Here is a 115,343-nt window from a genome sequence, read left to right on the forward strand (position 1 = left end):
TGTCGCCGAGACTGAGGCGGGCGACGCCCGAGGTGATCTTGCGGGTCACGAAATCGTCGCCGCGCAGCGGGGATTCATGATTGAACAGGATCCCGATGCCGCCGAAAATATTGTAGGATTCCCGGTAGTTGATGGTCATCCAGTGGGCATAGAGCTTGGCCACGCCATAGGGGCTGCGCGGATAGAAGGGCGTATCCTCGGTCTGCGGCACCTCCTGCGCCTTGCCGAACATCTCGGCGGAGGAGGCCTGATAGAAGCGGATGTCCGGATCCACGATGCGGATGGCTTCCAGCATGTTCAGCACGGCAAGGCCCGTCACCTGCGAGGTGAGCGAGGGTTGCTCGAACGAGACGCCCACGAAGGTCTGGGCGGCCAGATTATAGACCTCGGACGGCCGGCAGGCTTCCAGCAGCCGCACCGCGCTGCCGGGGTCCAGAAGGTCGTGCTCCACCAGTTCGAGCCGCTCGTGGCCGATCAGGCCGAGATAGTGCAGGCGCCAGAAGCTCGAGGAGCTGGACCGCCGGTAGGTGGCGTAGACCTTGTACCCCTTGTGGAGCAGGAGCTGCGCCAGATACGCGCCATCCTGGCCAGTGATGCCGGTGATCAGTGCCGTTTTCACGCTTTTCTCCAATCGTGCACGTTATGATGCTGGATAAAAATCGGCTGCTCAGTCCCGCAGATAGCTGCGGCGGGGCATGGAAAGGGGCGCGCCGCGCTCATTGTCCTGTCCGCTTGCGAGCGGGGGGACCAGCGGGGCGGCCATGGGGCCGGTGAGGCGCAGTTTGTGCGCGGCCCAGGCCTTCTCGATGAAGGCCCGGAAGTTGCGGCGGAAATTCTGCGTGGAGAAAAGCTGGGCATGGGCGCGGATGCGCGCGGGGTCGAACGTATCCGCCGGCATGGCCTCGAACTGGCCGACCACATCCACGATGGCCTCGGCGTTCTGCTCGTCGAAATGCAGGCCGGTCACGCCGTGCACCACCGTCTCGTAGGCACCGCCCCGGCCGAAGGCCAGGACGGGGGTGCCGCAGGCCTGCGCCTCCAGCGGGGTGATGCCGAAATCCTCCTCGGCGGCGAAAATGAAGGCCTTGGCGCGCTGCATGTGATCGCGCAGCACCTGGAACGGCTGATAGCCGAGGATTTCGATGTTCGGCGTGGCCATGGCCTTGATGCGCTTGAACTGCGGGCCGTCGCCGATCACCACCAGGCGCTTGTCGGGCATTTTGGTGAAGGCCTCGACCACCAGATGCATCTTCTTGTAGGGCACCATGCGCGAGGAGGTGAGGTAGAAGTCGCCCCGCTCATTGCCGGGCACAAAGCCGTCCACGTCCACGTTGGGATAGATGACGGTGGACGAGCGCCGGTAGGCCTTGTCGACGCGCCGCGCGATATAGTTGGAGCAGGCGATGAAGTGGTCCACGCCGGAGGCGGTGCGCACGTCCCAGACCCGCATGAGGTGGAACACGAGGCGCGCCATCATGCCGGTCAGGCCGCGCGAGAAGCCGGATTCCTTCAGATACTGGTTCTGCAGATCCCAGGCATAGCGCATGGGCGAGTAGCAGTAGCAGATGTGCAGCTGATCAGGGCCGGTGATGACCCCCTTGCCGATGGAATGGCAATTGGAGATCACGATGTCGAACTTGGACAGATCGTGCTGCTCGATGGCGATGGGCATCATCAGCAGCAGGTAACGGTAGATCTTCCGCACGAACGGGATCTTCTGCATGAAGGTGGTGGGCGGGCGGCGGCCGCCCAGCTTGGCCCGTTCCTCGGGGCCGAGGAAATCGACGAGGCAATAAAGCTCCGCCTCGGGAAACTCCTGCAACATCGCCTCCAGCACCTTTTCGGCGCCGGCATAGGTGATGAGCCACTCATGGACGAATGCGATCTTCATCGGGGGCCTCCCGGCGTGGGTGCGGCAATGGCGAGATACGGACGGGCACGCACCGCAGCGCCGTTGCGGTTGCTCTCCCTGCGATGGCCAGCGCACTGTGCGCCGGTACGGGCCGCATGCTGCCGGTCCGGAAGGGCGGCCCCCGTACCAATTCGACCATGCTTCCCCGGCTCGCCTCCTTCTTTGGGTGAGGGGCACGCCGAATGGCGGAAAAGCTCTTTGGGGATGGCCGCGCCCGATCGCTGCCAGCTTGGATGAGAGCGCGCCGAATGGCACGCGGATCGGGGGTGGGGCACGCCGAATGGCGCCCCCGGCGCTCCTTTCGCCCCGCCTTGCCTTCCGTCATTCCGCTGCATGGTGCCGGGGCGCGCCACCCGGGCGCGCCGTATCACCAGGGGTGAGGCACATGTTCAGATCCATTCTTTCAGGCTGGGCCGCGGCAGCATTGCTGTCGGCCCTTTTGCTGTTCGGCGCGCCGGGGACGGCGCGGGCCGATTTCATCTGGGGGGCGAACGGACATCCGCTGGTGTCCTACAGCGGCATCAGCATCGAGGCCCAGCTCGACCTGCTGCAATCGCTGGGCATGCGCTCCTATCGCGTGGACACCTACCGGCCGGACCAGCTTGAGCGCCTGCGCAAGATCGTCGAGGCCGGAAAGACGCGGGGCATCGAGATCCTGCCCGTCCTCATCCCGCAGGTGGACCTCCAGAAGCAGACCACGGACGAGCTTTATGCCAAGGGCTATGAACTCGCCCATCATTTCATCAGCGCCCTCAAGGACCAGGTGTCGGTGTGGGAGCTGGGCAACGAGACGGAGATCTTCTCCCTCATCCGCCCCTGCGAGATGCGCGACGACGGCACCAAATATCCCTGTCAGTGGGGGATCGCCGGCGGCGTGGGCGTGCTCGACTATTACGGCCCGCGCTATGTGAAGGTGCTGGCGCTGCTGCGCGGCCTCTCGGAAGGGGCGCGGGCGGCCAGCCCCACCGTGCGGCGCGCCATCGGCACCGCGGGCTGGGGGCATCTGGGCTTCTTCGAGCGCATCCAGAAGGATGGCGTCGGGTGGGAGATCACGGTCTGGCACCTCTATGAAGGAGACCCGGAAGAGTCCTTCAAGGTGCTGGCGCGCTATGGCAGGCCGATCTGGATCACCGAGTTCAACCACCCGCTGGGCAGCCAGAAGAGCGAGCGTGAACAGGCCGTGGGGTTGAAGATGGCCATGCTCCGGCTGCGCCAGATGGCGAAGACCTACAATATCGAGGCCGCGCACATCTATGAGCTGTTGGACGAGCCCTACTGGCAGCCCAGCTACGAGGCCTACATGGGGCTGGTGAACCTGCGCGCCAACCCGCCCAAGGGCTGGGCTGTGGACAGGCCCAAGGCCGCCTACCACGCGGTGAAGGAAGTCATCGCCGACAAGACCGGCGAGCTGCGCTGAGCGCCCGCTCGGTTACGCCCCTGAGGCGTAAGGGAAACGCGCCGGCAAACGCGCAATTGGGCGAATCGGCATCCGCAGGGCATGCGATTTATCCAAGAGGGGCAGGGGCGGTAACTCAAGTCATCTTCGACTACGCCCTTTGGCGCCTTTTCCTCTGGTTGCGCGCTGCCGAAAATGCAGCCGGTGAAGTTGGTTCTGCGGTAGGGCGCAGCGCAATCCCGCCCCCTCCCGCAACGAGGCGAGGGGAGGCACCGGCCGGAGCTCCGGCGGGGCGTGCGATGAGCGGGGCGTGCGATGAGCACGTGCACAACCCTCCGCACAACCCTCCGCCAGCCCTCTTCCCTGCATCATCGCGGCAATGTCGCCGCGGCGGTGCGGCCATCCTTCGTGCCGGTGTCACCGTGCGCCGGATCGGGTCGGACGCCATCGATCCGATCCGTGAATCCGCCGCTCAAACTTCGATGGAGACCGTCTCGCGGCCTGGATTGCACAGCAGTCGAAGCCGGACGCGCCTCAGGACCGGATGCCACAATGACCCTTCCCGCTGAGATCGACTCGCCTTCCCCCGCGCTCTGGCCGACGGAGCCCGCCGTCGCCGCGAACCATCCGCTGGCGGGGCTGCCGCTCGGGCGGCCGCGCTGCACCGGCGGCCTCGCCAAGCGCGCCCTCGACCTGCCGGTGGCGCTGACGGCGCTGATCATGCTGGCGCCGCTCATGCTGGCGGTGGCGCTCCTCATCAAGCTCACGACACGGGGGCCGGTGCTGTTCGGCCATGCCCGCGTGGGCCTCAACGGCCGCACCTTCCGCTGCCTGAAATTCCGCACCATGCGGCCGGACGCCGAGCAGGCGCTTCTCGCCTATCTCGCCGACAGCCCGGAGGCGGCGCAGGAATGGCTGGAGACGCGCAAGCTGAAGAAGGATCCGCGCGTGACGGCCTTGGGAAAGGTGCTGCGCGGATCGAGCATCGACGAACTGCCGCAACTCCTCAATGTGCTCCGGGGCGAGATGAGCTGCGTCGGCCCGCGCCCCGTCATCGCCGATGAGCTGGCGCTCTATGGCGCGCAGGCGCAGGATTATCTGGCGGCCCGGCCCGGCCTTACCGGACCGTGGCAGGTGAGCGGCCGCAGCGCGCTCTCCTATGCGGACCGGGTGTCGCTCGACAGCGCCTATGTGCGCAACTGGTCGCTCCGGCGCGATATCGTCATCCTGCTGAAGACGGTTCCGGCCGTGATGCGGTTCGACCGCACGTCCTGACCGGGCGGTCAGGGCCTGTCCGCTCGGCCGGGCAGGATGCGGTACAGGAGCGGGCGCAGCAGGAGGCCGACGAGATAGGCGACCTCCAGCACCACGAGATAGACGACGGCGGACAGAAGCGCGGTTCCCCACGATGTCCCGTGATAGAGCTGCGCGGCGACGCTGGCCACGAACAGGCCGGTGCCGAGAGCCAGAACGGCGGGCACGCGGAACACGAGACCGAGCCCAAGCCCGGCGACCACGAGGAAAAACCACGACACTGGCAATCTCTCTTCAGCAGGGAATGGGCGGACGGCAGGCCGCATCAAAGCAGATGTTCCTTGCTGGTGTGTTGAGAGGCGGGACGAGACGATCGGTTGTTGAGGTGCACACGAGCGGTCCCGTCCCGCCTTGTGATGCGACGGTCCTGGGACGGAAGGCCACTCCGCACGCCCCAGTCAGCCACCCAGAGGAACCCCGACCCATGCAACCCTCCCTGATCGGCCTTGCGGTGTGCGGCGGCCTGCTGCTGACGGGCTGGATGCTCGGCGCGCCGCTGATCGTCGGGCTGATCCTGTCGCTGGCCTTCGGCTCGACGGCGGTGGCGACGCTGGGGGCGGTGGGCGGCTCCTCGCCGCTCATCTACATGGTGTTCGCCGTGGTGCTGGTGGGCTCCCTGCTGCTGCGCCGCCACCTCTGGGAGGAGCTGTGCACCCTGTTCACCCGTCACCCGGTGGCGTGGTTCCCCCTTGGGCTGGCGGTCTATGCGGTGGCGGGTGCCATGCTCATGCCGCGCCTGTTCGCCGGGCGCACAGGCGCCTTCGTCTCCGACCGCGAGCAGGGGCTGATCGTGGAGGTGCCTCTGCAGGCGGTGGCGGGCAACATCACCCAGACGGCCTATTTCTGTCTCGGCATCTTCACCTTCATGGCGCTCGGCATCGCCCTCGCCAAGCCCGGCCTGCTCAAGGCGGTGCGCAACGGCTTCTTCGCCTGGACCACCGTGATCGTCGTCACGGGATTTGCCGATCTCGGCTCCAAGTTCGTGGGGGCGGGCGACATCTTCCTGCCCATCCGCACCGCCACCTTCGCCATGCTGACGGATACGGAGCATGGCGGCTTCTTCCGCATCGCCGGGCTTTATTCCGAGGCTTCGGCCTTCGGCGGCTCGGCGCTGGCGGCGCTGGCCTTCTCCTTCCTCTACTGGACGCGGACGGGCTCGCGCTTCGCCGCCATCCTCTCGCTGGGCCTGCTGACGCTCATCGCGCTCTCCACCTCCACCACCGCCTATGCGGGGCTGACCTGCCTGACTCTGGTGGCCGGGCTTGCCGTGGTGGGAGATCTGGCGCGGGGGCGGATCGCGCGGCCCTATCTGCTGCTGGGGGGGCTGGTGGTGGTGGGCATTACCGTGGTGCTGGCGGTGCTGGTGTGGGACAAGAACGCCCTGCAGGCTTTCGAGCAATTGTTCAAGACCACCATCCTCGACAAGTCCAACTCCGCCTCCGGCGTGGAGCGGGCGTTCTGGAACCAGCGCAGCCTGCAATCGGTGCTCGACACATCCGGACTCGGCATCGGGCTCGGCAGCTCGCGCTCGTCCAACTGGGTGATTGCGGTGCTGTCCCAGCTCGGTATCGTGGGCACGCTGCTGATGGGGCGCATCGTGCTGGCCCTGATGTGGGCGGGCAACCGGGCGGCGTGGGATGCCTCCGACCGCGACACCATCGCGCTGCATGACGCGGTGCGGGCGGCGGCGGCCACCTCGCTCCTCACCTCCACCATTGCCGGCGGGGCGGCGGATCCGGGGCTGCTGTTCTTCGTGGCGCTGGCCACGGTTCTGGCCTGCCGGGATGTGCTCACCGCCGCGCCGGCGCCCGCGCACGGTCTGCCGGCGGTCGGGGCGCGGCCGGTGGTGCTGACCTGAGGATCAGCCGTTCCCGTTCTCTATCAACGAGTTGGAGCGTTTCGTTGTTTCCATGAAACAGGGAAACGCTTTAGGGCGGATCGACATTCAAAGCTGGCCTTTATGCAGCAGAGGAACCGTCATGGCCGGGCTTGTCCCGGCCATCCACGCCCAGCGGCCAGGAACAGCCTTCAGAGGTTTGCACTATCGGCCCGGCGTGGATGCCCGGGACAAGCCCGGGCATGACGATCTACTGCTTCAGTGCGGTTGAGTGTTGAATGTCGATCCCTCCTAGGGAGCGCCGTCGAGATCCGCCATCAGGCGCAGATACTGCTCGGCGATCAGCGGCCAGGTGAAGAGGCGTGCGCGTCCGTGACCGGCGGCGATCTGCCTCTGCCGATGCTCCGGATCATCCATGAGGCGGGTGATGGCGGCGATCCAGTCCTCCACCGCATCGGGGCCGGCATAATCGGCCGCTTCGCCGCAGATCTGCGGCAGAGCGGGGGCGTCGGCGGCGATCACCGGGCAGCCCCACACCATGGCCTCCACCGCCGGCAAGCCGAAGCCCTCCGTACGCGAAGGCAGCAGGAAGGCCAGCGCCTGCGACAGGCCGGCGGCCAGATCGTCATCGGTGATGTGCGTGAGGAAGTGCACATTTTCGGGCATGGGGCCGAGGCGGGAAAAGGCGCCCGGGCCATCCGCGCCGGCCAGTACGAGGTCGATGCCCAGCGCATCGAGCGGGGCCGCCAGCGCGTGCAGCAGCTCCATATTCTTGTGCGCCTGATCACGGGCGAGGGCCAGCACGAAGGGCCGTTCCTGTGGAAACCGCGCGGTGGCATGCTCCGGCTGCCAGCGCCGCGCATGGTCGCTGCCATTGTGGGTGATGCTGATCTTGCCCGGCTCCGCGACCCGGAAGCGGACGATCTGCTCCGCCGACATGCAGGATACGGTGGTGATCGCCGCCGCCCGCCGCCCCAGCAGCGGCAGCAGCAGGCGGTGGGCGAGCCGGAAGCCGAAGCCGTAGCTCTCCGGCGTCAGCCGGGTCTGCATGTCGTGGATGCAGAGGATCTGCCTCGGCGCGGCCAGCGGCGCCAGATTGCAGAAGCTGAGAAGCCCGCCCTTCACATGGAAGGGCAGTTGCAGCTGCACCCACACCTGCGGCAGGCGCGGGGTGCGGAATTCCGGCACGACCTTGACGGGGATGGCGCCCAGCGCGAAGCCGTCCTCCGGCGCGCGCGGCGCCACCACCGTCAGTTCGAGGCCCTGCGTCAGGGGATGGCGCGCGCTCACGAGGGCATCGAGCGCCAGCGTCACCTCGCGGGCATAGCGGGCCACCCCCGTGGGCTTCAGGCCGAGGAAGTCGCCATTGATGGTCCAGCGCCTTGTGAGAACGGGTGCCGCATGGTCGCGGCCGGCAGAGGGGGCGTCCTGCTGAAACAGGGGGGCGCGGATGAAGCCGGCACAGGAATCCATGTCAGTCGTCTCTGGGGGGCAGGAGGAAAGGGGCGGGAAGCCGATGATGGCGCGGCCCGGCGTGCGCCGCTGCGGCGCAGCGGTGCGCGTCCATCCGCCATTGGGCGGTGATTGCGCGCAGAAAGGCGTAAGGGCGACGTCCGGTCCGGCACGGGCGCTCGTTTGAACAGGGCGCGGCGGCCCTTCGCGCCGATCCGCCCTGCCGATCTGCCCTTATGCCGGTGGGATCACCTCAGCTGCGGGGATGCGGCGATGACACGGCACTGGACCATCAACGGGCGCTTTCTCACCCAGCCCGTCACCGGCGTGCAGCGCTATGCGCGCGAGATCGTGCTGGCGCTCGATGAGCTCCTGGCCGAAGGCGATCCTCTGGCCTGCGGCCTCGGCATGGAGCTGGTGGTGCCAACGCCCGAGGCCGCCGGCGAGCTGGCGCTGAAGGCCATGGAGGTGCGCGTGGCGGGCGGCGCGCGCGGGCATGTGTGGGAGCAGACGGTGCTGGCCCGGCAGGTGCGCGGCGGCGTGCTGAGCCTTTCGAATTCAGGCCCGCTGATGGCCCGCAGGCACATATTGTGCATTCACGATGCCAATACGCGCATCGTGCCGCAGAGCTATTCGGCGGCGTTCCGCCTCCTGCATCGCACCCTCATTCCCGCCCTCGGCCGCACGGCGGTGAAGGTGGCCACCGTATCGGACTATTCCGCCGATCAGCTCGTCGGGCACGGGGTGACGGCGCGCGCGAAGCTCATGGTCGCCTACAATGGGCATGAGCACACCCGCCGCTGGACCCCCGTGCATACGCCGGCCACGCAGGCCGTGGCGGGGCCGGACACCATCGTGATCATCGGCAGTCAGGCGCCGCACAAGAATGTGGGGCTCGTGCTGGGCCTCGCCGGCCGGCTGGCGCAGGAGGGGCTGCGGATCGCGCTGGTGGGGCATGCGGATCCGAACGTGTTCCGCAGTGACGGCGCGGGAGCGGCGCCCAACATTCTCCGTCTGGGCCGGCTCGGCGACAACGCGCTGGCGGCGCTGCTGGAGGGGTCGCTGTGCCTTGCCTTTCCCTCCATCACCGAGGGGTTCGGCCTGCCGCCGCTGGAAGCCATGGCGCGGGGCTGCCCGGCGGTGGTGTCCGACAGTGGCGCCTTGCCGGAACTGTGCGGGCGCGCGGTGCTCTATGCCGCGCCTGATGATCCGGACCTGTGGTTCCGCCAGTTCCTGCGGCTGCGGAACGATCCCCACCTGCGCGCCGAGCTGGTGAGGCGTGGCCGTGAGCGGGCGCTGCGCTTCTCCTGGCGCCGGTCGGCGCACGCCTATCTGGAGGCCATGGCGGCAGCCGACGGCGTGGTGGCGCCCAATGACGATACGCCCGCCTATGGGCGACATACGTCTTTCGGCGCGGTGCGTGTGGTGCCCTAGCCGATCTCGCCGTGGGTCTCGCCTTTTGGCCAGAGCGATGGGTGAGCCGGCCCCCCTAGGATGACGTCGGCGCCGGTCGATGGGGTCGATCCGGCAGAGCCAACACAATGGTCTTTCCCATGAAGCTCGTGCTCATCATTCCGTCATTCGGCCGGAAGGAAATCCTGCATCGCCTGCTGATGCATCTGGAGGGCCAGCGTCGCCCGCCGGACGAAGTCATCGTCACCGCGCCGGATGCCAGCCATGTGCCCTGCTATCAGCCGGAGACCTACCGGCTGACCCATGTCTATGGCGCGCGCGGCCTGTGTGCCCAGCGCAACCGGGCGCTGGCGCTGGTGGAGGGGCGTTTCGACGTCATCACCTTCTTCGACGACGACTTCATCCCGGCGGACGACTACATCCTCGAGGCGGTGCGGGCGTTCGAGGCGCAGCCGGACTATGCGGTGCTCATGGGCAACGTGCTGCATGACGGCGCGCGCGATGCCGGCCTCACCTTCGATCAGGGCTGCGCCATCCTGCGCCGGGCCGAGCGTGGCCCGCCGCTCGACCATCCGCCGGTGGAGCATCCCGGCGCCTATGGCTGCAACATGTCGATCCGCGCGGCGCTCATCGGGCCGCGGCGGTTCGACGAGCGCCTCGTGCTCTACGGCTGGCAGGAGGACATCGACTTCACCAGCCAGCTGCGCGGGCACGGCCGCATCATGCGGCTGGCGCATCTCGTGGGCGTCCATCTCGGCTTCAAGAGCGGGCGCGTCAGCGGGGTGCGGTTCGGCTATTCGCAGATCGTCAATCCCATCTATCTGGCGCGCAAGGGCACCATGCCGGTGCGCTTCGCCTCCGGGCTCATCGCCCGCAACGTGCTGTCGAACCTGATCCGGAGCATCCGGCCCGAGCCCCATGTGGACCGGCGCGGACGCCTGCGGGGCAATCTGCTCGGCGCCACGCACCTGCTCATCGGCCGCATCGAGCCGGAATACATCCTGAAGCTCTGACGGCCGTTCTGTCCTTCACCCGTTGCGCATGGCGCAGGAGGCGCATGTTCATGAAGACGCTTTTCGCATCCCTCCGGCGCGGCCGGGCAGGCACGGCGCTGGCGGCGCTCGCGCTCGCCTGCGCCACCGCCGCCCCCGTCCTCGCCGCGGAGGACGGCTATCGGCTGGGCCCGCAGGACCGCATCCGCCTGCGGGTGCACGAATGGCGCGCCACGCAGGATCAGGTGTTCGAATGGGAGGCGCTGCGCGGCGAGTTCACCGTGGGCGCCGAGGGCAACCTCGCCATTCCGCTGATCGGCGAGGTGCCGGTGGCCGGTCTTCTGGCCTCCGAGGTGGCCAGCACCATCGGCGCGCAGATGCGTGACCGGATGGGGCTCACCGTGCCGCCCGATGCCTCGGTGGAGGTGGTGGAGTTCCGCCCCTTCTATGTGGCGGGCGAAGTGACGAAGCCCGGCCCCTACGCCTTCCGGCCGGGCCTGACCGTGCTGCAGGCCACGGCCATCGCCGGCGGCATCCTGCGCCCGTCCGACGCCGGGCTGATGCGGCTGGGCAAGGAGGTGATCGCCAATGAGGGCGAGATCAACCTGCTGCGGCAGGAGCGGGACATGGCGCTGGCCCGGCGGGCCCGCCTGCAGGCCGAGCTGGAGACAACGCCGGAGATCAGCTTTCCCGACGACCTGGCCCGGCGCGGCGGGGATCGGGCCATCATCCTGCTGATGCAGCAGGAGCGGCTCATCTTCAAGGCCCGCAACGAGGCCTTCAAGGCCCAGACCGAGACCCTGGCGGAGCTGAAGAAGTTCCTCGAAAAGGAAGCCGAGGCCCTCAAGGCGCAACTGGTCACGCAGGACACCCAGCTGGAACTGGTGAACAGGGAATTGCAGAGCGTCTCCACGCTGGTGGAGAAGGGCTTCGCCATCGCCCCGCGCCAGCTGGCACTGGAGCGCGGCGTCGCGCAGATCCAGGGCGACCGGCTGCGGCTGGAGACCGAGCTGCTGCGCGTGCGGCAGGAAAGCGCCAAGACCGACATGGCGATCATCGAGCTGCGCAACAAGCGCGCCAACGACCTCAGCGTCGAGATGCGCGAGACGCAGGCGCGCCTGGAGCAGATCGAGCAGAAGACCGCCACCAGCACGGACCTGCTCTATGAAGCGGAGGTGCTGGCGCCGCGCATGCTGGCCGATCGCATCCGGGGGGCGCGGCTGCGGCCGGTCTATCTGGTGGTGCGCACGGAAGCGGGCAAGACGCGGGAGATCGAGGCCAACGAGGGCACGCCTCTGGAAGCGGGCGATACGCTGAAGGTGGATCTGCCCCTGCCGGCGCCGGACCCCGGCGGATCGGCGGCGCTCCTCAAGGAGGCGCAGCAGGCGATCCGCACGCGCTGACGCGCGGGGTGGGGAAGGTTCAAGGAAACGCCCTGTCCGGCTCGGCCGGGCAGGGCGTTTTGCTGAGGGGGGCGGTTTGGAAGGGGCTGCGATGGTTCCGGGCAGCGCGTCCTTCCCCCTCCCCAACCCTCCCCCGCAAGCGGGAGAGGGGGCCTGCTGCGCTTGTCGTTGCGGCTCGTAAGCGATCGAAGCGGGGAAAGCCCTCTCCCGCTTGCGGGGAGGGGCGGGAGGGGGCAGGCGAGGCGGATCGCAAAAGAGCGACACGGGAGGCAGGCCCACGCGCCGCGCGCCCTCTCCCGGCGCCGGACCCTCAGGCCTTGGTGAGCACCGCGCCAGGAATATTGGCCCGCCCTTCCCCGCAAGCGGGGGAGGGGGCCTGTTGCGCTTGTCGCTGCGGCTCGTGAGCCAATCGGAGCGGGAAAGCCCTCTCCCGCTTGCGGGGGAGGGTTGGGAGGGGGCAGGCGAGGCGGCTCGCAAAAGAGCGACACGGGAGGCAGGCCCACGCGCCGCGCCCCCTCTTCCGGCGCCGGGCCCTCAGGCCTTGGTGAGCACCGCGCCAAGAACATTGGCCCGCGACAGGCTGAGCCAGTGGACCGCCTCTTCCAGCTGTTCCTGCGGCACCCCGCCGCTCTCCACCGCCAGCACCACCCCGTCCAGCAGCGCGGCGAGGCCCACCGCGCCGTTCATGGGCAGGAGGGCGGGCATGTCCACGATCACCATGTCGTAATTCTGCAGCGCCTCCAGCACCAGCAGGTGCATCACGTCCGCATTCATCAGGCTGTCCCACGCCAGCGCCGAGGTACTCCCGGCTCCCGGCAGCAGATCCACGCAATCGCGCGCCACCGGCTTGACCGCGGCGGACAGGGCCACCGAGCCGTCCAGCACCTGCGGCAGGCCGATGGTGGTGCCGGGGGCGATCTTGGCGGTCAGGGCGCCGGTGCGGCCGTCGGTGTCGATGACCAGCGTGCGCTGGCCGGAGGCGGCGAACAGGGTGGCGAGGTTGCTCGCCAGCGTGCTGCGGCCCTCGCCGCTCCGCACCGAGGTGACGCCGAAGCAATGGATGGGCGTGCTGCGCCCCGCCATCTCGATCAGCGCCTTGATGCCCATCAGGCCGGTGCGGAACTCCACGGCGGACGGCTTGAGCACCTCGTCGAAATAGGGCGCGCTGGTTTCCGGATAATGGCGCCGGCGCAGCATGCGCAGCCGCCGCGCGAACGCCAGCGGGCGCATGGGCGGCGTCAGGGCGAGATGCCTGCGGCGGGGGCGGTCGGTGGGGCGGATGGCGGGCAGGGTGCCGAGGCATTCCAGCCCCACCGCATCGCGGATCTGCCGGGCCGAGCGCACGGAGCGGTCGAGATGATGGCGCACCAGCGCGGTGCCGAAGCCGGACAGCGCGCCCAGCAGGCCGGCCAGCGCCACGATCAGCGTGGTGCGCGGCGCGCTCTTGCCGAGCGGCGGCGTCGCCAGGGTGAGGATGCGGGCATCCGAGACCGGGAAGGACTGCCGCTGCACGGATTCCGTATAGCCCTGCAGGAAGCTCTCGTAGAGCCGCTTGTAGATCTGCGCGGTGGTCTCCAGCTCTTCCAGCGTGTTGCGATAGACCGGCGCGCTGGGGTTGTCGTCCTTGTTGCGGGTGAGCCGATAGTCGTGGCCGGCGCGGAATTCCTGCACCGCCTGCGCGGCGGTGTTCATCTGGGTGCGCAGCTCCAGCGTCCGGCGCTCGAGCCAGTCGCCGCCAACCCGCGCGGCCTGCGAGCGCGATTCCAGCTGGTCGCGGATGAAGGCATTGGCGGTGGCGTTGGCGATCTCGGCGGCATGCGCGGCATCGGGAGAACTGAACGACAGGTCAATGGCATAGGACATGCCCGCGCGCCGCACGTCGAGGCGGGAGGCGAACAGGTCCACGATGAGCCGGGTCGCGTTGGGGTCGTCGGGTGCCGCCGGCTCGGGGTCCTTCTTGCCCAGCAGGCGTGAGAAGAAGGAGGGGCGGGGCTGGAAGTCGTCGGCGGAGCGCAGGTTCAGTTCGTCGATGACGATGCCGGCGATGCGCTCGGACCGCAGCACGGCGAGCTGGCTTTCCACCTGTGCGGTATCGAGCGCCAGCACGGTGTCGCCGGTCTGGCTGCGCAGCTGCTCGGGGATGCGCGGGTCGATGATCAGCTGCGCACGGGCGGTGAAGACGGGGGTGACGGTCTTGGTATAGAGCCAGGCCCCCACCACGCCGATCACGATGGGCAGAAGGATGGTGCGCGCGTAGCGGCGCAGGAAGCCGGCGATCTCCGACAGGCTCAGATACTGGCCGCGCGCGCCGGCCACGGGGCGTGGATCGAGGCGCGGATCCAGACGCGGGTCTAGACGCGGATCTCTTGGCGGGCCGCCGGGCGCGGCGTGAGTGGAACGGCTGGACGGCACCTGAAGAGACAGGAACATGGGACGATCTCGTGAGCAGCGGGCCAAATCGTGAGGAGCGGAGAGCGTTGTCCGCCGGCAACGAGCCGTGCTCGGGGGAGCACGGCTCGCCGGCACCGGCTTCTTTATGCGCATCCCCGGTGCCGAGGGGGCGCATCGTCGCTCCAGTCCTGCCGAGCAGCCCGTCCTTCGCCCCGACCATCACATGGCGCTAGGGGGGATGCATGCGACGGCCAGGCAAAGCAGCTCGTGCATGGGTGCGACGCTGGACCCTAGGAGAGGAATCCTGCCGCCCAAATGGCCCTGAGGGGCAAGCGCCATAGCCGAAGGAGGGTAGGGGGCTCCCACCCCAATGGAGAGGCGGATCGACGGCTCGGAATGAGGCGATCGGCACCGATCCGGCACCATGCCCTACGCCGTTTGAGCGCTCGCATGCGCCGAAACGGGTGGAATTCGCGCCGCGACCGCGCCGATCGGCGCAGGCCGGACGAGCTTGAGCGCGGATGTGGAGGGGGGTGAGGCGCGCTTCTGTTCGTTGGACGGAGCCGGGGCGGGCCGGCACCGCTCTTTGGACCATCCGGCGGACCGAAAGAGCCGGAAGGGCGGCGGGGGAGTGTTCCTAGTATCGATCCAGTCCAGGGACGAGAGCGCGGGATGAGGCCGCGCCCGGTGCACCTGCACTTTTGGAGGCAGCTCATGGCCACGCGGACGTCCGGACTCTTCCCCGTCGTTCTTTCCGGAGGCAGCGGATCGCGGCTCTGGCCGCTGTCGCGGCAGGCCTATCCCAAGCATCTGCTGTCCCTGTTCGGCGAGGGCAGCCTGTTGCAGGCGGCAGCCGAACGGGTAGGGGATCGTACCCTTTTCGAGCCGCTGACCATCGTCACCAGCGACGAGCATCGCTTCGTGATCGCCGAGCAGCTGCGCGCCATCGGTTGCAATGATGCGCATATCATCAGCGAGCCTGTGGGCCGCAATACGGCTGCGGCGGTGGCGGTGGCGGCGCTGCACCTGGCCTGCCGCGATCCCGAGGCGGTGCTGCTGCTGATGCCTGCCGATCACCTGATCAAGGACACCGCCGCCTTCCACGACTGCGTGGAGCGCGGCGTGGAGGGCGCGAAGGCGGGCCGGATCGTCCTGTTCGGCGTGCCGGCCACGGAGCCGGTGGAGGGGTATGGCTATATCGGCTGCACCGACGCCCCCACGGCGGATGGCTGCCTGCCCATCACCTGCTTCGTGGAAAAGCCCGATGCGGCAACGGCGCGGGGCTATGTGGAGCAGGGCACCTATTACTGGAACTGCGGTATCGTGATCGCCACCGCCGCCACGCTGCTGAAGGAGCTGGAGCGCTTGGCGCCGGACGTGCTGGCGGCCTGTCTTGCCGCGCTCGATGGCTCCTCCGATGGCAGCGGCTTCAGCCGGCTCGCCCTGGCGGCGTTCGCCGCCTGCCCTTCGGTGGCCTTCGATGTGGCGGTGATCGAGAAGACCGATCTGGCGGCGCTGGTGCCGGCGCGCTTCGACTGGGCGGATCTGGGCAGCTGGTCGGCCATCTGGGGGGCTGCGGGCAAGGACGACCGGGGCACGGTGCTGCACGGCGATGTCCTCGCGCAGGATACCAGCGGCTGCTATGTGCGCAGCGACGGGCCTCTCGTGAGCGTCGTCGGGGTGGAAAACCTGATCGTCGTCGCCACGCCGGATGCGGTTCTGGTGATGCCCAAGCATCGCGACCAGGAGGTGAAGGCGCTGGTGACGGCGCTGAGCGCCAGAGGGCACGTGGCGGCCTCGCAGACACCGAAGGTGCGGCGGCCGTGGGGGAGCTACCAGTCCATCGAGACGGGGGACCGCTTCCAGGTGAAGCGTATCACGGTGAACCCCGGCGGCAAGCTGTCCCTGCAGCGGCACTACCACCGCGCCGAACATTGGGTGGTGGTGCGCGGTACGGCGCTGGTGCGGCGAGATAATGACGAAATTCTGTTGCGGGAAAATGAGTCAATATTCATCCCGCTTGGCGCAGTGCATCGCCTGGAGAACCCGGGAAAGGTGCCGCTTGACCTCATCGAAGTGCAGTCCGGCACGTATCTCGCCGAGGACGACATCGTTCGCCTTGAGGACATCTACGAGCGTTGCTGAGATATGCGGCATCTTGGTTGTATCCATGGCCCGCAATGTCGCGATGCAGCAACCTTATTATAGTCAAGCATGTATTTTGTCGCGGAACTGCCGCGCTGAATATATTGTATATCGTAAGGTAAAGTACGGTATCGCGGATAAATTTCGACTCTCTTTGAAGAGAGTTGGAAGAATTCTCGGGGATGCATTGTGTTCGCAGTCCCTCATAAAAATATGACTTACAAAAATGGCAGCGTTATTCTGAATTTGTGTGTTGCGTATCGTGTTTGTTCCAATCAGCAGCCCATCGGTTTCTTGCCGACTTACTGGCAGGATACGTCTTTTGGGTGTGTGGCGGTTCGATGCAACTGAGCTATAATCTGTTCAGCTGGCGTTCATTTGGCGGGGGAAGTCGATGGAAGCTCGTATTGATTCGATTGTGGATGCCGTACGGTTGTCCAAGGTAGGCGACATTTCTGGAGGCGATATCGCCTCGGGACATACCGAGTTCCAGTTGCGTGTATTGCGCTCTCCCTTCATTGCGGTCATCGAGCCGCGCACCCTGACGGGGCAGTGCCTTCTGGCGGCCCTCCAGGCGCACGACGGCGAGAGCGTCTTCAAGGTCTATCCGCGTGTCAGCGACTGGCAGGAAAGCCGCGAACGCTCGATCGCCAGCATGGTTCTGCTGTGCACGGCGGCGGCGGAAGCGGGCGATGCGAAGGCCTCGCCGGTCGAGCGGGACATTGCCGTCCTGCGGTCCTGCACGCCGTCCGTGCCGTTCGCACTGATGTCTGAACGGGAGGATCCCGACCGTATCCTGAAGGCGCTTGCCGCCGGGGCCGGCGGCTACATCCCCACCAGCCTGTCGCTGGAGGTGGTGGTGCAGATCCTGCAACTGGTCATTGCGGGTGGGGTCTATGTGCCGGCCACCAGCCTCATGGCCATGGCCGCGAACGGGGGCGGGCGCTCCACGCAGGTGGTCGAGGCCACCCTCGGCCTGTCCGCCCGGCAGCTGCTGGTGGCCCGCGCCCTGCGCAAGGGCATGCCCAACAAGCTGATCGCCTATGAGCTGAACATGTGCGAGAGCACGGTTAAGGTTCATGTGCGCAACATCATGAAGAAGCTGCGGGCCAAGAACCGCACCGAAGCGGCCCTGCTGTCCAGCCAGCTGTTTTCGGACGCGTGATCCTGCTGATCCGGGGATGAACGAAAGCTGATCCAGAAACTGCGGACCGCCGCCTGAGGCGGGGAGGGATCGGCTATAGCCATTCGGGGGCTGCGTATCGCCCCCGCGCTCTTTTTCGCAGCACCTCTTTTCTCTCTGTGCATCTCCTTTCCGCGGGGCGGCTTTCTCTCGCGCCCCTGCCGCGATGCACCTTTGCCGGCATACGGCCTCCAGCTTTCCGATCGAGTCCAACTTTCCGATCGAGAACGTCCTGCGACCTGGGTCGTCAGGCAACAGGGCCGGACGGGCTCCGGAGCTTTCCCGCGCTTGCCTGAAGCGCGAAACCTCTTCAGGTTGCTGGTTTCTTGCAATTCCTTTCGCTGAACCGCACCCGCGTCTGCGGGACTTGCTTCAGTCGCCCGGCGATGCGGGCACTGCCAGAAGCCCTTCCGCCCGCAGCAGGGTCTCCAGCTGTTCCGTGGCCACGCGGACGCACTCCCTGTCGCCCATGATGGCGGCGACCGACAGCATGCCGATGGCCACGTCGACCCGGTCATTGCGCGATCTGCGCGAAAGCTGGCCGAGAAAGCGCGTGGCGTCGGCGAGGGTGTCCAGCCGCAGCGGGCGCGCCCCGCGGATGGAGAAGGAGCGGGTCAGCGGGGTGAGCCAGTTATGGGTCACGCATCGATCCTGATCTTGCACAAGTGAGGATCAGGATCGCCCGGATCCGCGCCTGATCAACCTGACCAAAAGTGCTGATGCGCGGGCCCCGGTCCTAGCCCTTCCGGATACGCGCGGCTTCAGGGGCATATCCGGCTTCGATCGCTCTGCAATTCAGGCCGAAGACATGCTCCATCAAGTGGTTGGAGCGTTGCAGCGTTTCCTTGAGACACGGGCGCACTCAGGGGCTGGGAGCGCCGGTCCCGCACGCAAGGCCGGCCCGCACCGTCTCCAAATGGGGGACTGTCGCCGTCTCACGACCGGATCTGCCCCGAAAGGCGATAGGGCCTTAGCCGTTTGCACCGCCCCCCGGCCGCCCAGCCACTGCATGATTGCGGTCGATCGGGGGCGCAGCGTCTGGTTGAGCGCCGGCCCGCGACCATTCTTCCCGCACACATTCATCCCGTCGCATTGGGGGCGCCATGTCCAGACAGCTTCGCTCCGTGACCGTCCATGGCGCCTTTTCCTGGCAGGCCTGGGCCACGCCGTCGGCGACCGCCATCCTCGATCGGGGGACGGCCTTCACGTATGAGGACATGGATCGCAGGTCCAACAAGCTGGCCCGTTATCTCCAGTCGCGCGGCGTGCATGGCGGCTCGCGCGTGGCGCTGGTGGATGACCGCTCGGTCAACATGATCATCGCCATGCTGGCGGTGCTGAAGGCCGGCGCCTGCTTCGTGCCGCTCGATCCCGCCTCGCCCTGCGCGCGGCTGGAAAGCATGCTGCGGGATGCGGCCCCGGTGCTGGTTCTGGGCCGGGTGGCGCTGGCGGGCGAGCTGCCGCCGGGCCGCAGCGAGCCCTTCCTCAACCTCGATGCGGCGGTGGCCTGCGCGGAACTGCAGGCCGACCATCCCCTGCCGGAGCGCAGCCGGCCGGAAGATCCGGCCTATGTGATGTACACCTCCGGCTCCACGGGGCAGCCGAAAGGCGTCGTGGTGCCCCATCGCGCCATCGTGCGGCTGGTGTCGGACCAGACCTATGCCCGCTTCGCGCCCGACGAGGTGTTCCTGCATCTGGCGCCGCTGGCCTTCGATGCCTCGACCTTCGAGATCTGGGGCGCGCTGCTGAATGGCGCGTCGCTGGCCGTGGTGCCCCAGCCCCAGCCCTCGGTGGACGAGATCGTGGACGCCATCGCGCGCTTTGGCGCCACCACCGCCTGGTTCACGGCGGGGCTGTTCCATCTGCTGGTGGACCATCGCCTGGAGGGGCTGCGGCCCCTGCGTCAGATCCTGGCCGGCGGCGACGTGATCTCGCCCGCCCATGTGCGCCGGGCGCGCGCTGCGCTGCCGCACTGCCGTTTCATCAATGGCTATGGCCCCACCGAGAACACCACCTTCTCCTGCTGCCACGACATCCGGCCCGAGGATGAGGACGGCCCCCTGCCGGTGGGGCGCGCCATCACGCACAGCACGGCCACGGTGCGCGACGAGGCGCTGCGGCCGGTGGCGGATGGCGAGGTCGGCCAGCTGTGCGTGGGCGGGGAGGGGCTGGCCATCGGCTATCTCAACGATCCGGCCCTGACGGCGTCTCGCTTCGTCGCCGCGCCGGACACCGGGGCGCGGATCTACCTCACCGGCGATCAGGCCCGCCGCCGCCCCGATGGCACCATCGAGTTCCTCGGCCGCATGGACGGGCAGGTGAAGATCGACGGCAAGCGCGTCGAGCTGTCCGAGATCGAGATCGCGCTGCGCGCGGAGCCGGGGGTGGTGGATGCGGCGGTGGTGGCCTGCGAGGTCCATCGCGGCGTCCGCCAGCTGGTGGCCTTCCTGATCGCGCGGCCGGGCCTCGATGCGGGCGCGCTGCATGTGGCCCTGAGCGGGCGCCTGCGTGAGCAGCTTCCCGGCTACATGGTGCCGTCCGCCTTTCATTTCGTTTCGGTCTTGCCCCTCACGCCCAATGGCAAGATCGACCGCCGGGCGCTCGACCGGCTGGCACGTGACCGCCAGCCCGTCGAGCCCCGGAAGGGGCCCCCGCTCGATGAGGGGGAGGAGGAGGTGGCGCGCATCTGGAGCGCGGTGCTCAAGCGGGATTTCATTCCGCGCGACGCCAACTTCTTCGATCTCGGCGGCACCTCCCTGCTGCTCATGGAGGTGCATGCGCGCCTGAAGGCGGCGGACCTCACCGACGCGCCGTTGCTGGCGCTGTTCGCGCATCCCACCATCGCGCGCTTCGCCCGCCACCTGCGCGGCGAGGCGGAGGAGGGGCTCACGTCCGCCTGCCGGGCCCCGGCCGAGGATGCCCGCCGTGCCGCCCTTCAGCGCATGAAAACCCGCAGCCTGGAGCAGATCCCATGAACGTGCATCCCGCGCCGCCGGCACCGCCCCCCGGTGAGGACCTGCGCGCGCTCCTGGATCTGGGCGCGGTGGCCATCGTCGGCGTGGCCGGCCGCTTTCCCGGCGCCGGCTCGGTGGCGGGGTTCTGGGAGAACCTGCGGCGCGGTGCCGACTGCATCTCGCATTTCGATCCCGCCGCGCTGGATGACAGCTTTGGCGGCGAGGTGCGCGGCGACCGCGATTATGTGCCCGCCCGTCCCGTGCTGCCGGATGTGGAGCGCTTCGACGCGCCCTTCTTCGGCATGCATGCGCGCGAGACGGCGCTGACCGATCCGCAGCATCGCCTGCTGCTCGAATGCGCCTGGGAGGGGCTGGAGGATGCCGGCCACGATCCGGCGGCCTTCGCGGGGGCCATCGGCGTGTTCGCCGGCTGTTCCATGAACACCTATTTCCTGCGCCACGTCTGCCGCGACCGGCAGCTGATCGAGGATTTCACCAACGCCTTTCAGGTCGGCGAATATCCGCTTCTGGTGGGGGCGGGGCATGATTTCCTCGCCACCCGCATCGCCTACAAGCTCGATCTGCATGGACCGGCGGTGACGGTGGCGAGCGCCTGCTCCACCTCGCTTCTGGCGGTGGCGCAGGCGGCCCAGAGCCTGCAAACCTATCAATGCGACATGGCGCTGGCGGGCGGGGCCTCCATCTCTTTCCCGCAGCATCGCGGCTATCTGCATCAGGCCGGCGGCATGGTCTCGCCGGACGGGCGCTGCCGCCCCTTCGATGCGGCGGCGGGCGGCACGGTGTTCGGCAGTGGCGTCGGCCTCGTGGTGCTGCGCCGGCTGGAGGATGCGCTGGCCGATGGCGACCAGATCTATGCGGTGATCCGGGGCTATGCGGTCAACAATGACGGCTCCGGCAAGGTGGGCTTCACCTCGCCCAGCGTGGATTGGCAGGCCCGCGTCATCGCGAGCGCCCACCGGCAGGCGGACATCACGGCGGACAGCATCGGCTATGTGGAGGCGCACGGCACCGCCACGCCGCTGGGCGATCCCATCGAGTTCGCGGGGCTGAGCAAGGCGTTCCGGGCGACCACGCAGCGCACGGGCTTCTGCGCGCTGGGCTCCGCCAAGGGCAATGTGGGCCATCTGGATGCGGCGGCGGGCGTCATCGGCCTCATCAAGAGCGCGCTGGTGCTGCGCCATGGCGAAATTCCGCCCCTGCCGCATTTCGAGACGCCCAATCCGGCCATCGATCTGGCCGCGAGCCCCTTCCACATCAATCGCGAGCTGCTGGCCTGGCCGCGTGGTGCGAGCCCGCGCCGCACGGGCACCAGCGCCTTCGGCGTCGGCGGCACCAATGTGCATGTGGTGCTGGAAGAGGCGCCCGAGGCTGCCCCGCGCCGGACCGAGCCCGAGACACGACCCTTCCTCTTTCCGCTCTCCGCGCGCAGCGATGCGGCGCTGGCGGCGGCGCGCGGCGCACTGGCCGACCATGTGGAGCGCCACCCCGATCTGCCGCTGGCCGATGTGGCGCACACGCTGCAAGTGGGCCGCCGCAGCTTCGACCAGCGCTGCGCGGTGGCCGCCCGCACCGCTGATGAACTGATCAGCAAGCTGCGCGCGACCGCCGCCGCCGTGAAGGCGGACGGAACGCGGCCGGTGGTGTTCCTGTTTCCGGGGCAGGGCGCGCAGGCGCTGAACATGGGCCGGGGCCTCTATGACAGCGAGCCGCTGTTTCGCGATCTCGTGGACCGGGGCGCGGCGGCCATTGCCGAGGTGACGGGCACGGACATCCGCGAGCTGCTGTTCGCCGAGACGGAGCCCGAGGGCGAGAATCCGCTGGACCAGACGGTGCACACGCAGCCCGCACTGTTCCTGATCGAATATGCCACCGCGCGGCTGCTCATGAGCTGGGGCATTCACCCCGATGCCATGGCCGGCCACAGCCTGGGCGAACTGGTGGCGGCGACCCTTTCGGGTGTGTTCGGCTTCGAGGATGCGGCGCGGGCGGTGGCCGAGCGCGGGCGGCTCATGTATGCGCAGCCGCGCGGCGTCATGCTGGCCGTGCGTATGGCGGCGGATGAGCTGGCGCCGCTGCTGCCGGCGGGCGTCGATGTGGCGGCGATCAACAGCCCGCGCAACTGCGTGGTGTCGGGGGCATGGCCGGCCATGGCCGGGCTGGAGGCGCTGCTGACCGCGCGGGGCATCGCCTGCCAGCCGCTCAGGACCACCCATGCCTTCCATTCGGTGATGATGGAGCCCGTAGTGGAGCCGCTGGTGGCGCGCTTCGCGCAGCTGGCCTGCGGGCAGCCCCGCACGCCCTATATCTCCTGCGTCAGCGGTGGCTGGGCGAGCGATGCTGATGCCACCGACCCGGCCTATTGGGGCCGCCAGTGCCGGGCGCCGGTGGCTTTCGTGACCGCGCTGGAAACGCTGGCGACGCTCGATCGGCCGATCCTCGTGGAGGTGGGGCCGGGGCAGACGCTCACCACCTTCGCCCGCCGGGTGCTGCGCAAGGAGCAGTATGCCGCCGCCCTCACCACGCTGGAGGCGCCGGGCGATGACCTGCTCGGCCTGCAGGAGACGGCGGGCGCGCTGTGGACGCTCGGCGTCGTGCCCGACTGGGCGGTGCTGACCGGACCGGGCCGCAGCCGCATGTCGCTGCCGACCTATCCGTTCCAGCGCGAGCGGCACTGGATCGAGCCGCCGCCCCCTGCGGCCATGGCCCCCGCGCCGGTTCCGCCGCCTGCCTTTCATCCTTCGCCCTTACCGATTGTCGAGACGGAAATCATGGGAACAGCACATATTTCGAGCCCCGCTGAGACCTCCGGCCAGACCGCGGGGCACACGGCCATCGCGACCCAGGTTGCGGCCATTCTTGAGGATCTGTCCGGCGAGAGCCTTGGCGCGGGCGACATGGCGACGCCCTTTCTGGAACTTGGCTTCGACAGCCTGTTTCTGGCGCAGGTGGCCACCAAGGTGCAGCAGGTCTTCAAGCTGCCGCTGACCTTCCGCCAGCTGATGGGCGACCTCTCGTCCGTGGATGCCCTCAGCGCCCATCTGGCTGTTCATGCGCAGGTGCTTCCCGCGCCAGCGGCGCCCGTGGCGCCTGTGACACCTGTGACACCTGTGGCCGCGATGCCGGCGCCGGTGGTGCCGATGGCCTTCGCCCCGGCGCCGATCCCGGCGGGTGGGAGCGGTGACATCCAGAGCGTGCTGCGCATGCAGCTGGATGTCATGCAGCAGGTGATCAACCAGCAGATGGTGCTGTTGCAGGGCGGGCAGCCGGTCGCGGTGCCGTCTTTCCCGCTGGCGCCCCAGCCGGCCCAGCCCGCAGCGCCCGCGCCCGTGGCGGCGCCCGCGCCAGCCCCCACACCGGCGAAGGCCGAAGCCGAGATCCCGGCCGATACCGGCGGGCGGTTTCAGGTCTATCGCGGCTCCAAGGGGCCGGCGGGTGCCATCACCGACGCACAGAGCGCCTTCATCGCCGATCTCGGCGCCCGCATGAACGCGCGGGGCAAGGGCTCGAAGGACTATACGCAGGCCCATCGCCCCGTGCTGGCCGATCCCCGCGCGGCGGCCGGCTTCCGGAGCGAATGGAAGGATCTCGTCTTTCCCGTGGTCTGCGCCCGCGCCAAGGGACCGCGCATCTGGGATGTGGACGGCAACGCCTATATCGACCTCGTGAACGGCTACGGCCAGACCGCCTTCGGCCATTCGCCCGATTTCGTGGTGGAGGCCGTGGCGGCGCAGCTGTCGGAGGGCTTCGCCATCGGCCCGCAATCGCCGCTGGCCGGCGAGGTGGCGGCGCTGATCGCTGAGCTGACGGGCAATGAGCGCGTCACCTTCTGCAACACTGGCTCCGAGGCGGTGATGGCGGCCATGCGCGTGGCCCGCACCGTCACCGGCCGCGAGCGCGTGGTGCTGTTCGGCGGCGGCTATCACGGCCAGTTCGACGAGGTGCTGGTGAAGGGCGGTGGCCGCTCCGGCACGCCGATCGCGCTGCCGGTGGCGCCGGGCATTCCGCGCGGCTCCGTGGGCAACATGATCGTGCTGCCCTTCGGCACGCAGGAAAGCCTCGACTGGGTGAAGGCCAATGCGGATACGCTGGCGGCGGTGATCACCGAGCCGGTGCAGAGCCGCCATCCCGGCCTCGTGCCCGTGGATTTCCTGCGCGAATTGCGCGCGGTCACGGAGCGCTCGGGCACCGCCTTCGTCATGGACGAGGTGGTAACGGGCTTCCGCACCCATCCCGGCGGCATGCAGGCGGTGCTGGGCATCCGCGCGGATCTGGCCACCTACGGCAAGGTGGTGGGCGGCGGCCTGCCCATCGGCGTGCTGGCGGGCACCGCGCGCTTCATGGATGCGCTGGACGGCGGCCAGTGGCGCTATGGCGATGAGAGCGTACCGGAAGTGGCGCCCACCTTCTTCGCCGGCACCTTCGTGCGCCATCCTTTGGTGCTGGCGGCGGCCCGCGCCGTGCTGACCCATCTGAAGGACGCCGGCCCCGGACTGCAAAGCGGCCTTGCCGCGCGCACGGCGGCGCTGGTCAGCGGCATCAACGGCCATCTGGAGCGGCGGGGCATCGCCACCCGCGCGGAGACCTATTCGAGCTGGTTCTATGTGAACTTCAGCGAGGAGGACCGGCTGGGCGGCCTGTTCTTCCATCAGGCGCGCTCCCTGGGCCTCAACATTCAGGAGGGTTTTCCGGCCTTCCTCACCACCACCCACGGCGCGCAGGAGATGGCGGAGATCGACCGTATCGTGGGCGAGAGCCTCGATGCGTTGCAGGCCGCCGGCATCCTGCCCGGCACGGGGGATGCGCGTGCTGCGGCTTCCGCCAGGCAACCGTTGCCCGCGCAGATCGCGCCCACCGAGCCGCAGCGGGAAATCTGGCTGGCGGCGCAGGGCGGGGACGAGATGTCCTGCGCCTTCAACGAGAGCGTCAGCGTCCGCTTCGACGCCCCCGTGGATGCCGACCGGCTGGAGCGCGCCCTGCGTGCGGTGGTGGCACGGCATGAGGTTCTGCGCGGCCGCTTCGACCGCAGCGGGGCGGTCTTCGAGATCGACCCCGATGTCCCGCTCTATCTGGCTCGTGTGGATCTCAGCGGTGCCGGCGATCCCGAGGCCGGACTGGCGGATCTTCTGGCCGATGATGCGGCCACCCCGTTCGATCTCATCAACGGGCCGCTGGTGCGGGCGAGCCATGTGGTGCTGGCGGGCGGCACAAGTGTGCTGGTGCTCACCGCCCATCACATCGTCTGCGACGGCTGGTCCATGAACATCCTGTTGCAGGAACTCTCGCAGCTCCATGACGCGGACGGCGCCCCGACAGAGCTGCCGGACGCCCTGCCGTTCCGCCGCTATGCGCTCGATCAGGCAGCCTCCGGCGCCGCCTCCACCGAAAGCGAGCGCTACTGGCTGGCGCAATATGCCGAGCTGCCCCCGGAGGCGGACCTGCCCTCCGATCGTCCACGACCGGCCACCAAGTCCTTTCGCGGCGACACCTGCACGGGGGCCATCGACGCCGACCTCTACCGGGCGGTGAAGAAGGCCGGCGGCCGGGCCGGGGCGACGCTGTTCTCCACGCTGGCGAGCGCGTTCCAGATCGTGCTGTGGCGGCTGACGGGGCAGACCGATCAGGTGCTCGCCATCCCCACCGCCGGCCAGAGCCGGGTGGAGGGCGAGGCGCCGCTGGTGGGCCACTGCGTCAACTTCCTGCCCCTGCGCACCCGCATCGACCCCGATGCCCCGGCGGCCCAGATGCTGAAGTCCGTGCAGAAGGCGATGATGGATCTGAACGACCATCCGCATTTCACCTTCGGCACGCTGGTGAGGAAGCTCAATATTCCGCGCAATCCCTCCCGCCTGCCGCTCACCCAGGTGCAGTTCAACCTGGAGCGGCTCGGCAGCGCGCTGCCGTTCGGCACCGCCACCGGCACGGTCGCGGCCAATGCCAAGGCCTTCACCAATTTCGATCTGTTCCTCAACGTGATCGAGAGCGAGGCCGGCCTGCGGCTGGAGTGCGACTACAACACCGATCTGTTCGGGCGCGAGACCGTCGCCCGCTGGCTGACCCATTTCGAGGAGGTGCTGCGCTCTGTGGTGGCGGATGCGGAGCGGCCGGTGCGCGCGCTGCCGGTGCTTGCCGCGGCGGAGCTGGACGTCGTGGCGCACCAGCTCAACGACACGGCGCGGGGCGGGCTCGATCTGCGGCCCTTGCCGGAGCTGGTGCGCGAGCAGGCGCAGTTCCGCCCGCTGAACATCGCCGTGCGCTGGCGGGACCGCGCGCTCAGCTATGGCGAGCTGGATGCGGCCTCCGATGCGCTGGCCCATCGGCTGCGCGCGAGCGTGCCCACGCCGGGCGGGCGGGTGGCGATCCTGGCCGCGCGTTCACCGGAACTGGTGGTGGGGCTGCTCGCCATCATGAAGGCGGGACATGCCTTCGTCCCGCTCGATCCCGACCATCCCGACACGCGCCTGCGCCTCGTCATCGAGGGTGCGCGCCTCGATGCCATGCTGGGCGACGACATCCGCGCGGCGCTGCTGGCGCCCGCGCTGCCCTATATCGATCTCGACGCCACACCGGAGCCGGAGGACACGCACGCCCCGCTGCCCCTCGGGCAGGCGGACGACAGCGCCTATGTGATCTTCACCTCCGGTTCCACGGGCAAGCCCAAGGGGGTCGAGATCAGCCATGCCGCGGTGGCCAATCTGCTCTGGTCCATGGCGGAACGGCCCGGGTTCTCGGCCGGCGACACGCTGCTGGCTGTCACCACCATCACCTTCGACATTGCGGTGCTGGAGCTGTTCCTGCCGCTCATCACCGGCGGCACGGTGATCGTGGCCGACCGGGAGGACGTGCAGGGCGGCTTCGGCCTCGCGGCCTCCATCGCCCGGCTGCGCCCGACGCATATTCAGGCCACGCCCTCGCTCTGGCGCATGCTGCTGGAGGCCGGCTTTGCGCCCTATGCGGGCTTGCGGATGCTGTGCGGCGGCGAGCCGCTGCCGCGCGACCTTGCCTCCGCGCTGGCCGGCGGGGAGGGGGAATTGTGGAACGTCTACGGCCCCACGGAGACCACCATCTGGTCGAGCGCGGGCCGGGTGCTGCCCGATGAGGCGGTGATCACCATCGGCGAGCCGGTGCTCAACACCAGCCTCCACGTGCTCGACGACAGCGGTCGGATCGCCTTGCCGGGGGTGGCGGGGGAACTGGTCATCGGTGGCCTCGGGCTGGCGAAGGGCTATTTCGACCGTCCGGACCTGACCGCCGCGGCCTTCCGCGAGGGGGCGCCGGACGGCGGCGAACCCGTGCTTCTCTATCACACCGGCGATCTCGCCCGGCGCCTGCCCGATGGACGCATCCAGCATCTGGGCCGGCGCGATCTCCAGATCAAGCTGCGCGGGCATCGCATCGAACTGGAGGACATCGAGTGCGCGGCCCGCACGCGGCCGGACATTGCGGACGCCGCCGTCACCCTCGCGGGGGCGGACGCCGATGCCCGGCTGGTGGGCTATTATGTGGTGCAGGCGGGTGCCGGCGTTAGCGCGGAGGCGGTGCAGGCCCATGTGCGCGCCCAGCTGCCGCCTTATATGGTGCCGGCGCTGTGGATCCAGCTCGACGCCTTGCCGCGCACCGCCAACGGCAAGCTGGACCGCAAGGCCCTGCCGGCGCCGGAACTGGCGCGGGTGGCGCCCGAGCATGTGCCGGTGCGCCCACGCACGGAAACCGAAGGCGCGCTGGCGGGCATATGGGCCGATGTGTTGCGGATCCCGGACGTCAGCGTGGAGGACGATCTGTTCGCGCTCGGAGCCGACTCCCTGCACGTCTTCCGCATCGCCGCCCGCATGCTGGAGCGCGGCTTCGGCCTCGATGCCCGCCACCTCATGCAGCACCCCACCATCGCGCAGCTGGCGCGCCTTGTGGAGGAGAGGGGAGAAAGCGGGGAGGCGGCGCCCGCCGTGCCGTCCCTGCGCGCCTTCCGCCGCGACGCGGCCGGCCAGACGGGAGCGGGCCGATGAGCGGCGGCATGGCGAGCGAGGCCCCGGCGAGCGAGGCCCCGGTGGCGGGAGCCGAGAGCGGGGCGGGGCTGCTGTTTCCCTGCTCCTCCTCGCAGGAGCGCTGCTGGTTCGTGGATGCCATGGACCGGTGCAGCCCGGCGCTGAACGTGGCGCTGCGCTGGCAGCTCAGCGGGCCCATCGACGAACAGGTGGTCGAGCGGGCGTTCAATACCATCGTGGAGCGGCACGAGGTGCTGCGCACGCGCTTTGTGGAGCGCGACGGCGTGCCCATGCAGGAGGTGGCGCCCCAGCTGCGCCTCAAGCTGGCGGTGCTGGATCTGCGCCATCTGGCCGAGGAAACGCGCGCGACCGAGGCCCGCAAGCTGGCGGAACGGGAGGCGCACGAGCCGTTCGACATCCACGAACTGCCGCTGGTGCGCATCACCTTGCTGCGGCTGTCCGCGGAGACCGCCAACATCCTGCTCACCGTGCACCAGATCGTCTTCGACGGCTGGTCGATCCGGATCATCGCCAGCGAGTTCGGCGAGATCGCGGGCGCCTATGGCCTCGGGCGTCCCCACGCCTTGCCGGAGGTGCCGGTGCAATATGGCGACTATGCCCGCTGGCAGAAGGCGCTGCTGGCCAGCGCGGCGGCCGCCAACGAGCGCTACTGGTACGATCAGCTGGCCCATGCGCCCTATCTGGAAGTGCCGGGCGATTTCGCCAAGCCGGCACGCCCGAGCCATCGCGGCATCATCCTGGCGGAGATGCTGCCGCCGGAGATCGGGGGGCGGATGGAGGAGGAGGCGCGCCTGCGCGGCGTGACGCCCTTCGTGCTCGGTTGCGCCGCCACGGTGGCGGTGATCAAGCGCATCACCGGCCGCACCGACATCATTCTCGGCACCCAGATCGCCGGGCGCGACGACCGCGATCTTGAGCCGCTGATCGGCGTGTTCATCAACAATCTGGTGCTGCGGGTGGACACCCGCCATGCCCATGCCTTCACCGAGCTGCTCGGCCGCACCGGCGACACGGTGCGCGAGGCGCTGATGCACCAGCAGATGCCGTTCCACCGTCTGGTGGAGCTGATCAATCCGCCGCGCGATGCGGCCCGCACGCCGCTGATCTCGGTGAACTTCACCTTGCTCAAGGAAGTGCAGGAATACAGGCAATACGGCCGCTTCGTGCTGCAGGGCCTGCCCTCGGTCTCCGCCGGATCGCTCTATGACCTGAACTTCTTCGTGGTCAAATGGCAGGATGGCTGGCGCATGGCCATGGAGTACAATCCCGACCTGTTCCACGAGACCACGGCGAGGGCCTTCCATCGGCTCTGGCGCAGCACCATGGAGCGGGCCATCACCGAGCCGGATTTCGCGCTGGAGACGCTGGTGCCGCCCGCTCGCACCCCGGCCGTGACGGCCGGTGCCGCCCCGTCGGTGGCGGCGGCCGAGGGGCAGCCGCCCTCCGCCCGGCTGCTGGCGACGGAAGAGGCGCTGGCGGAGATCTGGCGCCCGCTGCTGGGGGTGGAAGAGGTGGGGCCGGCCTCCAACTTCTTCGAGCTGGGCGGGCATTCCATGCTGGCGGTGCGTCTGCTGGCGCGCATCGAAGCGCGCTTCGGCCGCAGGATCGACCCCCTGACCCTGTTCGAGGCACCGACCCTGCGCCAGCTGGCCCGCCTGCTGGCGGACGACGAGGGGGGGGAGGCGGAGGACTGGAACATCGTTCCCATCCAGCCGGGGGGTGACGAAATTCCCATCTTCGCCATCAACAATACGCTCGCCTATTACAATGTCGCCCGCGCCATCGGCGCCGGACGGCCGTTCTTCGGTGTGCAGCTGTTCAATCCGAACGCGCCGCAGGAGCTGGAGGACCGGCGGCTGGAGGATGTGGCGGCCGATTATGTGCGCCTGATCCGCAGCGTGCGCCCCAACGGCCCCTATATCCTTGCCGGCCTGTGCGTGGCCGGGGCCATCGCCTACGAGGCCGCGTGCCAGCTGGAGGCAGCGGGCGAAGAGGTGCCGCTGGTGGTGCTCGCCGACACCTGGCTGCCGGGCTATCTGGAGGCTTTGCCGGACAAGGACCGCTCGCAGTTCCGCTGGGCCTATCGCCGGCACGTGGCGCGCCATCACCGCGCGGAACTCGCCGCCGGCCGCAGCTCACTGCCCGACGTGCTGGCCACCTACCGCATCGTGCGCAATTCCGGCCTGCTGCGCCTTGCCGCCACGCTGGGGCTGATCGAGAAGCGCCCCTATGCGAAGGAGGACTGGAGCAATCGCTGGTTCCTGCCCATGCTGGAGCGGGCCCGCAACGCCTATCGGGCGCGGCCCTTCAGCGGGCGGGTGGTGCTGCTGCGCAGTGACGAGATGATCACCTCCGGCCTCGGCGAACGCATCGACGACCAGATGGGCTGGCGCCCGCTGCTTGTCGCGCCCGCCGCCTCTTATGCGGTGCCGGGCTGGCATGCGGACATGTTCCAGGGCGAGGGCGCGCAGGTCATCGCCGAGCGGCTGCGGCCCTTCCTCGCGGCGCTGGAGGCGAACGGAAGAGCGCAGGCGACCGCGGCGGAATAGGGCGCCATGGCCGGCCTCTTCTCCGCATGCTGGAAGGCCCGTCGCGGCCTGCTGGGGCTGGCCTGCGCCGGGGCCATCCTCTGGCTGGGCGCGAGCCTCGCGCCTGCGGCCGGCAGTGGCGCATCTTCGCTGGCGGCGGGCCTCGGCACATTCGCGGGCGCGCTGCTCTCCCGCGCCCGGGCGGGGGCGGCGGACGCGACGGCGGCGCGCCACGTGGTGGTTCTGGAAGGGCCTGCGGGCAGCCAGCGCATCACCGCCGAGCTGTGGTCCCCACCGCCCGGGTCCTCGACCGGCAAGGTGCTGCTCTATACGCCCGGCTCCGGCCAGCCGCGCACCGACAATGCGCACACCGCCGCAGCTCTGGCCGGGATGGGGTTCACGGTGGCGGCGCTGGACGACGTGGAGACGGCGCCGGAAACCCGCGCCGCCACGACGCCCCTGCAATTCGATTTCTCGTCCGGGGCGGCCTATGAACTCACCCTGCGGGATGCCGACATCAAGGTGGCGGCGCAGGCGGCACGGCTGCCAGCGGCGCTGGACCGGCTCACCGCTCTTGCGGCAGGCGAGCGGCCCCCGGATTGGCTCGCCGGGCTGGATCTCGGGCGTGTGGGGGCCTTCGGCTGGTCGCTGGGCGGATCGACGGCGGCGGACGCCAGCATCACCGACCGCCGCATCCGCGCGGTGGCCAATCTGGACGGCTGGCTGTTCGGGGCCGCGGCCCAAGGCGGTGTGCGCGTGCCCTATCTGCTGGTGCTGAGCGACTATCCCTTTCCCAATGACGCCGATCTGGCAGCGGAGGATGCCTCGCGCCGCTATCAGTCCCGGCTCACCCGCCGCGATCTGGAGGAGGAGCGCCGGCTGATTGCCCGGCCCGGCAGCGCCGGCTATCGGCTGGTGGGGGGCGTGCACGAGAACCTGTCGGATCTGGCGCTGGGCTTCGGCTTCTGGCGCACCTGGCGGCGGCTCGATCCGCTCAAGGGCAAGCAGGAGGTGGACGCCTGCCTCGCCGGCTTCTTCCGCTTTCATCTGGACGCGGCAGGGGCGGGCGCGCCGCCGCCGTGCGCCTCCCCTCACATGGAGCGCCTGCTCACTCTCGGCTGGTAGCCGCGCGCGCGCCTTCGTGCGGCGGCGCCCGGCGTGACATCCAGCGGAACAGAATGTGGGCGAGGAGCACGCCCAGTGCCGCGCCGATGGCTTTGAGCCAAAAGTCCTCGATCCGTCCGTGGCGGCTGTGCGTCAGGGTCTGCATGGCTTCGAGCAGGGCGCAGCCGATGAGGACGAGCAGGAAGACGCGCAGGGGGCGCCGGGGCGCCAGGAGGCCGGACAGCAGCCCCAGAAGCGCGAACGCAGCCGGGCGTTCAAGGCCGAGCGACAGCACGATCTGCTCCCGCGCCTCGATGGGGCCGAGGGTGAAGAAGACGATGAGGCCGGCGGTGAGCAGTGCCGCGATGCGCAGGGCCCGTTGCGGCCCGGAATCCTCGAGTTTCATGCAGGGGTGGTCCGGCTCCAGAGCATGTCCGGCTTTGATTGCTTCGCAATCCAGGCGACAAGACATTCTCTATCGATGGGTTGGAGTGTTTCTGTGTTTCCATGAAACACGGAAGCGCTCTAGGGATAGAATTTCGACAGCCGGGCCACCAGCGCGGAGATTTCCGACTGGCGCCGCAGGTTCAGCTTGTTGGCGATGGACTTGATCTGCGCGCGCGTGGTGCCGTCGGAGGTCTGGCGCGCGGCGGCGATCTCCCGCGTGTCGAGCCCCTGCGCAAGCAGGATCGCAACCTCCGCCTCCGCCGAGGATAGCGACAACAGCCGTTGTATGGCGGCCGCCGGCGGATCTGGTACGGCGTTCAGGTCCTCGACGGTGATGATGCCCACCGCGAGATTGAAGATATCGGGCAGCGGGCCGCCGAGCCGCTGCATGCGCAGGGCCAGAGGGCGCTTGTGCAGCCGCGTGACGAGCACGGGATCCGACAGCCCGGTCTGCAGAACCGGGGTCGCGTCCAGAAGCGTGCGGATCTTCTTCTGGATCATGGCGGTTTCCGTCGCATGGAGCGACGCCAGCTCCCCGCCCTTGATCCGCAGGTCAGTGCCGAGAAACCGTTCGGCCGCCGCGTTCACCCGCGTGATGGCGCCGCGCCGATCAAAGAACAGGCAGGCCGTGCCGGACAGCTCCATGGCATGGCTGATGCCGTCGGCCCGGCTGTTGGAGAGCGAGCGCATGATTTCGGTGGCGAGCATGTAGCGCTCGCGCATGCCGGCCAGCACCTGTGCTTCGGCGGGGCTGAAGGGCTCGGCCCGCGCGTCGAGCTGGAAGGTGAAGCAGGTGAAATCGCTCTCGGGCCGAAACCCGACCAGCGCGCTGTGCCGGAAGCCGACCTTGTTCAGGAACTGGTAGAAGCCGGACTTGTTGAGATCATCCGACGTCGCATAATCCTGTTCAATGGCAACGCCCGCCCGGCGCAGCTGGGGCAAGGCGCGGTGCCGGTAGTCGCTCTTGTCCCAGCCCTCGCGGAAATAGATCTCCAGCCCCTCGCCCATACTTTCGGTGGCCAGCAGCCCCGAGCTGCGGGAGGTGACGGGAACGATCATGACGCCACGGGCATGGCTGGCCTGCGCGATGCGTTCCAGAACGGCCGGCCATTCGGAGGGCAGGAGAGCCGCGGTCATCAACTGATCGAAGGCTTTATCCAGCTGCCCAACATCGAACCGCATGGGTGGCACCGAAAGGAATGAGATGATGAAATTGAATAGACTGGTATTTAGGTCTTCCTTTCATCAATATTCATGGGAGATTGTGGCGCATCTGTGTTTAAGAGCGGCAGTGCACGCGGCCCGGAGCCTTGTATCCTAAGGGTTCCGGGGGTGTTTCGTGCACCGCTTGTCGTATGCTCATCTTATAGTCACTCACCCTGTCGGCGCGTATCGCGCGGGCGGATGCCGGTCAGCAGGTCAGCCCGAAATGCCGCTGCTTGATCAGGTCCGCAAGCCGGAGCGCCATCGCCACGATCATCAGGGTCGGATTGGCATGGGAGGCGGTGGGAAAGACCGAGCTGCCGGTGATGTAGAGGCCGCGCGCCTCATGCAGGCGGCAATCGGCATCGACGACGCCCGTCTTCGGATCATGCGACATCCGGGTCGTTCCCGTGGGATGGGCAGCGTCCGTGAAGACGGCGTCCTGCGGCCGGTCCCGTGCGATCCACTCCTGCAACGCGGGCGGCTTCAGGCCGAGCCGTGCGAACTCGCGCGCGAAAGTTCTGGCCAGCGTGGCGACGGAGCGCTTCTCCAGCTCCGACACCTTCCAGAAAATGCGCGGCAGGGGCTGCCCCAGCTCATCCGTCTTCTCCGACAGCGTGAGGCGGCTGTCGGGATCGGGCACCTGTTCCACAAGGCAATCGACCACCAGCCGGTCGAGCTTGTGCGACACGTTGCGGCCGTTCACCTGCCGCTGGTAAAGGCCTTCCAGCAGCCGGCCGGGACTGGACATGGCGCGCATCATATCCTTCGCGCGGTTTTCGGACTGGCCCGAGCGCAGGCGGTTGATGGCGTCCCACGGATCATCGGCGGATCGGTCTTCCGAGAGATAGGCGGCGCAGTTGAGCATCTGCTCCTTGCGTTGCAGCTCCGGGCTGAGCCGGACGCCGGGGGCGTAGAAGCTCGCCTTGCCCGCCTGCCGGAACTGGTAGAGGCCGAGCCGTGTCTGGATGGCCTCCACGGCAGGTCCCGTGAATTCGCCCACCGTGGTCCGGGGATGGTCCATCAGATAGCGGCCCACCAGGTCGTTGCCATTGCCGAGCCCGGCCGGTCGCTGCCGGTTGGACAGGAGCAGGAGCCGGGTATTCTCGATGCCGCCCGCCGCCAGAACGGCGATCTTCGGCCTGAGGCGGCAGACGTGGCCGGGCGCCGAGGCGAGTTCCAGAGACGTGATCCGGCCACTCTCGTCTGTGTCGATATGGGTGACGGTGGCGTTGGTGAGAACGCGCACATTGTCCGCGCGCAGGCCGAGGAACTGAGGCCCGAAACGCAGGAATTCCGCCGGCTGGCCGGGATCGCGCGAGAACTGCCAGAAGCACGGCTCCAGCAGATCGGGCGCGGGCGCGATGCCGGGCTCCCCGTGGCCGAGCAAGGGCCAGAGCCGGCCGTCATAGATGTTGGGCCCGAGATGCATGGCTTCCGCCGCCCGCTCCTCATAGGGCGCGAGGTCCTCCTTCGAGATCGGCCAGCCGGAATGGGGCACCCATGAGCGGGGTTCGAAGTCGATGGCGTCGAAGGTGCGGCAGCGGCCGCTCCAGGTCTGCGAGCTGCCGCCGACGCAGCGATTGCGCACCCGGCGCGGGTTCATGAAGCGGGGCGCTCCGGCATTCTCGAACGTCTCGGAGGGGGCCACCTCCGGCGCCTCGCCCACCCCGCCGCTCTCCAGCAGCACCACGCGCACATCGGTGCCGAAGAAGGCCCGCGCGATCGACAGTCCCGCCGGCCCGGTGCCCACGATGGCAAGGTCCGCCTCGAGCGTGGTGCCGGCCGCCAGCCGGCGCATGTCTTCCATGAGCATGAATTGCGATCCCCCGTCGCTGTGATGCTTTGCGCTGCGACCGTAGCTGACGTTGCGTCAGTGAAAAGGGGCGCGGGGGTAGGCCTTAAACGTCCATTCTGGGGGAGGCGGGGCACGCAAAGGGGGAGGGCTAACCCTTATGGCGATGGGACAAGACCTTTGCCCGAGGGGGGAAGTCTCTTTTGCGGCTTGTTGCGGCGCTTCATCCCGCACCAGATGAAGACGGCACCTGCCTGCCGGCGCGGTCCTTTGCCTGCCGGAAAAGCCCGTGCTTCGAGGCGATGCCGGCCACTGGCCCAGAGGGAGAGAATGCGATGCCGCGCGTGGGGGTGAGGGAAATCGTTGCCGTCAATCAGGTGCTCATCAAAGGCCAGCTGCTGCGCTATCGCGGCGGCGAGAACGGCTTCACGACGCGGTTCGAGAAGGAGCTGAGTGCCAAGATCGGCGTGCGGCACAGCCTGACGGTGAACAGCGGCACAAGCGCGCTCATCGCGGCGCTGGTGGGGGCGGGGATCGGGCCGGGCGACGAGGTGCTGGTCCCGGCCTACACCTGGGTCGCCACCGCCGCCGCCGTGCTGGCGGCGGGCGCCGTGCCGGTGCTGGTGGAGATCGACGAGACGCTGATGATGGACCCGCAGGACATCGAGCGGAAGATCACGCCTTACACCAGGGCCATCCTGCCGGTGCACATGCTCAACCTCGTCTGCGACATGGACGCCATCAGCGCCATCGCGAAGAAGCACAATCTGCTGCTGATCGAGGATGCCTGCCAGGGCGTGGGCCTGAGCTACAAGGGGCGGCGGGTCGGCTCCATCGGCGATGTGGGCGCCTTCAGCTTCAACCAGTACAAGAACCTCAATTCCGGCGAGGGCGGCGCGGTGGTGACGAGCGACGACCGCATCTTCTCCCGCGCGCTCATGTATCACGACGTGGGCAGCTATACGCGCAACCACGAACTGAACAGCAACGAGCCCTATTTCGCGGGCGTGAACTTTCGCGTGTCCGAAGTGACGGGGGCCATTCTGCATGCGCAGTTGCCGCGCCTGGATCCGTGGGTCCGGCGCATGAAGAAGCGCCGAAAGATCATGGCCGACGTGCTCTCGCGCTCCAAGGCCTTCCGGGTGTCGCCCCACAATGATCCGGAGGACGGCGCCGGGCTCACCATCGTCTTCGATCGCGCGGCGGAGGCCAAGAGCTTCGCCAGCAAGCGGCGCGGTGTCGAGCGGCTGATCGATACGGGCCGCCATGTCTATACCAACTGGATTCCGGTGATGACCCGCCGCACCCATAACGACCGGCTGAACCCCTATGACTGGGCGCAGCGCGAGATCGAGTATTCGGAGGATACCTGCCCGCGCAGCCTGGATATTCTCGCCCGCACCTGCCGTGTCTCGCTGGGCCCGCAGTTTCCGGAGATCGCCAGCTATGCCTTCGCCAGGATGCTGGTCAGGGGAACAGCCTGATCGCCGGTGGACCCGTGGAGCTGTCGAGAGGATTGCGCATGAATGTCCATATGGGCGCGAGCCCCGCCGAGGTGAAGGCGGCCCGGGTGACGGCATCGGTCATCAGCCTGCCGTCCGCCATCGCCCGCCGGCAGATGATGTCGCAGATGCTGGCGGGAGAGGGCCTGCCATGGTCCTATTTCGACGCCCACACCTCGCTGGCGTGCGAGGACCTTACCTATGACGAGGGCCGGGCGCGCACGCGCCTCGGCCGGCCGCTCACCCGCTCCGAAATCGCCGTCTATTCCAGCCACTATGTGGTGTGGAAAGCCTTTCTGGAGGAGGGCGATAGCGACTATCTGCTGGTGCTGGAAGACGACGTGCTGCTGGATGTGGACTTCCCCGTCGCCGAGTTCGCCGAATTCTGCGGCCGGCGCGGCATCGATTATGTGCGCCTGTTCGGCAAGCACTATGCGCCGGCGGTCCGCATCGGCTTCTTCTACGACCGCTCGCTGGTGCGCTTCTCCACCTCGCCGGCGGGCACGCAGGCCTACATCCTCTCCCGCGCCGGGGCGAAGCGGCTGACGGAATGCTGCCGCATGGTGGACACCACCATCGATCTGGTGATGGACCGCTTCTGGGACACGGGCATGCCGCTCTATTCCATCTTTCCCTATCCGGCCATCGAGCGTTACACGCCGACCTCGATCCCGATCCCCGCCGGCCACGCCGGGGTCTCGACGCGCGCGGAGCGGTGGGCGTGGAAGGCAAACAGGATCGCCGGCAAGCTCAGGAAGATCTGGGCCAACCGGCGCCTCAAGCCCGTCGATGACCGGATGCGGGCGCAGATGCCGGTGTTCGCGCAGATCCATGAACTGAAGCGGTAAGGCGGTTGCCGGCCGGCACCCTCTTTCGGTGGTGCCCTTACGCCATTTGGCGGTGTGTCCAGCGTCCATGAGGAGAGGCGGAACAAGAATGGCCATCAAGCGCGCGCTTTTCCTCAGCACGGGGGATCGCTATTTCGCCCTCGCGTGCAATTTCGCCACCGTCGCCGCCATGTCCCGCCTGCTCACGCCGGAGGAGATCGGCATATCGGTGATCGGCATGGCGGTGGTGGGCATCGCGCTGGCGGCGCGGGAGTTCGTCAGCACCAGCTTTCTCATCCAGCGCCAGCACCTCAGCCGCGAGGATGTGCGCGCCACCTTCACCGCCATGCTGGTGGTCACGGCGATCATCGGTTCCGCGCTGGCATTCGCCGCCCCGGCGCTGGCGGAGCTTTATGGCGAGCCGAACCTGACGCCCTATCTGCATGTGACCGCCGCGTGCCTGTTCGTGGATCTGGCGGGCATCCAGATCGGCGCGCTGCTGCGCCGGGAGATGGCCTTCGGCAAGGTGGCGGCGGTCAATGCGTCGGGGGTCGCGGTGGGCGCGGTGGCCACCGTCTGGCTGGCCTGGGCGGGCTTCAGCTACATGAGCTTCGCCTGGGGGTGGCTGGCGACCAGCGTGGTCACGGCAGTCGTGGCGCTCTGGCTCCAGCCGCACTTCTGGATGTTCGTGCCGTCCTTCCGCCACTGGCGGGAGCTGGCGGAATTCGGCGGCTACAATTGCGCCATCGGCTTCCTGAACAAGGCCAATGAGCAGTTGCCTTTCCTCCTGCTCGGCCGGTTCCTGTCGCCGCAGGCCGCAGCCTTGTTCAACCGCGGCATGATGGTGTGCCAGATCCCCGACAAGGTGGTGCTGGGCGGCGCCATATCGGTGGTGCTGCCGGCCTTCGCCGCGCAGGTGCGGCAGGGCGGCGACCTGAAGCAACCCTATCTGCGCAGCCTGGAGATGATCACCGCCTTTCACTGGCCGGCGCTCCTGGTGCTGGCGGTGCTGGCCTATCCGCTGGTTGATCTGCTGCTCGGCAGCCAGTGGGACGACGCGGCCCCGCTGGTGCAGATCATCGCGCTCGCCTCGCTCTGCGCCTTCAGTTTCGAGCTGAACTATCCGGTGATGGTGGCGGTGGGCTCCATCCGCACCATGTTCGTGCGCACCCTGATCGTGGTTCCGGTGTCGGCGGCGCTCATGACCGTGGGCGTGCTCACGGGCGGCCTGCATGGCGCCGCGCTGAGCACACTGCTGATCATGCCGTTCAAGGCTCTGGTGACGATGGGTTTCGTGCGGCACCGCCTCGGGCTGACATGGCTGGATCTGGCGGCTGCGGTGCGCAAGAGCGCCGTTCTCGCCGGCATGGCGGCGGCAGGCCCGCTGGCGGCGGTCGCGCTCGCCGGCTTCACCTTCGATCTGTCGCTGGGGCAGGCGGTGATCGCGATTGTCGTGGCGGCCTGCGGCTGGATCGCCGGACTGCTGCTGGTGCGCCATCCGCTGCTCGGCGAACTGGCCGGCATCTCGTCCGCCATCCGCCGGCGGATGGGGCCGCGCATGGGGGCAGCGGCCGCGCTCTCCAAGGATTGAGGTTGCGCCCTCACGCCTCCAGCTTGTGCAGGGCGCCGCGCAGCAGGCGCTCGAACTCGCGGGTGGCGCGGGTCAGCGTGCGGCCTTCGGCGGCGATCAGGTCGAGGCGGCGCTCGCTCAGCATGTCGTCGGTGATGGGCAGCAGGCGCACATGCCCGGCATCGCGTTCCGCCAGCCCCGAGATGTGGGCGAGGATGGCGATGCCCAGCGTCCGCTGCGCCAGTGACAGGCGCAGCGCCACGCTGTCGCTCTCCAGCGCGATCGGCCGCAGCGGCGTGTTGGCCCGGCGCGCGGCCTCCTCGATGATCAGCCGCGTGGGCGAGCCCTTGGGCGGCAGGATGGCCGGGAAGCGGGCCACGTCGTCCATGGTCACGCTGGCCGCGTCAGCGAGCGGATGGCGGGGGCTCACCAGCGCCACCAGCGGCTGGCGGGAGGAGGAGCGCAGCACGAGGCCCGCCTCGCGCGGCGTGTTGTAGGCGATGCCCAGCTCCGCGATGCCTTCCTGCACCAGCGTCGTCACCTGCGGCGTGTTGCCCACGCGTACGTCGAAGGAGATGTCCGGATAGGATTTCTGGAAGCGCACGATGCAGTCCGGCAGCATCACATGGGCGAAGGGCTCGATGGCGGCGAGGCGGATCTGCCCCGCGCGCAGGCCCTCGATGGCCGACACCTCGTCGCGGGCGCTGCGCACCTGATCCAGCGTCAGGCGGGCATGGCGCAGCACGATGCGCCCGGCCGGCGTCGGCTCCACGCCGCGCGGAAGGCGAGAGAGCAGGGGCGCACCGAACTCCCGCTCCAGCGCCAGCACCTGCCGGCTCAGCGCGGACTGGGCGATGTGCAGATTGTCCGCCGCCTCGCGGATCGAGCCCGCCTCCACGATGGCGATGAAATTCTGCAAGGCGTTCAGGTTCATGGGGCCTTTCCGGGGCTTCCAGAGTTAAGTTAGTGATGCCGATCCGGCATCACTAAAGCCCATTCAATGTCATTGTTCGCTCATTGGGAAGCTGTCCTAATCCTGCCCATCGAGCGTGCAGGAGCAAAATATGGGCGGACAGCGGGACGGCGTGCTGATCGGCGTCGATGTGGGCGGCACCTTTACCGATCTGGTGCTGTCCGATGAGGCCGGCGCGCTGCACTTCGTCAAATCGCCCTCCACGCCTGCCGATCCCTCGCAGGGCGTGGTCAATGCGCTGGCGCTGATGGCGTCCGAGCGGGGCGAGAGCCTCGACGACCTGCTGAAGCAGGTGGGCGTGTTCATCCACGGCACCACGGTCGCCACCAACATCCTCGTGCAGCGCAATGGCGCGAAGCTCGGCCTCATCACCACGCGCGGTTTTCGCGACCTGATCGAGCTGCGTGACGGCTCACGCGCCGAGCGCTATCGCCTGCGCACCGCGCCGCCCGAGCCCATCGCCGAGCGTCCGCTGCGCCTTGAGGTGGCCGAGCGCGTCGGCCCCGCCGGCGAACTGCTGGAAGCGCTGGACATGGCGGGTGTGGAAGCCGCCATCGAGACCCTGCGGCAGGCGGGCGTGGATGGCGTGGTGGTGGCCTTCCTGCATTCCCATGTGCGCCCGGACCATGAGCTGGCCGTGCGCGCCGCCATTGAAAAGGCCGGCGCGACCACCGGCTGGCAGCCCTTCGTCTCGCTCAGCCATGAGGTGCTTTCGCGGGAAGGCGAATATGACCGCCTCTCCACCGCGCTGGTGAATGCCTATGTGGGACCAGGGCTGGAGGCCTATCTCAACCATCTGTTCGGGCAGCTGAATGCGCGCGGCATCACGGTGCCGGTGTTCGTCATGCAGTCCTCCGGCGGCGTGCTGCCCATCGCGGCGGCGGCCAAAAGGGCGGTCGGCGCCGTGACGTCCGGGCCGGCGGGCGGGGCCATGTCGGGCGCGCTGTTCGCCCGCTCACTGGGGCTGAAGAATGTCGTCACCTACGATACCGGCGGCACCAGCACCGATGTGTGCGTGATCGACAATGGCGTGCCGGTGGAGAGCGGCCGGGCGGAGATCGCCGGCCTGCGCATCACGGCTCCCGCCATCGACGTGAACCCCATCGGTATCGGCGGCGGCTCGCTGGCGCGGGTGGATGCGTCCGGCATTCTCGCCGTCGGCCCGCTCAGCGCCGGCGCCATGCCGGGGCCGGCCTGCTTCGGCCATGGCGGCGACCGCGCCACCCTCACCGACGCCAATCTGGTGCTTGGCCTCATCTCGCCGGACACGTTCCTCGGCGGGCGCATGACGCTCTCGGTGGATGCCGCGCGGGCGGTGATCGAGAAGGATGTGGCCAGGCCGCTGGGCGTCTCCATCGAGGAGGCGGCCTATGCGGTGCATGTGCTGGCCTCCTCCGGCATCACGGAGGGCATCCGCCTTGCCACCGTGCGGCGCGGGCAGGATCCGCGCGACTTCGCGCTGATGTCCTTCGGCGGCGCGGGCGGGCTGCACGCGAACGAGGTGGCGCGCGAACTCCAGATCCCCAAGGTGGTGATCCCGCGCATGGCCTCGGTGCTGTCCGCTCTGGGCTTCCTCGCGGCCGACATCAGGCAGGATCTCCAGCAGACGCTGGGCCGCCCCATCCGCAGCCTCACGGAACAGGAACTGGCCGTTCTGTTCGACGAGCTGGAAGCGAAGGGCCGCAAGCTGCTGGCCGAAACCGGCGTCGGTGCGAGCGAGATGCGCGTCCAGCGCAGCATCGAATGCCGCTATGGCCGGCAGGTGCACGGCATCCCGGTGATGCTGGGCGAGAGCCTCGATCCCGTCGAGCTGGAACACGCTTTCACCGAGGCCTATCGCGGCCTCTACCAGCACGCGCACGAAAATGAGCCGGGCATCATCGACACCTGCCGCGTCTCCGTCTTCGGCGCGCTGCCGAAAATCTCGCTGCCGCAGGGCAAGGCGGGCGGCGCCGATCCGAAGGTTGCCTTCCGGGGCACGCGCAAACTCTATCTCGGGCGCTTCATCGAAGCGGGCATCTACTGGTTCGACGATCTGACGCCGGGCATGCGCGTCGCGGGGCCGGCCATCGTGGAGAGCGCTTCCACCACCATTCTCGTGGAGCCCGGCAGCGCCGCCGTTCTGGATGCGGCGGGCAGCCTCGTCATCGAGACCGGCATCGCTGCTGAGGCGAGCAACATCATCGAACTGGGTGCGGCATGAGCGAGCGCAACACCATGGAGCGCAACACCGTGCGGGTGAGCCCGCTCACTCTGGCCGTCGTCCGTCACAAGCTGAAGGCTGTGACGGAGGAGATGGTCGAGACCATGACCCACACCTGCTTCTCGCCGATCCTCAACCAGAATCAGGACTTTTCGGCGGTGGTGCTGGATGCGGACTTCCTCACCGTCTCCCAGGCCGAGCGCGTGCCCATCCACATGGGGGCCATGCCGCTGGCCGTGCGCATGATGGCGGACGCCTTCGCCGATGACCTGGCCGAAGGCGACGTGCTCATGGCCAACGACCCCTATTGGGGCGGCAGCCATCTGCCCGACGTGACGCTGGCCATGCCCTTCTTCGAGGGGGGCACGGTCCGGCTCTGGATCGCGCTGCGTGCCCATCAGGGCGACATCGGCGGCATGTCGGCGGGCGGCTACAGCGCCGGTGCGAAGGAAATCTGGCAGGAAGGCCTGCGCATTCCGCCCACCAAACTGGTGGCGGCGGGCAAGCTGCGCGAGGATCTGCTGCGTCTCGTTTCGGAAAACAGCCGCAAGCCGGAAGACCTGCGCGGCGACCTGCTGGCCCAGCTGGCGGCGGTGCGCATCGGCGTCACCCGCCTCGGCGACCTCTACCAGCGCTATGGCGCGGCCGAGATCGGCGCCTGCGTGGCGGCGGTGCTGGACGGCGGCGAGGCGGTGACGCGCGCCATGCTCAAAGAGTGTCGCGAGGGCGTGCACACCGGCCTCAGCCATCTGGAATATGCGCACGCTCCCGGCGGCCTGCTGCCGGTGCCGGTCAGCATCGAGATCAGGGACGGCCATGCGGTGGTGGACCTCACCGGCGCGCCGGATCAGGTCAAGGCCTTCATCAACAGCCCCTATGCCAACACCCGCGCGGCGGTGATGGTGGCCTTCCTCTATTTCAGTGGTGATGAGGACGGGCTCAATGACGGTTCCGCCCGCGCCATCGAGATCCGCACCCGCTCGGGCAGCCTGATCGATCCGGTGCTGCCGGCCCCCGTGGGCGCCTGCACCTCGTCCACCGCCTGCGTCATCATCGAAGCCGTCCTGCAGGCGCTGGAGGCGGCGGACCCGCCCCGCGCCATCGGCGGTTTCGCCCGGCGCTTCCGCTTCGCGCTGTCGGGCGAGGATCGCGCCGGAAACCCCTTCATCTGGCACTATTTCTTCAACAAGGGCGGCACCGGCGGCAATCGCGATCACGATGGCTGGGCCAATATTGGTGGCCTGCATAATCCCGGTGGCACGCCCTCGCCGAGCATCGAGCGCACCGAGGTGGCCTATCCGCTGCTGGTGGAGGAATACGCGCTCGCAACCGATACCGGGGGGCCGGGTGCCCGGCGTGGCGGGCTCGGCGGGCGTCTTGTCCTGCGTTACGCAGGCGATGCGCCCGCCGTGCTCAACGCCTCGGGGGAGGGGGTCAGCGTGCCCCCCTTCGGCACCAGCGGCGGCACGGACGGGCCGGGCCATGACTATGCGCTGCGGGATGCGGATGGCACCGTGCGGCCCATCGGCGTGCACGATGCGGGGCTGGAGGTGAAGCCCGGCACGCGCATCGTCTGTGTGGCGGCAGGCGGCGGGGGCTATGGCGACCCGAAGGCACGCGATCCCGCCGAAGTCGCCCGCGACGTGGCTTTCGGCTACGTCAGCCGGCAGGCGGCGAAGGACACCTACGGCGTGGAGGTGCCTGCGTGAGCGCCGCGCGGAGCCTCCTCGTCGCCGGGCGACTGCTGCACGACATAGTCGATGCGGAAGTCGTCGCGGTAATAGGATTCTCCGCACACCAGCGGCCGGCGGTCGGCGCTGAACAGGATGTAGTCGCGCACCAGAAGCGCGGAGCCGCGCTTCACGTCCAGCTTCTCGGCCAGCTTCGCGCTGGCGAGGCTGGCGCGGATGCGCCCCTCCACCCGGTGCACCTTGAGGCCGAACGTCTCGTCGAGAATGGCGTGCAGCGACTTGGTGGCCAGCAGCTCGGGCGTGATGCGCCGCCCCAGCTCATCGGGGATGACGCGGCATTCAAGGCTCATGCGGCGGCCGGAGACGAGGCGCAGGCGATCGAGCCCATAGACCGTGCCGCCGACATCCAGATGCAGCGTTTCCGCTTCGGCGGGCGTGGCGGGGCGCGAAGCGAAGGCGAGCGTCTCGTAGCCCACCTGCGCGCCCTTCGCCATCACCTGCTCTTCGAAGGAGCGCACCCGCGACAGGTCGATGGGCGCGCTGATGGCGGCCGGTGCCACGAAGGTGCCGCTGCCGGAACGGCGCACGATGGCGCCCTCGAACACCAGTTGTTGAAGCGCGCGCGCCACGGTCGCCCGCGTGGTGGCGAACTGCGCCGCCAGCTCCGGCTCGGACGGCGCACGCGCGCCGGGACTGAGGCGTCCGGACGCGATCTCGTCGCGTATGAACTGCTGGATGCGCACATAGAGCGGCGTGAAATCCGGCACCGACAAACGTGCGATCCTCCCAAAAGCTGACTAGACAGCTAGTCGTCTATATGACTAATCTTATCCCAAGTACCGAGAGGGCGTAAGTCCCCCCACACTTCCAGGTTCGGCGGTTCATGACGATCAATTCCGATGTCGCGACACCAGCACGGCGAAAGGCGCTTCCCGCCACGGGCAAGCGCTCCTTCGGGTTCCTGTATGTCGCCTCCATCGCCGTGGGTCTCGCCATCTGGCAGGTGATCGCATCCGGCTATTCCACCTTCGTGCTCGCCCCGCCCACCGGCGTGCTGACCCGCCTGTGGCAGCTCACCCTCAGCGGCGAACTGCCCATCGCCTTGTTCGGCTCGCTCCAGCACATGGTGCTGGGCTATGTGATCGCCTGCCTGATCGCCATTCCGGTGGGCATGCTCATGGGCCGGGTGCGCTTCATCAACGATCTGCTCGATCCGGTGGTGAACCTCATCTATGCGGTGCCGAGCGTCGCCTGGGTGCCCTTCATCATGATCTGGGCCGGGCTCTATTTCGAGGCCCGCGTCTCTCTCGTGGTGATCATGTGCGTGTTCGACATGATCATCGTGGTGAGCACGGGCGCAGCGAATGCGGACCGCAAGCTGATGGCGGTGGGCCGCTCCTTCGGCGCCTCGGCCTGGCAGAGCACGCGGCTGATCCTGATCCCCGAAAGCCTGCCCTTCCTGTTCACGGCGCTGCGCATCGGCGTGGTGCGCGCGGTCAACGCCATGGTGACGGCCGAGCTGTTCCTCGCCGCCGTCAACCTCGGCTCCATCATGAAGCAGGCCGCGGTGCGGCTCGACAGCGCCGCCGTGCTCGGCATCATCGTGGTGCTGTGCCTGCTCGGCCTGCTGTTGCAGGAACTGCTGCTGCTCATCGAACGCCGTATCTGCGTGTGGCGCCCGGGGAAGACGTCATGAAGCGCCGCCTCACCAATCTGCTCGGCATCCTCATCGTGCTCGTGCTCTGGCAGATCGCCGGGCAGGGGCTGGGCGATACGCTGCTGGCGACCCCGGTGCAGGTCGCCAAGGCCATGGTCGGCACGTTGCAGGAGAAGGCCTTCTGGGCCGCGCTCTGGCGCATGATGTGGCAGATGCTGATCGGCTACGCGCTGGCCCTCTCCATCGGCGTGCCGCTTGGCATCGCCATGGGCCGCAACGCGGTGGTGAACGCCATCGTGAAGCCGTGGGCCACCATGTGCATCGTCATCTCGGCCGCCGCCATCGTGCCGCTGTTCATCATCCTGATGGGGCGCGGGCTGCTGTTCTCGGTGGCCATCGTGTTCGTGGTCACGGTCTGGTACGTGGTGGCCTCGGTGTCGGAGGCCTCGCGCTCCGTGGCGCCCCGGCTTCTCAACGTGGCCCGCTCGTTCGCTGCCAGCGACTTCCAGCGTTTCCGCCTCGTCATCCTGCCGGCGCTGCATCCCTATGTGATGATCGCCGCGCGCGTCGGCTTCGTGCATGCGCTGCGCGCCATGGTGACGGCCGAGATGTTCATTTCCGCCGGCTACGGTGGCCTGCTCAATGATGCCGGCCTCGATCTGTCCACGGCCGGCCTGTTCGCGCTCATCGTCATCCTGATGCTGGTGTCCATCACCGCGACGACGGTGATGCGCTTCGCCGCCGACCGTGCTGCGCCCTGGTACGCCAGCAAGACAAGCAACCACTGATCATGCCGTCAAAAAAAGGGGAACAGGACATGACCAACTTCGGGACGCTGAACCGGCGCAACTTCCTGCGCACCGGCGCCGCCGCCGGCCTCACCCTGGCGGGTGGCGGCCTGTCCATCCTGATGCCGGGTGCGGTCTCTCCGGCCGCCGCCGCCGGCCGCGTGCTGAAGATCAACACGCTGGCCTCCGCCGCCGCCGTGAACGTGCCCATGCAGGCGGCGCTGCTCTCCGAGCTGCCGAAGATCGCGGGCTTCGGCGAGCCCGAGGTGCGCCCCACCAAGAAGATTCCGCAGATCGCGCAGGAAGTGATCGCGGGCGCCGCCGACATGGGTGACGCCGACGTCGCCTCCACGCTCGCCGCCGCCGAAGCCGGCGCGGACGTGAAGATCATCGGCCTGTCCTATTCCAACACCTCGCAGGTGCTGGTGGTGAACGCCAGCAAGGTGGAGAGCCTGGAGCAGATCGCCGGCAGCGGCGGCACCATCGCCGTGAATTCTATCGGCGACTTCATGTATGTGATGATCATCGGCGTGCTGCTGAAGCGCAAGATCGACCCGAAGAAGATCAACTTCATCGAGATGGGCTCCTCCGGTGATCGCGCCCGCGCGCTCATCGCCGGCCGCGTGGACGCGGTGCCCATGCATGTGGAGCAGGCCGCCCAGCTGGCCGAGAAGGGCAACTACCAGATCATGCTCAAGCCCTGGCGCGAGTATGGCAACTGGTTCAGCGCCATCGTGATGACCACTGACACGTGGCTCAAGAAGGACGAGAACAAGGAAGCGGCGGTGGCCGTGCTGAAGGCCATCCTGACCTCGTTCCGCAAGACCAACACGGACTATGCCTGGTACAAGGAACAGGTGGGCAAGTACGCGTCCTCCAAGGACCTGAAGGAAGCCCCCGACAGCCTGCTGAAGCCGGTGTGGCAGACGCTGACCACCGACATCAAGGCGTTCCCGAACGACATGCAGACCATGACGGCGGACGAGTTCGCCAAGATGATCCCGGTCTACAAGGAAGCCGGTGCGCTGAAGGGTACGCTCGACCTCAACAAGATCATCGACCGCACCTATCTGGAGCGGGCCATCAAGGAACTGGCCTGATCACATGGCGCATCTTTCCGTCACGGGCGTTTCCAAGGCGTTTGCCGGAACCCCGGTCCTCGTCGAACAGTCGATGGAAGTCGCGGAGGGCGAGTTCGTCGCCCTTCTCGGCCCCTCCGGCTGCGGCAAGTCCACGCTGCTCCAGATCATCAACGGCCTTGTTCCCGCAGACACGGGCCGCATCGTGCTGGACGGCAAGGACATCACCGGCAAGACGGGGTCCGGGCGCGGCATGGTGTTCCAGGGGGCGGATCTCTTCCCCTGGCGCACCGCGCTGGAGAACGTCGCCTTCGGCCTCGAGGTGATGGGCGTCGGCAAGGCAGAGCGGCTGGAGCAGGCGCGGCACTATCTGCACATGGTGGGGTTGCGCGGCTTCGAGAACAGCTGGCCGCACCAGCTCTCCGGCGGCATGCAGCAGCGCGTGGGCATCGCCCGTGCCTTCTGCATCCGGCCCAGCCTGCTGCTGATGGACGAGCCCTTCGGCGCGCTCGACGTGCAGACCCGCGACATCCTGCAGGATGAGCTGGTGCGCATCTGGGAAGCCGAACGCAAGATGGTGCTGTTCGTGACCCACGGCATCGAGGAGGCGCTCTATCTGGCCGACCGCATCCTCGTCTTCTCCAAGCGTCCCGCGCACGTGCTGCGCGAGATCAAGGTGCCGTTCGAGCGGCCGCGCCGCGAGGACATGAAGCTCGATCCTTTGTTCCTCGAACTGCGGCGCGAGATTTCCGAACTCCTGCGGCACGACATCCACGCCTGAGGCTGCCATGAATTCTCCCCTTGCCCAGACCCCCAGCATCGGCCGCACCCTGGCGCAGGATATCGCGCGCCTGACCTATGCCGATCTGCCGGCGGACGTGGTGAAGATCACCAAGCTGTTCACCCTCGACACGCTGGGCGTGATCGGCGGGGCGGCGCGCGCGCCGGGCATGGCGGAGCTGACCACCGCGCTCTCCGCGTGGGAGGAGGACGGCAAGGCCACCCTGCTGCTCACCGGCCGCAAGGCGAACCCCGTCACCGCGGCGCTGGCCAATGGGGCTGCCGGCCACAGCCTCGATTTCGACGACCAGCACGATCCGGCCCGCGTCCATGTGTTCTGCGTGGTGCTGCCGGCGGTGCTCGCCGCCATGGAAGCGAAGGGCAAGCCGACGTCCGGCCGCGATTTCATCACCGCCGTGACCATCGGCGTGGAGCTGTTCTGCCGGCTGGGTCTGGCCTGCTACAACTCGCTCGGCAAGGGCTGGCACCCCACCACCGCCCTCGGGTCGATTTCGGCGGCAGCGGCGGTGGCGAAAATTTTTGGCCTCAATGCTGAGCAGACGCTCAATGCCATGGGCCTCGCCTTCGTCCAGCTTTCGGGCACCACGCAGTTCATCGCCGATGGCGCGCTGGCCAAGCGCGTGGGGCCGGGTTTCGCCGCCCGCTCCGGCGTTCTGGCCGCCCATCTGGCCGGCAACGGCATCACCGGCCCGTGGCGCTTCCTGGAAGGCGAGGCCGGCCTGTTCAAGCTCTATGAGCGCGGCGAGGTGAAGACCGAGATCGTCAGCGACGGCTGGGGCACCAAGTGGGAGGTGCGCGACCTCTCCATGAAGCCCTATCCCTGCTGCCGCTGCATGCACACCACCATCCAGCTCGCCCTCGACCTGAAGGGGCAGGGGGTGACGGCTGATGACATCGTGGAGGGCACCATCGAGCTCTCCGAGGTCAACCGCAAGATCGTCGGCGCGCCGTTCAACCAGGGCCATACCAATCCCGTGGTGCATGCCCAGTTCAACGCCGCCTACGGCTTTGCCGCCGCGCTCACCGACGGCAAGGTGGAGATCGGCACGTTTACGCCCGAGCGCATCCGCGCGGCGGACGTGTCCTTCGCCACCAAATTCACCACGGTGGCCGCCACCGACATGGACGAGACTGCGCTGGCCCCGGCCCGCGTCCGCGTGCGCCTGAAGGACGGCCGCGAGCTGACGGTGGAGCGCTGGGCCGTGAAGGGCGCGCCCGACGATGCCATGACCGAGGCCGAGGTGTTCGAGAAGTTCCGCTCCTGCCTCGCCTGGGGCTTTGGCGCGAAGGGCCCTGCCGTCGGCGCGCTGGAGCGCGATGTGATGGGCGTTGAGACCATGACCGACGCCCGCGACCTCGTGGCTGGCTTCCTTGCCTGCCGCAACACGGCGCCGGTGTCATGAACGCGCGCGCCGCGCCCCTTTCCGCGCCTGTCGGCGCCACCCTCGATGCGGTGGATACGCCGGCCCTGCTCGTCGATCTCGACGTGATGGCGCGCAACATGGCGCGCATTCGGGCGGCGTGTGCCGAGGGCGGGGTGGCGTGGCGTCCACACTGCAAGCCGCACAAGTCGCCGGACGTGGCGCGGCTGCTGGTGGAGGCGGGGGCCATCGGCATCACCTGCGCCAAGCTCTCGGAAGCCGAGATGCTGGTGGAGGCGGGGATTGCCGACATCCTCATCGCCAACCAGATCGTCGGCCCCATCAAGGTCGCCCGCCTCATGCGCCTGCGGGCGCGGGCGGATGTGGCGGTCGCTGTGGACGGGCCCGACAACGTGGCCGAACTCGCCGCTGCGGCCGAGGCTGCGGGCGTGCGGCTGCGGGTGCTGATCGAGGTGGACACCGGCACCTTCCGGGCCGGCGTTCTGCCGGGCGAACCGGTGCTGGCGCTGGCCCGCCTCATCGGCCGCCATCCGGCGTTGGATCTGGCCGGCGTGATGACCTGGGAAGGCCACACCACCCGCATAAACGATCCGGCCGAGAAGCGGGCCGCCATCGAAGCCGCCGTGGGCGGGCTGGTGGCGAGCGCCGAGCTGTGCCGGGCCAATGGCATCGACATCCGCATCGTGAGCTGCGGCGGCACGGGCACGTTCGAGACCTCGGCGCGCATCAAAGGCGTGACGGAAATCCAGGCCGGCGGCGGCATCTTCGGCGATGTGCGCTACCGCACCATCTACAACGTGCCGGTGGAATACGGGCTCACATTGCTGTCCACCGTCACCAGCCGGCCGACGCCGCAGCGCGTCGTCACCGATGCCGGCAAGAAGGCCATGAGCACGGATGCCGGCACGCCCGTGCCGCTTGATGTGCCGGAGGTGAAGACCGTGGGCTTCTCCGCCGAGCACGCCAAGATCGAGCTGTCAGAGCCGTCTGCCAGCCCGCGCGTGGGGGAGCGCGTCCGCTTCGTGGTCGGCTATGCCGACACCACGGTCCACCTTCACAGCGAGATCTACGCCGTGCGCGACGGGCGCGTGGCGCACGTCTGGCCCATCCCTGCCGCCGCGCGCCTGCGCTGAGCACAGAGTTAACCTCGGAATGACCATGGATCGCACGACCTATCGCCTCGGCGTCGACATCGGCGGAACCTTCACCGACGTCGTCCTGATGGCCGCCGATGGCACCATCTTCTCCAAGAAGGTGCTCTCCACGCCCAAGGACTACAGCCAAGGCATCGAGACCGGCGTGTCTGCGCTGCTGACCGAATTGCAGGTGGATGCCGGCCAGATCGGCGAGTTCGTGCACGCCACCACGGTGGCCACCAACACCATCATCGAGCGCAAGGGCGCGAGCGTGGGCCTCGTGACCACCAAGGGGTTCCGCGACGTGCTGGAGATCAGCCGTTTCCGCACCCCGCGCCTCTACGACATCCACCACAAGAAGCCCGATCCGCTGGTGGAGCGCCGCATGCGCTTCGAGGTCAATGAGCGCGTGGCCTCGGACGGCAGCATCGTGAAGGCGCTGGATGAAGCCGAGCTTGACGCCATCGCGGCCGCCTTCAAGGCCGACGGTATCCAGGCGGTGGCCGTCACCTTCGTGAATTCCTACGTCAATGCGGAGCATGAGCGCCGCGCCGCCGCCCGCCTGTCGCAGCTTCTGCCCGGCGTGCCGGTGACGGCCTCCGTGGATCTGCTGCCGCAGCTCGGCGAATATGAGCGCACCTCCACCACGGTGGTGAATTCCTATATCCGCCCCGTGGTCGAGCGCTATGTGGACAGCCTCAAGGCCCGTCTCGACCGGCTCGGCATCAAGGCCCCGCTGATGATCATGCAGTCGTCCGGCGGCATCTCGCCCGGCGACGTGGTGGCGCGCCAGCCCATCGACATCATCGAGAGCGGCCCGGCGGCCGGCGTGCTGGGCGGCCAGCGGCTCGGCGTGAAGATCGACGTCGGCCAGATGCTGGTGTTCGACATGGGCGGCACCACCGCCAAGGCCACCGTCATCGAGGACTTCGCCTTCTCGCTCTGCCCGGAGACGGAAGTGGGCGGCGGCGCGGCTCTTGGTACGCGCATGATCAAGGGCGCGGGCTATCCGGTGCAGGTGCCCACCATCGACATCGCCGAAGTGGGCGCGGGCGGCGGCTCCATCGCCGCCTCGGACGCGGCCGGTGGCCTGCTCGTCGGCCCGCGCAGCGCCGGTGCCGAGCCAGGCCCGGTGGCCTATGCCCGCGGCGGCACCCAGCCCACCGTGACCGATGCCAACCTCATCCTCGGCTATCTCAATCCCGGCGCGCTGGTCAGCGGCGAGCTGAGCCTTGATATCGAGGGCGCCCGCGCCGCCGTGAAGGCGCTGGGCGACCGGGTGGGCCTGTCGGAGACCGACACCGCCTATGGCATCCACGCCATTGCGGATGCCACCATGCTGCGCGCCCTGCGCGGCGTGTCGTCGGAGAAGGGGCGCGATCCCTCGCAATATGTGATGCTCGCCATCGGCGGCAACGGCCCGGTGCATGCCTGCACGCTGGCGGAAGCCGCCGGCATGAAGCGCATCGTGGTGCCGCCCGTCGCCGGCCTGTTCAGCGCGCTGGGCATGCTGTTCGCGGATGTGGAGCATCAGCTCGTCGCCGCCTTCTATCGCCGCTTCGACGAGGTGGACCGTGCGGCGCTGGATGCCGCCGCCGCCCCGCTGCTGGCGCGCGGCGTGGATGTGCTGTCGTCGGAAGGCTTCACGGAGGCCGCCCGCCGCAAGCTCACCCTTTATGCGGACCTGCGCTATGTGGGCCAGACCGCGCCGCTGACCCTGCCGGTGGGCGAGAGCCTCGATGAGCTGGCCGCCGCCTTCCATGCGGAGCACCAGAGCGTGTTCGGCTATGCCTCGCCGAAGGAAGCGATCCAGTTCGTCTCGCTCAAACTGGTGGCGCAGGGCGTGCCGGACCAGCCGCGCATGCCCGACAGCGCCCGCCGTGGCGCCGAGAAGAAGGCCAAGGCCCATGTGCGCCGCGCCTTCTTCGGCCCCGCCGGCTGGTGCGAGACGCCGGTGCTGCCGCGCTCGGACCTGTCGAGCACGCCCAAGGCCGGGCCGCTGATCGTGGAAGAATACGACACCACCGTGGTGGTGCTGCCGGGCTGGGAAGCCAGCATCGACGGCTGGAACAATGTGGTGCTCGCCCGCACCACCGCCGCGTGAGGAGAACCTGAGATGACGATGATTGATCCGGTTCGCCGCGAGCTGCTCAAGAACGCGCTCGTCACCACGGCGGACAATGCGCTGGTGATGGTGACGCGCACGGCGCGCACCTCCAACGTGAAGAACTCCATGGACTTCTCCGCCGCCGTTTGCGACGGGCGCGGGCGTCTGGTGGCGCAGGGCCTCGCCGTGCCGGTGCATCTGGGCGTGGTGATGCCGGCGCTGGAAGCCTGCCTCGACTACTTCGGGGACGACATCCATGAAGGCGACGTGCTGGCCTCGAACGATCCCTATTCGGGTTGCAGCCACCTCAACGACATCTTCACCTTCAAGCCGGTCTATGTGAACGGCAAGCGCATCGCCATCGTCAGCCTCATCCTGCACCACTCGGACCTCGGCGGCCGGGTGCCCGGCGGCAATGCGGCCGACAGCATGGAGATTTTCGAGGAAGGCCTGCGCATCCCGCCGCTGAAGCTGGTGGAGAAGGGCGTGGTCAACACCACGCTCATGCGCATCATCGAGTTCAACACCCGCGTGCCGGACCGGGTGATGGGCGACGTGCGAGCCCAGCTCGCGGCGCTGGACAATGCCGCCGCCGAGGTGGAGAAGCTGGCCAAGGAGTGGGGTGATCCGGAGACGCTGGACGCCTATCTCAACGACCTCATCGACTATGCCGAGAAGCTGACCCGCGCCGACATTGAGCAGTTGCCGGACGGCGAGGTGGAGTTCGAGGAGTGGAACGATGACGACGGTGTCGGCAACGGCCCGATCCGTATTCATCTGAAGCTCACCAAGAAGGGCAGCGAGATCGTCGCCGACTTCTCGGGCACGGACGAGGACAAGGGCGGGGCGGTCCACTGCAACCGCGCCTTCACCGTCTCCTGCGCCTATGCGGCCATCCGCACGGTGCTGTCCGACGCCATCCCGAACAATGCCGGCCTCTATCGCGCCATCGACGTGAAGACGAAGCACGGCACCTTCGTGGATGTGAAGTTCCCGGCGGCCGTGGGTTCGCGCGGTCAGGTGGGCTTCCGCCTGCGCTCCATCGTGCTCGGCGCGCTGGCGCTGCTGCTGCCGGGCCGCATGCCGGCCTGCGCGGGCGGCTCGGAATTCGCCATCGCCGCCTCGGGCAATGATCTTCAGGGGCGCCGCTTCCTGCATCTGGAGTTCCACAACAACACCGGCCTCGGCGGCAATCCGGACAGCGACGGGCAGGATGCCGGCCCGTACTGCATCGGCAACCTCGCCAACGTGCCGGTGGAGCTGATCGAGGCGGAGAACCCGCTGCGCATCGATGAATACGGCTTCCTCCCCGACACCGGCGGCAAGGGCAAGTATCGCGGCGCGCTGGGCATCGTGCGCCAGTACCGGCTGCTGGCCGACGACGTGCAGGTGCAGGTGCGCTCCGACCGCTTCAAGTCGCAGCCCTGGGGCATCTTCGGCGGCGAGGGCGGGGCAGGGGCGAAATCCATCCTCAATCCCGGCGCTGAGGCCGAGGAGATGCTGCCTTCCAAATTCACCCGGCGCTTCAAGGCCGGCGACGTGTTGCGGTTCGAAATGGCGGGGGCGGGCGGTTACGGCCCGTCGTCCGAGCGTGATCCGGCTGCCATCGCTGAAGATGTGCGGCAGGGCAAGGTGACTGCTCCCCAGTCGTCCTGAGCACGCGAGGCCCGCTTCCTCCCCTCCCCCCCAGAAGCGGCGCCCCCGTCCAGCCCCGGCCAGAAATGGCCGGGGCTTCTTTTTTGCGCAGACTGCAACGATCGTTTCGAGTTTGGGTGCGATTTGCGCCCAAACGAAAGGCGAGGGGAGGGATGTTGCGGAGACATAGCAAGATCGGGCCAAATATAACCGCCGATATGGTGGCAACTGCTTGAGAATGATACCTCCCCGCAAGCCTCGGGCAAGCCACGCTTAGCATACGATGTATTGCGACATGTTGCGGTGCGAGAGGCATCGTTCGGCGGGGATTTCGTGATGTTTTACAATAACCTGAAGATGATCTGGAAGATCGTTGGTCTACTGGCTGTGCTGGGTGCGGTGAGCATCGGCGGCGTCTGGTACGCCGGCAGCCAGATGAGCATGATCAGCGAGCTCTACTCGGGTCTGGTCACTGGCCCGTCCGTGGCTTCGCAGAAGCTCGCGCGCGCCAATCGCGACGTCGTCGGCGTCAATCTGGCGATCTACCGCAACATCACGGATCCGACGGCCGAGGGCACGACGGCCTCGCAGGCCGCCATGCGCACCGCGCTGACGAGCTACAATACGACCATGGGCGAGGCCAAGTCCCTTACGCCTACCTTCCGCTCGCGGATCGAGGAGGTGGAGCGGGTCTTCCAGCAGGCGGTGGACGTGACCTGCGCCCCCACCGTCAGGATGGCCTCCGAGGCGACCACGCCCGAGCAGAGCGCGCAAGCCGCGGTGGTCATGCGCCGGGATTGCGAGCCCGCGCTTGCCCAGGTGCTCGCCAATGGCGCCAAGCTCGGCGCGGACCTGCTGGTCTACGTGAACAAGCAGAGCGCCGATGCCAACGCCACCGCCGACCAGGCGAAGATGATCGCCATCAGCGTGGTCGTTGTGGCCATCCTCGCCGTCATCGGTCTTGCCGTCTTCCTGGTGCGCTCCGGCATCGTGGCTCCCATCGCTTCCATGATGGGCCTGATGACCGCCATGGGCCGTGGCGATCTCTCGCAGCGGGTGTCCGGCACCGAGCGTCGCGACGAGATCGGCGCCATGTCCGGCGCGCTGGAGACCTTCCGCGAGCAGCTGCAGCAGGCCGAGCAGGCCCGCCAGGCCCAGGCTGCCCGCGAGGAGGCCGAGCGCCTGCTGCTGGAGAAGCGCCAGAAGCTGGCCGACGCCTTCGTCGGCGACATGCGCCAACTGGCCTCCGCCTTCGCCGCCTCTTCCTCGCAGGTGGCCGACAGCGCCCGCAATCTCTCGGCCACCGCCGAGCAGACCTCCCGTCAGGCGCAGGCCGTTGCCGCCGCCGCCGAGGAAGCCGCCACCAACGTGCAGACCGTGGCTGCGTCCTCGGAAGAACTCGCCGCCTCGGTGCGCGAGATCACCGGTCAGGTCAGCCATTCGGCCAATGTGGCGGATGTCGCCTTCAAGGAGGCGGAATCCTCCAACGCCCGCATCGTAGATCTCGCCCGCGCTGCGGAAGACATCGGTGATGTGATCTCGCTCATCAAGGGCATCGCGGACCAGACCAACCTGTTGGCGCTCAACGCCACCATCGAGTCGGCGCGGGCCGGCGAGGCGGGCAAGGGCTTCGCGGTGGTCGCCTCCGAGGTGAAGGAACTGGCCGCGCAGACCGGCAAGGCCACCGACGAGATCGCCGGCAAGATCTCCGAGATCCAGAATGCGACCCAGGGCACAGTGACCTCCATGGCCGAGATCATCCGCGTGGTGGGCAACATCAAGCAGATCTCCTCCTCCATCGCCGGTGCGGTGGAAGAGCAGGGCGCGGCGACGGGCGAGATCGCCCAGAACTGCCAGCTCGCGGCCACCGGCACCCAGCAGGTGACGAGCAATATCGGCGGCGTCGGTCAGGCGGCCCAGCTCACGGGCTCGGCTTCCTCCGAGCTGCTCAATCTCTCCGAGGGCCTCTCGGGTCAGGCGGTTGATCTCAACCGCGTGGTGGAGAAGTTCGTGGCCGATCTCAACGCCGCCTGAGCCTGATCTCATCAGGCTTCAGGCTGCCCGGCCGGATCGACGGGAAGGCCGGCGGGACCGAAAGGTGCCGCCGGCTTTTCTGTGTCTGCGCCGGATACGGAAAATAAGCAGGCGAACAGTTGCCGCGAAAGGCGATCAGCCCGCGAAGCCGCCGTCGGCGAGGAAGGCGTGTTCCTCCGGTGTGGTCGGCCGGCCGAGCAGGGGATTGCGATGCGGAAAGCGGCCGAAGCGCTGGATGACGTCGCGGTGCAGCTCGGCATATTCGTGGGTAATGCCGCCCAGCGCGGCGCACAGGGCCACGCAGCGGTGCTGGTCGGCCATGTCCTCGGAATGCTCGAACGGCAGATAGAAGAAGGGCCGCAGCGCCGGCTCCACCTCCTTGTCGAAGCCACGTGCGATGGCGGCATCCGCATGGGCGCGGGCCAGGGGATCGGTGGCGTACATGTGCGCCGTGCCCCGGAAGGCGTTGCGGGGAAACTGGTCCAGCAGGATCAGCAGCGCCAGCGCGCCCTCCGGCGTCTGGGCCCATGGATCGAGCGTGCGGCGGGCGGCATCCAGATGGGCATCGAGGAAGCGGGCGCGGAAGGCGGCGTCGAAGGCATCGTCGCGCGTGAACCAGCGCTCCGGCCCGGCCTCCCGCCAGAAGGTGATGACATCGCTGGCGGTGACGGTCATGACGTGCTCCCTGTGGTTCCGCTGGGGCATCGCTTAAACGACGCGCCTCTTGATTGCACGGCCGGGATGGGGGACACGGAACACGGCTGCGCGATGACGCGGCGCGCGGGTGAGAACGGCGAAGTGGGGTCGGACGAGATGGATGCAGTGAACCGGGTGCGGGACGCTTTGCTGGCGGCCAGCCATGAGGACAGCATCCAGAGCTTCGCCACCGGCACGCGCAGCGCGGCGGACGCCGCCGCCTCCGTGGGCTGCGAGGTGGCGCAGATCGCCAAATCCATCGTCTTCCGTGCCGGCGACATGCCCGTGGTGGTGGTGGCCTCCGGCGCGAACCGCATCGACCGCAAGAAGGTGGCGGCGGCCACCGGCCTGGTGGTGAAGCCCGCCGAGCCGGTCTGGGTGCATGAGCGGACCGGCTTCGCCGTGGGCGGCGTCGCGCCCGTGGGCCATGCCTGCCCGGTGACGGTGGTGATCGACGCCGACCTGCTGCCGCTCGACCCGCTGTGGGCGGCGGCGGGGTCGCCCTCGCACGTCTTCCGCACCAGTGCGCAGAAACTTATCAGCCTCACCGGCGGCCAGGTGGCCGACGTGCGGCAGGACTGACGGCCCGTCCCTCCGGGATTTCTGGCTGCGCTGCAGCATGATTTGAGTGGTATTATGGTGTATCTTCGGTGCGGTGCCGGGGTCCGGAGAGGGGCCGGCGGCCAGAATCAGCGCCGCCTGTTTCCGGCCTGTCCCCCGAGGGCCGCAATAGCGTATGACCTGCAAGGGGTTGTGTTTCGCGCGCCACGCACCTGACTAAAATTGGGCCCATCGGGCCATTCGCATTGAAATACCTCTTGCAGGGGCAGTGCGACCCTTGTTCCTGATGTATCTCTCGGTTACGCCATATTTCAACCTTTGCTGTAATGGTGGTTGCAGCTGTGGGTGTGCCGTAGCGGCACTTATCCGTTCGCGGGGTAGGATCCGCGGGCGTCGAGGACGGCCATGGCGCGGGGGTGCCACGGCTTGACCGCAGTGCGGTCATGCAGCTGGGGGGAAGCCGTATTTCCATGGGTCGTGTCACGTCCTCACACCTCACCGCCGCGCGCGGCCCCTCCACCGGGCTGTCGCGCCTCCTGAGCAGCTGCGCCACGGGCGCGCTGGCACTGGCGCCCGTCTTCGTGGCCATGGGCGTGTCGCTGACCGCCGCGCAGGCGCAGACGGTGATCCCGGGCGGGGCCACGACCGTCGTCCTCGACAGCTATGGTGGCGCCACCAACTTCATCATCGGCAACTACACGATCGGCCTCAACTCCAGCACGACCATCTTCGGCAGCGCAGCGTCGGTCTGGACGCTGACCAATCTCGGCACCGTCACCACGTCCGACAACCTGGGCGAGGGCATTCGGTTCGGCGCCTCCGGCACCATCATCAACGGCAGCTCTGTCACCACCTCGGCGACGATCTACTCCGCCGGCCGCGCCATCCAGGGCGAAGGGGCGCTGAACAGCTCGCTGCTTGTGACCAATTTCGGCACGATCAACGGCCAGAGCGTCGGTGCGTATATCCGCGGCTATGACCCGAGCATGACGGGCGGCACGATCACCAGCAGCGGCACGGTGATCAACGCCGCCGGGGCGGTGATCTACGGTCAGATCGGCCTCATGAGTTATTATGCCAATCTGTCCGTGACCAATGCCGGGACGATCACCGGTTCGGTGGGCAATGGCATCAATGCCGTCGGCGGCGGCAGCCTCACCAACACCAATACCGGCACCATTTCCGGTGCCGTCAACGGTGTGCGCTACGGCGACACCCGCGGCCAGAACGCCACCATCGACAATTCCGGCCGCATCACCGGCGGCACCGGCTTTGGCGTGGACATCGACCCGGGCACGGTCATCAACCGGGCCGGTGGCTATATCGGCGGCACTGGCGGCGTTTACCTCCGCTCCGGCACCCTGCTCAACAGCGGCACCATCGCCAGCTCCGGCACCGTCGCCAGAACCAGCCCGACTGACGACCCCACCACCTTCTCCGCGGGCGTGCGCTCCAGCGATGGCAATAATGTCATCGTCAACTATGCCGACGGCCGCATCGAAGCCGTGTCTTACGGCGTGCTCATGGCCGGCGGCACGCTGTCCAATGACGGCACCATCATTTCCTCGAACGGCCAGGGCGTCTACAGCAGCTTCGGCGGCACCATCACCAACGGCGGCACCGCCAACACCAGCGCCCGGATCGAGGGCGCCAGCCGCGCCATCAATGGCTTGGGCAACACGCTGGTGATCTCCAACTTCGGCACCATCACCGGCAACCAGGGCATCTACCTCACCGCTGGCGGCACCGTGACCAACAGTGGCACGGCCTCCCTCATCGCGGCCACCGGCTCGGTCGCGGTCTATGCCCTGAATTCCGATCTCCATGTCGTCAACGAGGGGACGATCTCCAACACCAGCGGCATGGGTGTCGGCTCGTGGGGGGGCGGGGGCAGCCTCACCAATACCAACACCGGCACCATCTCCGGCGGAGGCGATGGCGTCAGCTTCGGCTCCACCAACGGCGCGGAAGTGACCATCGGCAACGCCGGCCGCATCACCAGCACCAACGGCTATGGCGTCAACCTCGACCGGGGCACCATCGTCAACGAGGCCAGCGGCTATATCTCCGGCTTTCACGGCGTGCAGATCGGGACTGGCACGGTGCTCAACAGCGGCACCATCATCGGCACATCCGATATGGGCGTGCAGTCCCGGGGCTCCGGCAACCGCGTCATCAACCTCGCAGGCGGCACCATCACGGGCCTGACCAGCGGCGTCTACATGGTCGGCTCCACGGTGAGCAATGCCGGCCTCATCGAGGCCACCGGCGCGGCCGGCATCGGCATCTACAGCATCGGCACCGACACCATCACCAATGTGGGCACTGCCGCGCAGATCATCGGCGCGCAGACCGGCGTGAAGCTGCTTTTTGCCGGCTCGCTGCTGCGCAACGAAGGCACCATCAAGGGCAATACGCTCTATGGCGTCTATCAGCGCACCAATGGCGACATCATCAATTTCGGCACCGCGGCGCTGATCAGCGGCTATGCGACCGGCATCATCGTCACCGCCGGCACCACCACCGATACCATGGCGGTGTCCATCGCCAACTCCGGCCGCATCGAGGCGCTGGGCACCTCCGGCGTCGGCATCCTGACGCAGGACGGCCTCGGCACCATCGCCAATTCCGGCACCATCACCGGCGGCACCCTGGGCATGGGCGTGCTGCTGGCCGATGGCGGCTCGGTGCGCAATCTGGATGCGGCGTCGTCCATCAGCGGCGGCGTCGTCGGCATCTATGTGCAGAACGCCGCCGGCACCGTCACCAATTACGGCACCATCCGTTCGGCGGACGGCAATGCCGTCATGTTCCAGAACGGCGGCACGGTGTCCAATCTCGGCACCGCCGCGCTCATCGAGGGCCAGCTGGACGGCATCGACATCACCGGTGTCGGCAGCGTCACCAATTCCGGCAGCATCAATGGCGTGAACGGCCTCGGCGTGATGTTCGTCGATGGCGGTACGCTGACCAACGAGGCCACCGGCATCATCACCGGCGCCTGCAGCGGCGTCGGCGCTCTTTCCGGTGCGCTGGTGCTCAACAATTCCGGCCGCATCTCGGGCACCTGCGGATCGTCTTCCGGCGTCTATGCCATGACGGGCGCCACCATCACCAACAGCGGCACGGCCTCGCTGATCACCGGCTTCTATTATGGCGTGCGCATCAGCGGCGCCGCCGGCACCGTGACCAACGAAGGCACCATCAGCGCCGCCGCCACCGGCCCGCTCTATCCGGCCGGCGTGTCGCTGCTGGACGGCGGCACAGTCACCAACAGCGGCACCGCCTCCCGCATCACCGGGCTGGCACGCGGCGTCATGACCTCGGGTGGCCTCGGCACGGTGATCAACGAAGGTGTCATCGCCGGCACCTATTCCAATGGCGGCGTGCTGCCGTCCGTTACCGAAGTGTTCGGCGTCGATATGCGCACGGGCGGCAGTGTCACCAACACCGGGACCGCCGCGCTCATTTCTGGCTATACCGGCGTCGTCATCCGGGATGTGAACAGCTCCGGCGCGCGCGGCACGGTGACAAATACCGGCACCATCCTTGGCACGCGCCGGGCCGGCGTGCGGCTGGATGCGGGCGGCTTCATCACCAACATCGGCGCGGGCGTGCTGATCTCGGGCGCCGAATACGGCGTGCTGACCACCGGCGGCTTGAGCACGGTGGTCAATACCGGCACCATCGTCAGCACCGGCACCGCGTCCTCGAACATCGCCATCCAGTTCGGCGGCACGCTGGGCAATACGGTCGTCAATGCCGGCAGCATCATCAGCAACGGTGGCACTGCCATCGCCTTCGGCAGCGGGGATGACCTGCTTGAGATTACGCCGGAATCGGTCATCGTCGGCGCGGTGGTCGGCGGTGGCGGAACGGATACGCTGGTCCTGTTGGCGGGCTCGCTGGGCAACACCGGCACGATCGCCCATGCGGTGGCCGATTTCGCTCAGGTAGGTGTGTATGCGGGGGCCAGGTGGCTCATCGCCAACACCGGCACGCTGGGCGAATATGGCCCCTCGGGCGCCAAGGTCACGCTGACCAATGCCGGCAGCCTGACCAATGCCGGCACCATCTTCGGCGGCGTCACGCTCACCGGCGCTGGCTCGTTCACCAACCAGGCGTCCGGCCAGGTCTATGGCCCCGCCAATGGCGTGACGGGGCTGGCGGGCGGCACCGGCACGTTGACCAATGCCGGCATCATCAGCGGCTATGCCGGCGCGGGCGTCTCGCTGGCGTTCGCCGGCAGCATCACCAATTCCGGCTCGCTGGCGGTCATCGTCGGCTCCGTTGACGGCATCACCTTCTCGGGCACCGCGTCGGTTGGCGGGTCGGTGCTCAATAGCGGCAGGATCATCGGCTCGACCGGCAACGGTGTGACGGCGGTGGGCGCCAGCGTCACCAACCTTGCGGGTGGCAGCATCTTCGGCGCGCTGTCGGGCATCGCCATCTCCGGCACCGGCACCGTCGACAACAGCGGCTATATCTCCGCCTTCACGACCGCTGGCGTGTCGCTGGGGCAGGGGGTGATCACCAACAGCGCGACGGGCCTGATCCTCGGCCCGACCGGCGTTTCCCTGGCCGGCGGCACGCTCACCAATGCCGGCACCATCATCGGCGAAAGCACCGCCAGCGGCGTCGGCGTCATCGCTACCGGCACGCTCGCCAACACGGTGATCAATTCCGGCACCATCATCGGCAACAGCGGCACGGCGGTGCGCCTCGCCGATGGCGACGATCTCGTGCAGGTGCTCGGCGGCGCGGTGTTCACCGGCGTGGTGGATGCGGGCGCGGGCAGCAACACGCTGCAATTCTCCGCCGGCACCCATACCACCGGCAATTATATCGGCTTCAGCCATCTGGTGGTGGATGCGGCGGCAACCGCCACCCTCGTCTCGTCGCAGACGATGACCACGGCGGTCACGGCCGGCACGCTCACCAACGCCGGCTCCATCATCAATGCCTCGGGCATCGCCGTCACCATGACCGGCGGCTCGCTCGCCAACAGTGGCCGGATCAGCGGGACCACCGGCCTCGCCGTGAACTCCGGCACGGTGCTGATCACCAACACCGGCACCATCGCCGGCACCGGCACGGCGGGCGTGGGCATCCTGTTCTCGGGCTCGGCGTCCGGCACCATCGACAATTTCGGTACCATCTCGGGGGCCGGCGGCACGGCGGTGAAGTTCGCCGGCGGCACCAACAGCCTGATCCTGGAGGCCGGCTCGCGGCTGAGCGGCGCGGCGGACGGTTCGCTCGGCACCAACACGCTGATCGTGAAGGACAGCGCGCAGCTTTCAGGCGTCAATGCCATCGGCTTCCAGTATGTGGGCTTCATCAACGCCACGCAGTCGATCGACGGCACCTCCACCATCACCAATGCCACGGTGATCTCGGGTACTCTGCTTAGTTTTGGCACGCTGAACGGCGCGCTGAACGTGCGCAGCGGCGCGACTCTCGTCTCCAATGGCGTCATCGACGTCACGGCGTCGTCCACCAATGCCGGTTTCATTAACGGGAACGACCGTATCAGCAACAGTTCGACGTTCACGAGCACCTATCTCATCCAAAGCTTCAACACGCTGAACAACAGCGGCGTATTGAACATCTCCGGCAGTTCCGGCCGTTCCGGCTCCGTGATGAGCTTCGGCTCGTTCATCAACAGCGGCACCATCTCCATCGTCGCCGGCGGCTATCTGCAGAACTTTGGTCAGATGACCAACAGCGGGCCGATCTCCAATGCCGGCGGCCTCCAGAACTTCGGCACGCTGACCAATACCTCGACGATCACCAGCTCCGGCATCCTGACCAATTACGGGACGTTCATCACCACCGCCGGCGTGCTCCTGTCCTCGGGCACGATCCACAACACCAGCTCGACCAGCATTCAGGGCATCATCGAGTTGACCGCTGCCGGTGCGTATGTGGCCAACCAGCAGTACGGACTGATCTCGGGCTCCACGTTCGCCATCCATTCGGCCGTGACCGGCAGCGGCGCCGCCATGACCGTGTTCAACGCCGGCACCGTCTCCGCTTCGGGCACCCTCGGCACCGGCGTGTCCATCGCCGGCGCAGCGAAGATCACCAACAACGGCTCGACTTCGCGGATCTCGGGCGCCGTCGTCGGCGCCTATGTGGGCGGCACCGCCTCCATCTCGAACGCCGGCACCATCGTGGGCACGACGGGCTACGGCCTCGCGCTGGGCGGCGGCGGCTCGGTCAGCAATTCCGGCACCATCAGCGGCGGGCTGGCCGGCATCTCGGTGCTGGGCGGCACGGTGCAGATCACCAACACCGGCACCATCACCGGCACCGGCACGGCGGGCGTGGGCATCGCGTTCTCGGGCTCAGCGTCGGGCACCATCGACAATTTCGGCACCATCTCTGGGGCGGGCGGCACGGCGGTGAAGTTCGCCGGCGGCACCAACAGCCTGATCCTCGAAGCCGGCTCGCTGCTCAGCGGCATCGCCGATGGTTCGCTCGGCACCAACACGCTGATCGTGAAGGACAGCGCGCAGCTCTCCGGCGTCAATGCCATCGGCTTCCAGTATGTGGGCTTCATCGACGCCACGCACGCCGTGGATGCGGGCTCGACCATCACCAATGCGACGGTGATCGCCGGAACCCTGACCAATTATGGCACGCTGAACGGCGCGGTGAATGTGCACAGCGACGCCATGCTCAACACGTCGGGCGTCGTCTCGGTCACCGCTGCGTCCACCAATGCCGGCTTCATCCAGAACTTGGGCTCGTTCGCCAACAGCTCCACCTTTACCAATACCTCCGTTCTGCAGAACTTCATCTCGCTCACCAACAGCGGGACGCTCATCACCTCCGGGGTGATGCAGAACCTTGGCGCGGTGAACAACAGCGGGACGCTGACCGTCACTGCCCTTGGATCGCTGGTGAACATCAGCGGCCAGATCGTCAACACCGGGCTGATCGACAATGCCGGCACCCTGTCCAATTTCAACACGCTGACCAATAGCGGGACGCTGATCAGCTCCGGCAACGTCGCCAACCACGGGCTCATGGACACCACCGGCGGCGTGCTCCAGTCTTCGGGCACCATCTCCAACAACACCAGCGCCAGCATTCTGGGCACCATCGAGCTGACCGGCGCCGGCGCATTTGTCGGCAATGACAGCGGCGCGCTGATCGCGGGCGACACGTTCGCCATCCATTCGACCGTGACCGGCACCGGCGCTGCGATGTGGGTGACAAATGCCGGCACCATCACCGCGTCGAGCACCATCGGCACCGCTGTGTCCATCGCCGGCGCGGCGACGATCTCCAACACCGGCACGGCATCGCTGATCTCGGGTGGCCTCACCGGCGCCTATGTGGGCGGAACCGCCATCGTCACGAACGACGGCACCATCGTTGGCACGGCGGGCCAGGGCCTCGTGCTGGGCGGCGGCGGCTCGGTCAGCAATTCCGGCAGCATCAGCGGCGCCCTGGCCGGCATCTCGGTGCTGGGCGGCACGGTCCAGATCACCAACACCGGCACCATCGCCGGCACCGGCACGGCGGGCGTGGGCATCCTGTTCTCGGGCTCAGCATCCGGCACCATCGACAATTTCGGCACCATCTCGGGGGCTGGCGGCACGGCGGTGAAGTTCGCCGGCGGCACCAACCGCCTGATCCTGGAAGGCGGCTCGCTGCTGAGCGGCATCGCCGACGGTTCGCTCGGCACCAACACACTGGTGGTGAAGGACAGCGCGAGCCTGGTCGGCGTCAACGCCATCGGCTTCCAGTATGTGGGCTTCATCGACGCCACCGAGGTGATCGACAGCGCCTCCACCATCACCAATGCCACGGTGATCGCGGGCACCCTGACCAATCAGGGCACGCTCAACGGGCGGGTGACGGTGGATGCGGGCGCGACGCTGGTCTCCAGCGGCGTGATCTCGGTGGATACCGCGTCCACCAACAGCGGCTTGCTCTCCAACAGCAATCTGCTGACCAATCTCTCGACGCTCACCAATGCCGGCACGCTGATCAACAGCGGCACGCTGGACACCATGGCGGGCACGCTGTTCTCCTCGGGCCTCGTCACCAACAGCGGGAGCATCGCCGGCACGGTGACGCTCACCGCCTCGGGCGCGGTGGTGGACAATCTCGCGGGCGCCATCATCTCGGGCGGCACGCAGGGCGTGGTCTCCACCCTCACCGGCGCCGGTGTGGTGATGACGGTGAGCAATGCCGGTACCATCCTCGGCAGCACCACCCGCGCCAGCGGCGTGGCGCTGGCGAGCGCCGGCACGGTCTCCAATTCCGGCACGCTCGCGCTGATCGAGGGCGCCATCGCCGGCGTCTATATCGGCGGCCTCGGCACCATCCTGAATTCCGGCCGCATCAACGGTCTGCTGCGCTTCGGCGCGGCGCTGGGGACGGGCGGTTCGATCAACAATTCCGGCAGCATCAGCGGCTATACGGCGGGCGCCGCAGTGCAGGGCGGCACGGCGCTGGTCACGAACACCGGCACCATCGTGGGCACCGGTACTGCGTCGACCGGCGTGCAGTTCCTCGGCACCGCCACCGGCACCATCAACAACAGCGCCACCGGGCTGATCTCCGGTACGGAGACGGGCGTCTCGCTGAATGCCGGCGGCACCATCCTGAATGCCGGCACCATCATCGGCACCAGCATGGATGGTGTTGCGCTGGCGGGCGGCGGCACCATCTCCAACAGCGGCCTGATCACCGGCGCGCTGACGGGTGTCTATGTCAGCGGCGGCACGGCGCTGATCACCAACACCGGTACCATCTCCGGCACCGGCACGGCCGGCGTGGGCGTGCTGGTGGGCGGCGGCTCGGTGACGGTGGACAATTACGGCACCATCTCGGGCGCCGGCGGCACGGCGGTGAAGTTCGAGGCCGGCACCAACCGCCTGATCCTCGAGGGCGGCTCCACCCTCATCGGCACCGCCGATGGCTCGGGCGGCACCAACACCCTGATCGTGAAGGACAGCGCGAGCCTGCTGGCGGTCAACGTCATCGGCTTCCAGTATGTGGGCTTCATCGACGCGACCGAGGTGATCGACGCCACCTCCACCATCACCAACGCCACGGTGATCGCCGGCACCCTGACCAATCAGGGTACGCTGGACGGCCGGCTGAACGTGGATCTGGGCGCGACGCTGGTGTCGAGCGGCGTGGTGTCGCTGAGCGGCACGTCCACCAACAACGGCAGCATCATCAACAGCAGCACGTTCTCCAACAGCGGGCTCTTCACCAATGCCGGCGTGCTGAACACCAGCACGAGCTTCCTCAACAGCGGCACGCTGGTGAACAGCGGCACCATCACCGGAACGAACACCGCCGCCGGCAACGGCGTGGTGGCCAACAGCGGCAGCTTCGCCAATTCCGGCGTGCTGATCGGCGCGGTGAACGGCGTCACCGGCTCCGGCATCATCAGCAACAGCGGCACCATCATCGGCACCGCCGACACCGGCGTGGTGCTGGGCTCGGGCGGCGTGCTCACCAACAGCGCCACCGGCTTCATCCAGGGCGGCATCTATGGCGCGCGGGTGGCCAACAATGCCACGGTGATCAATGCCGGCACCATCATCGACGACGACATCGCCGGCCTCGCGCTGGGCAGCAATTCCACGCTGACCAATTCGGGCAGCATCGGCGGCGTCATCGGCCTGATCTTCACAGGCTCTGGGGCGAGCGCCACCAATACCGGCACCATCACCGGCACCGGCGGTGTAGCCGTGCAGTTCGGCACGCTTGCCAACAGCCTGACACTCGGCACCGGCACGGTGCTGCAGGGCGGCATCAATGGCGGCGGCAGCGCCAGCCAGATCACGCTCGCCGGCACCGGCACGCTGGCAAGCACCATCTCCAATTTCGGCACCGGCAGCGGGCTCACCATCGCCAGTGGCGCGGCGTGGACCGCGTCCGGCAGCTGGACGGTGGCCACCGTCACCAATTCCGGCACGCTCCAGCCGGGCGCGGCGGGCAGCAGCCTGTCCATCACCGGCAATTTCGTGCAGACGGCCGGCGGCACGCTCCAGATCGCCACCACGCCGTCGGGCACCAGCTCGCAGCTTCTGGTGAGCGGGACGGCAACGCTCGGCGGCACCCTGTCGGTGCTGGCGGGCTCCGGCACCTACAGCACCTCCGCCACCACCTACACCGTGCTTACGGCAGGCACGGTGAGCGGCACCTTCTCCAGCGTCATCACCGACCTCGCTTTCCTCACGCCGTCGGTCGATTACGGCACCGGCGTGGTCTCGCTGGGTCTGACCCGGAACTCGGTCGATTTCGCTACCCTGGCGACCACGCGCAACCAGTTCGTCACCGCCAACACCCTGCAGGCCGGGGGCGAGAGCTCCGCGCTCTATCAGGCGGTGGTGGGCCAGAACGAGGCCGGCGCCCGCGTCGCCTTCGACGCTTTGTCGGGTGAGGTCTTTGGTAGCGTCAACTCCGCCCTCATCGACGGCAGCCGCGCCGTGCCGCAGACCCTGCTCGGCCGCCTGCGCCAGCAGGGCTATGCGGAGAGCGGCGGCGTCATCGCCTCCCTCGGCAGCGGTGGGCCGGCGCTCGGCTATGCGAACGGCAGCGCCGTTTCCGGTGCGCCGGGCGTGGCGGCCATTGCCGGCCAGACGGCGGTGGCGGACGGCTCGGCCTCCCGCATGAACTTCTGGGGCGAGGCTTATGGCGACTGGGGCCGCATCTCCAGCGACGGCAATGCCGCCAGCGTCAGCCAGGACCGCACCGGCTTCCTCACCGGCTTCGATGCCATGTGGGGCGAGGACTGGCGGGTGGGTATCGCGGCCGGCTATGCGGGCACGAACCTCTCCATGACCGACCGCGCCAGCTCGGCGCAGATCGGCACCACCAGCTTCGCGCTCTATGCGGGGCGCGCCTTCGGCCCGCTGAACCTCCGGCTCGGCGCCGCCTATGGCTACAGCGACGTGGACGTGTCGCGCGCCGTGGTCTTCCCCGGCTTCAACAACCGGCTGTCGGCGGGCTATGGCGCGCAGACGGGGCAGGTGTTCGGCGAGGTGGGCTATGGCTTCGCCTGGCACGCGCTGGCGCTGGAGCCCTTCGCGGGGCTCTCCTATCTGCACCTCTCCACCGGCTCGGCCGTGGAGCAGGGCGGTGTGGCGGCGCTGCGGCTCAACGGTAGCGATACGGACACGTTCTATTCCACCCTCGGCCTGCGGCTCGGCACCAGCTGGGCCATCGGCAACGGGCTGACGCTGCTGCCGCGCGCCATGGTGGGCTGGCAGCACGCCTTCGGAGACGTGGCGCCGGCGGCGGATGTGGCCTTCGCCTCCACGGGCATCGGCTTCACCGTGCAGGGGGCGCCGCTGGCTCGCGATGCGGCGCTGCTGGAACTGGGGGCGGACCTGCAGCTGAATGATGCGGCCCGCCTTGGCCTCTCCTATCGCGGTACCCTGTCGAACAGCGTGCAGGACAATGCCGTAACTGGTAGCTTCACCTGGTCGTTCTGACCGGTGGGGCAAGATAAGGTTGCGGATATCCGCCGATGAACATGGTGCCTAACGATCTCTGTGCGTGCGGCAGCCGCCTGCGCGCTTTGCGCTGCTGCCAGCTGGATGCCCGCACGCTGGGGCCGGCCTCCGCCAGCCGGCATCTGCTGCCGCTGGTGGACGAGGCCATCGCCTGCCACACGCGCGGCGCCTTCGCGGAAGCCGAGCGGCTGTGCCTGGAGGTGCTGGAGCTGGCGCCGGGGCAGGGTGGGGCGCTCGCCGTCCTGTTCCAGATCCGCAAGGCGCAGGGCGCGCGCCCCGCCGCCGAGGCGCTGGTGCGCCGTCTGGTGGCGCTGGACCCCAACAACATCTGGGCGACGCAGGAGCTGGCGCTGCTGCTGTTCGGCAAGGGCGACCTTGCCGAGGGCGAAGTGCATGCCCGCAACGCCGTGCGCACCGCGCCCACGGACCCGCAGTCGCACAATCTGCTGGGCATGATCCTCACCGAGGCCAACCGGCCGCAGGTGGGTGAATTCCATTACCGCAAGGCGCTGGAACTGCTCGGCCAGCGCCAGCCGATCCTGCTCGCCAATCTCGCCTGGAACCTGAAGAACCAGGGCCGCATGGCGGAAGCCCGCGCGCTTTATGAGGAGAGCGTGGCGCTCGCCCCCACCATCTTGCAGACCCTGCTCGGCTGGGCGCGCATGGAGGAGACCGACCGCGATTTCGCCCGCGCCGATGCGCTGCTGGATGACGCGGAAAAGGTGGCGCCCGGACATCCCAGCATCCTGCTTCATCGCGCCATCGTGCGCGGCCGCGCCAAGGATTATGACGCGGCGCTGGCCCTGCTGGACCAACTGGAAGGCATGAACCAGAGCGGCGGCCTCGGCACCAACGAACTGCTGGAAAAGGGCCGCCTGCTCGACAAGATGGGCCGCTTCGACGAGGCGTTCGCGGCTTTTGACGCCGGCAAGCGCAAGAATGTGGAGCTGAGCGGCGCGGTCTACATGGCCGAGCACGCGGCGCAACTGGCGGGCCGGCTGAAGGCCTATTTCACCGCCCAGCGCCTGCGCATCGTGCCGCGCGCCAAGCCGGTGGAGAGCGGGCCGCGCCCCATCTTCATCCTCGGCTTTCCGCGCTCCGGCACCACCATGGTTGAGCAGACGCTCAGCGCCCACCCGAAGGTCTCGGCGGGCGATGAGCTGACGCTGGTGCACGACATCGCCAATCTGATGCCGCGCATGCTGAACAGCCCGCTGGCCTATCCCGAAGCGCTGGCCGACCTCTGGATGGGCGACCAGTCCGAGGGGCTGGACAATCTGCGCGATCATTATCTCCAGCGCGTGCGGCAGATGGGCGTGGTGGAGCCGGGCAAGAGCCGCTTCACCGACAAGATGCCGCTGAACGAGACCCATATGGGCCTCATCGCGCTGATGTTCCCCGATGCGCCGCTGATCCATGTGCTGCGCCATCCGCTGGACATCGTGCTCTCGGTCTATTCCAACCATCTGACGCACGGCTTCTATTGCGCCAACCAGCTGGAGACCATCGCCCGGCACTATCTGCTGGTGATGGATCTGGTGGAGCATTATCGCCGCGAGATGGCGCTGAAGTATCTGGCCGTGCGCTACGAGGACATCGTCGACGACCAGGAAACCCATGTGAAGCGGATTCTCACCTTCGCGGACCTGCCGTTCGACCGCAAATGCCTGCGTTTCCACGAGAACAAGCGCTATGCCCGCACCGCCAGCTATGCGCAGGTGACGGAGAAGCTCTATGACGCCTCGCGCTATCGCTACCGGCAGTATCTGAAGCATCTGAAGCCGGTGATCCCGCTGCTGGAACCGGCGATCGCGCGCCTGGGATACCGCATCGATGGCTGAGGCGGTGGCCACCAGCGCGTCCCTGGGCGCCGCCCCCATCGCCCGCACCGTGGACGAGTGGCTGGCGGAGGCCGCCGCGCATGAGCAGGCGGGGCGGCTGGAGGAGGCCGAGGCCGTGGTGGCGCAGGTCATCGCGGCCAAGCCCGATTATGCGCCGGGCCTGCATCAGGCTGCCGTCCTCTCCCACAAGCGTGGGCGCGCGCCGGAGGCCATCGCCCGGCTTGAGCAGGCGCTCAGGCTTGCGCCGGACGTGGCGCTGTTTCATCGCAACATCTGCGAGCTCTATCGCGGCCAGAAGCGGTTGGACGAGGCATTCGCCCACGGCCGCCGCGCGGTGGAGCTGACGCCGGACGATGCCAGCGCAAACTACAATCTCGGCGTCATCCAGTATGACCGCATGGAGGTGGACGAGGCCATCCGCCTGGCGCGCCGCGCGCTCGCGCTGGAGCCGGGCATGGCCGGGGCGCATTTCGAGCTGGCCGAGGCCCTGCTGCTGGACGGGCAGTTCGCGGAGGGCTGGGAGGAATATGAGTGGCGTTTCTCGCTGCCCAATTCGCCCCAGCTTCTGCCGCACAAGGACAAGCCGCAGTGGGACGGCAAGCCCATGCCGGACGGTACGCTGCTGCTGATCGGCGATCAGGGGTTCGGTGACACCATCCAGTTCTGCCGTTATGTGGCCGAGGTGGCGAAGCTCTGTCCGAACATCGTCATGGCCTGCTCGTCCGAAATGTGGCCCGTGGTCAAGCAGCAGAGCGGCCTCGCGGGCCATTTCGACCGCTGGGAGAACGTGCCGGCCTTTGAGGCCTATTGCCCGCTCTCCGGCCTGCCGCGCCTGTTCGGCACCGATCTGTCGAACATCCCCGCTCCGGTGCCCTATGTGCGCGCCGACAAGGCCAGGGTTGCCCATTGGCGGGCGCGGCTGGGTCAGCTGGTGCCGCGCGGTTATCGCACCATCGGCATCACATGGGCCGGGCGGCCCACCCATGGCAACGACTTCAACCGCTCCATGCGGCTGGAGACGCTTGCCCCGCTAGGCGCGCTGGAGGACACGGCCCTCGTCTCCCTGCAGATGGGGCCGGCGGTGGCGCAGGTGGCAGATTGGCGGGCTGCTGCGCCGCTGATCAATCTGGGCGCCGAGATCGGTGATTTTGCCGACACCATGGCCATCCTCGAAGTGCTGGACCATGTGGTGGCGGTGGACACCTCCGTGGTGCATCTGGCCGGTGCGATGGGACGTCCGGTGAGCGTTCTGCTGCCTTTCGCGCCCGACTGGCGCTGGCTGCGCGAGCGCACCGACAGCCCATGGTATCCGACCCTGCGCCTGTTCCGACAGAGCGCCAACGGCGATTGGGCGGGGCCGGTTGCGCGGGTGGCGGCGGGGCTGGCAACCAGGGCTTGAGGTGGCGGTGCGCGTGGCTATGCCATGCGGCGCACCGCTTCCAGAAACAGCCGTGCATCCTCCACGGCTTTGCGCGCGTCTTCGGCATCAGCCATTTCGTCGGCATCATAATCGGCGATGAGCCGCATCTGCTGCGAGACGGAAAGCAATCTGCCGATCTCGGCCGGGACATGGCCGGCTTCTACCACATGGCGGGTGAAGGACAGGATGGTGCCGACGTGCGTCTTGGCGGCCACGGCGCGGGGCGGCGCGCCGACCCGCTCCAGCGCCACGCGGGCTGCGCAGAACATGGCATAATAGGCCCGATTGCAGGCGCTATCGTATTTCTCGCGCTCCAGCGCCAGAACGGCCACGTCCAGCGCTTCCAGTGCCTTGAGCCAGAGAACGCTGTCCAAAGGTCAGATCTCCAGCCCGTCCCGCCGGATGTTATCCAGGAGCGAGGGATTGGCATGGCGTTCGGGATGGGCCCATTGATCCCGCCAGACGGGCAAGGGGGAGAGCAAAATCCCGGTTTCGCGGAAGACGTCGTACGCGATGCCAGCCATGGCCCGCATGGTGGGATGGAGACGCCCTTGCGGGGCATCCAGCACCACGGCGAGATCGGCGTCGCTGTCTTGCCCATGATCGCCGCGCGCACGGCTACCGTAGAGGATGGCCTTGGCCACCGGAAAGTCCGCACCGATCCGCTCCAGAAAGCGCCGCACACTTTCGCGCGTGGCGGGATCAATCCCGGGCACGCGGTTGGATGCTCTGTTCTGAACGTGCACGACCATGGCAGATGACCGCTCCGATGCGCCTGTGGCACAGCGGTGAATGTAACATGAAACGTGTTATCGACACGATTCATGTTCTTTTGTCGCGCGCGCCTCTCACGAAAAATACGTGGCGATCCTCTTGCCGGCGATGGTGTGCACGTCGAAGCGGCAGCCGAAGACGTCGGAGAGATTGTCGGGGGTCATCACCTCATCCGGCGTGCCGGCCAGGACCACGCGGCCAGAGCGCATGGCGATGATCCGGTCGGAATAGGAGGAGGCGAAATTGACGTCGTGCAGCACCAGAACAACCGTCTTGCCCAGCTCCGTGGCGGCGCGGCGCAGGAGCTTCATCAGCTCCACGCCGTGGCGGATGTCGAGATTGTTCAGCGGCTCGTCCAGCAGCAGATAGTCCGTCTCCTGACAGAGCGTCATGGCGATGAAGGCGCGCTGGCGCTGGCCGCCGGAGAGTTCATCGAGGAAGCGGTCGGCGAGGCCGTCGAGGTCCATATAGGCGAGCGCGCGCTCCACATGCGTGCGATCCTCCGCCGTGGGGCGGCCCTTGCTGTGCGGATAGCGGCCGAAGGCCACGAGGTCGCGCACGTTGAGGCGGGCGGTCACGTGGTTGTCCTGCCGCAGGATGGCGAGGCGGCGGGCGAGCTGGTCGGAAGGGGTGCGGGCGACATCGAGGCCGTCCACGCTCACCGTGCCGGTGTCCGCCGGGATCAGGCGAGCGGCGATGGAGAGCAAAGTGGATTTGCCCGCGCCATTGGGGCCGACCAGAGAGGTGAGGCCGCCGCGCGCAATGGTCAGCGTCACGTCGTCCACCACGCGCACCTTGCCATAGGACTTGGCTACGTTCCGGATCTCGATCACCGCACGCGCCCTTTCAGAACGATGAGGATGAAGGCAAGGCCGCCGAGGAATTCGATGACGAGGGCCAGCGCCGTGTTGAAGGCGAACACCCGCTCCAGCACCGTCTGCCCGCCAACCAGGAACAGGATGGCGATGAGCACGGCGGCGGGCAAAGTGTGCCGGTGCTTGCCCGATGGCATCACCAGATAGGCAAGGTTCGCCACCAGAAGCCCGAAGAAGGTGATGGGGCCCACGAGCGCCGTGCAGGCCGCCACCAGCGCGACCACCAGCATCAGGATCAGCGTCACCGTGCGGTGGTGGTTCACGCCCAGCGAAATGGCGGGATCGCGCCCCAGTGCCAGCACGTCGAAGGTGGAGGAGAGGCGCCAGAGCCCGAGCGTCACCACCAGCACGAGGGCGGCGCAGGTGAGGGTGAGCTGGCCGTCGGCGCCGTTGAAATTGGCGAACATGCGGTCCTGCACCACCGCGAAGTCATTGGGATTGATGAGCCGCTGCAACAAAGTGGTGAGCGAGCGGAACAGCAGGCCGAGCACGATGCCGGCCAGCATCAGAAGGTGCAGGCTGTTGCCGGCGCGGGCGAAGAGCAGCCGGTAGAGCAGCAGCGAGAAGGCCACCATCACCCCCACGTTGAGGGCGAACAGCGCGCGCGGATCGAGCAGCGTCAGGCCACGCGCGCCCCACAGGAACACCAGCGCGGTCTGCAGCAGCATGTAGAGCTGGTCGAACCCCATCAGCGAGGGGGTGAGTACGCGATTTCCGGTGATGGTCTGGAACAGCACCGTGGAGACGGCGATGGCATAGGCCACCAGCACCAGCACCGCCAGCTTGGCGCCCCGGAAGGAGAGCACGAACGACCAGCTGCCCCGCGCCCCCAGCGTCATGAAGGCGAGGACGGCGATGGCTGCGGCCACCGCCAGCAGGGCGAGCACGAGGCGGGCGCGGCGGCGCTCAAAGTCAGGCGACACGGGCGCCCCGCCGCAGCACGAGGAACAGGAAGGCGATGGGGCCGATGACGCCCAGCACCGTGCCCACGGGGATCTCGTAGGGCGGGATGATGAGGCGGCCCACGAGATCGCAGGCCAGCAGCAGCGCCGCCCCGCCGACTGCTGTCCAGGGCAGGGTGCGGCGCAGATTGTCGCCGGCGATCAGGCTCACCAGATTGGGCACGATGAGGCCGAGGAAGAGAGCGACGCCCACCGTCACCACCACGCTCGCCGTCACCATGGCCACGAGGGTGAGGCCGAGGGCCATGGCCCGGCGGTAGTTGAGCCCCAGATTGGTGGCGAAGCTCTCGCCGAGGCCGGCCACCGTGAACTGATCGGCCGCCACATAGGCCGCGATGGTGAGCGCGAAGGCCACCCAGAGGATTTCGTAGCGCCCGCGCAGCACGGTGGAGAAATCGCCCATGGTCCAGGCCAGCACCGACTGGGTGAGGTCGTAGCGATAGGCGATGAAGAGCAGCGCCGCATTGATGACCGCGCCCAGCATGATGCCGATGAGCGGCACCAGCACCGGCGTGCGCAGCGGCACCTGTTTGAGGATGAGGAGCAGGATGAAGGTGCCGGCGAGCGCGAAGGCGGCGGCCACCAGCATCTTGGCCACGAGCGGCAGGCCGGGGGCGAAGATCAGCACCATGAGCATGCCGAAGCGCGCGGCTTCCACCGTGCCGGCCGTGGAGGGATCCACGAAACGGTTGCGCATGATCATCTGCATGAGGGTGCCGCACACCGCCATGCCGCTGCCGGCGAGGATGAGCGCCACCGTGCGCGGCACGCGGCTCGCCACCAGCACCAGCTGCGCCTGCGGGGAGGCGGTGCCGGCGAGGAGCGCCGACAGCGAGACGTCGCTCACGCCCACGAACAGGCTGACGGCGGCGAGCACCGCCGTCGCCAGAATGGCGAGCGCGAGCCAGAGTTTCACGGACGGGACCGTGTCGGAGTGTGGCTGTCCGTCCGGCGCATGCGCGCGGGCCTCACTTGGAGAACGCGCGGTCGAGCTGATCCACGGAATTCTGCAGCGAGGTCAGGCCGCCGCCCACCAGATACCAGGAGCCGGCATCCAGGTAGACAACCTGCTTCTTCTGCCAGGCGGTGGTGCGGCCGACGATCTCGTTGTCGAGCAGCTTCCTGGCGGCGCTGCCGTCCGCATCGCCCTCGCGGCCGATGGCCTGATCGCGGTCGATGACGAACAGCCAGTCGGGATTCTTCTGGAGGATATATTCGAACGAGGTGGGCTGGCCGTGCACGCCCACCTTGATGTCCTCATCCGCCTGCGCCACGCCGAAATCGGAGAAGGCGAGGCCGAAGCGCGAGCCGGCGCCATAGGTGCTCATCTTGCCGCCGGTGGTGAGGATGAGCAGGGCCTTGCCCTGCCTGGCCGCCTTGGCCTTCAGCGCAGCGATGGAGGTGTCGAGCTTCGCCAGCGCGGCGGTGGCCTCTTTCTCCTTGTCGAAGATGCGACCCAGCGTGCGCACATTGTCCTGCGCGCTCGCCAGATAGCGGGCGCCGTCCACCGTGAGGTCGATGGTGGGGGCGATCTTAGACAGAGCGGCATATTTGGGGGCCGAGCGGCCGGCGATGATGATCAGGTCCGGCTGAAGCGCGTTCACTGCCTCATAGTCCGGCTCGAACAGTGTGCCCACCTTCTCCGGGCCGGTCGCGGCCTTGGCGAGATAGGCCGGCAGCGGCACGCCACCGGGAATGCCCGCCGCCTTGACGCCAAGTAGGTCCAGCGTATCGAGCGCCGCGAGATCGAAGACGATCACGGTCTTGGGCTTCAGGGGCACACTGGTTGTGCCCTGCGCATGCTTCACGTCAATGTGTTGCGCATAAGCTGCGGGCGCAGCCATCATGCCTGCAAGCAGGCAGACGAGAGCGATGGCCTTCTGGAGCGTCACGGAATTCATGCCCGGTCCCTGAACAATTCGCATCTCCCCGCAATGCGTTGCCCGAGGAAACGCGCGGAGTGTCAGCTGAGGTATTCTGGCAGAGCTACTAAGGCCGCGATCATGACGTCAACATTTATTGTTTTTAATCGATCCAAAGTGCTCATACAGCAAGTGTTGACATCGCAGTCGCCGACTTCCATGCGTTGCCGGAACGGAAGAGTGTAAGCTATGAACCAAATGGACCCGGCGCTGGTGGGAGCGGGGTCGGCCGAGCGGTCCCGCCTGCTGCATCAGGTGAAGCTGCTGCTGGCGCTGGACGCGATGCTGCAGGAAGGCAGTGTCAGCGGAGCGGCCGCGAAGCTGGACATGCAGACCTCCGCCATGAGCCGCCTGCTGGCGGAACTGCGGGATTTCTACAACGACCGCATCTTCGTGCGCACCGGGCGCGGCATGGTGCCGACGCCGCTGGCCGAATCCCTGCGCCTGCGGGTGCGGGCGCTCGCCGGCGAGGCGCAGCAGCTGCTGGATCAGGCTACGCACAAGGCGGTGTCGCTGGACACCGCGCTGGCGCACGACTGGCTGAAAGCGAGCGCGCTGCCGCCGCCGGTGCTGGCGGTGCGGCCTGCGGACGCACTGGATGGCGCGCCGACCCCGGCCATAGCCTCCCGCCGGCTGGCGGCCATCGGCGACGATGCCCAGCCGCTGCGCCGCCTCGGCAAATATGTGGCCACCGTCGCGCCGGGGCCGGGCGGCAGACGCCCGCTCACGCTGGAGGAGGCGCGGGACGCGCTGGGCATCATCCTCGCCGGCGAGGCGGACCCGGTGCAGATCGGCGCGCTGCTGATGACCATCCAGTATCGGGGCGTCACCGCGCCGGAGCTGGCCGGCTTCGTGGAGGCGATCCGGGAGGCCATGCCGCCCCTTGGGGCGGCAAACGCAAAGGTTCCGCCCCTTGGGGCGGCGAATGCGAAGGTACAGCCCCCTGGGGCGGCGAATGCAAAGGTGCCGCGCATAGGCGCGGGAAGCGGGAAGTTGCCGGCCGTGGGCGCGGCTGACGCGGCCTGCGTGGATCTCGACTGGCCGGCCTATCTCTCTCCCAACTGGCGCCACACGCCCTGGTTCATGCATGCGGCGCGCCTCGTGGCGGCGGCGGGATACAGGGTGCTGCTGCACGGGCATTTCGGGCAGGGCAAGGAGAGCGGCAAGCTGGAGCTGGCGGCGAGCGATGCCGGCATTCCCGTCTGCCTGACCCTCGGCGAGGCGCAGGCGGCGCTCACCGGCGGCAAGCTCGCCTACATGCCCATGTCCGTCTTCGCGGCGCAGACGCAAGGGTTGCTCGGCCTCTACAATGTGCTGTCCACCCGCACGCCCATCAGTCAGGCTGTGCATCTGATCAATCCGCTGCGGGCGAAGGCAACCCTGCTGGGGGCGGCCAAGATCTCGCGGCGCGACTTTTATCGCGACGTGGCCCGGTTGCTGAAGATGGATAATCTGGCGGTGGTGGGCTCCACGCGGGACTTCGCCCAGCTCTCGCCCACGCGCGCGGCGCCGATCTATCGCATCGCCTCGGGCACCGACGTGGATTTCGTGGTGCCGGCCGTGCGCCACATCTCGGAAGGGCCGCGCGACCTCTTCACCCAGCGCGAATACTGGCACGCCTTGTGGGAAGGCCGGGTGCGGGATGCGCAGGTGGAGGCGACCATCATCCACACCGCCGCCGTGGCGCTGCTCTGCGTGCGCGGCGATCCCGAAGCGCGATTCGAGGATGCGCTGGCGCAAGCGGAAGGGCTGTGGAACGACCGCCTGGAGCAGGTTCGGCTTTGATTGCTCCGCAGTCCAAGCCGAAAAACATTCTCTATCAATAAGTTGGAGTGTTTCAGCGTTTCGCTGAAACACTGAAACACTCTAGGCCGTCGCTGACGCCGGCGCAGAAGCGGTTGTGCCGGCCAGCCGCGCGCGTGCCCCTTCGGCCAGCGCGCGGAGCGCCGGATCGGCAGCGCCGAGCAGGCTCTCCCACAGGCTCTGCCAATAGACCGGAAAGCCGTCCACGAGGCTGCGCTCCAGCCACGCCACGCCTTCCGTTTTATTCCCTTCGGCCATCAGGCTCCGGGCGAGATTGAACTGCGCCCACGGGTCGCCGCCTTCCGCACCGGCGCGGAAGAACTGGCGGGCGGTGGCGAGGTCCAGGGCCACGGCGCGGCCTTCCTCATGGAACAGGCCGAGCATGTTGAGCGCGCGCACCTGCCCCTTGCGCGCCGCCTGCACGTAGAGGTCATAGGCGGCGGCATCGTCCCGCGCGCAGCCGGCGCCACGGGCCAGAGCGTCCGCGAGGTTGAACAGGCCCCAGTCGTCTCCGAGGTCGGCGGCGTGGCGGAAATAGGCCACCGCCTTCACCGCATCCACCGGCACGCCCCAGCCGCGCTCGTGGCAGCGGCCGAGCATGTTGTAGCCGCGCGCATCGCCGTTGCGGGCAGCGATGCCGAACCAGTCCAGCGCCGCCGCATGGTCGCCGCGCTCCAGCGCCACCTGCCCGAGCGCCAACTGCGCCTCGCCGAGCGTGGCGCCCTGCGGTCCGGCGTCGGGGGTGGGCGTGTCCGGGCTCACAGCTCGGCCCAGCGCCGCATCAGGTTGTGATAGTGGTTGACGAGACTGAGCGAGGAGGGGTGTTCGTCGCCGAGCGCGGCGCGGGCATCGATGATCGCGCGATCAAGCTCATACATCATGGTGCGCAGGCCATCGTCCTTGATCATGGACTGGGCCCAGAAGAAGGAGCCCCAGCGGCTGCCGCGCGTGATCGGCACCACATGGTGCAGGCTGGAGGAGGGGTAGACCACCATGTGGCCGGCGGGCAGCTTCACCTTGTGGGCGCCGTAGGTGTCCTCCACCACCAGCTCGCCGCCGTCATATTCGTCCGGATCGCTGAGCGAGAGCGTGGTCGAGACGTCCGCGCGCATGCGCATGCCGCCGGAGCCGGGAATGTGGCGGATGGCGTTGTCCACGTGTGCGCCGAAGGTCATGCCCACGTCGTAGCGGTTGAACATGGGCGGCAGCACGCGCAGCGGCAAGGCGGCGGAATTGTAGGTGGGGTTGCGGCCGAGCGCGGCGAGGATGAGGCCGCCCAGCTCGCGGGCCTGCGGGCTGTCCACGGGGATCTGCAGGTTGTTCTTGATCTTCACCGCCTGATCGCCGGCGGTGACGCGGCCGTCCACCCAGGGCGAGCTTTCGAGGATCTGGCGGCAGTGCCTGATCTCGTCGGGGGTGAGGACGTCGGGAACAACGATGAGCATGGGATCAGGGTCTTTCAAACGGATGCGGCCGCGCAGGCGCGCGGCGGGAAGAGATGCGGGCCGCTAGAGAGCCACGGGGCAGTCCGTGACACCTCAGGCGCCCGCAGCCGCGCCGCCCCTTGCGAGGCGGCGCGGGCCGGCAATCAGAACGTGGTGCCGATGTTCAACATGAACGTGCGGCCGGAGGACGGGACCGCGCGCACCGCGTTGAAGCTGGAGGTGTAGTTCAGATTGTCGGTGAGGTTGTAGGCGTTCAGCGACATCCGGAAATGATCCTGCTGGTAGGCGATCAGCGCGTCCAGCGAGAACGTCTCCGGGATGCGGGCCGTATTGCCGCTGTCCGCCCAGTAGGCCGAGGCATACTGGATGCCGCCGCCCACCTGGAAGCGGCCGGGCAGGAAGGAGAACTGGCCCGGCAGGTCATAGGTGGTCCAGAGCGAGACGTTGTTGTTCGACACGCCCGGCGCCTGATTGCCCTCGTTGGCGGCGGAGGCGGTGACGATGCCGTCGAGATAGGCGTAGGCGAGGGTCACGCTCCAGGCGTCCGTCACCTTGCCGGTGATGCCGGTCTCGATGCCGCGGATGCGGCGGCCTTCGCCGGCTTCCGAGAAGCCCACCACGATGTCGCCGGTGGTGGGGTCGGTGGTGAAGGAATTGGCCTTGTCGATCTGGAAGATCGCGCCGGTCACGCCGAGGCGGCCGTTGAGCAGGTCGATCTTGGTGCCCAGCTCATAGCTGTCGGAGCGCTCCGGCGCATAGGGATTACCCTCCTGCGGGATTTCCGAGGCCACGCCACCCACCGCCATGGCGATGTCGGTGCCGATGGGGCGATAGGCGCGCGCATAGGACAGGTAGACCATGGTCTGCTTGTTCGGCTCCCAGATCAGGCTGGCCGAGGGGCTCCATTCGCGCGAGGTCTGGGTGCCGCCGTCGATGGTGGCCGCCGTGGTGTCGAAGGTGCTGGAGAAATAGTCCCAGCGCAGGCCGCCCTGCACCGACCACTGGTCGTTGAACCACACCCGGTCGCTGGCGAAGATGCCGATGTCGGTGGCGTGGGCGTCTCGCACGGTCGCGCCATAGGCCACCGTCGCCGTGGGATAGAAGAAGTTCGGGTTGAGCACCGTCTGGTTGGACGTGCGGCCGGTCCAGGTGCCGAGCGTGCGGGTGTCTTCCTGATAGATGGTGTCGAGGCCCACCAGCAGCTTGTGGCGCAGGAAGCCGGTGTTGAACTCGTAGCGCGCCGCCAGCACGTTCTGGAAGCCCCAGCCTTCCTGGTCGTAGGTCATGCCGCCGCCGGCGCCATAGGCCAGCGCCACGTTGCGGCCGGCCATCAGGTTGCGCAGGTTGGCCGTGGTCACGGCCGCCGGATTGGTGGCGGAGAAGTCGCGGTCATAGATGGACAGGCGGGTGTCGTTGGTCACGACCAGCCCGCTGTCGAACTCCTTGCGGAACAGCGACGTGAACACGTTGGTGTTGCTGATGTCCTTGTCCGTGCTGCGGATATAGGAGGTGGAGCGGGCATAGCCGGGCACATTGTACTCGGTGAGCGGGCGATAGACGCCGTCGCCGCCCTGCGCCATGGGCACGCCATAGTCCGGCGTGCCGTCATTGTGCTGCAGGAAATAGCTCAGGTGCCAGGTGGTGTCGGTGTTGAGACCGAAGCCGAGATCGATGGCGAGGCCCGAGCGGCCGTTCTCCGTATGGTCGCGATCCGCCGTGTAGCCGTTCTGGTACAGGCCGTTGATGCGCACCGCCGTGGTGTCGTTGATCTGGTAGTTGGTGTCGATGGTGGTGCGGGTGGTGCCGCCCGAGGCGAAGCCCTGGTCGATGCTGGTGGAATTGCCCAGATGGGCCTTCTTCATGGTCTGGTTGATGATGCCGCCCAGATTGCCCACGCCGAAGGTCTCGCCGCTCGGGCCCTTGATCACCTCGACGCTCTCGGTGTCGAACGTATCGCGATTGTAGACGCCGAAGTCGCGCAGGCCGTCGGAATAGATGTCGCCGCGCGAGGAGATGCCACGGATGCGGAACTGGCTGCCGCTCTGGCCGCCGTTGCCCTCGCCGGTGGAGAGCGTGATGCCGGGCACGTTCCTGAGCGCCTGATCAAGCGTGGTCGCCTGCTGCTCCCGGATGATCTGCTGGGGCACCACGGTCACGATCTGCGGCATCTCGCGCACGGTGGCCGGCAGGCGGGAGATGGAAAGCGGCGCGTCATTGGTGTTCCCGGCCTGCTCGTTCACGGTCACGGTCGGCAGCACGAGGGCATCGGGGGTGGCCGCGGTGGTGCCGGCGTTCGCGGACGACGTGGACACGGACTGTGCTTCGGAGGCGCCGGGCAGCAGGGAGAAGGCCATGGCAAGGCTGGCGGTGGCGGCACCCGCTGGTGTCACGTTGCGCATGCGGGGGGCGGGCTCGCTGGCGGCCATGTCTGTCTCCTGAGGATCGGTGTTCGACCGAGCGCGAAGCGTGGGTCTGAAAGGGATTGCCGATCCATAGGGAAGGCGATTGTGACAGGACAATCGCTTTGTTTTTTAGCGATTCCAACGAGCGCGGAGCGCATTTTGGATGCCTTCCAAGGAAGGTGCCCTTGCACCGTTTTACAAGGGTATGCGCCTCATCGGGGTCGGTGTTGCCGAAGGGTCACAGATGTTGCCTGTGCGGAAATGAGCGCAGGAGAGGGCCGACGCGCGGGTGGCCGGGCGGCGGTGAGTCTCCGGCCGTGCAGCTCTGTGCTGCGGTGTCGCGGAGCCTTGCAAACGCACGGATGCGGCTGCCGCGATTGCCGCCGGCCCAATGAGGCCATAGCGTGCGCTCAGGAGCAACTGCACCTGGACTTCGATGCACGGCAAGGACATTGCGATCGCCGGATGCGGGCCGGCCGGACTGACAGCGGCCCTGCTGCTCCGGCGCGACGGCCATCGCGTCACGCTGTTCGAGCGGTTCGAGACCGCCCGTCCCGTGGGCTCCGGCCTGATGATCCAGCCCACCGGCCTCGCCGTGCTGGCGCATCTGGGGCTCGATGCCGAGATCGCCGCGTCGGGCGCGCGGGTGGACCGCCTGTTCGGGGTGAGCGTGCCCTCCGGTCGCCCGGTGCTCGATGTGCGCTATGCGGCGCTGGGGCCGGATGCGGGCCACGGCATCGGCATCCACCGCGCGGCGCTGTTCAACACGCTGCATGGCGCCGCCCTTGCCGAAGGCATTCCCATGCGCACCGGCCGGGCCATCACCGCCAGCGCGCTGGAGGCCGATGGCCGCCGCAAGCTGGTGTTTGCCGATGGCGGGCAGTCGGAGGCGTTCGATCTCATCGTCGATGCGCTGGGCACGATGACGCCGCTGGCGCCGCCCACGGGCCGTCCGCTGCCCTATGGCGCCTTCTGGGCGACGCTGGACTGGGTGGATGGCGCGGGCTTCGATATCACGGCGCTGGAGCAGCGCTATTTCCGCTCCAGCCGCATGGTGGGCGTGCTGCCCATCGGCCGCCCCGCACCTGGCGACAGGCCGAAGCTGGCCTTCTTCTGGTCCCTGCGGCGGGACCGGCGCGAGGCCTGGGAAGCGGCGGGCCTCGACAGCTGGAAAGCGGAAGTGGAAGCGCTCTGGCCGCAGACCGCGCCGTTGCTGGAGCAGATCACGGCGCCCGAGCAACTGACCTTCGCCCGCTATGCCCACCGCACCCTGCGACGGCCCGCCGAGCCGGGCCTCATCCATCTGGGCGATGCGTGGCACTCCACCAGTCCGCAGCTGGGGCAGGGGGCCAACATGGCGATGCTGGATGCCTATGCGCTGGCGGCGGCGCTGCGGCGAACCGACGATATCCGCGAGGCGGGCGCCCGCGCCGTGGCGCTGCGGCGCACCCATGTGCGGCTCTATCAGACCATGAGCACGCTGTTCACGCCGGTCTATCAGTCGGATGGGCGGCTGCTGCCGCTGGCGCGCGATCGCCTCGCCGGCCCGCTGTCCAATGTCTGGCCGTTTCCGGCCGTGCTTGCGGGCATGGTGAGCGGACTGACCGGCCGCCCGCTGCGCGGCCTCGGCCTGTCGGTGCGGCCACCGGCGCCGGCGGCTGCCCCCGCCCATCAGCGCACGGCCGATCCGGTGCAGTGAGATCACCGGTGATCGGGTGATCACCGGTGATCGGGTGATCACCGGTGATGAGGGGGATGTCAGGCGCCGTATTCGGTGTCCGTCACCTTTTCCAGCCAGTCCACCACCTTGCCGTCCTTCATCTCGGCGATGGCCACATGGCTCATGGCGCAGTCCGGGGCGGCGCCGTGCCAGTGCTTCTCGCCGGGCGGAAACCACACGATGTCGCCGGGGCGGATCTCCTCCACCGGCCCGCCCTCGCGCTGCACCCGGCCGAAGCCGGACACCACCAGCAGCGTCTGGCCGAGCGGATGGGTGTGCCACGCGGTGCGCGCGCCTGGCTCGAAGGTGACGGTTGCGCCCGACAGGCCGCCGCTGCCGCTGAACGGCGCATCGAGCCGGACGGTGCCGGTGAAATAGTCCTCGGGCCCCTTCTTCGAAGGCTGTGAGCCGCTGTGCTTGATGTCCATGGGCCTGATCTCCGTTTCCCCGGCCGGGCGCGCTGATGCCCGACGCGGACGCGCATTCGTAAGGCGCACGCACCACTTAAACGTGATCCGGCGTGCCTATGCCAATGTTTAGAGGCGTAATAGATGACATGGGCTTATGCCCGGAGTTCATGAATGCAGCGCGAAGAGCTGGCCGACCTCAACGCCTTCCTGGCGGTGGCCGAGGAACAGAGTTTTACGCGCGCAGCGGCCCGGCTGGGGACGTCGCAGTCTGCTCTGAGCCACACCATCCGCCGGCTGGAGGCGCGGCTCGGCGTACGCCTGCTCACGCGCACCACCCGCAGCGTGGCGCCGACGCAGGCCGGCGAGCGGCTGCTGGGAACGCTGGGGCCGGCGCTGGAAACCATCAGCGCCGAGCTGTCCAGCCTGCGCGACCTGCGCGACAAGCCCGCCGGCACCATCCGCATCAACACCGGCGATCATGCGGCCAACACCATCCTCTGGCCGGCTCTGCGCAAGCTGCTGCCGGCCTATCCGGACATCCAGGTGGAGCTGTGCATCGACGGCGGCTTCGCGGATATCGTGGCGGAGCGTTTCGATGCCGGCGTCCGGCTGGGCGAGGCGCTGGCCAAGGACATGATCGCCGTGCCCATCGGCCCCGATCTGCGCATGGCCATCGTGGGGTCGCCGGCCTATTTCGCCAGCCGTCCCGCGCCGGTGACGCCGCAGGATCTGGCCGGGCACCAGTGCATCAACCTGCGCATGCGCTCCTCCGGCGGCCTCTATGCGTGGGAGCTGGAGAAGGACGGACGCGAGCTGAAGGTGCGCGTGGAGGGCCAGCTCGCCTTCAACAGCGTGCCCCTGATCCTGCAGGCGGCGCTGGATGGCTTCGGCCTCGGCTTCGTCATGGAGGATCATGCGGCGGCCGATATCGAGGCCGGCCGCCTCGTGCGGGTGCTGGAGGACTGGTGCCCGGCCTTTCCCGGCTATCACCTCTATTATCCCAGCCGCCGCCAGCCCTCGGCCGCCTTCGTGACGCTGGTGGACGCGCTGCGCTACCGGCGGTGACACCGCCTACAGCCGCAGCACCTGCGCCGCCGGGCCCAGCGTGGTCTGGGCGAGGCTGGCCACATGGTCGTGGTGGGTCAGCACGATCACCTGCGTAAAGGCAGAGAGTTCCGCCAGCAGGGTCAGGCCGGCGGCGGTGCGCGCTTCGTCGAAGGTGACGAACAGGTCGTCGGCGATGAAGGGCAGCGGGCTCGCCCGCCCGGCATGATCCTCGATGGCTGCCACCCGCAGCGCCAGAAACAGCTGGTCCGCCGTGCCCTCGGACAGGGTATCGATGCCAAAGGTCCGTCCCTCGCGCAAGGCGGCGAGGCGGGGCGGCTCGTTGTCATAATCGACGCCGATGCCGCTCCATGCGCCCCCCGTCAGGGTGGCGAAGGCGGTGGCGGCACGGGTGACGATGGGATTGTGGTGGCGCTCGCGATAGCGCTCGATGGCGACGGAGAGCAGGCGGGCGGCGGCATGGTCGCGGGCGAAGCGCTCCATACTGCCTGCCACCTCCAGCAGGGCATCCTGCGCCGCCTGCGCGGCGCCGGCCGCGCCGGTGCGCTGGTCCAGCGCGAGGAGGGCAGCCTTTGCCTGCGTGTCCTGCTCGATGGCGGTGTGGAGCGCTGCCTCGGCACTCGTCTTCGCATCCTGCGCCTGAGCCGCCTGCACCACCAGCGTCTCCTCGTCCGCCCCGGCGATGGCGGCGCGCACCGCCTCTTCCCCGGAGAAGCCGGGCAGGTCCGCCAGTTGCGCGCGCGCCTGCGCCATGCGGTCGGCACAGGCGTGTGCCTCGGCGAGACGCCCCAGCAGGGGCGGCAGGGCTTCGGCATCCGCGAGGCCGGCGGTGTGCAGGACGGCGCCGAGCGTCTCCCCGGCCTGCGTCAGATCCTGACGGGCACGGGCCAGCGTGGCGCGGCGGGTATCGAGGCCGGTCTGCGCCAGATCGGCCTTGGAGCGCATCTGCAAGGCGGCATCGAGCCGCCGGCGCAGTTCGGCCGCGACGGTGAAGGGATTTTCCCCACCCGCAGGCAGGCCGGCCCGCTGCTTCAGCGCGGCGATGGTCTCCGTGAAGCCGGCCTCGTCGCGGGTGATGCCGGCGACGCGATCCTCCGCCGTTTTCAGCGTGCCGATGAGCGTGTCCGCCTGCCGCCAGAGGTCGAGCGCCATGCGGCCCTCTTCCACCGAGGCACCAACGCGCAAGGCGAGAGCGGGGAAGATCTCCTGCGCTTCCGCGGCGAGGCCCGCCTGCGCCTGCGCCAGCCCGGCGAGGGCCGCCTCCAGGTCCCGCGCCTGACCGTCGGCCGCCTCAAGATCGCGGGCGCGATCGCGTGCGGCACGGAAACGCGCGTCCAGTCCGGTGATGGCGTGGCGGGCATCGGCCATGTGGATCGGCCCGTCCGCCAGCGGCGGCAAGGCGAGATCGGCACGCAGCCGCTCCACCTGCTGGCGGTCCGCGAGAATGACGGCGCGCTGGGCTTCCATGTCGGCCTGCGCCTTCAGGAGGGCATCGCGTGCCTGCCGGATGGCGTCCGCCTCGCGCAGGGCGGCGAGCATGGCGTCGGTGGCGGGGGCGGCAAGGCCGCTCGCCTGCCACAGGCTGGCCCAGTCCTGCGTGGCCGCTTCGCATTGCGCGGCCTGTCGCGCGATCTCGGCATCCAGAGATTGCGCGCGGGCCGAAAGCTCAGCGATCTCCCGCTCCGTGCGGGCGAGATCGGCGAGGCGCGTGGCCTCGATCTGGCGCTCGTCGGCGAGATGATCGGCAGCCACCAGAGCCTGATCCAGCTGGTCCGCGCGCTGCGTGTCGTCGGGGGCTGCGGCGCGGGCACCGGTCGCGAGGGGGCGCAGGTCCGCCCACAGCGTGTCGCGGACGTGGCGGGCGGCATCGATGGCTTGCGCCGTGGGCGCGGGGCGGCCGGCGGTGAGGCTGGCGAGGCGGGCTTGGGCCTGCGCCAGCTCGGTGCCGCGCTCGGCCCGGTTCGTCTCCAGGCGGCGCAGGGCTTCCGCCTCGTCGCGGATGCGCCGCAGGGCCGGTTCGGCGGCGGCGAGGAAGGGCAGGGGGCGGCAGGCGAGATCGTCCGCATCGGCAAAGCCGAGGGCAAGGCGCCGGGTGCGCTCGTTGAGCGTCTGCTGATCCTGCGCCAGCCGGGTGCCCTGCGTACGGAGATGGCGCTCGCGCTCTTCGGCGCCGTCGAGGGCATCCAGCCGCTGCTTCAGCGGGGCGGGATCGGGGGCATGGCCACCGGCGCCGGCGTCCGCCGTAATCTTGCGGCGATGGGCGGCCAGCTTGTCCTGCGTGCCGCGCAGGGTCTCGGCGCGGGCATAAGCGGCCTGAAGGTTGCCCAGCAGCGTGTCCGCGCGTGTCCGCAGCAGGCTGCCCGGCAGGCCGGCGATCACCGCATCCGCGCCGTCAAGGCCGAGCGCATTGGCGATACGGTCGAGCCCGCCACGGGCGGCGGCAACCTCGCCCCGGCGCTTGGGCAGGCTCTCCAGTTCCTTGGCCACCGCCGCGCGCTTCTCGTCTCCGTCGCGGATGTCCACCTCAAGGGCGAGCAGGGGCGCGTCCAGCGGCAGGGCGGCAAGCGCCTGCGCGGCGTCCGCCTCTTCCTGCGTGGCGCGGGCGAGGGCCTCCCGCGCGGCGGCCGCGCGCGAGAGGGCGGCGCGGGCCGCATCGAGGAAGCCGGTGGGCACGTCGGGCAAGGGCCCGAGCGCGGCATGGGCCTCGCGCTGGGCATCGATCTGGCGGATGTGTTTCAGCGCGTGCCCCCGCATCTGCGCCTGCGCCGAGGCATGCTCGCGGGCGCTGGCCTCGGCCACGGCTGCGGCGCGCGCTGCGGCGGCCTTCTCGGCCAGTTCCTTCAGGCGGTTGACCTCGTCCACCCGCAATTCCTGCGCGCGGATGGCTTCGCGGGCCTGCCGCCATTGATCGTCGGCCACATAGAAGGCGTTGCCGGAATTGCGCCGGGCGGGATTGAAGATCTCGCCCGCGCTTTTGGCCAGCGCATCCCGCAGGCTGGCCACGCGGCCAAGGCCGGGGGCCGCCGCCAGCAGCGCCTCGCCCAGATCCCCGCCGCCGGTCAGAAGGGCATGGCCACCCTGCCGGAGGCGGATCTGGTCGAGGCCGAAAATCTCCTGAAAGGTGCGCCGGTCATGCCCGCCGAGGAAGGGGGCGAGACTGTCGTCGGCCAGCTCTATCTTGATGTCTTCCGGGGACACCAGCGGGGCCTTGTTGCGCTTGAGGCGGGCGAAGGACAGCTCCGTCCCGTCTGCCCGGACGATCCGGGCAGAGAGGCGCATGGTCTTGTAGTCGTGGATGAAATTGAAGCGCGAGCGGACCTCGAAGCCGAACAGCGCATCGGCGAAGGCGGACAGCGTGGTGGTCTTGCCGGCCTCGTTGGCGCCATGGATGACGATGAGGCGCGCCTGCGGATCGAAGGTCAGCGTGCGGTCGGTGAAGCGGCCGTATTTCTCAAGGCCCAGCGAGAGGAACTTCATGCCGCATCCTCCGCATTCGCTTCGCCCAGCGTGGCGGCGACCCGTGCGCGGGCTTCGGTGAGCACGTCATCCGCCATGACCTCCGGGCTGGCGGCATCCATCTCCATGAGGCCGAGGGCCTCCACCGGCGCCTTGCCGCGCAGGATGGCGAGGGTGGCGGCGAGATCGGCGCGGAAGGCCGGATCGGCGGCCACCTCGTCGAGAATGGCCTCGAAGCCGGCCAGCTCCAGCGCCTGCACCGCCTGTTGCCGCGCGCTGGTGGCAAGGCGCACCTTCTCGATCAGCACGTCCGCCCCCGCATGGAAGGCGAGCGCCTGCATGTCCTCATGCACCTGCTCCGCATGAGCGGTGAGATGGGCATGCAGATCGGTGCGGCCGGTGAGGGTGAGACGCAGGGCGAGCGGGCGGCCCTCGGCCTCCGCGCGGGCCTCGGCGAGGACGCGGCCGGCGGCGGCGTGGAAGGCGGGAATGTCGGCGAGACCCGAGAGGTCCAGTTCCACATGGGCGAAGCGCGCCACATCCAGCGCCAGCGCCTCCATCTGCATGATGCGCCCATTCTCCACGCTGACGAGGGTGGCCCCCTTGGGGCCGGTCTCGCGGGCATGGCGGCCCTGCAGATTGCCGGGGAACACCACGGCCGGGCTCTCGCTCACCACCTCGCGCTGGTGAATATGGCCGAGCGCCCAATAGTCGTAGCCGAGGCGGGTGAGATCCTCGACCGTGCAGGGGGCATAGACATCGTGCCCCTCGCGCCCCGTGAGCGAGGTGTGGAGCAGGCCGATGTTGAACTGCCCGCTCGCCGCAGGCGGATAGGACAGCACCACGTTCTCCGGCACGTGCCGGGTGCCGAAGCCGCGTCCGTGCAGGGTCACGCCCAGCGCCGGCAGGCCAATGCTCTCCGCCGCGCCCACGGGGAAGCTGTGGACATTGTCCGGCAAGGGCAGGTTGCGGGTGATGACGGATTCCGCATCGTGATTGCCGCGGATCAGGAAGACCTTGATGTTCGCGCGGGCGAGCCGGCCCATCTGTCGCACGAAGAACTGGCCGGTGGCATAGTCCTTCCAGTCGCCGTCATAGACATCGCCGGCGATGATCAGGAAGGCAACTTCAAGCTCGATGGCCTTGGCAACGAGGTTCTCCAGCGCACGCCGGGTTGCCTCCACGAAGGCGCCGGCCGCCTCGCCCCGCCGCGCGAGGCCGCGCAGGGGACTGTCCAGATGCAGGTCGGCCGCGTGCAGGAAGCGGAAGGAGGACATGCCGGGAGACCGAAAGGCTGAAGGAAGCGCAGGGGCTGTCCTTATGCCATGCCGGGGCCGCCCGGTGCCAGCCGCAGGCCGCAACGCCCCGCGCCGCAAGGCCGGGCGGGGGGCGATCTCCGGCGGCAGCGTGACGCCGCGCGGAGCATTGCAGGCCGTTGATTCGGGGGGGCGGCTGGGCGGCCGGGGTTATCGGCCGCTCAACACGTGGGCTCAGGCCACGAAGATGCGACGGTCGAGCCTGGTCAGACGCTCGCCGCCGGCGGGGGTGACGACCACGGTTTCGCTGAAGGCCATGCCCTCCGCCCAGCCATACATGTGGAAAACCATGTTCTCTTCCAGCACCCAGTCGGAATTGGGCAGGAAGACGCGGGTGAAATCCGAGGTGCGCGGAATGGTGACGAGGCCCAGCGTGTAGCCGGTGATGTTGGTGTAGCTCTCGCGCAGGCCGGCCTTGAGCACCTGATCGCGCAGGATGCGGTCCACCTCGGCGGCATGGGCGCCGGGGATCATGGCGGCGAACTGCTCATCCTGGAAGGCCACCAACTGGCGGGCCACATCCAGCTGGCGTGCGGACGGCGCGCCCACGGAGACGGGGCGCATGGAGCGGGCGGTGTAGCCGCGATAATGCGGCACCATCTCGATATGCACGATGTCGCCGATGGCGAGGCTGCGCCCGGTCAGGCCGCCATGCAGGGTGCTGGAGCGCGGGCCGGACTGCATGAGTACGAGGCGGGTGTTGTCCGCCCCCGCCCGCAGCGCCGCGCCGGTGATGGCGGCGGCCACTTCGCGCTCGGGCACGCCAACGCGAGACGCTTCAGCGCCCGCCAGCGTGGCGAGATCGCAGATTTCCGAGCATTTGCGCAGATAGTCCAGCTCGCGCGGCGACTTGCGCAGGCGCAGCTCCCACATGTGCCCGCCGAAATCCACCAGCTCCCTGCGGCCCAGCAGCCGCTTCAGCTGCGCGAGGCGGGAGGGGAGCATGATGTGGGAATCGGTCTCCACCGCGATCCGCAGGTCCGCCCAGCCGCGCGCCCTGATCTGCGCGGCGACGACCGCGATGGGATCCTCGCTGTCGTCGAACAGCACGTGCTCGGTGGTCCAGCTCATCTCTTCCAGCATCGGGCCGTCGAGTGAGCGCACGATCATCACCGGCTCGCCGTCCGCCGGCATCAGGCAGCACTGGTACATGGCGGCGGTGGGGATGTGGCCGGTGTAATAGGCGAGGTGTTCGAACTCGTCGATGACCAGCAGGTCGGCCCCGGCCTCCGCCATGCGGTGGCGCAGCGTCGCCACGCGCTGCTGATACTCTTCCAGCGGGAAGGCGAAAGCCTTGGGTGCATCGGACATGGGTGTGCCTCGGGCAGGGACGGGGAGGATCAGGACAGGCGCACGAGATCGCGCGGGGACTGCGTGAGGCGGCGGGCGCCGTCCTGCGTCACCACGATGATGTCCTCGATGCGCACGCCGAAGCGGCCGGGAATGTAGATGCCCGGCTCATCGGAGAAGGTCATGCCGGGCTCCAGCGCCTGCGTGTTGCCCGCCACCAGATAAGGCCCCTCATGAGCGGCAAGGCCGATGCCGTGGCCGAGGCGGTGCGTGAAGCGCTCGCCATAGCCGGCATCCGCGATGATGCGGCGGCCGACGGCATCGATCTCCTGCGCCGGCACGCCGGGGCGCACCGCCCGGAAGGCCGCTTCTTGCGCCTGCCGCACGATGTCATAGACGGCTACGTACTCAGGGTCCGGCGCGCCGGAGACGGCGACACGGCAGATGTCGCCATAATAGCCCTCGAAGCAGCCGGCATAGTCGAACACCACCGGCTCGCCGGGCTGGATCACATGATCGCTGCCGTGATGGAGCGAGGAAGCGCCGTTCGCGCCTGCGCCCACATCCACCCAGCTCACCTCGCTGAAGCCCTCCTCGCGCATCAGGCCGTCGATGACGGCGCGCAGCTCCAGCTCGGTGCGGCCCACCATGGTGGGCGTCATGGCGCAGAAGCGGGACCACACCGCATCGATGCGATCGGCGGCGGCCTGCAGGGCGGCGATCTCTTCTTCGCTCTTGATGAGACGGGGCGTCTCCACCAGCGCGGCGCCGGGCACCACGGAGACGCCGGGCAGGAGGGCGGTGAGCTGGAGCAGGAAGCCGCTCCAGAATTCCGTATTGACCGCGATGGTCTTCACCCCCGCCGCCTGCGCGACGGCGGCAACGCCGCTGAGCATCGGCTCGGCTTCGTCCCAGATGCACACTGCAAGTCCGGGCAGACCCTCGTAGAGCGGCGCCTGCAGGCGCGGGGAGAAGACGATCTCCTGCCCATCCGCGAACAGGCCGAGGGCGACGAAGCGCTCGGTGAGGATGGCATCGCGGCCGGCGAAATAGCGGAAGCCGGCGCTGGGGCCGATCAGCAGCAGATCAATGCCGGCGGCCTGCATGGCGTGGCGCACGGCGGTGCGGCGGGAGGCGAGGGGGGAGGGGGAAATCACGCGGCGTCTCCGGCTGGGCGGCCTCCCGAATTCGCATCGGGGGAGCTGGAACCCGTTTTCTGCATGCAGTACACATATGGCCGTTGTGACTGTTTTTTTGTCAAGCCGCCTGCTTGAGCAAACCGCGAGAGGAGCCCCCATGCCGACCGACGATCCCAAGGCTGTCATCCTGCGCTATTACGATCAGGTGTGGGACAAGCGTCAGCCGGAGGCCATCGAGGGGCTGTTCGCGGCCGAATATGTGAACCATGCCGGCGCGCGCGGCCTGCTGGCGGGGCCGGCCGGCATCCGCAAGAATTACGATGCCCTGCTCGCCTCCTTCCCGGACGTGCGGTTCACGCTGGATGACATCCTGGTGGACGGTGAGAAGGTGGTGGTGCGCTACACCATGCTGGGCACTCACACCGGCGAATTCCAGGGCCGCGCGCCCACCGGGCGGGCCGTGACCGTGCCGGGCATCGGCATCTATGCCGTCTCCGGTGGCAAGATCCGCGAGAGCTGGGTGCTGCGCGATTCCCTCGTGCTGCTGCGCCAGCTGGACGAGGCTGCCTGATGGATGACGGGATGCGCGACTGGCGGGCCTATCTCGCCGATCACCAGATGGAATTCCTCGAGCAGCTCAAGGAATTCCTGCGCATCCCGAGCATCTCCGCCGATCCGGCCCGTCTGCCGGACGTGGACCGCGCGGCGGCGTGGGTGGCGGCGCGCGTGAGCGCCGCCGGCCTTGAGCATGTGGAGGTGCTGCGGGCGGGTCGTTACCCCATGGTCTATGCCGACTGGCTGCATGCGCCGGGCCGGCCCACGGTGCTGATCTACGGCCATTTCGACGTGCAGCCCGTGGATCCGGTGGACGCCTGGACCCATCCACCCTTCGAGCCGACCATCGTGGATGACCGGATCTATGCGCGGGGCGCCTCCGACGACAAGGGCAACATGTTGGTGCCGATCCTCGTGCTGGAGGCCTTCCTGCGCACGCGCGGCGCCTTGCCGGTGAACGTGAAGCTGCTGTTCGAGGGGCAGGAGGAAATCCTTAGCCCGGACCTGCCGGCCTTTGTCGCCGCCGCGCGCGAGCGGCTTTCCTGCGACATGGTGGTGAGCGCCGACGGCTGGCAGTGGAGCGAGACCGAAGCCGATCTGCGGGTGGGCCTGCGCGGCCTCTGTGCGCTGGAGGTGACGGTGCGCGGGCCGGCCACGGAGCTGCATTCCGGTTCCCATGGCGGCGCGGTGGCCAACCCCGCGCAGGCGCTGGTGCGGCTGCTCGCCAGCCTGCATGGCGACACCGGGCGGGTGGCCGTGCCCGGCTTCTATGATGAGGTTCTGCCGCTGGATGAAACGGCGCGCAGCCAGATCGCCGCCGTGCCCTTCGATGAGGCGGCCTATCGGGCGCGGGTGGGCGTTTCGGCGCTGGCCGGCGAGCCTGGTTTCTCGCCCCGCGAGCGCATCGGCGTGCGGCCGACGCTGGAGATCAATGGCATCACCAGTGGCTATGCGGGGTCGGGGGTGAAGACGATCATCCCCGCCCAGGCCAGTGCCAAGATCACCTGCCGGCTGGTGCCGGATCAGGCGCCGGCCGTGATTGCGGAGCGGGTGCGGGCACATCTGGCAGCGCAGGCGCTGCCGGGTGTCGAGGTGGAGGTTCAGGTACTGCCCAATGCGGCGCGGCCCTATCTCATCCCCATGGATCACCCCGCCAACCAGGCCGCCGCCGAGGTGTTGACCGAGCTTTACGGGCGCGCGCCCTATTACACCCGCTCCGGCGGCTCCATCGCCATTCTCGACCTGTTCCGGCAGGAGCTGGACGCCTTCACGGTGATCTACGGATTCGGCCTGCCGGACGAGAATTTCCATGCGCCGGATGAATTCCTGCGCCTCTCCGGCTTCCGCCTCGGGCAGGAGGGCTATGGCCGCCTGCTGGAGCGCATTGCGGAAATTTCCGGCAGCCTCTGATTTTTCCCGAAACGCCTGTTCAAGCCTCGGGGCGGTGCGACGCATCGCCAGCGATGGAACATGTCCGCGCCATGGCCCCGGATGCCCCGCGAATGGACGCGTACAGCGGAACATTGGCTAAAAATCAGGCGGAAAGGATTTGACGAAATTTTCTGCCCTCTGCATGCTGCATGCAGTCAACGCGACACGAGCCCACGGCGACGGACAGCCGCAGGGCCGCGCGTGGCCTGGAGCCGGATCGGTTCAGATTTAATCTGAACCGTGAATCCGCCTCTAACGCTTTGGTAGAGAACGTCTTTCGGCCTCGATTGCGAAGCAATCGAGCCGGACGTGCTCTAGGGTGCATCGAAAGGATTGCGTGATGGCCTTCACCCTTACCGCCGAACAGAAGAAGTGGGTCGAGGTGGCGCGCTCGCTCGCCAAGGACATCGCCGCGAATTCGCGCCGCGACGACGAGGCCGCCGCCTTCCCGACCGAGACCTTCGCCAAGCTGCGCGCGGCCGGCCTGCTCAATCTCGCCGTGCCGAAGGAATATGGCGGCGCCGGCACCGAGGCCGGCAATGCGCACCTGACCGCCTATCTCGTCACCGAGCAGATTTCCCGCGCCTGCCCCGCCACCGGCTGGGATCTCATCATCCACTATCACCAGTGCGGCGCGGTCGCCCGTCTCGGCAATGAGGAGCAGAAGCGCCGCATCCTCGGCGACGTGGTGAAGAACGGCGCGCTCATGGGCTCGCTGGGCTCCGAGGTGAACCATCAGGAGCAGACCGCCCCCAAGGATGCCACCCGCAAGCTGATCTTCCAGGCCGAGATGACCCCGGTGGAGGGCGGCTTCCTCGCCAACGCCTCCAAGCACTTCTGCTCCAACGCGCCGGTTGCCGACTACATGCTCTACTGGAGCATCGCCCCCGGCGCCAACGCGGCCACCGATGGGCTGACACTGTCCATCGTCACCAAGAACAGCCCCGGCCTGACCTTCTCCGAGCACGGCTGGGACGACATCATCGGCCTGCGCTCCTCGGTGAGCTGGAGCGCCAAGCTGGAGAACGTCTTCATCCCGTGGGAGAACGTGCTCGGCGAGCCCGGCGACTTCGTGCAGAAGGATCCCTACACGCTGGAGCTCTCGCAGGCCTTCCAACTGCTCGGCTCGGCGCAGGGTGCGCTCGACCATGTGCTCGACGTGCTGCGCGCCCGTCCGTTCCTGCAGAAGGAAGAGGGGCTGATGGTGCTGCTGGGCGAACTGTCCGGCGAGATCCAGGCCTCGCGCGGCTCCTGCCTGCTGGCCAGCGCGCTGTGGGAGGAGAAGGATTTCGGCGCCGCCGCGCTCGCCTCCCTGCGCGCCCACCACACGGCGCGCGAGACGGCCCTTCATGTGATCACCAAGGCGTTCGACATGGTGGGTACGCGCGCCTTGTTCGCCTCCTCGCCGCTGGAGCGCTTCTGGCGCGACGTGCGCACCGCCTCGCTGCACACCCGCGCCTCGCAGCTGCTGCGCCTCGTGGCCGATGCGGACGTGGCCGGCACCTATGCGCCGAAGCAGAAATACGGCGCGCTGGTGGATAAGCCGGTGACTTGGGAGTCGCTGGGCATTCCCCGGCAGCCCCGTGCGGAAGTAGCCTGAGCATCCTCCCCCGAACGGGTAGGGCGGCCCCAGCCGCCCTGCCCGTCCTGTCTCGAACCTTGAGAGCGACCTATGCCCCAGGGTGCCAGCCTCTCCCTTCGCGAGCTTGCCAAATTCTATGATGGCGCGGGCGCCGTGCTCGGCGTCTCGCTCGATCTCGAACCCGGCAAGTTCCTGACGCTGCTCGGCCCCTCCGGCTCGGGCAAAACCACCACGCTGATGATGGTGGCCGGTTTCGTGGATCCCACCGGCGGCGACATCCTCGTCAATGGCCGCTCCGTGGCGCGCATGCCCGCGCACAAGCGCGACATGGGCATGGTGTTCCAGAACTATGCGCTGTTCCCGCACATGACGGTGGCGGAGAATGTTGGCTTTCCGCTCAAGATGCGGAACATGTCGCGTTCGGAGAGGGACGACCGCATCGCCACCTTCGTGAAGATGGTGGGGCTGGAGCCGTTCGCCAAGCGCTATCCGCAGCAGCTCTCCGGCGGCCAGCAGCAGCGCGTGGCGCTGGCGCGGGCGCTGGTGTTCAGCCCCTCGCTGGTGCTGATGGACGAGCCGCTGGGCGCGCTTGATCGCCGCCTGCGCCTGCAGATGCAGGAAGAGATCAAGGGCATCCAGCGCGAGCTGGGCCTGACCGTGATCTATGTGACGCACGATCAGGAAGAAGCCCTCACCATGTCCGACATGGTGGCGGTGATGGAAGGTGGGCGCATCTCCAGCTTCGGCACGCCGCGCGAGATCTACGAGAAACCCACCAACCGCTTCGTGGCCAATTTCATCGGCGAATCCAATTTCATCCCGTGCCATCTGGAGCAGGCGGGAGGCGAGACACTGGCGCGGCTGGAGAGCGGCGCGCGCGTGGCGGTGGGGGCTTCCGATCTGCCCGCCGGCGCGCCCGGCGTCATCTTCCTGCGGCCCGAGCGGCTGCGCCTGTGCGCGGCTGATGACGCGCTGCCCAACAAGGTGCCGGGTCGTGTCATGGGCGAGATCTATCTCGGCGACGCCTCGCTCTATCGCGTGCGTCTCGGCGACGGGCTGGAGGTGAAGGTGAAGCGCCCCAATCGCGGCTACGGCATGCCGGTGCGCGAAGGCGACGAGATGATGGTGGGATGGCAGCCCGCCGACAGTATCGTGCTGCGGGCCTGAGGCCCGGAAGCCGGGCGCCGCGCGCGTCCGCAAGAGAAGCCCGCAAGAGACACCCGCAAGAGACACCCGCAACAGAAAACCGCGCCGACGAGATCAAAAGACCGGGCGCGCAGACAGCCGGAAAATTCTCATCCAGAGGGGAATGGTCGCATGTCAGTCCAGCAGAAGAACGTGTCCCGGTATCGGCTCGGCATCGCTGCCGCCGTGGCTGCCGGCCTCCTGGTCTCCGGCGCCCCGGCGCTGGCGCAGAGCGCTGGCAACCTCACGGTGCTGTCGTTGGGCGGCAGCTATCAGGAGGCCCAGAGCAAGTTCTGGTTCAAGCCCTTCGCGCAGGCGTCCGGTGTCAATCTCACGGAAGCGGCGGGCTACAATTTCGCCAAGCTGAAGGTGATGATCGAGAGCGGCAACGTGGAAGCCGATGTGGTCGATATCTCCGCCGACACCGCCGACAATCTCGGCCATGCCGGTCTTCTGGAGAAGATCGACTGGTCGAAGATCCCGGCCGATTGCAAGGCCGGCATTCCCGCCGCCGCCAAGCGCGACTATGCCTTCCCCACCATCCAGTGGGCCATGGTGATGGCCTACAACACCAAGACGTTCCCCGAAGGCAAGGCGCCCAAGACCTGGGCCGACTTTTGGAATGTCTCCGCCTTCCCCGGCAAGCGCGCCTCCATCGGCGCCACCCGCCCGCCGGTGGAGCAGGCTGCGTTGGCGATCAATGGGGATCTCGCCAAGCTCTATCCCATCGATCTGGATGCCGCCTTCGCCAAGATCAAGTCGCTGGGCAGCGCCATGGTGTTCGCGGATGGCTATGCGCAGGTGGCGCAGTATCTGGCCGATGGCGAGGCCGACATGGTGGTGATCCCCAACGGCCGCGTGGCGCCGCTGGTGGCGGCCGGCAAGCCGGTGGCCATCAACTGGAACCAGCACCTCACCTTCCCGAACTTCTTCGCCATCCCGAAGGGCGCGCCCAACAAGGACAATGCGATGAAGTTCCTGGCCTTCGTGTGCAAGCCGGAGGTGATGGCCGCCATCGCGCCCGCCACCAATTACGGCCCGATCAACATGGATGCCTATACCTTCATCACCCCGCAGGTGGCGGCGCTGCTGCCGGGCAATCCCAAGACCGCCTCCATGGGCCGGGAGGCCGATGCGGCGTGGCTGGCCAAGTTCCGCGGCGACATCGCCAAGGGCTGGTCCAAAATGGCCATCCGGTGACGGCCATTTGCTGACCGCTGAAGCCTGCCCGCCGGCGCTCATGCCGGCGCGGCGCCCACCCCTGGGAGGATGAGGAATCCGATGACGGACACGACGCTCGCAGCGCGCGCGGCCAGCGCCCCCGGCGTGCCGGTGCGCACCAAGGCGGGCCGGGGCGTCTACCCCTGGCTCGCGCTGCCCGCCATCGGGTTCTATCTCATCTTCTTCGGCTGGCCGCTGGTGCAGATGATGTGGCGCAGCGTCTTTGACGACGGCTTCACCTTCGCCGGCTACTGGGAGTTCTTTTCGCTCCCCATCTATTGGTACGTGCTCGGCTACACCATGGCCATCGGCGTGGTGACGCTGGTGCTCACGCTGGCCATCGGCTACCCGGTGGCCTACTGGCTGGTGCGGCTGGACCGCACCTGGACCGTGGTGCTGATGGCCTTCGTGCTGATCCCGTTCTGGAGCAGCGGCCTCGTGCGCACCTATGCCTGGATCGTCATCCTCGGGCGGCAGGGCGTGGTCAACAACCTGCTGATCCGCCTCGGGATCATCGACCAGCCCTTCGCCTTTCTCGGCACCCACTGGGCGGTCATGGTGGGGCTCACCTATTACCTTCTGCCTTACATGATCCTGTGCCTCTACAGCGTCATGAACAATATCGACCGCAACCTGATGAAGGCGGCGCGCAATCTCGGTGCCTCGCCGTTCCGCGCCTTCCTCACCGTGTTCGTGCCGCTCACCAAGCCGGGCGTGTTCGCGGGCAGCTTCCTCGTCTTCATGCTGGCCATCGGCATGTACATCACGCCCGCTCTGCTGGGCGGGCCGGAGCAGACCACGCTGCCCCTCGTCATTGCGCTGCAGATCAACGAGGCGCTGGACTGGACGCTGGCGGCGGCCCTCTCCATGGTGCTGCTGGCCTTCACCATCATCATCCAGCTGTTCGCGAACCGCTTCGTGGATCTCGACCATATGTGGGGAGGCGCGCGATGAGCGAGCGCACTTTGTCGCCGGGCAACATCGCCCTCTCGGCCTTTTCGGTCATCGTGCTGTTCGTGCTGGTGGCGCCGATCCTCGTGATCGTGCTGGTGTCCTTCACGCCGGGCGATCTGATGCAGTTCCCGCCGCAGGGCTTCTCCCTGCGCTGGTACCAGCGCTATTTCGAGGATCCGCAATGGCAGTCGGCCACCGCGCTCAGCTTCCTGGTAGCGGGGCTCACGGCGGTGTTCTCGCTGGTGCTGGGTTTCCTCACCTCGCTGGCGCTGGTGCGCGGGCGCTTTCCGGGCAAGAACGCGCTGCGCATCTTCCTCATGAGCCCGCTCATCATCCCGAAGATCATCGTCGCGGTGGGGCTCTATTTTCTCTATGTGCGCATGCGCATCCTCGGCACCACCTTCGGGCTGGTGGCGGCGCATACGCTCATCGCCATGCCTTATGTGGTGATGATCCTGTCCGCCGCATTGTTCGGCTTCGACCGGCGGCTGGAATGGGCGGCGCGCAATCTCGGCGCCTCGCCGCTGAAGACGCTCTGGCACGTGACGCTGCCGTTGCTGCGGCCGGCCATCATCTCGGCCGCGCTGTTCGCCTTCATCGCCTCGTTCGACGACATCATCCTCAGCCTGTTCCTCACCAAGCTCTCCGCGCCCACCCTGCCGCGCCAGATCTGGGTGAACGTGCAGCAGGTGATCGATCCCACCATCGCGGCGGTGTCCACCCTGATGACGCTGATCTCGGTGCTGGGCCTGTGGCTGGTGGCGCTGATCCAGCGCATGGCGGCGCGCGGGGCCAGATAGGGACAGGGCAGGGGCGGGCGCTTTGGCCTCACGCGGAAGTTGAATGCACCTGCTAGAATGGTTCAAGGATTCGGGCTCTGACAGGGCCTTCAGGGTTTTCAAAGGGCAAAGCCGGACGGCATGAACGACGAGACGGAACTTCTTCAGGCGGTGCAGCGCGAGCCCGTGGTCAAGCACGTCCATCGCGAGCTGCGGCGCGCCATTCTGCAAGGCCGCTTCCCGCCGGACTCCCGCCTCGTGGAAACATCGCTTGCCAAGACGTTGAACGTCAGCCGTACCCCGGTGCGCGAGGCCATCTCCAAGCTGGAGATCGAGGGCCTGGTGCGGCGGCTGCGCGGTGGCGGCGTGGTGGTGGAGGATACGTCCGCCCGCCTGTCCGAGGTGGTGATCCTGCGGCAGGCGCTGGAAGGGGCGGCGGTGCGCCTTGCCTGCACGCGGGCAAGCGATGCGGAGCTGGACGCCCTTCTGGCCGCCAGCGAGGAAGCCTCGCAGAGCGTGCCCACCGGCAGCGTGCGCCTGCGCTCGGAGCTGGATCGCGAGTTCCATCTGCGCATCGCCCAGATGTCTCACAGCGTGCGGCTGGTGAGCCTGATCGAGGAATTCTACGAATATTCCTACAGCGAGCTGGCCCCCGGCAGCGGGCCGGCCGATCTCGATCTCCTGCAGCACCAGCACATTGCGGTTGCCCGCGCGCTGAAAGCCCGGGACGAGGCCGCCGCCGAGGCCGCCATCCGCACCCATCTCGACACGGTGCTGAAGATCGTGCGCAAGCGCGTGGGCGAATAGGCCCGCTTCCCCTCCCTTTCCGAGCTGAGCTGGCGTTCACCACCCCGTGAGGGCGGTGGCGCGGGAACAAAGCTCGACTGTTGCGCGTTTGGTTCCGTTTCGCCGTGCGGGAGGGGGTATTCCTTTCCGTGCTTCCACCGATCTTTGCTTTGTCCGCCCTGTGCCCGTTCGGCCCCTGGCGCAAACGCATCCCGATGGGGGCTTATGAACCTGCAGCAACAGCCGGATGGCACCGAAGAACCGCTGTTCGAGATCAGCTCTTACGGCCCGCCCTCGCGACCGCGTGGCACCCTGAAGCAGGGGGATGCCTTCGCCGTCTTCGATCTCTATGGCGACATGGGCGTCTCGCCCGGCACGCCGGACGGGCTCTACCATCAGGACACGCGGCATCTGTCGCACTGGTCGCTGAAGATCGAGGGCCGCGAGCCCCTGTTCCTCGGCTCGACCATTCTGGATGGCAATGCGGGCCTCGCGGTCGATCTCACCAATCCCGACGTGATGGTGGATGGGCGCAACCAATTGCCCAAGGACACGCTGCACGTGGTGCGCCTGTTCTTCCTCTGGCAGGAGGCGGCGCATGAGCGCTGCTCGATCCAGAATTACGGCAGCGAGCCGGTGGACGTGGTGTTCACCTATGAATTCGACAATGATTTCATCGATCTGTTCGAGGCGCGCGGGGCCAGGCGCGCCAACCGCGGCACGCTGAAGGAGCCGGTCATCGCGGACGGCCGGGTGCAGCTCGGCTATCGCGGGCTCGACGGGGTGGAGTGCCACACCGAGATCGAGTTCCGCCCCAAGCCCACGCACCTCAGGGCCCGCAGCGCCGAATTCGTGCTCCAGCTGGCGCCGGGCGAGCGCACCTCGCTGTTCGCCACCATCGCCACCAGGGCCAATCCCGAGCGGATGAAGCGGCCCTTCCTCCAGAGCTTCCAGCGCGCCTGCCGCTCCGCACGCACCATCCGCGCGGGCATGGCCGAGGTGGTGACATCCAGCTCGCATGTGAATGATGTGCTGGAACGCTCCGCCGCCGATCTCGGCATGCTGCTAACGCAGACGCCGCAGGGGCTTTATCCCTATGCCGGCATTCCCTGGTACTCCACGACCTTCGGCCGCGACGGCCTGCTGACCGCGCTCAGCATGCTGTGGGCAGACCCGGCCATCGCCAAGGGGGTGCTGCTGCGTCTGGCCGCCTTGCAGGCAAAGAGCATCGATCCCGAGGCGGACGCCGAGCCCGGAAAGATCCTGCACGAGATGCGCGGCGGCGAGATGGCGCGGCTGAAGGAGGTGCCCTTCGCCCTCTATTACGGCAGCGTGGATTCCACGCCCTTGTTCGTGCTGCTGGCGGGGCGCTATTTCGAGCGCACGGGCGACGTGGCGACCTTGCGCACGCTCTGGCCCGCCATCCTCGCCGCGCTGGGCTGGATCAACGGTCCCGGCGACCGGGACAAGGACGGCTTCCTCGAATATTACCGCGCCACCGACACCGGCCTCGCCAATCAGGGCTGGAAGGATTCCTTCGACTCCATCTTCCATGCGGATGGCCGGCTGGCGGAAGGGCCGATCGCTCTGGTGGAGGTGCAGGCCTATGTGCATGCCGCCAAGCTCTCCGTGGCGGTGGCGGCGCAGGCTTTGGGCGAGACGGAACTCTCCGCCCGCCTGCGGTTCGAGGCGGCGACGCTGGCCGAGCGGTTCGAGCAGCATTTCTGGTGCGGTGATATCGGCACCTATGCGGTGGCCCTCGATGGGCAGAAGCGCCCCTGCAAGGTGGCCACCTCCAACCCCGGCCATGCGCTGTTCTCAGGCATCGTGCAGCCGGATCGCGCGGCCTCGGTCATCGGACGGCTGATGGACAAGGACGGCGCGTCGGGCTGGGGCATCCGCACCATGGCGCGGGGCGAGGCGCGCTATAATCCCATGTCCTATCACAACGGCTCCATCTGGCCGCACGACAATGCGGTGGCAGCGCTGGGCATGGCCCAGTACGGCCACACCGATGCGGCGGTGAGCGTGCTGGAAGCCATGCTGGATGCGGGCTGCAGCATGTCGCTGGGACGCCTGCCTGAACTCTATTGCGGCTTCCGCCGCCGCAAGGGGCGGGGGCCGACGCTCTATCCGGTGGCCTGCGCACCGCAGGCCTGGGCGAGCGCCACCGTGTTTGCCTGCGTGCAGGCCTGTCTCGGCATCGATTTCCGGGCCGAGGCGGAGGAGGTGATTTTCCGCCGCCCCCGCCTGCCGCGCAACATCGACGAACTGACCATCCGCAATCTTCGGGTGGGCCGAACCGAACTCGACGTGACCGTGCAGCGCCGTGGCGCGGACGTGTCCGTGGGCGTGGATCGTCGCATCGGCGACGGGCAGGCCATTGTCCTGCTGTGAGGAGCGGCCGTGGGGGGCGGCTCCGCAGCACCAGTCATCAAACGGGGGAGTAATCTCAAGATGAACGCCATCACGCGCGGGCTGCGGCCCGCTGTCCTTGTCCTTGCAGGGGCTTCGTTCGCGGGCGCGGCCCTGATGTCTCCGGTGCTGGCGCAGGCTCCCGCGCCGGAGACGCCGCAACAGGCCACGCCTCCCGCCGCGCCCGCACCGGCACCCGCCAGCCCGCCGGCTCCCGCTCCGGCCGCTCAGGCGCCTGCTGCGTCCCCGCCTGCCGCCAATGCGCCGGCCGCCGCGCCGCCTCCGGCAGCGAGCGCCCAGCCGAACCCGGCGCCCGCACCGCCCCCGGCGAACCCGCCGGCCGCAACGGCGGCACCTGCCGCGCCTCCAGTTCCGACGCCTCCGCAGGCGGCCGAGAACGCCACCGAGACACCCGCCATGGTGATCGAAGGCGGGGCGGCCGATACCCTGCTGGGCAAGCCCGTGCAGAGCGCCAATGGCGAGGATATGGGCCGCATCGTGGATGTGGTGATCGACCGCGCGGGTGTGCTGCGCGCCGTCATCATCGATTTCGGCGGCTTCCTCGGCGTCGGCAGCCGCAAGATCGCCGTGGACTGGCGCGTGCTGCATTTCCCCAAGGATGGCGCCATGGACCGCGTGGTGGCCGAGCTTCAGCGCAACCAACTGCGCTCCGCGCCGGCCTTCAAGGCGGGTGAGCCCATGGTGGTGGTGGGCCGCGCGGAAGGGGCAGGGCCGAGGTCCGCGCCGCCTGCGGCCGCTCAGCCTGCCGCTCCCGCTGCCGCTGCCCCGGCCGCCCCGCAGGCGCCGGCCCAGCCTCCGGTGGCACAGGGTGCGCCTTCCATGCCACCGGCTGCTGCCGGGGCGACCCCGCAGCCGGCTCCGGCTGCTGCGGCACCCGCCAAGCCTGCCGAGGTCAAGCCGGCCGAAGTCAAGCCGCAGGAAGCCACGCCCACGCCGCCGCCGGCCGCTGCTTCGGCGCCTGCGCCAGCGCCCGCCGCCGCGACTCCGCCGCAGGGGGCACCGCCGCCTGCGCCACCCGCCGATGCTGCGCCGAAGAACTGACCTGCATCAGCCCCAGACGGAGGAGGAACGGCCGACCGTGTCCGCGCCGGAACAGAACCCGCGTCCCCAGATGACGCCCTCGGCCGATCCGCCTGCGGCCGAACCGTCCCTGCGCAGCCGCCGGGGGCTGGACTGGTTCGTGTTCTGCGTGGCGGACATCCAGACCGGCTTCGGCCCGTTCGTGGCGGTGTTCCTCACCACCCAGAAATGGACCCAGCTCGACATCGGGCTGGTGCTCACCATCAGCGGCCTCGTCAGCCTCGTGGGCCAGATCCCCATCGGCGCCATGGTGGACCGGGTGCGCTCCATCCGCCGCACGGCCATCTTCGCGCTGCTGGCCATCGGGCTCAGCGCCATATTGTTCGCGGGCTGGCCGGACTTCGCGGTGGTGATGGGCTCGCGCATCCTGCATGCGGCGGCCAGCTGCGTGCTGGGCCTGTGCCTCGTCTCCATGAGCCTCGGCCTCGTGGGGGCAGGGGGCATGAGCGCGCGGCTCGGCCGCAATGCCGCCTTCGCCTCGGCGGGCACGGGCGTGGCCGCACTGACCATGGGCGCGCTCGGCTATTACGTCTCCAGCCAGGCGGTGTTCTTCATGGCGGCGGCCCTCGTCGCCCCGGCGCTTTATGCGCTGACCTGCATCGATGCGCGGGAAATCCGCCTGCCAGCGCGGGACGAGGCGGCGGACAAGCGCGGCTGGCGGGAGACGCTGCGCGGCGTGCTGGGGCTGGCGAAGAACCGGCCGCTGCTGATCTTCTGCGCCTGCGTGGTGCTGTTTCACCTCGCCAATGCGGCCATGCTGCCGCTGGCTGCCAGCATGCTGACCCTGCGTTCCTCGCAGGCGGCCACCGTCATGGTGGCGGCGGCGATGGTGGTGCCGCAATTCACCGTCACCGTGCTCTCGCCGCTGGTGGGCATCGCCGCCCAGAAATTCGGGCGGCGGCCGCTGCTGATCATCGGCTTTGCAGCGCTGGCGGTGCGCGGTGTGTGCTTCGCCTGGACCTCCGAGCCCTATCTGCTGGTGGCAATCCAGGTTCTGGACGGCGTGTCCGCCGCCGTGCTGGGCGTGCTGGTGCCGCTCACGGTGTCCGATCTGGCGCGGGGCAGCCATTTCAATCTGGCGCAGGGCACGGTGGGCTGCGCCATGGGCATCGGCGCCTCCATCTCCACGGTGCTCAGCGGCTATGTGGCGGACAGCATGGGGGCCTATTCGGCCTTCGTGACGCTGGCCTGCGTGGCGGGCGTGGGCCTGGTCGTGGTGGCGCTGGTGATGCCTGAGACGCGCCCCGGGCCGGAGCGGGGATAGCCGCAAGCCAGAACGGAGCAATAAAAGAGGCGGCCGGGATATCCCGGCCGCCTGTCTTTTTTTGCGTGCCCGCGTGGGTGGCCCGCCTTAGCGGGCGGCCACCAGATGCGGGCGCATGCGGCCGCTGTCGGCGAGGCGGCGGTAGAGGCCGAGATACTGCTCGGCCATGCGCCGGGCACTGAACCGCTCCTCGAAGCGGCGGCGGATGTTTTCGCGGGAAAGCTGGGGCAGGTCGCGCACGGCGCCGGCCGCACTGATCTCATCCTCCACCACGAAGCCGGTGACGCCGTTCTCCACCACCTCCGGTACGGAGCCGCGATTGTAGGCAATGACCGGGGTGCCGCAGGCCATGGCTTCGATCATGACGAGGCCGAAGGGCTCGGGCCAGTCGATGGGCACCAGCAAAGCGTGGGCGCCGGACAGGAAGTCCGACTTCTGGTGATCCCCGATCTCGCCGATGAACTCGACGCCCTCGCCGCCGATGAGCGGACGGATCTGCTCCTCGAAATAATCCTCGTCGGCGCGGTCGATCTTGGCCGCCACCTTCAGCTTCATGCCGCAGCGCTGGGCGATGCGGATGGCGCGGTCGAGCCGCTTCTCCGGCGAGATGCGGCCGAGGAAGGCAAGATAGCTCTGCTCGGTCTGCTTCGGTTCCAGCAGGCCGGCGGGCAGGCCGTGATGCACGGTTTCCACCCAGTTGGCCATGGGCACCGGACGGCGCTGGGAATCCGAGATGGAGACCACCGGAATGTCCGAGAAGGTCTGGAACAGTGGCTGGTGCTCGGGCAGGTCGAGGCGTCCGTGCAGCGTTGTCACAAAGGGGGTGGATTGGCGCGACATCAGCGAAAACGGATAGTAATCCATATGGAAATGCATGATGTCGAACTCGCCGGCCCGGCGGTACACTTGCTCCACCATGGCCATATGCAGCGCGTTGGGATCGCGCACCGTACCGTCTAACCGCAGGGCGCGGGGCCACATGGCCTCGAGCTTTGCAGACGTTACGGAATCTCCGCTGGCGAACAGGGTGACTTCATGGCCGAGAGCCACGAGTTCCTCCGTCAACCAGGACACAACACGTTCGGTGCCCCCGTACAGCGTAGGCGGCACGGCTTCGGTCAGCGGGGCGATCTGTGCGATTTTCATGAAACGAAAGCCCTTCGTCATAGTTAAGTTGACGGCCAGCCGATAACGGTCAGACTGGATCGGAGTAGGCCAACCGATCTTGACAACAAGCACGGAAGGCAGGCCTTGTATCGCAATGCAGCATCCGCCCAATTGTTCCCGCGAAGCTCACGAATGACGCGGGATACCGCAAAAACAGCTCCGGCTACCTCCAAAGACCTTACGAGGTTCGCGGATAGACCGATGGCTTTTCTATGGCATTACGTGCAGGGGCGGCCGATTTCCCACGCGGTCATCCTGATCGCGGTGCTGGGCGCTGTCGGCTTCTCCGTGAGCACGCAGTATGGCGTGAAGTTCCTTGTCGATACGCTGTCCGGCCAGCCGGGAGCGGGGCCCAGCCCGTGGATCGCCTTTGCAATGCTGGTGTCGTTCGTCGCCGCCGACAATCTGCTCTGGCGGGTGGCGAGCTGGACCGCGAGCTATTCCTTCGTCAACGTGACGGGTGATCTGCGCTCGGACCTGTTCCGGCACCTCACGGGCCATGCGCCCAGCTATTTCGCCGACCGGCTGCCCGGCGTATTGACCAGCCGCATAACAGCGACTTCGAACGCCGCCTTCCAGATCGAGAACATGTTCGTCTGGAACGTGCTGCCGCCCTGCGTCGCCACCTTCGGCGCCATCCTCTATCTGTCCATGGTCAGCGTCACCATGGCGGCGGTGCTGGTGGTGATCGCCGCTCTGGTGATGTGGGTGATGTTCCGCATCGCCGCCGCCGGCCGTCCGCTGCACCATGCCTTCGCCGACAAGGCCGCCGCCGTGGATGGCGAGATGGTGGACGTGATCGGCAATATGGCGCTGGTGCGCGCCTTCGGCGGCATCGCCCGCGAGCATTCGCGCTTCGATACCACGGTGGGCCACGAGATGACCGCCCGCCGCCGCAGCCTGCTCTATCTGGAAAAGCTGCGCCTCATCCATGCCCTCGTGGTGGTGGTGATGACGCTGGCGCTGCTGGCTTGGGCGATCACGCTCTGGCAGGCGGGGAAGGCCAGCGCGGGCGATGTGGTGCTGGTCTGCACACTGGGCCTCTCCGTGCTCTCGGCCACCCGCGACCTCGCGGTGGCGCTGGTGGACGTGACCCAGCACATGGCCCGCCTCTCCGAGGCCGTCTCCACCCTGCTGTCGCCGCACGAACTGCGCGACCATCCGGACGCTTCGGTGCTGAAGACCAATGGCGCACGCGTCACCTTCGAGAACGTCTCCTTCCGCTATCCGGCGGGCAAGCACGTGTTCGAGGGGCTGAGCGTCGATATCAAGGCGGGCGAGCGGGTGGGGCTCGTCGGCCCCTCCGGCGGCGGCAAGTCCACATTGGTGGCGCTGCTTCAGCGCTTCTATGCGGTGAAGAGCGGGCGCATCCTCATCGACGGGCACGACATCGCGCGCGCCACCGACGAGAGCCTGCGCCATGCCATCGCCGTGGTGCCGCAGGACACCGCGCTGCTCAACCGCACGCTGATGGAGAACATCCGCTACGGCCGCCCGGCCGCCACCGACGAGGAAGTGTGGGAGGCCGCCATCGCCGCCCGCTGCCGCCCCTTCATCGAGGCCCTGCCGGAGGGGCTGGAGACGGTGGTGGGCGATCGCGGCGTGAAGCTGTCGGGTGGCCAGCGCCAGCGCATCGCCATCGCCCGCGCCTTTCTGAAGAACGCGCCTCTCCTCATTCTGGACGAGGCCACCTCGGCGCTCGACACCGAGTCCGAGGAGATGATCCGGCAGGCGCTGGAAAGCCTGATGGCGGGACGCACTGTCATCACCATCGCCCACCGCCTTTCCACCCTGCGCAACTTCGACCGCATTCTGGTTCTGAAGGGCGGGCAGGTGGTGGAGGACGGCCCGCCGGCCGAACTGCTCAGCCGCGCGGGCGTCTATCGCGAGATGGTGGACCGCCAGCGCGGCGGGCTGGAGCAGATGGCGGCGGTGTGAGGTCCGATCGGGTCATCCGGCACGCGCCATGGCAGCGTGCCGGATGAGCGCTTCGCGTGTGAAGTGCCTTGGACCTGCGGCTAGCTCGGACCAGTGGCCTTGTTGCAATGTGCGGCGAGGCTCTGGACGGCTTCGAGCGCCCCCTTCGCGGTGAAGCTGGTCTCGTGGACGATCTTGCCGTTCACCCCGATCGATACGGCAATGCGTGATTGCGCGCCCATGAGCGCCTTGAGCGTATCCAGGGTGAGCGGTGAATTGGTCATCGAGTGACCTTTGCGATATTTCTCGCCGGCCGTGATGTTGGTCCATTCCTGAAGAATGGGGCCGCCATCAACACGGATGTTCAGCTTCGGAAACGAGAAGTTGAAGGTGTTCGCCGCCTTCGCGCTGACGTTCTGGGGGAACGCGAAAGACAGCATTCTTTTCGTGCCCTTGCATCGCACGGCGAGGGCGTAGCCGTCATTTTCGACCACGGCCATATAAACGCTGTCCTGAAATTCGCTGTTCTGTGCCTTGATCGTCCAATCCGCCGATGCGCTGAATGTAAATGCAAGCAATATAATAAAAGAAAGACCCGTACGGATCATGGCTCCCTCCCTTTGCCGGGAGGAAGCCTAGCCGTTTGTCGTCAGATCTTTCCAGCAGGAATATTCCGGGCGCGTCCCCAAGGTTTCAGGCGGCGGGCGCCTTTGCAGTCAGCGCCGTAGCCAGAGCGGCCTTCTTGGCGCGGGCCTGTTCCATCAGCCAGCTCTGGTCGGAGCCGCAGATGAAGGCGCTGTAGCCTTCCGCCGCCCGCTCCGGGATTTCCGCCGTGCCCGGCACGAACAGGCCGGCCGTGGTGCCCGCCGCCCGGCAGGCCCGGCCCACGGCCTTCACCGCCGCACCCACCCGCGCATCCCCGGTGCCGGAGGCGCCCAGCGACAAGGCGAGATCCGCACGGCCCACGAACAGGCAGTCCACGCCGGGAACGGCGGCGATCTCGTCCAGCCGGTCCAGCGCCTCGGCATCCTCGATCTGGCACCAGACCGAGGTCTCGCCATCGGCCGCCGCCAGATAGGCCTCTGCCCCGCGCGTGCCGTAGCCGCCGGCGCGGTGGGAGGGCGAGAAGCCGCGCCGCCCGGCGTATTTGGCCGCCACCACCGCTGCGCGCGCCTCATCCGCCGAGCGCACATGGGGCACCACGATGCCGGTGGCACCCATATCGAGGCAGGCGGCGATGGGGGCGGGGTCGAGCCCCGCCACGCGCACCAGAACAGGAAGGTTGCCGGCGCGGCCGGCCAGGATCATGCGGTCCAGTTCGCCGGGAGAGAAGGGGGCGTGCTCGGCGTCGATGACCACGCAGTCGAGCCCGCCCAGTGCGAGGATCTCCACGCTCTGGTAGGAGGCGGATTTCACGAAGGTGCCGAGCAGCGGCTCAGCAAGGCGTGCGCGGAAGGGGATCATTCAGGCGGCTCCCTTCTGGGTGGCTGCGTCCTGCGCGCGCAGTTCGGTCTTCACCACCTTGCCGTAATTGTTCTTGGGCAGGCTTTCCACGAACACATAATGCTTCGGCCGCTTGAAGCGGGCGATGCGCGAGAGGCAGAGTGCATCCAGCTCCGGCGGCGGGGCTGCGCCCACCACATAGGCGACCACGATCTCCCCCCATTCCGGATCGGGCCGGCCGATCACCGACACCTCGCGCACGCCGGAATGGGTGAGCAGCACCTCCTCCACCTCGCGCGGATAGATGTTGGTGCCGCCCGAGATGATCATGTCCTTCGAGCGGTCCTTCAGGGTGAGGTAGCCGCTTCCGTTCATGGCGCCCACGTCGCCGGTGTAGAGCCAGCCGTCCTTGAGCGCGCGGGCGGTGGCGTCGGGGTCGTTCCAGTAGCCGGGCATGACGGTGGGGCCACGGCAGATGATCTCGCCGGTCTCGCCCGTCGCCACGGGCCGCCCCTCGCCATCCACGAGGCGCACATCGAGCATGGCGAAGGGGCGGCCGACAGAGCCGAGCTTTTCCCGCCAGTCGGGCGCGGTGCGGTCGGAAATATCCTCGCGGCCGAGCGTGGTGATGGTCATGGGCGTCTCGCCCTGGCCGTAGATCTGCACGAGATGATCACCGAACACGTCCAGCGCGGCGATGGTGTCCTCCACATACATGGGCCCGCCGCCATAGACGATGGAGCGCAGGCGGGAGGGATCGAAACTGACCCCCGAGGCCACCAGCCGCTTCACCATGGTGGGGGCGGCGAACAGCGAGGTACGGCCCCAGTGGGCGGCAAGGCCGAGCATTTCGTCGGGTTCGAAGGCCGCGCTCTCCGGCACCACGCTCACACCCCGGCGCATCACATGGGCCATGAGATAGAGGCCGGAGCCGTGGCTCATGGGCGCGCCGTGATAGAGCACGTCGCCGGGCGAGATGGGGTCCACCTCGGCCGCATAGGCATAGGACATGGCGGCGAGATTGGCGTGGGAGAGCAGGGCCCCCTTGGGCCGCCCGGTGGTGCCGGAGGTGTAGAACAGCCACGCCAGATCCGTGTCGGCACGCGGCGTCAGGGGCAAGGGATCGGCTGCGAACAGCTTTTCGTAGTCCGCCCCGCCGATGCGGACGGCGTGTTTCAGGCTGTCCGGCGCGAAGGGGGCAATGGCACCCTCCACATCGCCCGAGACGAAGGCGACGGACGCCCCCGAATGCTCAAGGATATAGCCGAACTCCGAGCCGTGCAGCTTGGCGTTGACCGGCACGGCGGCGGCCCCGGCCATCCAGATGCCGTACAGGATTTCCAGATACTGCGGCAGGTTCTTGGCGATGATCGCCACCCGCCCGCCCTCCGGCACCCCCAACGGCCCCCGCAGCGCGGCGGCGAGGCGGGCGGCGCGTTCGGCAAGCTGGCCATAGGTCTGGTGGATGGCGGTGCCGGTGCCGACAGCAGTCGCCTGCGGGCATTCCCGGCCCGCGCGGTCCAGCCACAGCGCGAGGTTCATGGTGTCATCTCCCTGTGCGCGGTCTGTCGCCGCTTCAGAGGCTGTTTGATAATTCGGATGGACTTCTACGTCCGGTGTCCATCACTTCTCTTCCCCGGTCTTGCCTGCCCGCAACCGGCTCCCTCTCCCGCTTGCGGGGGAGGGGTGGGCAGGGGGAAGGACGCAACGCCCCTGCCCAAACGGGTGCTCAGGCGTATTCGGGCCGGCGGGGGGTGAAGACGTCAAGGTTGATCACAGGCTCATCGCCCACGACCTCGCCCCAGTGGCGGACGTTGGGCGGAATGACGATGACGCCGCCGGGACCCACCAGATGCTCATCCTCGCCCACGAAGAAGCGGATGGTGCCGGAGACGATATAGGCGATCTGCTCGTTGGGATGGCTGTGCGGCACCGGCTCGTGGCCGGGCATCAGGCGATGCAGGGCCAGCGTCGCGCCGTCGCCCGACACCGCCTTGCGCTCCACGCCCTGGCGCACCGGGGTCCACTCCATCGCGTCCCAGTTGATCTTGGTGATGTCCATGGAAGAAATCCTTGTGAGAAGAGCTATTTGGTCGCCGCGCCCAGGAGGCCGGAAGGGCGGATGAAGAGGAACAGCAGCAGCACCGAGAGCGCGGCCACCGTCTTCCAGCCCGCGCCGAAGCCGAGGATGGCCAGCGACTGCACGAGGCCCAGCATGAGCCCGCCCAGAAAGGCGCCGAACGGCCGGCCGAAGCCGCCCACGATGGCGGCGATGAAGCCGGAGATGGCGAACGGCACGCCCACGTTGAAGGCGGTGTACTGGGTGGGGGTAATCAGGATGCCGGCCATGGCGCCGAGCCCCGCGCTGATGGCGAAGGCCGCCGCCAGCATGCGCGAGACCGGGATGCCCTGAAGGGCGGCCGCCTCGCGATTGATGGCGCAGGCCCGCATGGCCTTGCCGGTGCGCGTGAGGCGGAAGAAGGCGGCGAGCGCCCCCACGGCCAGCAGCGAGGCGCCGACGATCCAGAGCAACTGGAAGCTCACCGCCACGCCGCCGATCTGGAGTGGCGGCAGATCGGTGAACACCGGCAGCGTCTTCGGCTGGTCGCCGCCCACGATGAGGGTGAGGCGCTCGATGACGATCTGCGCCGCCAGCGTGGCGAGGATCATGGTGAACATGGTGGCCTTGCGGTCCCACAGGGGCCGCACCACCACGCGCTCCAGCACCACGCCCAGCAGCGCCACGACTGCGATGGCGATGAGGGCCGCTGGCAGCAGCGGCAGGCCGTAGCGTTGCAGCAGGCCGTGGGTGATCATGCCGCCCAGCATCACGAACGCCCCTTGCGCGAAGTTCACGATGCCGGAGGCATTGTAGATGACGCAGAAGCCGATGCCGATGAGGCCGTAGACGCAGCCGATACCGAGCCCGGAGACCAGCACCTGCGGGATATAGGAGAAATCAGCCATTCAGTTTCTCCTGTTCAGCGGCTTTCGCCGTCGCGGCGCTGCCGAGATAGGCGGCGATCACCGCCGGATTGACCCGCACCTCGGCCGGCGTGCCCTCGGCGATCTTGCGGCCGAAATCCACCACCACCACGCGGTCGGCGGTGTTCATCACCAGCGTCATGTCGTGCTCGATCAGCAGCACGGTGGTGCCATTGTCGGCGATGCGGCGGATGATGCGGGAGAGGGCTTCGCTCTCCTCGCCGTTCAGCCCTGCCGCCGGCTCGTCCAGCAGCACCAGGCGCGGATCGGCGGCAAGGGCGCGGGCCATCTCCAGCAGGCGCTGCTGACCATAGGAGAGGCCGGAAGCGTCCGCATCCGCCTTGTGCTGAAGGCCCACGAAGGACAGCAGATCGCGGGCGCGCGCCTCCACCTCGCGCTCTTCCCTGCGCGCGGCGGGCGTGTGCAGGAAGGCGGAAAACAGGCCGGCCTTCGTGTGCAGGTGGCGGCCCACCTTCACATTCTCCAGCGTCGAGAGATCCTCGAACAGCTTCACCAGCTGGAAGGTGCGCACCAGCCCGCGCGCGGAGATCTTCTCCGGGGCGAGGCCGGTGATGTCCTGCCCATCGAACAGCACCCGCCCGTCCGTGGGGGTGAGGAAGCCGGACACGAGGCTGAACAAGGTGGTCTTGCCCGCGCCATTGGGGCCGATCACGGCGGTGACGCCGGCCTCGGGCACGGTGAAGCTCACATTGTCCACGGCCACCAGCCCGCCGAAGCGCTTGGTGACGTTTTCCAGCACCAGCCGGGTCATGGGCGCCTCCGATGGCTGAACAGCGCGGACAGGCCCTTCGGGGCATAGATCAGCATCAGGATCAGCGCCGCGCCATAGGCGAGGTCCTGATATTCCTTGAAGCCGCGAAAGGTCTCCGGCAACAGGGAGATGATGAGCGCGCCCACAACAGGGCCGGCGATGGTGCCGATGCCGCCCACATAGAGCATGGTGAAGGTGAGGATCACCATGTGCAGGCCAAACACCTCCGGGCTGACGAAGCCCACCACATGCACGAACAGCGAGCCGGCCAGCGAGGCCAGCGCCGCCGAGAGCAGGAAGGCGAGAAGCTTGTAGCGGGCGA

Annotated in this window: 79 protein-coding genes (2 of these 79 only partly in view); 45 read left to right on the forward strand and 34 right to left on the reverse strand. The window is 68.1% G+C overall.

The features are described from left to right. A protein-coding gene (gene gmd / locus IEW24_RS05985) for a GDP-mannose 4,6-dehydratase (RefSeq protein ID WP_188576316.1) crosses the window boundary here: on the reverse strand, positions 1–619 show its 5' portion. 482 nt of this gene lie to the left of the window's left edge; the window shows 619 of its 1,101 coding nt (coding positions 1–619); its start codon is at positions 617–619; its stop codon lies beyond the left edge, outside the window. 48 nt (positions 620–667) lie between these two features. Further along, the gene (locus IEW24_RS05990; RefSeq protein ID WP_188576318.1) at positions 668–1,891 is read right to left on the reverse strand and encodes a glycosyltransferase family 4 protein; all 1,224 of its coding nucleotides are present in this window, start codon (positions 1,889–1,891) and stop codon (positions 668–670) included. A 406-nt stretch (positions 1,892–2,297) separates the two neighbouring features. Here IEW24_RS05990 and IEW24_RS05995 point away from each other — a divergent pair, with 406 nt between their 5' ends. Both IEW24_RS05995 and IEW24_RS06000 read left to right on the forward strand, forming a co-directional pair. Then, positions 2,298–3,329, forward strand: a complete 1,032-nt coding sequence (locus IEW24_RS05995; protein WP_188576320.1) for a glycoside hydrolase 5 family protein — start codon at positions 2,298–2,300, stop codon at positions 3,327–3,329. 531 nt (positions 3,330–3,860) lie between these two features. Beyond that, positions 3,861–4,583, forward strand: a complete 723-nt coding sequence (locus IEW24_RS06000) for a sugar transferase (RefSeq protein ID WP_188576321.1) — start codon at positions 3,861–3,863, stop codon at positions 4,581–4,583. 8 nt (positions 4,584–4,591) lie between these two features. Here the strand turns inward: IEW24_RS06000 and IEW24_RS06005 are convergent, their stop codons facing one another. Continuing rightward, positions 4,592–4,843 (reverse strand): hypothetical protein, encoded by a 252-nt coding sequence (locus tag IEW24_RS06005; protein WP_188576323.1) that lies wholly within the window; start codon positions 4,841–4,843, stop codon positions 4,592–4,594. A gap of 203 nt (positions 4,844–5,046) precedes the next feature. Here IEW24_RS06005 and IEW24_RS06010 point away from each other — a divergent pair, with 203 nt between their 5' ends. Next, complete coding sequence (locus IEW24_RS06010) at positions 5,047–6,480, forward strand: hypothetical protein (RefSeq protein ID WP_188576325.1); 1,434 nt, start codon at positions 5,047–5,049, stop codon at positions 6,478–6,480. A 270-nt stretch (positions 6,481–6,750) separates the two neighbouring features. Here the strand turns inward: IEW24_RS06010 and IEW24_RS06015 are convergent, their stop codons facing one another. Further along, a complete protein-coding gene (locus IEW24_RS06015) occupies positions 6,751–7,932 on the reverse strand; it encodes a glycosyltransferase family 4 protein (RefSeq protein ID WP_188576336.1) in 1,182 nt (393 codons plus the stop codon). 252 nt (positions 7,933–8,184) lie between these two features. Between IEW24_RS06015 and IEW24_RS06020 the strand changes: the two genes are divergently transcribed. The 3 genes from IEW24_RS06020 to IEW24_RS06030 all read left to right on the forward strand — a co-directional run bounded on the left by IEW24_RS06020 (position 8,185) and on the right by IEW24_RS06030 (position 11,719). Further along, positions 8,185–9,345: a glycosyltransferase family 4 protein gene (locus tag IEW24_RS06020; protein ID WP_188576337.1), complete on the forward strand. Its 1,161-nt coding sequence runs from the start codon at positions 8,185–8,187 to the stop codon at positions 9,343–9,345. Positions 9,346–9,464: 119 nt separating this feature from the next. Beyond that, positions 9,465–10,337, forward strand: coding sequence for a glycosyltransferase family 2 protein (locus IEW24_RS06025; protein ID WP_188577411.1), 873 nt, complete (start codon positions 9,465–9,467; stop codon positions 10,335–10,337). A gap of 50 nt (positions 10,338–10,387) precedes the next feature. Further along, positions 10,388–11,719, forward strand: coding sequence for a polysaccharide biosynthesis/export family protein (locus tag IEW24_RS06030; RefSeq protein ID WP_188576338.1), 1,332 nt, complete (start codon positions 10,388–10,390; stop codon positions 11,717–11,719). 534 nt (positions 11,720–12,253) lie between these two features. On the opposite strand, the gene IEW24_RS06035 is transcribed toward IEW24_RS06030, so the two are convergent. Next, entirely contained in the window at positions 12,254–14,149 is a 1,896-nt protein-coding gene (locus IEW24_RS06035) for a GNVR domain-containing protein (protein WP_188576339.1), read from the reverse strand. A gap of 675 nt (positions 14,150–14,824) precedes the next feature. Between IEW24_RS06035 and IEW24_RS06040 the strand changes: the two genes are divergently transcribed. Together IEW24_RS06040 and IEW24_RS06045 are read left to right on the forward strand one after the other, a co-directional pair. Next, a complete protein-coding gene (locus IEW24_RS06040) occupies positions 14,825–16,255 on the forward strand; it encodes a mannose-1-phosphate guanylyltransferase/mannose-6-phosphate isomerase (protein WP_188576340.1) in 1,431 nt (476 codons plus the stop codon). 433 nt (positions 16,256–16,688) lie between these two features. Next, positions 16,689–17,420: a LuxR C-terminal-related transcriptional regulator gene (locus IEW24_RS06045; protein ID WP_188576341.1), complete on the forward strand. Its 732-nt coding sequence runs from the start codon at positions 16,689–16,691 to the stop codon at positions 17,418–17,420. 390 nt (positions 17,421–17,810) lie between these two features. On the opposite strand, the gene IEW24_RS06050 is transcribed toward IEW24_RS06045, so the two are convergent. Continuing rightward, positions 17,811–18,080 (reverse strand): hypothetical protein, encoded by a 270-nt coding sequence (locus IEW24_RS06050; RefSeq protein WP_188576342.1) that lies wholly within the window; start codon positions 18,078–18,080, stop codon positions 17,811–17,813. Positions 18,081–18,541: 461 nt separating this feature from the next. On the opposite strand from IEW24_RS06050, the gene IEW24_RS06055 reads away from it, so the two are divergent. Genes IEW24_RS06055 through IEW24_RS06070 form a run of 4 tightly spaced genes read left to right on the forward strand, consistent with a single transcriptional unit; the run spans position 18,542 to position 32,066 of the window. Beyond that, complete coding sequence (locus tag IEW24_RS06055) at positions 18,542–20,413, forward strand: non-ribosomal peptide synthetase (protein WP_188576343.1); 1,872 nt, start codon at positions 18,542–18,544, stop codon at positions 20,411–20,413. After that, positions 20,410–28,413, forward strand: a complete 8,004-nt coding sequence (locus IEW24_RS06060; RefSeq protein WP_188576344.1) for a hybrid non-ribosomal peptide synthetase/type I polyketide synthase — start codon at positions 20,410–20,412, stop codon at positions 28,411–28,413. The genes IEW24_RS06055 and IEW24_RS06060 overlap by 4 nt, the downstream gene beginning before the upstream one ends. Next, positions 28,410–30,962, forward strand: a complete 2,553-nt coding sequence (locus IEW24_RS06065; protein ID WP_188576345.1) for a condensation domain-containing protein — start codon at positions 28,410–28,412, stop codon at positions 30,960–30,962. The genes IEW24_RS06060 and IEW24_RS06065 overlap by 4 nt, the downstream gene beginning before the upstream one ends. Before the next feature lie 6 nt (positions 30,963–30,968). After that, positions 30,969–32,066 (forward strand): alpha/beta hydrolase, encoded by a 1,098-nt coding sequence (locus tag IEW24_RS06070; RefSeq protein WP_188576348.1) that lies wholly within the window; start codon positions 30,969–30,971, stop codon positions 32,064–32,066. Here IEW24_RS06070 and IEW24_RS06075 read toward each other — a convergent pair. The 3 genes from IEW24_RS06075 to IEW24_RS06085 form a co-directional block, all read right to left on the reverse strand. Continuing rightward, positions 32,050–32,451, reverse strand: coding sequence for a VanZ family protein (locus IEW24_RS06075; RefSeq protein WP_188576350.1), 402 nt, complete (start codon positions 32,449–32,451; stop codon positions 32,050–32,052). The two genes, IEW24_RS06070 and IEW24_RS06075, sit on opposite strands and share 17 nt — an antisense overlap. 119 nt (positions 32,452–32,570) lie before the next feature. Then, the gene (locus IEW24_RS06080) at positions 32,571–33,629 is read right to left on the reverse strand and encodes a helix-turn-helix transcriptional regulator (RefSeq protein WP_188576352.1); all 1,059 of its coding nucleotides are present in this window, start codon (positions 33,627–33,629) and stop codon (positions 32,571–32,573) included. 274 nt (positions 33,630–33,903) lie between these two features. Continuing rightward, positions 33,904–35,511 carry a GMC oxidoreductase gene (locus IEW24_RS06085; protein ID WP_188576354.1) on the reverse strand — a complete coding sequence of 536 codons (1,608 nt, stop codon included), beginning with the start codon at positions 35,509–35,511 and terminating at the stop codon, positions 33,904–33,906. A gap of 314 nt (positions 35,512–35,825) precedes the next feature. Here IEW24_RS06085 and IEW24_RS06090 point away from each other — a divergent pair, with 314 nt between their 5' ends. From IEW24_RS06090 to IEW24_RS06100, 3 genes are all read left to right on the forward strand, one after another. Beyond that, on the forward strand, positions 35,826–36,974 hold the full coding sequence (locus IEW24_RS06090) for a DegT/DnrJ/EryC1/StrS family aminotransferase (RefSeq protein WP_188576356.1): 1,149 nt from the start codon (positions 35,826–35,828) through the stop codon (positions 36,972–36,974). A 38-nt stretch (positions 36,975–37,012) separates the two neighbouring features. Next, positions 37,013–37,840: a glycosyltransferase family 25 protein gene (locus IEW24_RS06095; protein WP_244644178.1), complete on the forward strand. Its 828-nt coding sequence runs from the start codon at positions 37,013–37,015 to the stop codon at positions 37,838–37,840. Positions 37,841–37,928: 88 nt separating this feature from the next. Next, on the forward strand, positions 37,929–39,410 hold the full coding sequence (locus IEW24_RS06100; RefSeq protein WP_244644179.1) for an oligosaccharide flippase family protein: 1,482 nt from the start codon (positions 37,929–37,931) through the stop codon (positions 39,408–39,410). Between the two features lie 10 nt (positions 39,411–39,420). Here the strand turns inward: IEW24_RS06100 and IEW24_RS06105 are convergent, their stop codons facing one another. Beyond that, the gene (locus tag IEW24_RS06105) at positions 39,421–40,323 is read right to left on the reverse strand and encodes a LysR family transcriptional regulator (protein ID WP_188576360.1); all 903 of its coding nucleotides are present in this window, start codon (positions 40,321–40,323) and stop codon (positions 39,421–39,423) included. A 130-nt stretch (positions 40,324–40,453) separates the two neighbouring features. On the opposite strand from IEW24_RS06105, the gene IEW24_RS06110 reads away from it, so the two are divergent. Next, on the forward strand, positions 40,454–42,565 hold the full coding sequence (locus IEW24_RS06110) for a hydantoinase/oxoprolinase family protein (protein WP_188576362.1): 2,112 nt from the start codon (positions 40,454–40,456) through the stop codon (positions 42,563–42,565). Continuing rightward, a complete protein-coding gene (locus IEW24_RS06115) occupies positions 42,562–44,274 on the forward strand; it encodes a hydantoinase B/oxoprolinase family protein (protein ID WP_188576364.1) in 1,713 nt (570 codons plus the stop codon). The genes IEW24_RS06110 and IEW24_RS06115 overlap by 4 nt, the downstream gene beginning before the upstream one ends. On the opposite strand, the gene IEW24_RS06120 is transcribed toward IEW24_RS06115, so the two are convergent. Next, positions 44,250–45,023, reverse strand: coding sequence for a GntR family transcriptional regulator (locus IEW24_RS06120; protein WP_244644247.1), 774 nt, complete (start codon positions 45,021–45,023; stop codon positions 44,250–44,252). The two genes, IEW24_RS06115 and IEW24_RS06120, sit on opposite strands and share 25 nt — an antisense overlap. 116 nt (positions 45,024–45,139) lie before the next feature. Between IEW24_RS06120 and IEW24_RS06125 the strand changes: the two genes are divergently transcribed. The 9 genes from IEW24_RS06125 (at position 45,140) to IEW24_RS28975 (ending at position 56,875) form a co-directional block, all read left to right on the forward strand. Then, positions 45,140–45,952 (forward strand): ABC transporter permease, encoded by an 813-nt coding sequence (locus IEW24_RS06125; protein WP_188576366.1) that lies wholly within the window; start codon positions 45,140–45,142, stop codon positions 45,950–45,952. Then, on the forward strand, positions 45,949–46,701 hold the full coding sequence (locus IEW24_RS06130) for an ABC transporter permease (protein WP_188576367.1): 753 nt from the start codon (positions 45,949–45,951) through the stop codon (positions 46,699–46,701). Before IEW24_RS06125 ends, IEW24_RS06130 begins: the two co-directional genes overlap by 4 nt. A 29-nt stretch (positions 46,702–46,730) precedes the next feature. Further along, entirely contained in the window at positions 46,731–47,801 is a 1,071-nt protein-coding gene (locus IEW24_RS06135; protein ID WP_188576368.1) for an ABC transporter substrate-binding protein, read from the forward strand. A gap of 4 nt (positions 47,802–47,805) precedes the next feature. Then, positions 47,806–48,561 carry an ABC transporter ATP-binding protein gene (locus IEW24_RS06140; RefSeq protein WP_188576369.1) on the forward strand — a complete coding sequence of 252 codons (756 nt, stop codon included), beginning with the start codon at positions 47,806–47,808 and terminating at the stop codon, positions 48,559–48,561. Positions 48,562–48,568: 7 nt separating this feature from the next. Further along, positions 48,569–49,984: an MmgE/PrpD family protein gene (locus tag IEW24_RS06145; RefSeq protein WP_188576370.1), complete on the forward strand. Its 1,416-nt coding sequence runs from the start codon at positions 48,569–48,571 to the stop codon at positions 49,982–49,984. After that, positions 49,981–51,096 carry a DSD1 family PLP-dependent enzyme gene (locus tag IEW24_RS06150; RefSeq protein ID WP_188576372.1) on the forward strand — a complete coding sequence of 372 codons (1,116 nt, stop codon included), beginning with the start codon at positions 49,981–49,983 and terminating at the stop codon, positions 51,094–51,096. Before IEW24_RS06145 ends, IEW24_RS06150 begins: the two co-directional genes overlap by 4 nt. Before the next feature lie 25 nt (positions 51,097–51,121). Then, positions 51,122–53,203 carry a hydantoinase/oxoprolinase family protein gene (locus tag IEW24_RS06155; RefSeq protein WP_188576374.1) on the forward strand — a complete coding sequence of 694 codons (2,082 nt, stop codon included), beginning with the start codon at positions 51,122–51,124 and terminating at the stop codon, positions 53,201–53,203. 12 nt (positions 53,204–53,215) lie between these two features. After that, the gene (locus tag IEW24_RS06160; protein ID WP_188576376.1) at positions 53,216–54,862 is read left to right on the forward strand and encodes a hydantoinase B/oxoprolinase family protein; all 1,647 of its coding nucleotides are present in this window, start codon (positions 53,216–53,218) and stop codon (positions 54,860–54,862) included. A 315-nt stretch (positions 54,863–55,177) separates the two neighbouring features. Next, the gene (locus IEW24_RS28975; protein ID WP_188576378.1) at positions 55,178–56,875 is read left to right on the forward strand and encodes a methyl-accepting chemotaxis protein; all 1,698 of its coding nucleotides are present in this window, start codon (positions 55,178–55,180) and stop codon (positions 56,873–56,875) included. Positions 56,876–57,010: 135 nt separating this feature from the next. On the opposite strand, the gene IEW24_RS06170 is transcribed toward IEW24_RS28975, so the two are convergent. Further along, on the reverse strand, positions 57,011–57,550 hold the full coding sequence (locus IEW24_RS06170) for a DUF924 family protein (RefSeq protein ID WP_188576379.1): 540 nt from the start codon (positions 57,548–57,550) through the stop codon (positions 57,011–57,013). A 93-nt stretch (positions 57,551–57,643) separates the two neighbouring features. On the opposite strand from IEW24_RS06170, the gene IEW24_RS06175 reads away from it, so the two are divergent. The 4 genes from IEW24_RS06175 to IEW24_RS06190 all read left to right on the forward strand — a co-directional run bounded on the left by IEW24_RS06175 (position 57,644) and on the right by IEW24_RS06190 (position 72,864). Beyond that, positions 57,644–58,153, forward strand: coding sequence for a YbaK/EbsC family protein (locus IEW24_RS06175; protein ID WP_210324130.1), 510 nt, complete (start codon positions 57,644–57,646; stop codon positions 58,151–58,153). A 449-nt stretch (positions 58,154–58,602) separates the two neighbouring features. Continuing rightward, positions 58,603–69,603 (forward strand): hypothetical protein, encoded by an 11,001-nt coding sequence (locus tag IEW24_RS06180; protein WP_188576381.1) that lies wholly within the window; start codon positions 58,603–58,605, stop codon positions 69,601–69,603. A gap of 35 nt (positions 69,604–69,638) precedes the next feature. Beyond that, the gene (locus IEW24_RS06185; RefSeq protein WP_210324131.1) at positions 69,639–71,465 is read left to right on the forward strand and encodes a tetratricopeptide repeat-containing sulfotransferase family protein; all 1,827 of its coding nucleotides are present in this window, start codon (positions 69,639–69,641) and stop codon (positions 71,463–71,465) included. Then, positions 71,458–72,864 carry a tetratricopeptide repeat-containing glycosyltransferase family protein gene (locus IEW24_RS06190; protein WP_188576383.1) on the forward strand — a complete coding sequence of 469 codons (1,407 nt, stop codon included), beginning with the start codon at positions 71,458–71,460 and terminating at the stop codon, positions 72,862–72,864. The genes IEW24_RS06185 and IEW24_RS06190 overlap by 8 nt, the downstream gene beginning before the upstream one ends. Positions 72,865–72,881: 17 nt before the next feature. On the opposite strand, the gene IEW24_RS06195 is transcribed toward IEW24_RS06190, so the two are convergent. The 6 genes from IEW24_RS06195 to IEW24_RS06220 form a co-directional block, all read right to left on the reverse strand. Beyond that, complete coding sequence (locus tag IEW24_RS06195; protein WP_188576385.1) at positions 72,882–73,259, reverse strand: HEPN domain-containing protein; 378 nt, start codon at positions 73,257–73,259, stop codon at positions 72,882–72,884. A gap of 3 nt (positions 73,260–73,262) precedes the next feature. After that, positions 73,263–73,637 (reverse strand): nucleotidyltransferase domain-containing protein, encoded by a 375-nt coding sequence (locus tag IEW24_RS06200; RefSeq protein ID WP_188576388.1) that lies wholly within the window; start codon positions 73,635–73,637, stop codon positions 73,263–73,265. A 96-nt stretch (positions 73,638–73,733) separates the two neighbouring features. Then, the gene (locus IEW24_RS06205) at positions 73,734–74,492 is read right to left on the reverse strand and encodes an iron ABC transporter ATP-binding protein (protein WP_188576390.1); all 759 of its coding nucleotides are present in this window, start codon (positions 74,490–74,492) and stop codon (positions 73,734–73,736) included. Beyond that, on the reverse strand, positions 74,489–75,457 hold the full coding sequence (locus IEW24_RS06210; protein WP_244644180.1) for an iron chelate uptake ABC transporter family permease subunit: 969 nt from the start codon (positions 75,455–75,457) through the stop codon (positions 74,489–74,491). The genes IEW24_RS06205 and IEW24_RS06210 overlap by 4 nt, the downstream gene beginning before the upstream one ends. Next, on the reverse strand, positions 75,447–76,412 hold the full coding sequence (locus IEW24_RS06215; protein WP_188576392.1) for an ABC transporter permease: 966 nt from the start codon (positions 76,410–76,412) through the stop codon (positions 75,447–75,449). The genes IEW24_RS06210 and IEW24_RS06215 overlap by 11 nt, the downstream gene beginning before the upstream one ends. A 52-nt stretch (positions 76,413–76,464) precedes the next feature. Then, positions 76,465–77,397, reverse strand: a complete 933-nt coding sequence (locus tag IEW24_RS06220; protein ID WP_188576394.1) for a siderophore ABC transporter substrate-binding protein — start codon at positions 77,395–77,397, stop codon at positions 76,465–76,467. Positions 77,398–77,607: 210 nt separating this feature from the next. Between IEW24_RS06220 and IEW24_RS06225 the strand changes: the two genes are divergently transcribed. Next, a complete protein-coding gene (locus IEW24_RS06225) occupies positions 77,608–79,203 on the forward strand; it encodes a LysR family transcriptional regulator (protein ID WP_188576396.1) in 1,596 nt (531 codons plus the stop codon). Positions 79,204–79,284: 81 nt separating this feature from the next. Here the strand turns inward: IEW24_RS06225 and IEW24_RS06230 are convergent, their stop codons facing one another. The 3 genes from IEW24_RS06230 to IEW24_RS06240 all read right to left on the reverse strand — a co-directional run bounded on the left by IEW24_RS06230 (position 79,285) and on the right by IEW24_RS06240 (position 83,092). Continuing rightward, a complete protein-coding gene (locus IEW24_RS06230; protein ID WP_188576398.1) occupies positions 79,285–79,983 on the reverse strand; it encodes a tetratricopeptide repeat protein in 699 nt (232 codons plus the stop codon). After that, positions 79,980–80,666, reverse strand: coding sequence for a Fe2+-dependent dioxygenase (locus IEW24_RS06235; RefSeq protein ID WP_188576400.1), 687 nt, complete (start codon positions 80,664–80,666; stop codon positions 79,980–79,982). Before IEW24_RS06235 ends, IEW24_RS06230 begins: the two co-directional genes overlap by 4 nt. Positions 80,667–80,809: 143 nt before the next feature. After that, positions 80,810–83,092, reverse strand: coding sequence for a TonB-dependent receptor (locus tag IEW24_RS06240; protein WP_210324132.1), 2,283 nt, complete (start codon positions 83,090–83,092; stop codon positions 80,810–80,812). 412 nt (positions 83,093–83,504) lie between these two features. On the opposite strand from IEW24_RS06240, the gene IEW24_RS06245 reads away from it, so the two are divergent. After that, positions 83,505–84,767 carry an FAD-dependent oxidoreductase gene (locus IEW24_RS06245; RefSeq protein WP_188576402.1) on the forward strand — a complete coding sequence of 421 codons (1,263 nt, stop codon included), beginning with the start codon at positions 83,505–83,507 and terminating at the stop codon, positions 84,765–84,767. A 59-nt stretch (positions 84,768–84,826) separates the two neighbouring features. Here IEW24_RS06245 and IEW24_RS06250 read toward each other — a convergent pair whose 3' ends face one another. Continuing rightward, entirely contained in the window at positions 84,827–85,216 is a 390-nt protein-coding gene (locus tag IEW24_RS06250) for a (R)-mandelonitrile lyase (RefSeq protein WP_188576404.1), read from the reverse strand. Between the two features lie 153 nt (positions 85,217–85,369). Between IEW24_RS06250 and IEW24_RS06255 the strand changes: the two genes are divergently transcribed. Further along, positions 85,370–86,263 carry a LysR family transcriptional regulator gene (locus IEW24_RS06255; protein ID WP_188576406.1) on the forward strand — a complete coding sequence of 298 codons (894 nt, stop codon included), beginning with the start codon at positions 85,370–85,372 and terminating at the stop codon, positions 86,261–86,263. Positions 86,264–86,269: 6 nt separating this feature from the next. On the opposite strand, the gene IEW24_RS06260 is transcribed toward IEW24_RS06255, so the two are convergent. From IEW24_RS06260 to IEW24_RS06275, 4 genes are all read right to left on the reverse strand, one after another. Then, complete coding sequence (locus IEW24_RS06260) at positions 86,270–89,740, reverse strand: YhaN family protein (RefSeq protein WP_188576408.1); 3,471 nt, start codon at positions 89,738–89,740, stop codon at positions 86,270–86,272. Next, positions 89,737–90,996 carry a metallophosphoesterase family protein gene (locus IEW24_RS06265; RefSeq protein WP_188576409.1) on the reverse strand — a complete coding sequence of 420 codons (1,260 nt, stop codon included), beginning with the start codon at positions 90,994–90,996 and terminating at the stop codon, positions 89,737–89,739. The genes IEW24_RS06260 and IEW24_RS06265 overlap by 4 nt, the downstream gene beginning before the upstream one ends. A 213-nt stretch (positions 90,997–91,209) precedes the next feature. Beyond that, positions 91,210–92,346, reverse strand: a complete 1,137-nt coding sequence (locus IEW24_RS06270) for a M24 family metallopeptidase (protein ID WP_188576411.1) — start codon at positions 92,344–92,346, stop codon at positions 91,210–91,212. A 29-nt stretch (positions 92,347–92,375) separates the two neighbouring features. Next, positions 92,376–93,482, reverse strand: coding sequence for a M24 family metallopeptidase (locus IEW24_RS06275; protein ID WP_210324133.1), 1,107 nt, complete (start codon positions 93,480–93,482; stop codon positions 92,376–92,378). A 139-nt stretch (positions 93,483–93,621) separates the two neighbouring features. On the opposite strand from IEW24_RS06275, the gene IEW24_RS06280 reads away from it, so the two are divergent. From IEW24_RS06280 to IEW24_RS06330, 11 genes are all read left to right on the forward strand, one after another. Further along, positions 93,622–94,035, forward strand: coding sequence for an ester cyclase (locus IEW24_RS06280; protein ID WP_188576414.1), 414 nt, complete (start codon positions 93,622–93,624; stop codon positions 94,033–94,035). Then, a complete protein-coding gene (locus IEW24_RS06285; protein WP_210324134.1) occupies positions 94,035–95,429 on the forward strand; it encodes a dipeptidase in 1,395 nt (464 codons plus the stop codon). The genes IEW24_RS06280 and IEW24_RS06285 overlap by 1 nt, the downstream gene beginning before the upstream one ends. A 361-nt stretch (positions 95,430–95,790) precedes the next feature. Beyond that, the gene (locus tag IEW24_RS06290; protein WP_188576416.1) at positions 95,791–97,050 is read left to right on the forward strand and encodes an acyl-CoA dehydrogenase family protein; all 1,260 of its coding nucleotides are present in this window, start codon (positions 95,791–95,793) and stop codon (positions 97,048–97,050) included. A gap of 72 nt (positions 97,051–97,122) precedes the next feature. Continuing rightward, positions 97,123–98,199 (forward strand): ABC transporter ATP-binding protein, encoded by a 1,077-nt coding sequence (locus IEW24_RS06295; protein ID WP_188576418.1) that lies wholly within the window; start codon positions 97,123–97,125, stop codon positions 98,197–98,199. A gap of 150 nt (positions 98,200–98,349) precedes the next feature. After that, a complete protein-coding gene (locus tag IEW24_RS06300) occupies positions 98,350–99,417 on the forward strand; it encodes an ABC transporter substrate-binding protein (RefSeq protein WP_188576420.1) in 1,068 nt (355 codons plus the stop codon). A gap of 81 nt (positions 99,418–99,498) precedes the next feature. Further along, positions 99,499–100,392: an ABC transporter permease gene (locus IEW24_RS06305; protein ID WP_188576422.1), complete on the forward strand. Its 894-nt coding sequence runs from the start codon at positions 99,499–99,501 to the stop codon at positions 100,390–100,392. Then, on the forward strand, positions 100,389–101,192 hold the full coding sequence (locus IEW24_RS06310) for an ABC transporter permease (RefSeq protein ID WP_188576424.1): 804 nt from the start codon (positions 100,389–100,391) through the stop codon (positions 101,190–101,192). Before IEW24_RS06305 ends, IEW24_RS06310 begins: the two co-directional genes overlap by 4 nt. Before the next feature lie 120 nt (positions 101,193–101,312). Further along, entirely contained in the window at positions 101,313–101,978 is a 666-nt protein-coding gene (locus IEW24_RS06315) for a GntR family transcriptional regulator (RefSeq protein ID WP_188576426.1), read from the forward strand. Positions 101,979–102,182: 204 nt separating this feature from the next. Further along, positions 102,183–104,354: an amylo-alpha-1,6-glucosidase gene (locus IEW24_RS06320; protein ID WP_188576428.1), complete on the forward strand. Its 2,172-nt coding sequence runs from the start codon at positions 102,183–102,185 to the stop codon at positions 104,352–104,354. A gap of 60 nt (positions 104,355–104,414) precedes the next feature. Next, a complete protein-coding gene (locus tag IEW24_RS06325; protein ID WP_244644181.1) occupies positions 104,415–105,434 on the forward strand; it encodes a PRC-barrel domain-containing protein in 1,020 nt (339 codons plus the stop codon). 37 nt (positions 105,435–105,471) lie between these two features. After that, complete coding sequence (locus IEW24_RS06330) at positions 105,472–106,737, forward strand: MFS transporter (RefSeq protein WP_244644182.1); 1,266 nt, start codon at positions 105,472–105,474, stop codon at positions 106,735–106,737. Positions 106,738–106,824: 87 nt separating this feature from the next. On the opposite strand, the gene IEW24_RS06335 is transcribed toward IEW24_RS06330, so the two are convergent. Further along, positions 106,825–107,883 carry a glycosyltransferase family 4 protein gene (locus IEW24_RS06335; RefSeq protein ID WP_188576430.1) on the reverse strand — a complete coding sequence of 353 codons (1,059 nt, stop codon included), beginning with the start codon at positions 107,881–107,883 and terminating at the stop codon, positions 106,825–106,827. Positions 107,884–108,105: 222 nt separating this feature from the next. Here IEW24_RS06335 and IEW24_RS06340 point away from each other — a divergent pair, with 222 nt between their 5' ends. Next, a complete protein-coding gene (locus IEW24_RS06340; RefSeq protein ID WP_244644183.1) occupies positions 108,106–109,842 on the forward strand; it encodes an ABC transporter ATP-binding protein in 1,737 nt (578 codons plus the stop codon). 80 nt (positions 109,843–109,922) lie between these two features. Here IEW24_RS06340 and IEW24_RS06345 read toward each other — a convergent pair whose 3' ends face one another. The 7 genes from IEW24_RS06345 to IEW24_RS06375 all read right to left on the reverse strand — a co-directional run. Further along, on the reverse strand, positions 109,923–110,429 hold the full coding sequence (locus IEW24_RS06345) for a hypothetical protein (protein WP_188576434.1): 507 nt from the start codon (positions 110,427–110,429) through the stop codon (positions 109,923–109,925). An 85-nt stretch (positions 110,430–110,514) separates the two neighbouring features. Continuing rightward, positions 110,515–111,285 (reverse strand): HpcH/HpaI aldolase family protein, encoded by a 771-nt coding sequence (locus IEW24_RS06350; protein WP_188576436.1) that lies wholly within the window; start codon positions 111,283–111,285, stop codon positions 110,515–110,517. Then, positions 111,286–112,806 carry an AMP-binding protein gene (locus tag IEW24_RS06355; RefSeq protein WP_188576438.1) on the reverse strand — a complete coding sequence of 507 codons (1,521 nt, stop codon included), beginning with the start codon at positions 112,804–112,806 and terminating at the stop codon, positions 111,286–111,288. Between the two features lie 187 nt (positions 112,807–112,993). Continuing rightward, complete coding sequence (locus IEW24_RS06360; protein WP_188576440.1) at positions 112,994–113,326, reverse strand: cupin domain-containing protein; 333 nt, start codon at positions 113,324–113,326, stop codon at positions 112,994–112,996. Positions 113,327–113,349: 23 nt separating this feature from the next. Next, complete coding sequence (locus IEW24_RS06365; RefSeq protein WP_188576442.1) at positions 113,350–114,231, reverse strand: branched-chain amino acid ABC transporter permease; 882 nt, start codon at positions 114,229–114,231, stop codon at positions 113,350–113,352. Beyond that, a complete protein-coding gene (locus tag IEW24_RS06370; protein ID WP_188576443.1) occupies positions 114,224–115,021 on the reverse strand; it encodes an ABC transporter ATP-binding protein in 798 nt (265 codons plus the stop codon). Before IEW24_RS06370 ends, IEW24_RS06365 begins: the two co-directional genes overlap by 8 nt. Continuing rightward, a protein-coding gene (locus IEW24_RS06375) for a branched-chain amino acid ABC transporter permease (RefSeq protein ID WP_188576445.1) crosses the window boundary here: on the reverse strand, positions 115,018–115,343 show its 3' end. The gene runs 649 nt beyond the window's last position; only the last 326 of its 975 coding nucleotides appear in the window; the start codon falls outside the window, past its right edge; its stop codon occupies positions 115,018–115,020. The genes IEW24_RS06370 and IEW24_RS06375 overlap by 4 nt, the downstream gene beginning before the upstream one ends.

This window comes from Azorhizobium oxalatiphilum (assembly GCF_014635325.1).
Taxonomy (GTDB): domain Bacteria; phylum Pseudomonadota; class Alphaproteobacteria; order Rhizobiales; family Xanthobacteraceae; genus Azorhizobium; species Azorhizobium oxalatiphilum.

Coding starts and splice junctions, on each gene's coding strand:
- IEW24_RS06325 (WP_244644181.1), top strand. CDS start 104,415: ATGAACGCCATCACGCGCGGGCTGCGGCCCGCTGTCCTTGTCCTTGCA.
- IEW24_RS06155 (WP_188576374.1), top strand. CDS start 51,122: ATGGATCGCACGACCTATCGCCTCGGCGTCGACATCGGCGGAACCTTC.
- IEW24_RS06315 (WP_188576426.1), top strand. CDS start 101,313: ATGAACGACGAGACGGAACTTCTTCAGGCGGTGCAGCGCGAGCCCGTG.
- IEW24_RS06310 (WP_188576424.1), top strand. CDS start 100,389: ATGAGCGAGCGCACTTTGTCGCCGGGCAACATCGCCCTCTCGGCCTTT.
- IEW24_RS06030 (WP_188576338.1), top strand. CDS start 10,388: ATGAAGACGCTTTTCGCATCCCTCCGGCGCGGCCGGGCAGGCACGGCG.
- IEW24_RS06070 (WP_188576348.1), top strand. CDS start 30,969: ATGGCCGGCCTCTTCTCCGCATGCTGGAAGGCCCGTCGCGGCCTGCTG.
- IEW24_RS06105 (WP_188576360.1), bottom strand. CDS start 40,323: ATGAACCTGAACGCCTTGCAGAATTTCATCGCCATCGTGGAGGCGGGC.
- IEW24_RS06285 (WP_210324134.1), top strand. CDS start 94,035: ATGGATGACGGGATGCGCGACTGGCGGGCCTATCTCGCCGATCACCAG.
- IEW24_RS06015 (WP_188576336.1), bottom strand. CDS start 7,932: ATGGATTCCTGTGCCGGCTTCATCCGCGCCCCCCTGTTTCAGCAGGAC.
- IEW24_RS06065 (WP_188576345.1), top strand. CDS start 28,410: ATGAGCGGCGGCATGGCGAGCGAGGCCCCGGCGAGCGAGGCCCCGGTG.
- IEW24_RS06095 (WP_244644178.1), top strand. CDS start 37,013: ATGAATGTCCATATGGGCGCGAGCCCCGCCGAGGTGAAGGCGGCCCGG.
- IEW24_RS06370 (WP_188576443.1), bottom strand. CDS start 115,021: ATGACCCGGCTGGTGCTGGAAAACGTCACCAAGCGCTTCGGCGGGCTG.
- IEW24_RS06355 (WP_188576438.1), bottom strand. CDS start 112,806: ATGAACCTCGCGCTGTGGCTGGACCGCGCGGGCCGGGAATGCCCGCAG.
- IEW24_RS06020 (WP_188576337.1), top strand. CDS start 8,185: ATGACACGGCACTGGACCATCAACGGGCGCTTTCTCACCCAGCCCGTC.
- IEW24_RS06350 (WP_188576436.1), bottom strand. CDS start 111,285: ATGATCCCCTTCCGCGCACGCCTTGCTGAGCCGCTGCTCGGCACCTTC.
- IEW24_RS06240 (WP_210324132.1), bottom strand. CDS start 83,092: ATGGCCGCCAGCGAGCCCGCCCCCCGCATGCGCAACGTGACACCAGCG.
- IEW24_RS06110 (WP_188576362.1), top strand. CDS start 40,454: ATGGGCGGACAGCGGGACGGCGTGCTGATCGGCGTCGATGTGGGCGGC.
- IEW24_RS06175 (WP_210324130.1), top strand. CDS start 57,644: ATGACGCGGCGCGCGGGTGAGAACGGCGAAGTGGGGTCGGACGAGATG.
- IEW24_RS06150 (WP_188576372.1), top strand. CDS start 49,981: ATGAACGCGCGCGCCGCGCCCCTTTCCGCGCCTGTCGGCGCCACCCTC.
- IEW24_RS06295 (WP_188576418.1), top strand. CDS start 97,123: ATGCCCCAGGGTGCCAGCCTCTCCCTTCGCGAGCTTGCCAAATTCTAT.
- IEW24_RS06075 (WP_188576350.1), bottom strand. CDS start 32,451: ATGAAACTCGAGGATTCCGGGCCGCAACGGGCCCTGCGCATCGCGGCA.
- IEW24_RS06100 (WP_244644179.1), top strand. CDS start 37,929: ATGGCCATCAAGCGCGCGCTTTTCCTCAGCACGGGGGATCGCTATTTC.
- IEW24_RS06145 (WP_188576370.1), top strand. CDS start 48,569: ATGAATTCTCCCCTTGCCCAGACCCCCAGCATCGGCCGCACCCTGGCG.
- IEW24_RS06345 (WP_188576434.1), bottom strand. CDS start 110,429: ATGATCCGTACGGGTCTTTCTTTTATTATATTGCTTGCATTTACATTC.
- IEW24_RS06335 (WP_188576430.1), bottom strand. CDS start 107,883: ATGAAAATCGCACAGATCGCCCCGCTGACCGAAGCCGTGCCGCCTACG.
- IEW24_RS06160 (WP_188576376.1), top strand. CDS start 53,216: ATGACGATGATTGATCCGGTTCGCCGCGAGCTGCTCAAGAACGCGCTC.
- IEW24_RS06250 (WP_188576404.1), bottom strand. CDS start 85,216: ATGGACATCAAGCACAGCGGCTCACAGCCTTCGAAGAAGGGGCCCGAG.
- IEW24_RS06200 (WP_188576388.1), bottom strand. CDS start 73,637: ATGGTCGTGCACGTTCAGAACAGAGCATCCAACCGCGTGCCCGGGATT.
- IEW24_RS06025 (WP_188577411.1), top strand. CDS start 9,465: ATGAAGCTCGTGCTCATCATTCCGTCATTCGGCCGGAAGGAAATCCTG.
- IEW24_RS06170 (WP_188576379.1), bottom strand. CDS start 57,550: ATGACCGTCACCGCCAGCGATGTCATCACCTTCTGGCGGGAGGCCGGG.
- IEW24_RS06260 (WP_188576408.1), bottom strand. CDS start 89,740: ATGAAGTTCCTCTCGCTGGGCCTTGAGAAATACGGCCGCTTCACCGAC.
- IEW24_RS06000 (WP_188576321.1), top strand. CDS start 3,861: ATGACCCTTCCCGCTGAGATCGACTCGCCTTCCCCCGCGCTCTGGCCG.
- IEW24_RS06035 (WP_188576339.1), bottom strand. CDS start 14,149: ATGTTCCTGTCTCTTCAGGTGCCGTCCAGCCGTTCCACTCACGCCGCG.
- IEW24_RS06235 (WP_188576400.1), bottom strand. CDS start 80,666: ATGCTCATCGTTGTTCCCGACGTCCTCACCCCCGACGAGATCAGGCAC.
- IEW24_RS06220 (WP_188576394.1), bottom strand. CDS start 77,397: ATGAATTCCGTGACGCTCCAGAAGGCCATCGCTCTCGTCTGCCTGCTT.
- IEW24_RS05990 (WP_188576318.1), bottom strand. CDS start 1,891: ATGAAGATCGCATTCGTCCATGAGTGGCTCATCACCTATGCCGGCGCC.
- IEW24_RS06280 (WP_188576414.1), top strand. CDS start 93,622: ATGCCGACCGACGATCCCAAGGCTGTCATCCTGCGCTATTACGATCAG.
- IEW24_RS06320 (WP_188576428.1), top strand. CDS start 102,183: ATGAACCTGCAGCAACAGCCGGATGGCACCGAAGAACCGCTGTTCGAG.
- IEW24_RS06340 (WP_244644183.1), top strand. CDS start 108,106: ATGGCTTTTCTATGGCATTACGTGCAGGGGCGGCCGATTTCCCACGCG.
- IEW24_RS06225 (WP_188576396.1), top strand. CDS start 77,608: ATGAACCAAATGGACCCGGCGCTGGTGGGAGCGGGGTCGGCCGAGCGG.
- IEW24_RS06085 (WP_188576354.1), bottom strand. CDS start 35,511: ATGCTCATGGAAGACATGCGCCGGCTGGCGGCCGGCACCACGCTCGAG.
- IEW24_RS28975 (WP_188576378.1), top strand. CDS start 55,178: ATGTTTTACAATAACCTGAAGATGATCTGGAAGATCGTTGGTCTACTG.
- IEW24_RS06245 (WP_188576402.1), top strand. CDS start 83,505: ATGCACGGCAAGGACATTGCGATCGCCGGATGCGGGCCGGCCGGACTG.
- IEW24_RS06290 (WP_188576416.1), top strand. CDS start 95,791: ATGGCCTTCACCCTTACCGCCGAACAGAAGAAGTGGGTCGAGGTGGCG.
- IEW24_RS06115 (WP_188576364.1), top strand. CDS start 42,562: ATGAGCGAGCGCAACACCATGGAGCGCAACACCGTGCGGGTGAGCCCG.
- IEW24_RS06010 (WP_188576325.1), top strand. CDS start 5,047: ATGCAACCCTCCCTGATCGGCCTTGCGGTGTGCGGCGGCCTGCTGCTG.
- IEW24_RS06185 (WP_210324131.1), top strand. CDS start 69,639: ATGAACATGGTGCCTAACGATCTCTGTGCGTGCGGCAGCCGCCTGCGC.
- IEW24_RS06255 (WP_188576406.1), top strand. CDS start 85,370: ATGCAGCGCGAAGAGCTGGCCGACCTCAACGCCTTCCTGGCGGTGGCC.
- IEW24_RS06140 (WP_188576369.1), top strand. CDS start 47,806: ATGGCGCATCTTTCCGTCACGGGCGTTTCCAAGGCGTTTGCCGGAACC.
- IEW24_RS06300 (WP_188576420.1), top strand. CDS start 98,350: ATGTCAGTCCAGCAGAAGAACGTGTCCCGGTATCGGCTCGGCATCGCT.
- IEW24_RS06305 (WP_188576422.1), top strand. CDS start 99,499: ATGACGGACACGACGCTCGCAGCGCGCGCGGCCAGCGCCCCCGGCGTG.
- IEW24_RS06270 (WP_188576411.1), bottom strand. CDS start 92,346: ATGTCCGATGCACCCAAGGCTTTCGCCTTCCCGCTGGAAGAGTATCAG.
- IEW24_RS06360 (WP_188576440.1), bottom strand. CDS start 113,326: ATGGACATCACCAAGATCAACTGGGACGCGATGGAGTGGACCCCGGTG.
- IEW24_RS06265 (WP_188576409.1), bottom strand. CDS start 90,996: ATGTCCTCCTTCCGCTTCCTGCACGCGGCCGACCTGCATCTGGACAGT.
- IEW24_RS06130 (WP_188576367.1), top strand. CDS start 45,949: ATGAAGCGCCGCCTCACCAATCTGCTCGGCATCCTCATCGTGCTCGTG.
- IEW24_RS06060 (WP_188576344.1), top strand. CDS start 20,410: ATGAACGTGCATCCCGCGCCGCCGGCACCGCCCCCCGGTGAGGACCTG.
- IEW24_RS06135 (WP_188576368.1), top strand. CDS start 46,731: ATGACCAACTTCGGGACGCTGAACCGGCGCAACTTCCTGCGCACCGGC.
- IEW24_RS06180 (WP_188576381.1), top strand. CDS start 58,603: ATGGGTCGTGTCACGTCCTCACACCTCACCGCCGCGCGCGGCCCCTCC.
- IEW24_RS06125 (WP_188576366.1), top strand. CDS start 45,140: ATGACGATCAATTCCGATGTCGCGACACCAGCACGGCGAAAGGCGCTT.
- IEW24_RS06090 (WP_188576356.1), top strand. CDS start 35,826: ATGCCGCGCGTGGGGGTGAGGGAAATCGTTGCCGTCAATCAGGTGCTC.
- IEW24_RS06365 (WP_188576442.1), bottom strand. CDS start 114,231: ATGGCTGATTTCTCCTATATCCCGCAGGTGCTGGTCTCCGGGCTCGGT.
- IEW24_RS06055 (WP_188576343.1), top strand. CDS start 18,542: ATGTCCAGACAGCTTCGCTCCGTGACCGTCCATGGCGCCTTTTCCTGG.
- IEW24_RS05995 (WP_188576320.1), top strand. CDS start 2,298: ATGTTCAGATCCATTCTTTCAGGCTGGGCCGCGGCAGCATTGCTGTCG.
- IEW24_RS06190 (WP_188576383.1), top strand. CDS start 71,458: ATGGCTGAGGCGGTGGCCACCAGCGCGTCCCTGGGCGCCGCCCCCATC.
- IEW24_RS06080 (WP_188576352.1), bottom strand. CDS start 33,629: ATGACCGCGGCTCTCCTGCCCTCCGAATGGCCGGCCGTTCTGGAACGC.
- IEW24_RS06040 (WP_188576340.1), top strand. CDS start 14,825: ATGGCCACGCGGACGTCCGGACTCTTCCCCGTCGTTCTTTCCGGAGGC.